82 protein-coding genes and 6 pseudogenes are annotated in these 90,330 nt (G+C 71.9%); 45 read left to right on the forward strand and 43 right to left on the reverse strand.

Going from position 1 to position 90,330, the window contains the following annotated elements:
• Complete coding sequence (locus BM419_RS22945) at window positions 1-1,080, reverse strand: IS630 family transposase (RefSeq protein WP_107684798.1); 1,080 nt, start codon at window positions 1,078-1,080, stop codon at window positions 1-3.
• Window positions 1,081-1,600: 520 nt separating this feature from the next.
• Window positions 1,601-2,179 (reverse strand): annotated as a pseudogene (locus tag BM419_RS22950) (transposase); the annotation flags it as partial.
• 2 nt (window positions 2,180-2,181) lie between these two features.
• Between BM419_RS22950 and BM419_RS32955 the strand changes: the two are divergent.
• The 3 pseudogenes from BM419_RS32955 to BM419_RS33290 all read left to right on the forward strand — a co-directional run.
• Window positions 2,182-2,622: pseudogene (locus BM419_RS32955) on the forward strand (IS3 family transposase); the annotation flags it as partial.
• A 384-nt stretch (window positions 2,623-3,006) separates the two neighbouring features.
• Window positions 3,007-3,132 (forward strand): annotated as a pseudogene (locus BM419_RS33285) (DUF87 domain-containing protein); the annotation flags it as partial.
• A gap of 78 nt (window positions 3,133-3,210) precedes the next feature.
• Window positions 3,211-3,432: pseudogene (locus tag BM419_RS33290) on the forward strand (transposase); the annotation flags it as partial.
• Between the two features lie 280 nt (window positions 3,433-3,712).
• Here BM419_RS33290 and BM419_RS22960 read toward each other — a convergent pair.
• Window positions 3,713-4,126, reverse strand: coding sequence for a hypothetical protein (locus BM419_RS22960; protein ID WP_082557983.1), 414 nt, complete (start codon window positions 4,124-4,126; stop codon window positions 3,713-3,715).
• An 884-nt stretch (window positions 4,127-5,010) separates the two neighbouring features.
• Between BM419_RS22960 and BM419_RS22965 the strand changes: the two genes are divergently transcribed.
• Together BM419_RS22965 and BM419_RS22970 are read left to right on the forward strand one after the other, a co-directional pair.
• Window positions 5,011-6,933, forward strand: coding sequence for a hypothetical protein (locus BM419_RS22965; RefSeq protein ID WP_244540834.1), 1,923 nt, complete (start codon window positions 5,011-5,013; stop codon window positions 6,931-6,933).
• A gap of 104 nt (window positions 6,934-7,037) precedes the next feature.
• A complete protein-coding gene (locus BM419_RS22970; protein WP_042674370.1) occupies window positions 7,038-7,277 on the forward strand; it encodes a hypothetical protein in 240 nt (79 codons plus the stop codon).
• 126 nt (window positions 7,278-7,403) lie between these two features.
• On the opposite strand, the gene BM419_RS22975 is transcribed toward BM419_RS22970, so the two are convergent.
• Window positions 7,404-7,706 carry a hypothetical protein gene (locus BM419_RS22975; protein ID WP_244540835.1) on the reverse strand — a complete coding sequence of 101 codons (303 nt, stop codon included), beginning with the start codon at window positions 7,704-7,706 and terminating at the stop codon, window positions 7,404-7,406.
• Window positions 7,707-7,836: 130 nt separating this feature from the next.
• On the reverse strand, window positions 7,837-9,534 hold the full coding sequence (locus BM419_RS22980; RefSeq protein ID WP_056530271.1) for a methyl-accepting chemotaxis protein: 1,698 nt from the start codon (window positions 9,532-9,534) through the stop codon (window positions 7,837-7,839).
• Window positions 9,535-10,221: 687 nt separating this feature from the next.
• Here BM419_RS22980 and BM419_RS22985 point away from each other — a divergent pair.
• From BM419_RS22985 to BM419_RS22995, 3 genes are all read left to right on the forward strand, one after another.
• Window positions 10,222-11,157 carry a site-specific integrase gene (locus BM419_RS22985; RefSeq protein ID WP_091927787.1) on the forward strand — a complete coding sequence of 312 codons (936 nt, stop codon included), beginning with the start codon at window positions 10,222-10,224 and terminating at the stop codon, window positions 11,155-11,157.
• Between the two features lie 289 nt (window positions 11,158-11,446).
• Window positions 11,447-12,412: an alpha/beta fold hydrolase gene (locus BM419_RS22990; protein ID WP_175556354.1), complete on the forward strand. Its 966-nt coding sequence runs from the start codon at window positions 11,447-11,449 to the stop codon at window positions 12,410-12,412.
• A 166-nt stretch (window positions 12,413-12,578) separates the two neighbouring features.
• On the forward strand, window positions 12,579-12,998 hold the full coding sequence (locus BM419_RS22995; protein ID WP_026605155.1) for a RidA family protein: 420 nt from the start codon (window positions 12,579-12,581) through the stop codon (window positions 12,996-12,998).
• 41 nt (window positions 12,999-13,039) lie between these two features.
• On the opposite strand, the gene BM419_RS23000 is transcribed toward BM419_RS22995, so the two are convergent.
• Both BM419_RS23000 and BM419_RS23005 read right to left on the reverse strand, forming a co-directional pair.
• A complete protein-coding gene (locus BM419_RS23000) occupies window positions 13,040-13,834 on the reverse strand; it encodes an ABC transporter permease (protein WP_091927788.1) in 795 nt (264 codons plus the stop codon).
• A gap of 108 nt (window positions 13,835-13,942) precedes the next feature.
• A complete protein-coding gene (locus tag BM419_RS23005) occupies window positions 13,943-14,524 on the reverse strand; it encodes a DUF308 domain-containing protein (protein WP_091927789.1) in 582 nt (193 codons plus the stop codon).
• A 165-nt stretch (window positions 14,525-14,689) separates the two neighbouring features.
• Here BM419_RS23005 and BM419_RS23010 point away from each other — a divergent pair, with 165 nt between their 5' ends.
• The gene (locus BM419_RS23010; RefSeq protein ID WP_056530262.1) at window positions 14,690-15,589 is read left to right on the forward strand and encodes a helix-turn-helix transcriptional regulator; all 900 of its coding nucleotides are present in this window, start codon (window positions 14,690-14,692) and stop codon (window positions 15,587-15,589) included.
• A gap of 51 nt (window positions 15,590-15,640) precedes the next feature.
• Here BM419_RS23010 and uraH read toward each other — a convergent pair whose 3' ends face one another.
• On the reverse strand, window positions 15,641-16,006 hold the full coding sequence (gene uraH / locus BM419_RS23015; RefSeq protein WP_020094530.1) for a hydroxyisourate hydrolase: 366 nt from the start codon (window positions 16,004-16,006) through the stop codon (window positions 15,641-15,643).
• Window positions 16,007-16,282: 276 nt separating this feature from the next.
• Here uraH and BM419_RS23020 point away from each other — a divergent pair, with 276 nt between their 5' ends.
• The 3 genes from BM419_RS23020 to uraD are packed head-to-tail and all read left to right on the forward strand — an operon-like array spanning window position 16,283 to window position 19,053.
• On the forward strand, window positions 16,283-17,548 hold the full coding sequence (locus tag BM419_RS23020) for a urate hydroxylase PuuD (protein WP_056530259.1): 1,266 nt from the start codon (window positions 16,283-16,285) through the stop codon (window positions 17,546-17,548).
• Between the two features lie 42 nt (window positions 17,549-17,590).
• Window positions 17,591-18,547, forward strand: coding sequence for an allantoinase PuuE (gene puuE / locus BM419_RS23025; protein WP_091927790.1), 957 nt, complete (start codon window positions 17,591-17,593; stop codon window positions 18,545-18,547).
• Window positions 18,544-19,053 carry a 2-oxo-4-hydroxy-4-carboxy-5-ureidoimidazoline decarboxylase gene (uraD, locus tag BM419_RS23030; protein ID WP_056530252.1) on the forward strand — a complete coding sequence of 170 codons (510 nt, stop codon included), beginning with the start codon at window positions 18,544-18,546 and terminating at the stop codon, window positions 19,051-19,053. The genes puuE and uraD overlap by 4 nt, the downstream gene beginning before the upstream one ends.
• Window positions 19,054-19,063: 10 nt before the next feature.
• On the opposite strand, the gene BM419_RS23035 is transcribed toward uraD, so the two are convergent.
• The 6 genes from BM419_RS23035 to BM419_RS23060 all read right to left on the reverse strand — a co-directional run bounded on the left by BM419_RS23035 (window position 19,064) and on the right by BM419_RS23060 (window position 27,393).
• A complete protein-coding gene (locus BM419_RS23035) occupies window positions 19,064-19,993 on the reverse strand; it encodes a LysR family transcriptional regulator (protein WP_091927791.1) in 930 nt (309 codons plus the stop codon).
• A gap of 238 nt (window positions 19,994-20,231) precedes the next feature.
• Complete coding sequence (locus tag BM419_RS23040; RefSeq protein ID WP_091927792.1) at window positions 20,232-21,248, reverse strand: hypothetical protein; 1,017 nt, start codon at window positions 21,246-21,248, stop codon at window positions 20,232-20,234.
• A 25-nt stretch (window positions 21,249-21,273) separates the two neighbouring features.
• Complete coding sequence (locus tag BM419_RS23045; RefSeq protein ID WP_056530246.1) at window positions 21,274-22,602, reverse strand: c-type cytochrome; 1,329 nt, start codon at window positions 22,600-22,602, stop codon at window positions 21,274-21,276.
• Window positions 22,603-22,610: 8 nt separating this feature from the next.
• Window positions 22,611-23,156, reverse strand: coding sequence for a (2Fe-2S)-binding protein (locus BM419_RS23050; RefSeq protein WP_020094523.1), 546 nt, complete (start codon window positions 23,154-23,156; stop codon window positions 22,611-22,613).
• Window positions 23,153-25,990 carry a xanthine dehydrogenase family protein molybdopterin-binding subunit gene (locus tag BM419_RS23055; protein WP_091927793.1) on the reverse strand — a complete coding sequence of 946 codons (2,838 nt, stop codon included), beginning with the start codon at window positions 25,988-25,990 and terminating at the stop codon, window positions 23,153-23,155. The genes BM419_RS23050 and BM419_RS23055 overlap by 4 nt, the downstream gene beginning before the upstream one ends.
• An 11-nt stretch (window positions 25,991-26,001) precedes the next feature.
• On the reverse strand, window positions 26,002-27,393 hold the full coding sequence (locus BM419_RS23060; RefSeq protein ID WP_056530240.1) for a nucleobase:cation symporter-2 family protein: 1,392 nt from the start codon (window positions 27,391-27,393) through the stop codon (window positions 26,002-26,004).
• Window positions 27,394-27,833: 440 nt separating this feature from the next.
• On the opposite strand from BM419_RS23060, the gene BM419_RS23065 reads away from it, so the two are divergent.
• Window positions 27,834-29,192: an 8-oxoguanine deaminase gene (locus BM419_RS23065; RefSeq protein WP_056530235.1), complete on the forward strand. Its 1,359-nt coding sequence runs from the start codon at window positions 27,834-27,836 to the stop codon at window positions 29,190-29,192.
• A gap of 344 nt (window positions 29,193-29,536) precedes the next feature.
• On the opposite strand, the gene bhcD is transcribed toward BM419_RS23065, so the two are convergent.
• From bhcD to bhcA, 4 genes are all read right to left on the reverse strand, one after another.
• On the reverse strand, window positions 29,537-30,502 hold the full coding sequence (bhcD, locus tag BM419_RS23070) for an iminosuccinate reductase BhcD (RefSeq protein ID WP_056530232.1): 966 nt from the start codon (window positions 30,500-30,502) through the stop codon (window positions 29,537-29,539).
• Between the two features lie 145 nt (window positions 30,503-30,647).
• Window positions 30,648-31,811: a 3-hydroxy-D-aspartate aldolase BhcC gene (bhcC, locus tag BM419_RS23075; protein ID WP_026605150.1), complete on the reverse strand. Its 1,164-nt coding sequence runs from the start codon at window positions 31,809-31,811 to the stop codon at window positions 30,648-30,650.
• Between the two features lie 13 nt (window positions 31,812-31,824).
• Complete coding sequence (bhcB, locus tag BM419_RS23080; protein WP_056530229.1) at window positions 31,825-32,784, reverse strand: beta-hydroxyaspartate dehydratase BhcB; 960 nt, start codon at window positions 32,782-32,784, stop codon at window positions 31,825-31,827.
• A gap of 11 nt (window positions 32,785-32,795) precedes the next feature.
• Complete coding sequence (bhcA, locus tag BM419_RS23085; protein ID WP_056530226.1) at window positions 32,796-33,986, reverse strand: L-aspartate--glyoxylate aminotransferase BhcA; 1,191 nt, start codon at window positions 33,984-33,986, stop codon at window positions 32,796-32,798.
• A 188-nt stretch (window positions 33,987-34,174) separates the two neighbouring features.
• On the opposite strand from bhcA, the gene bhcR reads away from it, so the two are divergent.
• A complete protein-coding gene (gene bhcR, locus BM419_RS23090; protein WP_020094515.1) occupies window positions 34,175-35,035 on the forward strand; it encodes an HTH-type transcriptional regulator BhcR in 861 nt (286 codons plus the stop codon).
• A gap of 23 nt (window positions 35,036-35,058) precedes the next feature.
• Here the strand turns inward: bhcR and BM419_RS23095 are convergent, their stop codons facing one another.
• Entirely contained in the window at window positions 35,059-35,304 is a 246-nt protein-coding gene (locus BM419_RS23095) for a hypothetical protein (RefSeq protein ID WP_056530886.1), read from the reverse strand.
• A gap of 257 nt (window positions 35,305-35,561) precedes the next feature.
• On the opposite strand from BM419_RS23095, the gene BM419_RS23100 reads away from it, so the two are divergent.
• From BM419_RS23100 to BM419_RS23115, 5 genes are all read left to right on the forward strand, one after another.
• Window positions 35,562-36,191 carry a phospholipase A2 family protein gene (locus BM419_RS23100; RefSeq protein ID WP_026605148.1) on the forward strand — a complete coding sequence of 210 codons (630 nt, stop codon included), beginning with the start codon at window positions 35,562-35,564 and terminating at the stop codon, window positions 36,189-36,191.
• A 105-nt stretch (window positions 36,192-36,296) separates the two neighbouring features.
• Window positions 36,297-38,609: a CHASE domain-containing protein gene (locus BM419_RS23105; RefSeq protein WP_056530223.1), complete on the forward strand. Its 2,313-nt coding sequence runs from the start codon at window positions 36,297-36,299 to the stop codon at window positions 38,607-38,609.
• Between the two features lie 143 nt (window positions 38,610-38,752).
• The gene (locus tag BM419_RS23110) at window positions 38,753-40,792 is read left to right on the forward strand and encodes a YgiQ family radical SAM protein (protein ID WP_091927794.1); all 2,040 of its coding nucleotides are present in this window, start codon (window positions 38,753-38,755) and stop codon (window positions 40,790-40,792) included.
• 104 nt (window positions 40,793-40,896) lie between these two features.
• The gene (locus BM419_RS32540) at window positions 40,897-41,241 is read left to right on the forward strand and encodes a hypothetical protein (RefSeq protein WP_175556355.1); all 345 of its coding nucleotides are present in this window, start codon (window positions 40,897-40,899) and stop codon (window positions 41,239-41,241) included.
• Entirely contained in the window at window positions 41,238-42,533 is a 1,296-nt protein-coding gene (locus tag BM419_RS23115; protein WP_056530217.1) for a hydantoinase/carbamoylase family amidase, read from the forward strand. The genes BM419_RS32540 and BM419_RS23115 overlap by 4 nt, the downstream gene beginning before the upstream one ends.
• Here the strand turns inward: BM419_RS23115 and BM419_RS23120 are convergent.
• Entirely contained in the window at window positions 42,508-43,200 is a 693-nt protein-coding gene (locus tag BM419_RS23120) for a winged helix-turn-helix transcriptional regulator (RefSeq protein ID WP_056530214.1), read from the reverse strand. The two genes, BM419_RS23115 and BM419_RS23120, sit on opposite strands and share 26 nt — an antisense overlap.
• 99 nt (window positions 43,201-43,299) lie before the next feature.
• Here BM419_RS23120 and BM419_RS23125 point away from each other — a divergent pair, with 99 nt between their 5' ends.
• The 5 genes from BM419_RS23125 to BM419_RS23145 all read left to right on the forward strand — a co-directional run bounded on the left by BM419_RS23125 (window position 43,300) and on the right by BM419_RS23145 (window position 47,508).
• A complete protein-coding gene (locus BM419_RS23125) occupies window positions 43,300-44,091 on the forward strand; it encodes a VOC family protein (protein ID WP_056530210.1) in 792 nt (263 codons plus the stop codon).
• 13 nt (window positions 44,092-44,104) lie between these two features.
• Complete coding sequence (locus BM419_RS23130; RefSeq protein ID WP_020094506.1) at window positions 44,105-44,605, forward strand: VOC family protein; 501 nt, start codon at window positions 44,105-44,107, stop codon at window positions 44,603-44,605.
• Window positions 44,598-45,263, forward strand: a complete 666-nt coding sequence (locus BM419_RS23135; RefSeq protein ID WP_056530206.1) for a dihydrofolate reductase family protein — start codon at window positions 44,598-44,600, stop codon at window positions 45,261-45,263. The genes BM419_RS23130 and BM419_RS23135 overlap by 8 nt, the downstream gene beginning before the upstream one ends.
• A gap of 274 nt (window positions 45,264-45,537) precedes the next feature.
• The gene (locus BM419_RS23140; RefSeq protein ID WP_042670241.1) at window positions 45,538-46,074 is read left to right on the forward strand and encodes a glyoxalase superfamily protein; all 537 of its coding nucleotides are present in this window, start codon (window positions 45,538-45,540) and stop codon (window positions 46,072-46,074) included.
• A gap of 459 nt (window positions 46,075-46,533) precedes the next feature.
• Entirely contained in the window at window positions 46,534-47,508 is a 975-nt protein-coding gene (locus BM419_RS23145) for a sterol desaturase family protein (RefSeq protein ID WP_082557980.1), read from the forward strand.
• Window positions 47,509-47,795: 287 nt separating this feature from the next.
• Here the strand turns inward: BM419_RS23145 and BM419_RS32970 are convergent.
• Window positions 47,796-47,999: pseudogene (locus BM419_RS32970) on the reverse strand (transposase); the annotation flags it as partial.
• A gap of 97 nt (window positions 48,000-48,096) precedes the next feature.
• Here BM419_RS32970 and BM419_RS23155 point away from each other — a divergent pair.
• A complete protein-coding gene (locus BM419_RS23155) occupies window positions 48,097-48,438 on the forward strand; it encodes an MmcQ/YjbR family DNA-binding protein (protein WP_056526985.1) in 342 nt (113 codons plus the stop codon).
• Window positions 48,439-48,522: 84 nt separating this feature from the next.
• On the opposite strand, the gene BM419_RS23160 is transcribed toward BM419_RS23155, so the two are convergent.
• The 3 genes from BM419_RS23160 to BM419_RS23170 all read right to left on the reverse strand — a co-directional run bounded on the left by BM419_RS23160 (window position 48,523) and on the right by BM419_RS23170 (window position 50,695).
• Window positions 48,523-49,002, reverse strand: coding sequence for a YidB family protein (locus BM419_RS23160; RefSeq protein ID WP_056526988.1), 480 nt, complete (start codon window positions 49,000-49,002; stop codon window positions 48,523-48,525).
• A gap of 126 nt (window positions 49,003-49,128) precedes the next feature.
• Complete coding sequence (locus BM419_RS23165; protein WP_056527156.1) at window positions 49,129-49,518, reverse strand: nuclear transport factor 2 family protein; 390 nt, start codon at window positions 49,516-49,518, stop codon at window positions 49,129-49,131.
• A gap of 160 nt (window positions 49,519-49,678) precedes the next feature.
• Window positions 49,679-50,695: an LLM class flavin-dependent oxidoreductase gene (locus BM419_RS23170; RefSeq protein ID WP_056526992.1), complete on the reverse strand. Its 1,017-nt coding sequence runs from the start codon at window positions 50,693-50,695 to the stop codon at window positions 49,679-49,681.
• Between the two features lie 235 nt (window positions 50,696-50,930).
• Here BM419_RS23170 and BM419_RS23175 point away from each other — a divergent pair, with 235 nt between their 5' ends.
• A complete protein-coding gene (locus BM419_RS23175) occupies window positions 50,931-52,217 on the forward strand; it encodes a hydantoinase/carbamoylase family amidase (protein ID WP_056527000.1) in 1,287 nt (428 codons plus the stop codon).
• 11 nt (window positions 52,218-52,228) lie between these two features.
• Here BM419_RS23175 and BM419_RS23180 read toward each other — a convergent pair whose 3' ends face one another.
• Window positions 52,229-53,548 (reverse strand): dihydroorotase, encoded by a 1,320-nt coding sequence (locus tag BM419_RS23180; RefSeq protein WP_091682413.1) that lies wholly within the window; start codon window positions 53,546-53,548, stop codon window positions 52,229-52,231.
• 13 nt (window positions 53,549-53,561) lie between these two features.
• A complete protein-coding gene (locus BM419_RS23185; RefSeq protein ID WP_020094496.1) occupies window positions 53,562-54,242 on the reverse strand; it encodes an aspartate/glutamate racemase family protein in 681 nt (226 codons plus the stop codon).
• A gap of 169 nt (window positions 54,243-54,411) precedes the next feature.
• Here BM419_RS23185 and BM419_RS23190 point away from each other — a divergent pair, with 169 nt between their 5' ends.
• Window positions 54,412-55,878 carry an amidohydrolase family protein gene (locus BM419_RS23190; RefSeq protein ID WP_056527005.1) on the forward strand — a complete coding sequence of 489 codons (1,467 nt, stop codon included), beginning with the start codon at window positions 54,412-54,414 and terminating at the stop codon, window positions 55,876-55,878.
• A gap of 19 nt (window positions 55,879-55,897) precedes the next feature.
• On the opposite strand, the gene BM419_RS23195 is transcribed toward BM419_RS23190, so the two are convergent.
• The 6 genes from BM419_RS23195 to BM419_RS23220 form a co-directional block, all read right to left on the reverse strand.
• Window positions 55,898-57,490 carry an ABC transporter substrate-binding protein gene (locus BM419_RS23195; protein ID WP_091927796.1) on the reverse strand — a complete coding sequence of 531 codons (1,593 nt, stop codon included), beginning with the start codon at window positions 57,488-57,490 and terminating at the stop codon, window positions 55,898-55,900.
• Between the two features lie 180 nt (window positions 57,491-57,670).
• Window positions 57,671-58,837, reverse strand: a complete 1,167-nt coding sequence (locus tag BM419_RS23200; RefSeq protein WP_056527011.1) for a M24 family metallopeptidase — start codon at window positions 58,835-58,837, stop codon at window positions 57,671-57,673.
• Between the two features lie 48 nt (window positions 58,838-58,885).
• Window positions 58,886-59,566, reverse strand: coding sequence for a GntR family transcriptional regulator (locus tag BM419_RS23205; protein ID WP_020094492.1), 681 nt, complete (start codon window positions 59,564-59,566; stop codon window positions 58,886-58,888).
• A gap of 67 nt (window positions 59,567-59,633) precedes the next feature.
• Complete coding sequence (locus BM419_RS23210; protein ID WP_020094491.1) at window positions 59,634-60,443, reverse strand: transporter substrate-binding domain-containing protein; 810 nt, start codon at window positions 60,441-60,443, stop codon at window positions 59,634-59,636.
• Window positions 60,444-60,508: 65 nt separating this feature from the next.
• Complete coding sequence (locus BM419_RS23215; RefSeq protein ID WP_020094490.1) at window positions 60,509-61,192, reverse strand: amino acid ABC transporter permease; 684 nt, start codon at window positions 61,190-61,192, stop codon at window positions 60,509-60,511.
• A 34-nt stretch (window positions 61,193-61,226) separates the two neighbouring features.
• Window positions 61,227-62,033 (reverse strand): amino acid ABC transporter ATP-binding protein, encoded by an 807-nt coding sequence (locus BM419_RS23220; RefSeq protein WP_056527014.1) that lies wholly within the window; start codon window positions 62,031-62,033, stop codon window positions 61,227-61,229.
• 323 nt (window positions 62,034-62,356) lie between these two features.
• Here BM419_RS23220 and BM419_RS23225 point away from each other — a divergent pair, with 323 nt between their 5' ends.
• Genes BM419_RS23225 through BM419_RS23245 form a run of 5 tightly spaced genes read left to right on the forward strand, consistent with a single transcriptional unit; the run spans window position 62,357 to window position 66,618 of the window.
• The gene (locus BM419_RS23225) at window positions 62,357-63,613 is read left to right on the forward strand and encodes a Zn-dependent hydrolase (protein WP_091682417.1); all 1,257 of its coding nucleotides are present in this window, start codon (window positions 62,357-62,359) and stop codon (window positions 63,611-63,613) included.
• 26 nt (window positions 63,614-63,639) lie between these two features.
• Entirely contained in the window at window positions 63,640-64,413 is a 774-nt protein-coding gene (locus BM419_RS23230) for a LamB/YcsF family protein (protein ID WP_056527019.1), read from the forward strand.
• Complete coding sequence (gene pxpB / locus BM419_RS23235) at window positions 64,406-65,140, forward strand: 5-oxoprolinase subunit PxpB (protein WP_056527022.1); 735 nt, start codon at window positions 64,406-64,408, stop codon at window positions 65,138-65,140. Before BM419_RS23230 ends, pxpB begins: the two co-directional genes overlap by 8 nt.
• Entirely contained in the window at window positions 65,133-66,167 is a 1,035-nt protein-coding gene (locus tag BM419_RS23240) for a 5-oxoprolinase subunit C family protein (protein ID WP_056527025.1), read from the forward strand. Before pxpB ends, BM419_RS23240 begins: the two co-directional genes overlap by 8 nt.
• Before the next feature lie 37 nt (window positions 66,168-66,204).
• Entirely contained in the window at window positions 66,205-66,618 is a 414-nt protein-coding gene (locus tag BM419_RS23245; RefSeq protein WP_012329553.1) for a VOC family protein, read from the forward strand.
• 63 nt (window positions 66,619-66,681) lie between these two features.
• On the opposite strand, the gene BM419_RS23250 is transcribed toward BM419_RS23245, so the two are convergent.
• The 10 genes from BM419_RS23250 to BM419_RS23295 all read right to left on the reverse strand — a co-directional run bounded on the left by BM419_RS23250 (window position 66,682) and on the right by BM419_RS23295 (window position 76,508).
• Complete coding sequence (locus BM419_RS23250) at window positions 66,682-68,277, reverse strand: ABC transporter substrate-binding protein (protein WP_056527028.1); 1,596 nt, start codon at window positions 68,275-68,277, stop codon at window positions 66,682-66,684.
• 132 nt (window positions 68,278-68,409) lie between these two features.
• On the reverse strand, window positions 68,410-69,933 hold the full coding sequence (locus tag BM419_RS23255; protein WP_056527159.1) for a class I adenylate-forming enzyme family protein: 1,524 nt from the start codon (window positions 69,931-69,933) through the stop codon (window positions 68,410-68,412).
• Window positions 69,930-70,742, reverse strand: coding sequence for a VOC family protein (locus tag BM419_RS23260; RefSeq protein WP_020094481.1), 813 nt, complete (start codon window positions 70,740-70,742; stop codon window positions 69,930-69,932). The genes BM419_RS23255 and BM419_RS23260 overlap by 4 nt, the downstream gene beginning before the upstream one ends.
• A complete protein-coding gene (locus BM419_RS23265; RefSeq protein ID WP_020094480.1) occupies window positions 70,739-71,158 on the reverse strand; it encodes a PaaI family thioesterase in 420 nt (139 codons plus the stop codon). The genes BM419_RS23260 and BM419_RS23265 overlap by 4 nt, the downstream gene beginning before the upstream one ends.
• Window positions 71,159-71,184: 26 nt before the next feature.
• Window positions 71,185-72,201, reverse strand: coding sequence for a zinc-binding dehydrogenase (locus BM419_RS23270; protein WP_091682419.1), 1,017 nt, complete (start codon window positions 72,199-72,201; stop codon window positions 71,185-71,187).
• A 31-nt stretch (window positions 72,202-72,232) separates the two neighbouring features.
• Complete coding sequence (locus BM419_RS23275) at window positions 72,233-73,213, reverse strand: ABC transporter substrate-binding protein (RefSeq protein ID WP_091682420.1); 981 nt, start codon at window positions 73,211-73,213, stop codon at window positions 72,233-72,235.
• Between the two features lie 64 nt (window positions 73,214-73,277).
• The gene (locus tag BM419_RS23280; protein ID WP_020094477.1) at window positions 73,278-74,093 is read right to left on the reverse strand and encodes an ABC transporter permease; all 816 of its coding nucleotides are present in this window, start codon (window positions 74,091-74,093) and stop codon (window positions 73,278-73,280) included.
• Entirely contained in the window at window positions 74,084-74,854 is a 771-nt protein-coding gene (locus tag BM419_RS23285; protein WP_056527034.1) for an ABC transporter ATP-binding protein, read from the reverse strand. The genes BM419_RS23280 and BM419_RS23285 overlap by 10 nt, the downstream gene beginning before the upstream one ends.
• Entirely contained in the window at window positions 74,851-75,615 is a 765-nt protein-coding gene (locus BM419_RS23290) for a GntR family transcriptional regulator (RefSeq protein WP_056527037.1), read from the reverse strand. Before BM419_RS23290 ends, BM419_RS23285 begins: the two co-directional genes overlap by 4 nt.
• Window positions 75,616-75,980: 365 nt before the next feature.
• Entirely contained in the window at window positions 75,981-76,508 is a 528-nt protein-coding gene (locus BM419_RS23295) for a MarR family winged helix-turn-helix transcriptional regulator (RefSeq protein WP_056527040.1), read from the reverse strand.
• A gap of 121 nt (window positions 76,509-76,629) precedes the next feature.
• Here BM419_RS23295 and BM419_RS23300 point away from each other — a divergent pair, with 121 nt between their 5' ends.
• The 13 genes from BM419_RS23300 to BM419_RS23365 all read left to right on the forward strand — a co-directional run bounded on the left by BM419_RS23300 (window position 76,630) and on the right by BM419_RS23365 (window position 90,017).
• Window positions 76,630-77,913, forward strand: coding sequence for an amidohydrolase/deacetylase family metallohydrolase (locus BM419_RS23300; protein ID WP_056527044.1), 1,284 nt, complete (start codon window positions 76,630-76,632; stop codon window positions 77,911-77,913).
• A gap of 10 nt (window positions 77,914-77,923) precedes the next feature.
• A complete protein-coding gene (locus BM419_RS23305; RefSeq protein ID WP_056527166.1) occupies window positions 77,924-78,793 on the forward strand; it encodes an alpha/beta hydrolase in 870 nt (289 codons plus the stop codon).
• Entirely contained in the window at window positions 78,790-81,144 is a 2,355-nt protein-coding gene (locus BM419_RS23310; protein ID WP_091927797.1) for a xanthine dehydrogenase family protein molybdopterin-binding subunit, read from the forward strand. The genes BM419_RS23305 and BM419_RS23310 overlap by 4 nt, the downstream gene beginning before the upstream one ends.
• On the forward strand, window positions 81,141-82,013 hold the full coding sequence (locus BM419_RS23315) for an FAD binding domain-containing protein (protein WP_056527050.1): 873 nt from the start codon (window positions 81,141-81,143) through the stop codon (window positions 82,011-82,013). Before BM419_RS23310 ends, BM419_RS23315 begins: the two co-directional genes overlap by 4 nt.
• A complete protein-coding gene (locus BM419_RS23320; RefSeq protein ID WP_056527053.1) occupies window positions 82,010-83,209 on the forward strand; it encodes a xanthine dehydrogenase family Fe-S subunit in 1,200 nt (399 codons plus the stop codon). The genes BM419_RS23315 and BM419_RS23320 overlap by 4 nt, the downstream gene beginning before the upstream one ends.
• 34 nt (window positions 83,210-83,243) lie before the next feature.
• Window positions 83,244-84,392 (forward strand): ABC transporter substrate-binding protein, encoded by a 1,149-nt coding sequence (locus tag BM419_RS23325; RefSeq protein ID WP_020094468.1) that lies wholly within the window; start codon window positions 83,244-83,246, stop codon window positions 84,390-84,392.
• Window positions 84,393-84,475: 83 nt separating this feature from the next.
• Window positions 84,476-85,348, forward strand: coding sequence for a branched-chain amino acid ABC transporter permease (locus tag BM419_RS23330; RefSeq protein WP_056527058.1), 873 nt, complete (start codon window positions 84,476-84,478; stop codon window positions 85,346-85,348).
• Window positions 85,345-86,379 (forward strand): branched-chain amino acid ABC transporter permease, encoded by a 1,035-nt coding sequence (locus BM419_RS23335; RefSeq protein WP_056527061.1) that lies wholly within the window; start codon window positions 85,345-85,347, stop codon window positions 86,377-86,379. The genes BM419_RS23330 and BM419_RS23335 overlap by 4 nt, the downstream gene beginning before the upstream one ends.
• Window positions 86,376-87,194: an ABC transporter ATP-binding protein gene (locus BM419_RS23340; protein ID WP_056527063.1), complete on the forward strand. Its 819-nt coding sequence runs from the start codon at window positions 86,376-86,378 to the stop codon at window positions 87,192-87,194. Before BM419_RS23335 ends, BM419_RS23340 begins: the two co-directional genes overlap by 4 nt.
• Window positions 87,187-87,891 (forward strand): ABC transporter ATP-binding protein, encoded by a 705-nt coding sequence (locus BM419_RS23345; RefSeq protein ID WP_056527068.1) that lies wholly within the window; start codon window positions 87,187-87,189, stop codon window positions 87,889-87,891. Before BM419_RS23340 ends, BM419_RS23345 begins: the two co-directional genes overlap by 8 nt.
• On the forward strand, window positions 87,884-88,282 hold the full coding sequence (locus BM419_RS23350) for a Rieske (2Fe-2S) protein (protein WP_056527071.1): 399 nt from the start codon (window positions 87,884-87,886) through the stop codon (window positions 88,280-88,282). Before BM419_RS23345 ends, BM419_RS23350 begins: the two co-directional genes overlap by 8 nt.
• Window positions 88,283-88,947: 665 nt before the next feature.
• The gene (locus tag BM419_RS23360) at window positions 88,948-89,544 is read left to right on the forward strand and encodes a response regulator (RefSeq protein WP_056527077.1); all 597 of its coding nucleotides are present in this window, start codon (window positions 88,948-88,950) and stop codon (window positions 89,542-89,544) included.
• Window positions 89,541-90,017 (forward strand): hypothetical protein, encoded by a 477-nt coding sequence (locus tag BM419_RS23365; RefSeq protein WP_244540836.1) that lies wholly within the window; start codon window positions 89,541-89,543, stop codon window positions 90,015-90,017. Before BM419_RS23360 ends, BM419_RS23365 begins: the two co-directional genes overlap by 4 nt.
• A gap of 158 nt (window positions 90,018-90,175) precedes the next feature.
• Here the strand turns inward: BM419_RS23365 and BM419_RS31720 are convergent.
• Window positions 90,176-90,330: pseudogene (locus BM419_RS31720) on the reverse strand (IS5/IS1182 family transposase); the annotation flags it as partial.

The following is a 90,330-nucleotide window of genomic DNA, read 5'->3' on the forward strand; positions in this document are numbered from 1 at the left end:
CTAGTGGTGCGAGTCTAACACTTGGTGCCCGCGCTTCGCGGCCTGGATGATGCGATCCGGGTCGGCGGTCCAGACGAAGGGCTTCGGGTCGCCGTTGCTCTCGGCGATGAAGCGTTTGATGGCGGCCTGCACCTCGATCAGCGATCCGAACACGCCGCGTCGGAGCCGGCGTTTTGCGAGCTTGGCGAAGAAGCCCTCGACGGCATTGAGCCACGAGGCTGAGGTCGGGGTGAAGTGGAAGGTCCAGCGCGGGTGGCGGCCGAGCCAAGCACGGACCTTCGGGTGCTTGTGGACGGCATAGTTGTCCAGGATCGCGTGGACGATCTTGCCCTCCGGAACCGCCGCTTCGACCGCGTTGAGGAAGCGGATGAACTCCTGATGTCGGTGGCGCTGCATGCAGCGGCCGATCACCTTGCCCTCCAGCACGTCCAGAGCGGCAAACAGGGTCGTCGTCCCGTGGCGCTTGTAGTCGTGGGTGCGCGTCGTCGGGTAGCCCGGCTTCATCGGCAACGGGGCCTGCGTGCGGGCGAGCGCCTGGATCTGGCTCTTCTCGTCGACCGAGAGGACGACGGCATGAGCGGGCGGATCGACGTAGAGCCCGACGACGTCGCGCAATTTGGCGGCGAAGGCTGGGTCGGTGGAGAGCTTGAACTGCCGGACCCGATGCGGCTGTAGGCCGTGCCCCCGCCAGATCCGCTGCACCGACGAGACGCTGATGGCCGCGGCCTTGCTCATGGCGGCGGCCGTCCAATGCGTGGTCTCGCCGGGCGGATCTCCTTGCGTCAGAGCCACTACGCGCGCCGCCACCTCCGGCCCCAGCGGCGGGATGCGCGCCGGCCGCGTCTTGTCCCGAAGGAGTCCGTCGACGCCCTCCTGCGCGAAGCGGTCCTGCCAGCGCCAGACCACCGTCTTGGACACGCCTGCCTCACGCATGATCGCGTGCGTCCCGAGTCCATTGGCACTCAGCAGCGCGATGCGGGCGCGCCAGACGTGCTTCTGCGACGTGTTTCGATCCGCAACGAGTGCTTCGAGCCGAAGGCGATCCGAGGTTGAGAGCGTGAAAGATATACCACTGCGCATCCCGCTAGACTCGCAGGATGGGCCTCAAACCGAAACCCCACACGGACTCAACCGTTAGGGCTCAACCACTAGGCCGCGGAAGCGACTTGTACGCTGGCTCACAGGACTGTCTATCAAAAAATCTAGGTAACCCAATAGGGCCGATGAGCAAAAATCCGCTCCGCCGACAGCCTTGCTCGGTATCGGACCGACGGCCTCTTCCATGCCTCGCTATAGCGTAGCAGGTGGCGGAGTGTCTCAGACGGGTGGGATGCAGATGGTCCTGTGTGGATGGCTCCCGCATTGCAAGTGGCGAATTGAGCTTCTGACGCGTTGGTCGGGTGCAGTCTTGTGTCCGGCCTGTCGATGCAGTCGTTCATGTTGACCGCTGGCCCTGATGGTATCCGCGAGCTGGGTCCCACTCTGCTTCGCGGGCTATGACGCCCTGGACAGGCCGCGGCGTGTCCCGGCTCCCGGTCTGACCGGTTCGCCATCAACTCTCATCGTCCTCGCAACCTGGAAACGTCTCCTTCGCGTGCTGTCAGGCGGCCGTGGCCGCCGGTGCGCGGTAGGTGCCGCCGCGGGTCATGATCGCCCAGGCGACCCGCGCCGTGCGATTGGCCGCCGCCACGGTCACCACGCGCACCGGCTTGCGCTGCAGCAGCGCCGGCAGCCGCGGGTCGACCGAGGTCGGTGTCGTCTTCGCACGCCGGACCAGAGAGGTCATGCCGACCACGAGCAACCCGGTCACCACGCGCTGGGCTAACGGCGGCACCTCGGCTGCGTCTCCGGCCGAGAGTCGGGTCGCCAGTTCGAGCGCGTGCCGCAGGCCCCGCGCCATCTCGATCCCGAACTCGGCGAGCAGGCCGCGGATCATGTTCACCAACTGCGTGCGTTGCTTGACCAGCAGGTCGCGCGTCCGGTGCAGCGCCAGCGCCGCCTGCTGCTCGGTCGACTTCACCGGCACGAAGCGCATGCTCGGGCGCGTCACCGCCTCACAGATGGCTGCGGCATCGTTCGCATCGGTCTTACCGCGCTTCACGTACGGCTTCACGTAAGCCGGCGGCATCAGCCGCACGTCGTGGCCGAGGCTCATGAGCTCCCGGGCCCAGTGGTGCGCTCTATCACGCTTGGCGGCAGCGCACGCCCTCCGTCCGTGCCGTGGCGGATGCCGCGTTGTTGAAGCAGATCCGCACCGCTAACGCTGGGTCGGGCGAAATCTACGCTGCGCCGCGCGTGCACGCTACGCTGGCAGCGCAGGGCGCACGACACGGACGCAAGCGCATTGCGCGGCTGATGCGCGAGGCGGGCCTTGTCGGCGTCAGCCGCCAGCGCGGAGGCGTCGTGACCACTCGACGCGACCGGGAGGCTCGCCCCGCGCCCGATCTCGTGGACCGCACCTTCTCGGCCGAGGCCCCCAACCAGCTCTGGGTAGGTGACATCACCTTCGTGCCGACCGCCGCGGGCTTCCTCTACCTCGCCGTGGTGGTCGACGCCTGGAGCCGGCGCGTCGTGGGCTGGTCGATGCCCGGCGGGCCCAAGACGAAGCAGCTCGTCGACGCCTTCACGACGGCTGGGGGCCTATTGATCGACCCCTCGGACGCGGATCTCCGTGTCTTCGTCGCTCTGCGCGACCTGCACACGCGGGCGCAAGAGGAGGGCGCGTCCGATCGGTTCGAGCGTTGGATCCGTGCCGAGCAGCCGCTCGTGAGCACGGCGTTCTTCCGGAATGCGGGTCTCGCCCATGCGGCGACAGTCGGCCAAGTTCAGGTGAAGGATCAAGCGGTGGGGGAGGGGGCTGCGGTTCCGGTCCACTCGCCGGTCCTCGACGTTCAAGCCGCCCCCGAGAACTCGCTCGTCGCGAAAGGATCCGCTTCGCCCGTAGCAGCTCGCACCGAAGCGGATGCGATACCGGTCGGGCGTCGGCTCACCCCTGGCGCGCCCGGCGTGAGCCTGCCGCTGCGGCTTCTGCCTCGCCACACCGCAATCATCGCGGGCTCCGGTTCCGGCAAGACCGTGCTCTTGCGCCGCCTCGTGGAGGAGGCCGCTCTCGCCGGGCTTCCGGCCATCGTGATTGACCCCAACATACGCGAGGCCGGGAGGAAGGGGAACGGATCGTCCGCCCATGGCAACCGACGTCTGGCGGCGTTCGAGGCTTGGATCGTCGAGGCGAAGGCGAGCGGCATCCGAGCCGCGCAGACGTTCGCCAGCGGGCTCGTCGTTGATGCGGCCGCGGTAAGGGCGGCGTTGACGATGCCGTGGAGCAACGCTCAGTCCGAAGGCCAGATTACGAAACTGAAGCTGATCAAGCGACTGATGTACGGCCGGGCCGGCTTCGACCTCCTACGCCGTCGCGTGCTTCTGGCTCCTTGACCCACACGAAATGACGAAGAGCCACTTATGCGGAGCAAGTCCAAACTCTAGCTCAGTCGGCGCCGGTAAAGGTGCCGGATCGCGAGTAGGGGAGGGGGCGGAGGACAACTAGTATATCGGAGATCGACCAAACTCCTTGTTGCAGTGATGATCCCGGCGGGTTATCCGACTGAATTGGTTTGCGATACTGTAATTCGCATAACAAACATTATGGAATGCGGCGATGAACTCCGCATAACAGGCACTTATACTACGATCTGACCCCCGGCGTCATCGCGAATCATCGCGAAGGACGGCTGCAGCCCGCGACCAGGGCGGCGAGACCGCTCCGGGCGCCGGCCAGAGGGATCCGCTGCGTGTCGCCAGAGAGCGTCACGCGAAGGGTCTTGCCGGACAGGATGCGCACCCAGTCTTGCGTCAACGTTGTCGTGGTCTGGAGCACGATCTGGTCGTCGAGTTCCAGCTGTTTCGCCCGCATCGGCAGCGAGAGCGTGCCGCCCTCCGAGGCGAACTCGACCTCGGCCCGGGTGCCGTCCCGAGCGCGGTCTCTGTCGTCGTAGTAGTCGACACTCAGCTGTCCGCCCCGCGTGTCGCAGGTGAGCGCGAGGCTCTGCGCGCCGCTGTCCGGAATCTCGTAGGCAAGATGGACGCGACCGTCCCCTTCCCGCTTCTGCCAGCGCATCTCCTGCGCCATTGCAGGGACTCCAAGACAAGACCCTAGAATTGCCACGGTAAGAAAAGTGATCTCACGGCGCATGGCCTTCGATGTCCTCACGCTTCGTCCATGGAGATGCTGCATGATGGGTGGATTCTGTTCCGAGCGTGTATCCGGCCGGTGGCGCGTGCTCGATGATGCTGCGTGCCAGGACGGAAGGCCGTGGAAGCCCCCGGCGCTGTCGGGCGGCCTGTCGTCGCCCGACATGTGACCGTCTTCGTCGACGCCGGGTCGAGCGCCAGCCCTTGTCCGCATGGTCGAAGGCGTGTGCCTCGGGCGATCCGGGGGCCGCCGTCGATCGCGCGGAGCGCCAGAGCCGTCACGATCGCGTCCGGGAATGCGCCGAACCCGTCTTCATTCCTCTCACACGCGCCCTGCGGCCGTACGGCTGCGCGCCGGCGTTGCCTCACGGTGGCGCTCCCTCTGTCATGCGAACCGCAGCCAGCAGAACAGAGCCACGGTGCCCAAACCTGTCCGATGGCATCGTCGGAGCCGGTGGCCCTGTCCAGAGGACTAGCTCATCGCCGCGCCGTGACGTTCGCTGCAGCGCGGGGTACCATACGAGGGCGCTAGACATGGACAAGCCCCGTGCTCTTCCGGCGCAACACCGGCCGGACCCGGAGCCGACGGCACGGATGCTGCCGGCGCGCTGTGCGAGATGGATGAAGTCTTTGGGAAGCGTCCGGGACGCGTCGGCGGGATCTCGACAACGGTGCAGGACCGGCTCGACCGCCCGCCCCTCGATCCGTGCGAGGCACGGGGAGATGCGGGTCACAGCGCCCTCCCCTCTCCGCGGCCATCGGGCGTCTCCGGAGGGCGGCGTGCCCGCCGACCGAACGTTCCGGCGCTGACGAGGATCGAGCATGCCCCGTTTGGCGATCACCGGCACTGAGCAGCGATACAACACGGTCGCGGCCATCGAAGACGGCGGGCGGTGGCGCATGATCCTGCCCTTTCCGCAGGACTCGATCCGGGCCGCCGCCCTGGTCGGCGCCGCGGGGCTGGTCTGCCTGTCCGATGACGGGGAACTCTGCCTGATCGACTGGCGGGCGGGCCGGGATCGCGTGCGGCGCCGCCTGCCGGGCGAGGGACCCTTCAATCACAAGCTGTTCGTCACCCGCGATGCCGACCGGATCGCGGTCTATCGGAGCCATGGACCGAAGAACGACGAGCAGTACCTCGACGACATCGTCGTCCTGCGGGCGTCGGATCTCGAGATCCTGCAGCACGGGCGCGGACTCGTCTGGCATGCCGATGGCCCTGTCGGGTCCCTGTCGCCCGAGGAGGCCTATCCACCGCGCCCGGACGGGCCGGCCATCCTGACCATTCACGGCGACCTGTTCGAGGATCCCGGAGGGCGACTGGCCTTCATCGGCTTCCGGTGCGGGCCGGGCGGGTCGGCCTACGGGTTGTGTCGGCTCGAACGGGCCGGCGCGACGCTGCGCTACGACCCGCTGCCGGACGCGGTGAAGCCCTACTGGTTCAGCCCCAGCGGCCGCTACGCCGTCACGCCGCACTCCGATCCCGCGCGCGGGGGCCCACCGGAGGCAGCGGCCGATACGGGGGACGCCGGCCCTCCCCGCCTCGGACAGGCCGTCGAACTCTGGACAACCGGGCCCGTCGCCCGCGCGGCGACGCTCGTCGCGCGGCCCGGCTCCGAGCCTCCGCGCGCGATCACGGAGGTGGCCTGGGAGCCCGACGAGCGGGCGTTCTGGATCAAGTCGGGGTATTTCTGGGATCGGACCACGGACTTCCAGCGCATCGGCCTGGACGGCACGCGCTCGCCCGTCTTCTCCTTCGCGCGCTACGACGGCGCGAAGGCCGTCTCCGCCTTCGCCGACGTGGCGGATGCGGAGCGGGTCGAGATCCGCTTCTTCAGCGACTCCGTCTACATCCCGCGCGCTCGGTGCGCCGACGCGGCGCCCGCCCGGACGATCACCCCGGAGGAGGACGGCTATCGATCCCGGCCGTCGGCAGGCCCGAGCGCGTCGGCGGTCCGGCGCTTCCTGGCGCGCTCGCAGCCGGTGGTCACCGTCGCGGCGTTCTCGGCCGCCGCCATCGCCGAAACCCTGGACGCGCTCACCGGCCGGATCCGAGCGGATCTGGGGGGACTCCTGCGGGGCGACGTGCTCGCGTTGACCTTCGAGGTCGGCGGGCGGGCGATGACGGAATCGGCCTTCTTCGCGCGCATCGCCCGCGAGCGCGTTGCCGTGGTCCCGGCGCTGCGCGCACTCCTCACGACTTATCTCGCGGTCCAGCCGGGGGTGGTGGAGGCCAGGAAGCTGTATCGCCAGCTCTGGGGGCCCGAGGACGATCAGGGTGCGCTGGCACCGGCCATGCAGGCGCTGCTCCACCTCGATCCGACGGCCCACGACGTCTTCCGCGACTACCTCGCCCAGCGCGACGGGGAGCACGAGGTCTACTCCACCGACGTGATGATGAGGACCTACATCGCCGAGGCGGGCTGGCGCGACCGGGCCATGATCCGGTTCGGTGTCTATTTCGCGCTGATCCGGTACAGGGATGGCCTGATCACCCTGAGTGGCGGATTCCTGGAGGAGTACGGCGTCCTCGATGCCGCCGAGGGCCTGCTGGAGCCCGCCGACTTCGCCGCGCTCATCCTCGAGGAACTCGACGGGTTCGCGGCGCACCCCGATCTCGACTGTCGCCTCGGGAGGGACGACCTCTACCGCGAGCTCCGCGCGAGCCTCGCGACCACCGCTTACGGGCGGACGGTCCTGACGGCGCTCGCGGCCCGATCCGCCGCGCCGTCCCGCCTCGCGTGAACGACCCGCGCGCATCGCGCGGCGGTCCAGCACCCGCGGGGCTGCCGGCCGAACCGACCTGTCCCCACTGACGTCCGGGCCGACAATCGATACGGTGGCGGGCGATGTACAAGCTCCCGCCCGGCAGCCTCTACCGGCTCCGCACCCTCGCGCAGACCGGCGCCCGCTTCTATCAGGTCAGCGGCTACATGCGGCGCATGGAGGTCCTGGGACTGGTTCTCGCGACGGGTCGGACGGATCCGGACACGAAGACCGTCGAGTACCGCATCACCGAAGCCGGCCGAGCCGAACTCGAGGAGCGTCACGGTCCGGCCTGGCCCGGCTCGGCCGAGGACGAGGCCTGACGCGCGGCGACGGCGCGACCCGAGCGCGATGGCCGGTGTCGCAGCCGCCGCGCGGCGCGAGCGGTTCAGGGAGAGGCCGCCGGCAACGGGGCCGTGACCGGGGCCGTGCCGGCGGATCGTCGACGGCTATCGGCTGCTGCCACCGCTGCCGCCCTGCGGCGACGGGCGCTCCGGCTGGTTGGCGTTGCCCGCGGCTGAGGAGCTGTTGGAACGCGTGTCGGCGGCTTGCCCGGTCGGCGACCCCGTCACCGCGCCCGGCGCGCCGGTCGCGCCCGATTGAGGCGTGACGACGCCCGAGGAGGTCGGCGGCGCGCCCGGCGCGGTGGCCGGCGCCTGCGCGTAGGCCGTCCCGGCGAGGACGGCCGCCAGCGGCGCAGCGGCAGAGACAGTACGCAAGAGAGTACGGTGTTTCATCGGGACCTCAATCATGGATTGAAGTCTTCAACGCCGGATGCGGGAAGAAGGTTCAGGGCGGACGAGAGCCGCCTTCGCGGATCTCGGTCCTGAAACGGCCCCGTCCGGCGATGAGCCGGACGGGGGCTCGCGGGTCGCCCCCGGATCAGGCGGCTCGGACGGTGGCCATGAAGCGCCCCACCTCGGCAGCGAGATGCTCGGATTGGCGCGACAGCTCGGAAGCCGCTCCCAGAACCTGGCTCGCCGCCGCGCCCGTCTCCTCGGCCGCGCCGGCCACGCCGGCGATGTTGCTGGTCACTTCGCCGGTGCCCATCGCGGCCTGGCTGACGTTGCGGACGATCTCCTGCGTCGCCGCGCCCTGCTGCTCCACGGCCGCGGCGATCGAGGTGGCCACGTGGCTGATCTCCTGGATCCGCACGGTGATCGACCCGATGGCCGATACGGCCTGACCGGTGGAGGCCTGAACCCGGGCGATCTGCCCGGTGATCTCCTCGGTGGCCTTGGCGGTCTGCTCGGCCAGAGCCTTCACCTCCGTCGCCACGACCGCGAAGCCGCGGCCGGCGGCACCCGCGCGGGCCGCCTCGATGGTGGCATTCAGGGCGAGCAGGTTGGTCTGTCCCGCGATGGTCGAGATCATGCCGACGACGTCGCCGATGCGCGCGACCGACGCGCTCAGTTCCTGCACCAGCGCGCCGGTCTGGTCGGCCTCGCTGACCGCCACCCGCGCCATGTCGGCGGAGCCGTCGACCTGCCGGCCGATCTCCTGAACCGAGGAGCCGAGTTCCTCGGCGGCGGCGGCGACCGTGTTGACGTTGCTGGCGGCCTCCTCGGCCGCGGCCGCCACGGTGGTCGACCGGCCAGCCGTCTCGGTGGCCGTCGCCGTCATCGTCTGCGCCGTGGCCTGGAGCTCGGTGGCCGAGGACGAGACCATGCCGATGATCCCGCCGACCGCGCGCTCGAAACCGTCGGCGAGCTCGACCATCGTCCGCTTGCGTTCGACGGCCGCCGCCGCGTCGGCAATGCGCCGGATCTCGGCCTGCTCGGCGGCCTTCTGGGCCACCATGGCCTTGATGCCCTCGACCGCCTTGCCGACGGCACCGATCTCGTCGCCGCGAGCGGCCTCCTCGATCTCGGCGTCGACCTCGCCCCTGGCCATCCGCTGCAGCACGCCGACGAGGCTGGCCAGCGGCCGGTTGATCCCGAACAGCACGATCCCGCCGAGGATCCCGAATGCGACGAGAAGGCCCGACGCGGCGACGACCGTGAGCGTCAGCTTGATCTGCTCGGCGACGGCGACGGCGTGGTCCCTGGAGGCTCTGAGCTCCCTGGCGTTCGTCTCGGTCCGCATCTGGACGCCTTCCAGCACTTTGGCCCGCGCGGGGCGGCCCTCGTCGACCGAGATCGTCCGGGCCCCTTCGGCATCGTTCTTCATGCCCAGGGCGATGGCGCGGTCGGCCGCCGCGAAATACGCGCCCATATCGACCTTGATGGCTGCGTTCGCCGAATGCCGAGCCGGGGTGTCCGCGAGGGCGATGAGGCGGTCGATCGCCTCGTAGGCGAGCGTCCGCTCGCGCTGGAAGTGCTGACGCTCGGCAGCCATCGTGGCCGCATCGGTCTGTATGATGATGTTCTTCTCGGAGATCGTCGCGTTGCTCATGGCCAGCGCCATCTGCAGCGCTGTGACGGCGCGAACGGCGGCCACGTCGACGATCTGCTGGGTGTTCTTCTCGAGCTCGTCGATCGCCGACCGCGCGAAGAAGACGATGCCGACGGCGGTCGCGAGCAGTAGGGCGGCCGGTATCGCGATCTTGGTGCCCAATCGCAAATTGCGAAACCGACCCATGACATCCCCTCCAGTGTTCAGGATCGCAGAGAGCTCCGCAGCTTGCTCAATGCGGAAGGCGTTGAGCCAAGATGCGGGTGCGAAACTAAATGCAGGTTAATGATCGCGGTCTTCTTTCCCGGGATATCCAATAGTGATTTGAGGTTGCGCGCTCGGCGTCAGAGCATGATCAATAAAAACCGCGATCGTCCGGGATTAAAGTTCCGCGGCGTGCTTCACAACCACTGGATGAACTTCCGTCGAGCGCGTGACCGCACGCACGGACACCTCCCGCGGCGGTGTTCCAACGTCGCGACCCTTGCGCAGCGACGCTGTCGGAGGGTGACCATCCGGACGAACCGGAGAAGCACTGCCGGCGGGCCGGGCGGCTGGCTCGGACCGTTGGCGGACCGTCTGCCCGGATGCGGAGGCGATGGGGCGCCACCCCGATCCGATCACACGGTTCCGATGGACGCTCCGACTCGCCGCGGCGGGTGATGCCGGGCCGCAGGTCCGCGCGATCGCGCGCCGTTCCCGACCTGCCGCGGAGCGGGAACGTCCCGTCCGCGCGTGGACCGTTCGCGAGGCACGCAGCCCACCCTCCTCCACGTAGCGGGGAGGCCCGGGCCGCGCCGCATCGGTCAGCGTCTGATAACCCTTTCTTATCAGACGTAGCGTCACGCTCAGGCGCGACCGAGGGAGAGAGCCATGACGCTGCCCGCCACGCTTGCCGCCCGCGCCCGCGCCTTCGCCGACGAGGCGCTCTCGGAGAATTCCCGTCGGGCCTACCGCGCCGACTGGCAGCACTACGCGCGCTGGTGCGGCGGCCACGATCTCGCGCCCCTCCCCGCGGGTCCCGAGCAGGTGGCGAGCTACCTCACCTCCATGGCCGAGACCCACAAGCGCGCGACGATCGAGCGTCGGCTCGTCACGATCGGTCAGGCGCACAAGCTCCAGGGGTTGCCGTGGATCCCGGCCCATCCGGCCGTCCGGGCGGCGCTGCGCGGGATGTTCCGGCGCTACGGCAGGCCGAAGAAGCAGGCCGCCGCGCTCGGCGTGCCCGAAACGCTCCGGATCGTCGCCGCCTGCGAAGGGACGGTGGCCGCGCTCCGGGACCGCGCCCTGTTCCTGTTGAGCTTCGCCGGCGCGTTCCGGCGCTCCGAGGTCGCGCGGATCCGCCGCGAAGATCTCGCGTTCCGGGACGGCGCCGTCGATGTCTTCCTGCCGCATTCGAAAGGTGATCAGGACGGCGAGGGCACGGTCGTGACCGTCCTGGCGGGCGGGAGCCCCGCGACCTGTCCGATCGCCGCGCTCCGGCGCTGGCTGCAGGCGGCGCCGGCCGACGGCTACGTCTTCCGGGCAGTCCGGGCGGACGGCACCGTGATGGACGACGGGCTGCATCCGGACTCGGTGGGCCGCATCGTTCAGAAGCGCGCGGCGGAAGCCGGCCTCGTCGCCGGACCGCGCGAGCGCATCTCCGCCCACGGGTTCCGCGCGGGCTTCATCACCGAGGCGTACAGGCGCGGATCGCGCGACGAGGAGATCATGGCGCATTCCCGCCACCGGGATCTCAAGACGATGCGGGGCTACGTCCGCCGGGCCAAGCTCGCCGACGCGCATCCGGGCCGCAACCTCGGCCTCTAGCGCCGGGGCGGCGCTTCGGGCCTTCGGGAAGCCCGCGGTCGCCGCCGCGGCGGCCGTCGACCGTTTCACGGCAGGGAATGGTGAATTGCGACGACTCGCTGTTCCGGAGCGCGCCGCGTCCCTGCATCATGGTCGCGCCGTCGGGTTCGCCCGTCCGGGCCGCGGCCCGGCCAGGCCGATCGCCGTCCCGCACGACGGTCGCGCCGTCCGACCCGGCGGTGACGATCCCGACGCATGCCGTCCCGCCAGGATGAGGCGCGCCATGACGCGACACACGCACGGAGACGAGATGACGGCGCGCGGACCGGCCCGCGCGACGCGGCGGCGTGTGCTCGCCGGCGGCGTGCTGGCGACGGGCGCGGCGGCGTCGGGCACCGTGCGGGCGGAGGTCCACCCCGCGCGGGCCGGAGAGGTCCGCCACGGTACGGTCCGGGCCGACGGCGTGGACGTCTTCTACCGGGAGGCCGGTCGCCCCGACGCCCCGGTCATCCTGCTGCTGCACGGCTTCGCCAACTCGTCCTTCTACTTCCGGCACCTCATGCCCAAGCTGGCCGATCGCTTCCGCCTGATCGCGCCGGACCTGCCCGCCTTCGGGTTCACGCACGTCCCGGAGGATCGCGCCTACGTCTACGACTTCGCGTCGCTGTCTCGCACGACGGAGGCGTTCGTCGGCGCGCTCGGCCTCGACCGCTACATCCTCTACACGTTCGATTACGGGGCACCGGTCGGATGGGATCTGGCGCTCGCCCATCCCGACCGCGTCGCCGGCATCGTGTCCCAGAACGGCAACGCCTATCTCGACGGGCTCGGCGACGCGGCCTGGGCGCCGCTGCGGGCCTACTGGGCCGCGCCGAACGCGGCCGCCGTCGCGGCGATCCGCGCCCGCATGACCCTCGACGGCGTCAGGGCCGCCTACGTCCAGGGTGTGCCCGACCCGTCCCGCATCGAGCCCGAGGCCTACACGCTCGACGCGGCCATCCTGGCGCGGCCGGGCAACGCCGACCGGCAAGTCACGCTCAAGCTCGACTACAAGCGCAATCTCGAGCGTTACCCGCTGATCCAGGCCTTCTTCCGCGCGCGCCGCCCGAAGCTCCTCGCCGTCTGGGGGCGCAACGACGCGTTCTTCATCCCGCCCGGCGCCGAGGCGTTCCGGCGCGACATCCCGGAGGCGCGCGTCACCTTCCTCGACACCGGGCACTTCGCCCTGGAGACGGACGGCGACGCGATCGCGGAGGAGATCCGGCGCTTCTTCTGACCCTCTCCACCGGGCATGGCGCGGACCGGATCCGACCGCCGCATCCGACACTATCCCCGGCCTGATCGTGACCCTACGGTCGCGGACCTGGATCACGGAGATCGGGCGGGTCGCGCCCGTCGCAAGGGAGATCGCGGTGCCGCAACCCCAGTCCGCCTCGTCGGCCATGCTGTTCCACATGGTCTCCGGAGGGCCGCAGCCGGTCGCCCCCTTCAGCCACGCGGTCGAGGTCGACGGCTTCGTCTTCGTCACGGGTCAGATGCCCGACACGCCGGACAGGCCCGGCGTCCTGCCCGACGGGATCGAGGCGCAGACCCGCAACGTGATGGCCAATCTCGCGACGGTCCTGGCCGGCCTCGGCCTGGGCCTCGAGAACGTCGTCGTCGCGCGCGCGTTCCTGACCGAGTTCAAGCGCGACTACGCCGCCTTCAACGCCACCTACAGATCCTTCTTCCCGCCCGACCGGCTGCCGGCCCGCACCTGCGTGGGCACGACCGGGCTCGCCTACGACGCCCTGGTCGAGATCGACCTGATCGCCCACCGCGGCGGCGCGACGTCGCCGTCGTCGGACGCGCGATCGGGCTGAGCCGCGTCCTCCGCGCCCGGGCCGATCGGACGCGTCCGCGCTCAGCCTCGCAGCTGGCCGCCGCCGCGCACGACCAGGCCCAGGCCGACACACGCCGCGGTCAGGCCGAACACGACGACGTAGAGATGGTCGACCTGCAGTCCGGCAGCCGGGTAGTAGGCCGACCTCATCCATTCCGCCAGCTGCAGGGCCGGATTGAACTTGGCCCAGTAGTACAGCCGTTCCGGCAAGTAGCTCGGCAGGAAGAGGACGCCGCTGGACACGTACAGGATGATGCTGAACAGGGCGTAGCCGATCAGCCATCCGGGGAAGAAGCCGATGATCGCGACGTTGATCGTGCCGATCCCGATCCCGAGCGCGATCGCGGCGAGATAGCCGCCCACCGCCGTCAGCGGGTCCGCCGGGACCGGGTCCGTGCCGAGCGCGACCAGGACACCGCTCACGACCAGCAGGGCCAGGAAGCCGGTGACGATCTCGACGAGCACGCGGGAGAACACCAGGTCGAACAGCCTGACCTGCGGGTAGTAGGTCAGCGGCCGGTTGACGATCACGGACTTCATGACTTCACGCGAGATGTACTGGAAGACGAGCACGGGCACGGCGCCCGTCGCGAAGAACAGGGCCCTGTCGTCGCCGAGCGGCGCGGGCAGCTTCTGAACCGTGTAGATCGTGATCAGCACGAAGACGTGCACGCACGGCCAGAGAACGACGACTCCGTAGCCCCACATCGACGCGCCGAAGCGGGTGCGCATGTCGCGCAGCATCAGCGCGTGCAGGACGTGGAGGTAGGCCTCGACCGCGTTCCTCCGCGGCTTCACGCTCGTTCGCGCGCCCATGGAGCATGGCCTCTGCTGTCCGACGGCGGTCGGGAGGGGACGACGGTGCGGATGTCCGGAGGGGCCGGGGCGATGATCGAGGTCGGATCCGCCCGGCCGCGCTGCCGCCTAGGCGGCGCGCGCCCGCGACGCGTCCCGCATGCGCGTCGCCGTCAGCCAGGCCGCGGAGACGAGGAAGTAGAAGGCGCCGAACGCCGCGTAGGGCGCGACATCCACGATCCCGGGGACCGCGGCGCCGGCCGCCTGCCGGATGAAGAAGCCGCCGGCGAGCGCCGATTGCGCGCCGCTCAGGACCATGGCCCACTGGGCGCCGGCCCGCCAGCGGCGCGCGCCGGTGAGAAGCTGGAGCAGTCCCGAGAGGATGGCCCAGGCGCCGAACACCGCGAGCACCGCGTTCGGGCCCCGTCCGAGGGCGACCGCGACCGCGATCGCGGTCGCGGCGCTGATCGCCGCGTTGAGGGCCTGGCTGGGACTGCCCGCGAGGCCGCCGTTGCGCCGGGCGTCGGCCAGGTTGGCGAGCGCGTCCCAGGCGGGATAGGCGACCAGGAGCGTCGCGGCGACCGCCGGCATGCCTCGCCCGAGGCCGAGCGCGGCGGCCACCCAGGCGGCGGCGACGCCGGCACGCACGAAGTAGTAGGCGGTGAGCCAGGGCAAGGCAGGACCGCGATCGCGCTGCGGGTCGGTTCTCATCGTCGGCTCCTTCGTGTACTGAGCGCGGCTCGACGGACCGGATCTATTCGTGAACAAGGCAGATGGACACGATAGATGCCGATTTATAGCTTCGTAGATCCGGACGCGCCGAGCGAATACGCGCTTCGATGGGCCCACGTTTAGGATCGGGAGCCGGGGCCAGCCATGTCGGAAACGCTGGAAAACTTGACCGATCTTCCGGAGGGCGGGCCGCGCAGCGCCGCGTCCGGCGACCTGCTGTCCCACGTGCTCGCGCAGATCCGCCTCACCGGGGACCGCGTCGAGTCCCGGCCGGTCGCGCCGGGCGAGCGCCTGGATCTGGATGCCGGCGCAGGCCACGTCCTCGTGGTGATCGCGGGCGCCCTCATCCTCGAAGGCGACGGCGAGTCCCTCGCGGTCGGCGCCGGCGACCTGCTGTTCCTGCCTCGCGGCCTCGGAACCGGGCGGTTGGTCGCCGCCGAGGGCGCGGACGTCGTCGCCTGCCGGTTCTGGTTCGATCCCTACACGCTCCGCAGCATGATCGCGCTCCTGCCGAAGCAGATCTGCATCCGGCGCGAGGAGGGCGCCGGATGGCTCGACGGCCTCGTGCATTTCCTGCTGGTCGAGACGACCGACGCCGAACCCGGCGCGGCCCTGATGATCTCGCGCATCATCGACCTCGCGGTCATCCGCACGCTGCGGACCTGGGTTCATCTCGGCCGGACGTCGGGGTGGCTGGCCGGCCTGGCCGATCCCCGCATCGCCCGCGCGCTCAAGGTCATGCACGAGAGGCCGCTGCAGCGCTGGAGCGTGGAGGCCCTGTCGGACGTCGCCGGCATGTCGCGGTCGAGCTTCTGCGAGCGGTTCAACGCGCTCGTCGGTCGCTCACCCCTGCGCTACCAGAACGAGTGGCGCCTGAACCTCGCGCGGGACATGCTCGCCGCGGGCGACGCCCGCGTCGGCGAGATCGGGCTGCGCGTCGGATACGAGTCGGAGGCGGCGTTCAGCCGGGCCTACAAGGCGCTGTTCGGCCACTCGCCCCGGGAGGCGACCGGTCGCGCCGCCGGGGCGCGGCCGGAAAGCTGAGTTCCGGCGCTCCGGCAGGCTCCGCCCGGGCCGATGCCGGCCGATCCCGTGTCAGCTCCCGCGATAGGTGGAGTAGCTCCACGGCGTGATGAGCAGCGGGACGTGATACTTGGCGTCCGGGTCCGAGACGCAGAAGCGCACCGGCACGCGGTCGAGGAACGGCCGCTCGGCGCCGGCACCCGTCCCGGCGAAATAGGCGCCGACGGCGAAGACGAGCTCGTAGGTCCCGGGCGTCAGGGCGTCGCCCGCGAGCAGGGGGGCGTCGGTCCGTCCGTCGCCGTTGGTCGTGGCCGACGCGACGGTCTCCCCGGTGCCGTCCCCGCTGCCGTCCCCGGCGAGGCGCCGGAGCTCGACGGTGACCCCGGCCGCCGGCTTGCCGGCGGCCGTGTCGAGGACGTGTGTCGAAAGATGGCCCATCGGCGTCCTCCCGGACGGAAAGGCCCGCGCCCGCGGCCCGAGGCGGGCGAAGGTCTGTCGGGCCGAAGGAGACGGTGGAGACGAGCACGGGGCGGGGGGCTCGGACAACCCGAAAAGCGTCCGGCATTTCCCGAATGATTTTGAAGGTCCTTGGCGCCGCGGCGGGTCGCTGCCGGCCGCGGTTCGGGGCACACCCGGGGTCGCGGCTCGGGCCGAACCACGAGCCGACATCGAGGCCGAACCCGGCCCCACGACAGATCGCGGAGGATCCGTCCCATGTATCCGATCCTGCACGAATGGGGCGGGTTCCTCATTCGATGGACCCACGTCGTCGCCGCGATCGCCTGGATCGGCGCGTCGTTCTACTTCATGCATCTCGACGCCAGCTTGCGCGCCATTCCGGCAATCCCGACCGGCAAGGGCGGCGAGGCCTGGGAGGTGCACGGCGGCGGCTTCTACCAGGTGCGCAAGTATCTCGTCGCGCCCGACCGGATGCCGGAGCACCTGATCTGGCACAAATGGCAATCCTACGCGACCTGGCTGTCGGGCTTCTCGCTGCTGTGCTGGGTCTATTACGGTCAGGCCGACCTCTACCTGATCGATCCGGCGGTCCGCGTGATCACGCCGATGACCGGGGCGGCCATCGGCCTCGGCGCCCTCGCCCTCGGCTGGCTGATCTATGACGGGCTCAACCGCTCGCCCCTGGCCAACCGGCCGCCGCTGCTCGCGGCCGCCGTGTTCCTCACGGTCGTCGCCTTCGCGTACGGCTTCCAGCAGGTCTTCTCGGGCCGGGCCGCGATGCTGCACACGGGCGCGGTGATCGCGACCTGGATGACCGGCAACGTGTTCTTCGTCATCATGCCCAACCAGCGCAAGGCGATCGCCGAGCTGGTCGCGGGCCGGGTCCCGAACCCCGCCTGGGGCAAGCAGGCGAAGAACCGCTCGTCCCACAACAACTACCTGACGCTGCCGGTGCTGTTCTTCATGCTGTCCGGCCACTACCCGATGGCGTGGTCCTCGCCCTACAGCTGGACCATCGTCGGCCTCGTGGTGATCGCGGGCGGCGTCGTCCGCCACTACTTCAACGTGCGCAATGCCGGCGGGGGCGACCGCTGGTGGACCTGGGGCGTCGCGACGGCCTGCGTGGCGGTGGCGGTCGCGATCAGCGTCGCCTCGTCGCCGGGCGCCCGCGAGCGGATCGGCCTGTCGGCCGCCGCCGAGGCAGCCCCGGCCCCGGCTCTGGCCCCGGCGATCAGCCTCGCGGCGGCCGGGACGGGCGCGCTCGAGGGCCCCGCGGTCGACGACGCCGTGATGGCCGTGGTCGGGACGCGCTGCGCCATGTGCCACGCCGCCGAGCCCCTGTGGCCGGGCCTGACGAGCCCGCCCAAGGGCGTGCTCCTCGACAGCCCCGAGCACGTCGCGCGCTTCGCGCCGGCCATCCGCCTGCAGGCCGTCCTGACCCACGCGATGCCGCCGAACAACATCACCGACATGCAGCCCGAGGAGCGCGCGGCGCTCGCCCGCTGGCTCGCCGCGCGATAACCGTCGGACCCCGTCTATTCGCGCCAACGCAGGATCCCGCCCGTGACCGCACCGGATACAGACGGCCCCCCGCGCGACTTCGTCGGCTACGGCGAGGCGCCGCCCGACGCCCGCTGGCCCGGCGGCGCCCGCGTCGCCGTCCAGTTCGTGCTGAACTACGAGGAGGGCGGCGAGCGCTCCGTCCTCGACGGCGACCCCCACGCCGAGATCTTCCTCTCCGAGATCGCCGGGGCCACGCCCTTCCCCGCGCGGCACATGAGCATGGAGAGCCTCTACGAGTACGGCGCGCGCGCGGGCGTCTGGCGGATCCTGCGCCTGTTCCGCGAGCGCGGCGTTCCCCTCACGGTCTTCGGCGTCGCGCAGGCGCTCGCCCGCAATCCGGCCGCCGTGGAGGCCTTTCTCCGCGACGGCCACGAGATCGCCGGCCACGGCTGGCGCTGGCTGCCCTACCAGGACGTCCCGGAGGCGATCGAGCGGGAGCACCTCGCCCGCGCGGTCGAGACGATCCGGAGCCTGACCGGCGAGACGCCGCTCGGCTGGTACACCGGCCGCGACAGCCCGAACACCCGGCGGCTCGTGGTCGAGCAGGGCGGCTTCCTCTACGATTCGGACAGCTACGCCGACGACCTGCCCTACTGGGTCCGCGTCGCCGGCCAGGACCACCTCGTGGTGCCCTACACCCTCGACACCAACGACATGCGCTTCTCGATCCCCGGCGGCTTCCCGTCGGGCGAGCAGTTCTTCGCGCACCTGCGCGACGCCTTCGACTGCCTCTACGAGGAGGGGGCGAGCGCCCCGAAGATGCTGTCGATCGGGCTGCATTGCCGCCTCGTCGGACGTCCCGCCCGCCTGCCGGCCCTCGCCCGGTTCCTCGACCACGTCCTGGCCCGTCCCGACGTCTGGGTGACCCGGCGGATCGACATCGCCCGGCACTGGGCGGCCCACCATCCTCCCGGCGCCCCGGCGGCGGGACCGACCCCGGAGAGGACAGGTTCGTGATCACCATCGCCGCGCTCAACGCGCTCGCGCGCGACGCCTTCGTGGACCTCCTCGCCGAGGTCTACGAGCACTCCCCCTGGGTCCCCGAGGCGGCCTTCGACCGCGGGCCCTTCGCGGCGTGCGCGGACCTGCACGCGGCGATGGAGGCGACGGTGGCGGGCGCCGACCGGGTCCGCCAGCTCGCCCTGCTGCGGGCGCATCCCGAACTTGCCGGGCGGGCCGCCCAGCGCGGCGAGCTCACCGCGCATTCCAGCCGCGAGCAGGCGGGAAGCGGATTGCTGGGCGGCCCCTCCCCCGCGGTGACGCGGCTGCAGGACCTCAACCGGGCCTACGCCGAGCGCTTCGGCTTCCCGTTCATCATCGCCGTCCGGGGCCTCGACCGCGACGCGATCCTCGCCCGGCTGGAGCAGCGGCTCGGCAACCCGCCGGAGACCGAGCGGGCCGAGGCCCTGCGGCAGGTCGGACGGATCGCCGCCCTGCGCCTGGAGGCCCTCGTCGCGGCCTGAGGCGGCCGCCTCAGACCGCCCGGCCGCCGACCAGGGCGAGCTGCTCGCTCACGTGCTGGCGCAGGGCCTCGTGCGTCATGTCGACGAAGGTCTTGGTCCGGGCCGACAGCATCTTGCGGGACGGGTAGAGCAGGCCGAGCGTCACGCTGGTCGGCGGGGTGTGCTCCAGGACCGGGACGAGCCGACCCTCGGCGAGGTGCGCCGCGACCTCGAACAGCGGCTTCAGGACGATGCCCTCGCCGGCCAGCGCCCAGGCGGTGAGCGTGTCGCCGTCGTCGGCGTCGATGTGCCCCGAGACCGGCAGGGTCACGGTCTCCTGCCCGTCGACCAGGGTCCAGCGGAACTGCTCGGCGCCGGGATAGCGCAGCAGCAGGCAATCGTGCTGCAGCAGGTCCGCCGGCTCGGCGGGCGCGGGGTGCTCGGCCAGGTAGGCCGGCGCCGCGCACAGGACCCGCTCGATCTCCGCGACCTTCCGCAGGGTGAAGGTGGAATCGCGCATCTGCGACAGGCGGACCGCGACGTCGACCGCCTCCTGCACGAGGTCGAGGAGGTGCTCCGACAGGCGCAGCCGGACATCGGTCTCGCCGTGGCGGTCGCGGAAGCGCGGCACGAGCGGCGCGACGACCCGGCGGCCGAGACCGAGCGGCGCCGTCACCTTCAGCACCCCGCGGGGCACCGCGCCCGCGGTCTCGACGCTCTTCTCCGCCTGCTCGACCGCCGCGGTGATGTCGAGGCAGCGGTCGTAGAAGATCCGGCCGGCCTCCGTGAGGCTCATGCGCCGCGTCGTCCGGGTGAGCAGGAGGCAGCCGAGATGCTCCTCCAGGGTGTGGATCCGGTAGCTCACCACCGACGGTGACAGCCGCAGCGAGCGGCCGGCGGCCGAGAAGCTCCCCGTCTCCGCCGAGCGCAGGAAGATGCGGATGCTTTCCAGGGAAATCATGAGCGGGGATCGTCAGGAGCAGTTCGGACCTGTCAACGGACTGTCCCGACAATGTGAACTCGGCGTCCGACCCGATCATCCTCCGCGGCGTGACGCTTCGGTCGGTGCAGCCCGCTCCGTCATTGCGAGCGCAGCGAAGCAACCCAGGGCTGCGGGACATCGGGGAACGTGGTGCCGGCTGGATTGCTTCGCTCCGCTCGCAACGACGGCGGAACCGATCTGATCGACCGAAACGGCATCAGAAGACGTGGAACGCGACGCCGGCGAGGAAGCTCTTCTCCTCGGTGCCCTTGAAGGTCGCGGTCTCGACGTTCCCGAACTTGTTGTGCCAGTACTGGAACCCGACGAAGACATCGACCCGGTTGGGCTGATCGTAGACGAGCTTGCCGAGATCGAGCACGAGGTTGGTGCGCGACAGGAATTCGAGCCCGCGGGGCGGGTTGAAGGCGAAGGCGGCCGGGTTGCTCACGCCCCGCCCCTTCGGCAGCACGATGTTGTTGAAGCCGACGAGGCTGAGCGGCAGCCCCGTGAAGGTCAGGGGAAAGTTGTAGACCAGCTCGAATTCCGGGACCGTGTCGAAGCTCTGGTCGCGGTCCGGCTGGAGATTGAACCCGTTCCGGTTCCACTCCTTGTAGGCTTGCACGGAGAGGTTGAGAAAGCCCGCCGGCACGTCGAAGGCGAAGTTCAGGCCGCCGACGATGTCGCGCTTCTTCGAGCCGAAGGCGTCGTTCTGGGCGTTGGCGTCGAAGCCGAAGGCGAGCGACACCTCCTTGACGAGGCCGGGAACGGTGAAGGCCTTCGTGCCCGTGAGCGCGTTGAGGCTCAGCGTGCCGCGATACAGCCCGTAGGCTTCGGTGTTGCCGTAATCGGCGAAGAACGGGGCGGCGACGGAGCCCGGCGCGTTGGTGGTGCCGGCCGGGAACTGGGAGCCGGACTTGAGGATGTCGAGGGAGAAGAAGTTCGTCCCGTAGGCCCAGGCATCGGCGTGGGAGATGTTCAGGATGTGCTTGGGCGCCGCGCGGGAGACGAAGCTGCCGTCGGGGCGCTGGATCTGGATTCCGGGCGAGACGGTGGGGAACTGGTAGCGGTAGCTGATCTGGGTGTCGGCGAAGAGGAAGAACGGGCCGTCCTCCACCACCGTCGTGGTCTCGGGCGCCACCGGCGCCGAGGAGGCCGTCCCGAGGTCTTGCGCCCCCGCCGCGCACGTCATCCCGAGCGGCAGCAGCGCGGCCGCGATCCGACAAGCCATGGTCATGTCCGCCCCCTCCTCCCGGCCGCCTTCAGTGCGAAGCGTCGGCCCGCAAACCCGCGCGCTGGCGCGCGACCTCGTCCGGCGTGACCGCCTGACCCTGCCCGCCCCACTCGGCCCGCATCCAGGTCGCGAGGTCGGCGAGCGCCGCGTCGTCGATCAGGGCGGCGAAGGGCGGCATGGCCTCCATCCGCTCGTTGCCCGGGAAGCGCTGCGCCGGGAGCCCGACGAGGATCGCCCGCAGGAGACCGCCCGCGCCCGCGACCCGCATCGCGGTGTTCGTCCGCAGCGGCACGGAGACGTGGGGGATCCCCTCCCCCGCCCCGCCGTGGCAGCCGGCGCAGAGGCCGGCGTAGCTGGCCCGACCCTGGGCCGCGACCGCCGCCGGGATCGCCGCGGGGGTGGCGGCGACCGGCGTCTCGGGCTCGGCCGGCAGGGCGTCACGGTCGAACAGGTAGGCGGAGAGCGCCGTGAGGTCGGCCTCGTCCATGTGCTGCGTCGAGAAATGCACGACGTCGAACATCTGGTGCGTCGCGCCGCCCTGGGCCGAGAGCCCCGTGCGCATGAAGTCGCGCAGGCCGTGCGGGGTGAAGCCCATCCGCGCGAGGCCCGCGGGCGTGATGTCGGGCGCCTCGACGCCCTCGATCGTGGCGCCGCGATAGACGGCGTCCGGGCGCATGGCCTGGATCACGGTGCGCGGCGTGTGGCACTCGCCGCAATGGCCGAGGGCGTCGGCGACGTAGCGGCCCCGGTTCCACAGGGGGGAGCGGCCCGGGTCGGGCGCGGCGACCGTGGCCGGCAGGCTCAGGAGGTTCCAGGCCGCCAGGGTCCAGCGCTGGTCGAACGGGAAGGCGAGGGTGTTGGCCCTGTTCTCCACCGCGACCGGCGCGCGGGTCATCAGGTAGGCGTAGAGGGCGTCGACATCCTCCGGCGTCAGGCCGCGATACGACGTGTAGGGCATCGCCGGGTAGAGGTGGCGGCCGCCCGGCGCGATCCCGTCGCGCAGGGCCCGGTGGAAGTCGGCGCGGCTCCAGCCGCCGATGCCCTGCGGGCTCGGCGAGATGTTGGTGGCGTGGATCGTGCCGAAGGGCGTCTCCAGGGGCAGTCCCCCCGCCCAGGAGGCGCCGCCCCGGGCGGTGTGGCAGGCGAAGCAGTCGGCCGCGGCGGCGACCTTGGCGCCGCGGGGGGCGAGGCCGCGCACGGCCTCCGCGCTCAGCGGGGTCTCGACGTCGCGCGCGACGACGCTGCGCTCCAGGGCGCCGGAGGCGACGAGGCCGGCCGCCGAGACGGCCACCGCGAGGGCGGCGGCGAGCCCGGCGCCGACGCGCCGCGCGGGGGTGGTGAGGGACGGGATCCGCACGGCGCGCCTCAGGCGGTCACGAGACCGGGGGTCGCCAGCACGAGGTCGCGCACCGCCTGATGGTAGCGGACGTAGCCCGTGCAGCGGCAGATGTGGCGGTCGAGCGCCTCGGTGACGACCCGCTCGACCTCGTCGCGGCGGATCGGCTCGCGGCGCAGGCGCTCGATCAGCACGCTCGCCCCGGTGACGAAGCCCGGCGTGCAGTAGCCGCACTGGAAGGCGAAATTCTCGATGAAGGCCTGCTGGACCGGCGAGAGCACGACGGTGCCGTCCGGCGCGGTGCGGGCATGGCCCTCGACGGTGCGGATGCTCCGCCCCTCGAACCAGTGCGCGCCGGTGATGCAGGCGCGGATCTCCCGCGGGCCGGCCGCCTCCTCCAGCATCACCGTGCAGGCGTGGCAGATGCCCTGCCCGCAGCCCATGCGGCTGCCGGTGAGGCCCAGCCACTCGTGCAGGACGTCGAGCAGGCTCGTGCCGACGGGGACGGGGATCGGACCGACCGCCGCGCCGTTCACGCGGAGCGAGAGGTCCTTGATCTCGATGGCGGCGCTCATGCCAGTGCCTCGCGGATGCGCTCGGGCCGGATGGGGAGTTCGTGGAAGCGGTGGCCGATCGCGTGCGCGACGGCGTTGGCCAGCGCCGGGACGACGGCGATCATCACGACCTCGGCGATGCCCTTGGGCGGGTCGGTCTCGGAGAGCGGCGGCAGGATCTCCACCGTCTGGTTCCACGGGGCCACGTCGCGGGCGCGCGGGAGCTCGTAGCGGTTCCAGTTCCACGTGCCGTCGCCGGGGCCGTCCTCGTAGAGGGGCAGCACCTCCTTGAGGGCGTGGCCGATCCCCATGGCGAGGCCGCCCTGCACCTGGCCGGAGACCAGCTCGGGCACGATCTGGCGGCCGCACTCGAGGATCGAGTGGTGGGACAGGATCGTCACGTCGCCGCTGGCGGTGTCGACCGCGACCTCCGCCAGGGTGGCCATCGGCGCGTAGTAGGTCGTGCCGACATTGTTGCGCTGGGTCGGCGGGTAGAAGACCGCCGCCCGGGGCACGAAGTGCCAGCCCGCATCCGCCATCAGGGCGCGGCGCTCGGGCGGGGCCCCGGCGCCGTAGCGCACCGCCAGGGCGTCGATCGGCAGGCGCGTCCGGCCCGTTGCGGGCAGGTCGAACTCGGCCTCGGCCCATTGCCAGCGGTTGAAGGTGTGGAGGGTCACGCCCACCGGCAGCCCGAGCCGGTGCGCCTCGGCGGCCACCGCCTCCAGGGACAGCGGCGGCAGGCCGCCGCCCAGCACTTGCCCGTCCACCAGCCGCAGCTCGTCGCGGGCGACCACGTGGTAGGAAGCCAGCGCCCCGCCGCCGCCGCCCCGCGCCCAGAGCGCGCGGGCGGCGGGCCAGACGGCGTGGTCGACGAGGAACCGCGCGGCCGTCCGGGTGGCGTGGCCGAGGTAGTAGGCGGAGTTGGTCGCGCTCATCGGCGAGGTGAAGCGCGGGGTCCAGCGGGGGTTCTGCGCCCGGCGGTCCTCCTCTTCCTGGGGCGTCGTGTAGGGCTGGTCGGAGGTCTCCAGCGGCATCTCGGGCCAGCGCACCACGCCGAACGCGGTCTCCGAAGGCACTCGGCCGAGGATCTCGGCCACCATGACCGCCTGCGAGGTGGTGACGCCCGGGCCCATCTCGTGGGCGACGTGGCGCAGGCTCAGGCGGCCCCGCGGGTCGAGCTCCAGCGACGCGACCGCCGCCTCGGCGCCCGTGCCGTAATCCTTGTGCACCTGCGCGAAGCCGACGCCGTAGCGGCGGCCGGGATGGGCGGCCTCGTAGGCGGCCTTGCGCGTCGCCCGGTCCCGCCAGAGCGGGTGCGCGGCGGCCTTCGTCAGGATCTCCGCGTTGCGCAGCGCCCCGGCCGGGACCGCGCCCTGGCTGTTGCGCTGGCCCGAGCGGAGCACGTTGCGCAGGCGCAGCTCGATCGCGTCGATGTCGAGGAGCGCTGCCGCCTCGTCGACCATCATCTCGGTGGCCGACATCGTCTGGAGCGTGCCGAAGCCCCGGGTCGATCCGGCCTCCACGGCCCGCGAGGCCAGGGCGATCGCCTGGAAGTCGCTCTTCGGCAGGTAGTAGATCGACTGCGCCGCGGTGGCGCCGACGAAGGAGACCGCGACGGAGTAGTTGGGGCGCCCGCCGCCGTCGCAGGCGAAGCGCCCGGTCATGGCCCGGAACCGGCCGCTGGCCCGGTCCACCAGCAGGACGTTGTCCATGCGGAAGGCGTGGCGCTTCAGCCCGTTCTGGAACTGCTCGAACCGGTCGTTGGCGAGGCGCACCGGCCGGCCGCCCGCGTAGAGCGCGGCCACGACGCAGAGGAACGGGAAGATGTGGTGGTCCTTCGTCCCGTACCCGACCGTGTAGCCGACCTTGAGATCGACCTCCCTGAGCGGGAACCGGGATTTCGAGACCAGCGCGGCGGCGGCCTCGGCCACGTCGTAGGGCGACTGCGTCGCCATCATCAGGCGCAGCGTGCCGGCGGCCGGATCGTACCAGACGTTGCCGTTGTCGGCCTCCATGGCCGAGGCGTCCGTCGACTGCGACCGGTAGGTCCGCCGCATCACCAGGGCGTCCGCGCCGGCGCCGTCGATCTCGGCCGCGATGGCGGCGGCCGCCGCCATGCCCCGGGCGAAGGGGCCGTCGTCGCCGGCCTTCGGCCAGGCGGGCTCGTCCCCGGAGAAGCCGGCGAAGATCGGGGACTGCGCGAACGGCGAGAACCGGTCGGGCGCGTCCGGCGCGTCGCCCTCGATCCGCACCCAGCGCGAGGCGCCGTAGTGGGCCGGCGGCCTGGGACCGGTCTCGGCGCCGTACTGCACGACGTCGTCGGCGAAGCGCAGGGCGCGCTTGGCCGCGGCGAAGCGCGGGAAGTCGGCGTAGATCAGGATCGCCACCGGCTGCCCGAGCAGGCGCGGCGTCTCGCCCTGCGGCACGAGGAACCAGTCGCCGAAGAAGTCGGCGTGCGGGACCGAGACCCCGTCCGCCACCAGGTCCTCGTGCCGGACGATCCGGTCCGGCCGCAGGGCGGCCGGGAGCCGCGACAGGTCGAGGCCGGTGAAGCGGCGGTCGGCGCGGGTCGCCGCGACGAGGAAGGCGTGGGCTTGGCCGTCGGGCCAGCCGGCGAGGTCGCGGGCCCGGTAGTCGCGGGAGAAGGTCTTGGTGCCCGTGACCTTGGCGACGGCGTCGAGGCGGTAGCGGGGCCGGCCCGGCGCGGCCCACGGGGAGCCGGCGGACAGGCCGGTCTCGGCGAGCTGCGCCCGGGCCGGGGGCGCCAGGAAGGAGACCTTCACGGCGACGCCCGCCGCCGCGCCGGCCTTCAGGAAGTGGCGCCGCGAGAGCGCCTTGATGGTCTCGGCCGACATGGCTTCTCCCCTCAGGCCCGGTCCAGGACGGCCGCGTGCGGGAAGGCGGGCTCCGCGTCGGCGACGCGGTGCTCGGCCCCGGCACCGAGACGGTCCGAGTTCAGCAGCAGGTTGAGGACGATCGCCCCGATGGCGCCGAGGGTGATCCCGCTGTGCAGGATCGGCCCGGCCCAGTCCGGCGCCGTGGCGGCGAAGAGCTTGGGCGCCGCCATCGGGATCAGGCTCAGGCCGATGCTGACCGCGACGACGATCTGGTTCCGGCGATCCCCGAGATCGGCGCCGCCCACGATCTTGAGGCCCGCCGCCGCGACCATGCCGAAGATCACGATGCCGGCGCCGCCGAGCACGGCCGGCGGGATCGACGCCACCGCGAAGGCGACCTTGGGCAGGAGGCTGACGCCCAGGATGATGAAGCCCGCCGCGACCGTGACGTAGCGGCTGCGCACCCGCGTCATGTTCACGAGGCCGACGTTCTGGGAGAACGAGGTGTGCGGGAAGGTGTTGAGGCAGCCCGCGATCAGCGTCGAGAGCGAGTCCGCCATCAGGCCGCGGGTCAGGGTCCGCTTGTCCACCGGGCGCCCGACGATGTCGCCCACCGCCAGGAACATGCCGGTCGACTCGACCAGCGTGACCATCATGACGATGCACATCGCCGCCACGGCCGTCAGGTGGAAGGTCGGCCAGCCGAAGTGGAACGGCGTGACGAGGGCGATGAGCGGGCGCTCGGCCAGCCCGTCGAGGCGGAACAGGCCGAGCGGCCAGGCGAGGCACAGGCCCGCGACGAGGCCTATCAGCACGGCGACGTTGGCGACGAAGCCGGTGGCGAAGCGGCTGACCACCAGGATCACCGCCAGGACGAAGGCCGCGACGCCGAGATGGACCGGGGCGCCGAAATCGGCGGCCCCGAAGCCGCCGCCCGCCCAGTTGATCCCGACCGGCAGCAGCGTGACGCCGATGATCAGGATGACCGTGCCGGTGACCAGCGGCGGGAAGAAGCTCGCGAGCCTGGAGAAGAACGGCCGGAGCAGCAGGCCGAACACGCCCGCCCCGATGGTCGCGCCGAAGATGCCCGGCAGGCCGATCGTCGGATCCTGCGCCATCGCCACCATCGGGCCGACCGCCGCGAAGCTGACGCCCATGATGACCGGCAGGCGGATGCCGAAGATCCCCAGGCCGAGGGACTGGATCAGGATCGCGATGCCCGTCACCAGCAGGTCGCAGTTGATCAGGTAGGCGACCGTCTCGGTCGGCAGGTTCATCGCCGCGCCGAGGATGAGCGGCGGCGCGACCGCCCCCGCGCTCATCACGAGCACGTGCTGCATGCCGTAGGCGAGGAGCCTGGGAAGGGGCGGGATCGCGTCGACCGCGTCCACCTCGCGCGTTGTCCTGTCGTGAGACGTCATGGGCGTGTCCTCCGCCAGCCGGGACCTGTCGAGGCGTCGTCCCGTGATGGTGTCGTCGGGGACCCGGCAGCGGTGGCCGGACCTCTTCCGGGTCCGGGCCGCCAGGAGCGGGTGTGGGGCCAGTCGCAGGGCGGGCCGTGGCGGCACGCCCGGGGGCGGGGGAGCGGGCTCTCGGCGGCCGCTCCGGGGTCATGCGCTGCCGACTTGGCTGGCTCTCAAACCTTGCATGGCTGGCCGCGAATGCCATGCCGGGATTTCGGAAGCAGTTTGCGAAAAATCGCCAAGGTGACCGGTGGCGGCTGCCGTATGCTGCGGCCCGCTGACGGCCCCGAGACGGTGCGCCCGGCACGGCGTTCCTGCTGCCAGAGGGCGGCATCTGGCCGTGGGGAGGCGTCGCGGCCCGTCCGGCGCGACCTCCAGGGCGCACCCGGAGAGACGCAATGACCTCCCTGCTGCTGACGAACGCCGACATCCTGGTGACGATGGACGCGCAGCGCCGGGAGATTCCCGGCGGCGCGGTCTACGTGGAGGACAACCGCATCGTCGCCGTCGGCCCCGCCGCCGAGGTGCCGCAGCGGGCCGACACCGTCCTCGACATGCGCGGCCACGCGGTGATGCCGGGCCTCGTGAACACCCACCACCACATGTACCAGACGCTCACCCGCGCGGTGCCGGCCGCGCAGGACGCCGAGCTGTTCGGCTGGCTGAAGGCGCTCTACCCAATCTGGGCCCGGCTCACGCCCGAGATGGTCCGCGTCTCGACGCAGACCGCGATGGCGGAGCTGATCCTCTCGGGCTGCACCACGTCGAGCGACCACCTCTACATCTACCCGAACGGCTGCCGGCTCGACGATTCCATCGAGGGTGCCGAGGAGATCGGCATGCGCTTCCACGCCGCCCGCGGCGCGATGAGCGTCGGGGAGAGCGCGGGCGGACTCCCGCCGGACTCGGTCGTCGAGGACGAGGCGGCGATCCTCGAAGACACGCGCCGTCTGATCGAGCGCTGGCACGATCCGGAGCGCTTCGCCATGCGCCGGATCGTGGTGGCGCCCTGCTCACCGTTCTCGGTCAGTCGCGGCCTGATGCGCGATGCCGCCGAGCTGGCCCGGCACTACGGCGTCTCGCTCCACACCCACCTCGCGGAGAACGACGACGACGTCCGCTACAGCCTGGAAAAATTCGGGATGACGCCGGCGGAGTACGCCGCCGACCTGGGCTGGACGGGCCCCGACGTGTGGCACGCCCACTGCGTCAAGCTCGACCGCGCCGGCATCGCGCTGTTCGGCCGGACCGGGACCGGGGTGGCGCACTGCCCCTGCTCCAACATGCGCCTCGCCTCGGGCATCGCGCCCATCCGGCAGATGCGGTGCGAGGGCGTGCCGGTCGGGCTCGGCGTCGACGGCTCGGCCTCCAACGACGGGTCGCACATGCTGGGCGAGGCGCGGCAGGCCATGCTGCTCGCCCGCGTCGGCTTCGGGCCGGCGGCCATGACCGCGCGGGAGGCGCTGGAGATCGCGACGCTGGGCGGCGCGAAGGTGCTGAACCGGGACGATATCGGTGCGCTGGCCCCCGGCATGGCGGCCGACATCGTCGCCTTCGACCTGCGCGGCCTCGGTATGGCGGGGGCGCTGCACGACCCCGTCGCCGCCCTCACCTTCTGCGCGCCGCAGACGGTGGCCTGGAGCGTCATCAACGGGAAGATCGTGGTCCGCGAGGGCCGCCTGACGACCCTCGACACCGGGGCGCTGGCCGCCCGCCACAACGCCCTCGCGGCGGCCCTGGTGCGCGGCGAGGCTTAGGCCGGCCCATCCTCCCCGGCCGAGGGGCTCGTGGATTCGAACATCGGGGTCGGCGGCGCAGCTTCAGGATCGGGCGCGCGTCCCGATCAGCGTCAATGTCCGCTGGAGATTTGAGAAGATCCTGGCACGCAGAGATGGAGGCTGGATTAATGCCCTCTTATAATCTCTTCGATTGATAATTCATGCGCGGCCGTCTTTGCGAGCGGAGCGAAGCAACACAGAGCCGCGCAATGTCTGTAAAGGTCGCGCGACCCTGGGTCACTTCGCTTTGCTCGTGATGACGGCGAGGAATGCGTCGATCGCAGCATCCGGCCGGAAAATGTATTACCTTCGGGTCGAGCCTGTCAGACATCCACCTCCGTCGCCAGCCCCTTGGCCACCGCGCGGTCGACCGCCACCGCGGCGACCGCGAGGTCCTGCAGCCCGACCCCGGTGCCGTCGAACAGGGTGATCTCGGACTCCGAGACGCGGCCGGGGTGATCGCCGTTGATCACCGCCCCGATCTCCACGATGGAATCCGCGGCGAGGAGCCCCCGCGTGACGGCGTGCTGCGCCTCGCCGATGCTGACCGACTGCGCGACCTCGTCGGTGAAGACCGTCGCGCCCGCGAGCAGTTCGGCCTCCACCTCCTGCTTGCCGCGCGTGTCCGTCCCCATGCAGGCGAGGTGCGTGCCCGGCCGGACCTGCGCGGCCTTCAGGATCGGCGCGAACGAGGACGTGATCGTCACGACGACGTCGGCCTCGGCCCCGAGCCGGTCGAGGTCGACCGCCTCGAACGGCACGCCGTGCTCCCGCGCCACCGCCTCCATCCGGCCGAACATGCCGGGATGCAGGTTCCACGCGAGGACCCGCTCGAACGGCCGCTGCGCCAGCGCGGCGCGCAGCTGGAACGCCGACTGGTGGCCCGCGCCGATCATGCCCAGCACCCGCGCATCTTTGCGGGCGAGGTGCCGGACGGAGATGGCGCAGGCCGCGGCCGTGCGCAGCGCGGTGAGGAGGTTCCCTCCGACGACGGCCCGGCAGCGGCCGGTATCGGCGTCGAACAGGAACACCGTCGACTGGTGGTTGGTCAGGCCCTTCGCGGCGTTGCCGGGCCAGAAGCCGCCGGCCTTGAGGCCGAGCGCGAGGCTGTCCCGGTCGAAGCCCGACTTGAAGCCGTAGAGCGCGTCGGCGTGGCCGATGGCTTCCCGGACGACCGGGAAGTTTCCGGCTCGCCGCCGCGCCATGGAGGCGAAGACCTGTTCGACGGCGGTAAAGCACTCCGCCTCGGTCAACAGCCCGTCGATCGCGTGCTCGGGAACGATGATCATCGCGGATGTGTCCTCAATTCGTGAGCCGGCATGTCGCCCCCGTCATCGCGGGCGTCGCGAAGCGACCCAGGGCAGCGGGCCCCGTCGAGGCGCGTCCCCGGATCGCTGCGCCGCGCTCGCGATGACGGACGGTGTGCAGGGTGCGTCAGTAGGCCTTGCCGCGGGCCGAGACCGGCCAGAGCGTCTCGACCCGGCCGTTGCGGACGCCGACATACCAGTCGTGGACGTTGCAGGTCGGATCGCAGTGGCCGGGGACGAGGCGCAGACGGTCGTTGACCTTCAGCCGGCCCTCGGGATCCTCGATCACCCCGTGCTCGTCCGAGCACTTGATGTATTTCACGTCGTCGCGGCCGAAGACGAAGGGCAGGCCGGAATCGACCGACTGCACCTTCAGGCCCGCGTCGCAGATCGCCTTGTCGGCCTTGGCGTGGCTCATCACGCTGGTGAGGATGAACAGGGCGTTCTGCCACTCGCCCGCGTCGATGCGCTTTCCGTCCCGGTCGCGGATACGCCCGTAATCGGCGTCCATGAACGCGTAGCTGCCGCATTGCAGCTCGTTGTAGACGCCGGATCCCGCCTCGAAATAGTAGCTGCCGGTGCCGCCGCCGCTGACGAGTTCCGGCTCGAGGCCCTCCCGGTTCAGCGCCGCGACGGCGTCGCGCACCTGGGCGATGGCCGCGTCGAGCTTGGCCCGCCGCTCCTCGTAGCCGTCGATGTGCTGCATGGCGCCCTGGTAGGCCTGGAGGCCCGCGAAGCGCAGGTTCGGCGCGGCCGCGACGGCCTGGGCGATCGCCACCACCTCGGGGGTCGTCCGCACGCCGCAGCGGCCGGCGCCGCAATCGATCTCGACGAAGCAGTCGAGCTGCGTGCCGTGCCGCTGCGCCGCCGCCGAGAGGTCGGCGACGTTCGCCACGTCGTCGAGGCAGACGATGATGCGGGCGCCGTGCAGCGGCAGCCGCGCCAGCCGGTCGATCTTGCCGGGGTCGCGCACTTGGTTCGAGACCAGGATATCCTTGATGCCCGCTCGGGCGAAGACTTCCGCCTCCGAGACCTTCTGGCAGCAGACGCCGCAGGCGCCGCCGAGGCTCTGCTGAAGCTTCAGGATATCGACGGACTTGTGCATCTTGCCGTGGGCGCGGTGGCGCATCCCGTGCGCCTTGGCGTAGTCGCCCATCTTGCGGATGTTGCCTTCCAGCGCGTCGAGATCGACGATCAGGCAGGGCGTCTGGATCTCGTCCTCGCGCATACCGGGCAGCGCGGGGACGTCGAAGCCGACTTCGAGATCGGCGGATCGGGCGTTCATGTGCATCGTGGGCCTCCCGTTATTGCCAGGGCAGCGCGTCGAGATCGACGTTCCCGCCCGTGATGATCACGCCCACCCGCTTGTTCGCGAAGACGGGGCGATTCTTCAGCACTGCCGCCAGGGCGACGGCGCTGGACGGCTCCATGACGATCTTCAGCCGCTTCCAGATCAGCTGCATCGCCGCGACGATCTCGGCCTCGGAGACCGTGAGGATATCCGCGACGTGGTGGCGGACGAAGTGCCAGGTGAGGTCCTTCAGCGGCACCTTGAGCCCGTCCGCGACCGTCACCGGCGCGTCGTCGGCGATGATCCGCCCGGCCTTCAGGCTGCGATGGGCGTCGTCGGCCTGCTCGGGCTCCGCCGCGTAGACGGCGATGTGCGGGGCGAGCCCGGCCAGCGTCAGGCAGGTGCCCGACACCATGCCGCCGCCGCCGATCGGGGCGATCACCGCGTCGAGATCCGGGACCTGCGCGATCAGCTCGCGGGCGCAGGTCGCCTGCCCGGCGATGACGCGGGGATCGTTGTAGGGATGCACGAACTCCGCGCCGGTCTCGGCGACGACCTCGGCGAACACGGCCTCGCGCGATGAGGTGGACGGCTCGCACTCCACCACCCGGCCGCCGTAGCCGCGCACGGCGTCCTTCTTCGCCTGGGGCGCGGTGCGCGGCATCACCACCGTGCAGGGGATGCCGCGCCGGCCCGCCGCGTAGGACAGGCAGGTGCCGTGGTTGCCCGACGAGTGGGTCGCCACGCCCCGGGCAGCCTGCGCGTCGGTGAGGCTGAAGACGGCGTTCGAGGCGCCCCGCGCCTTGAAGGCGCCGGCCTTCTGCAGGTTCTCGCACTTGAAGAACAGCTGCGCGCCGGCCGCTTCGTCGATGATCCGCGAGGTCAGGACCGGCGTCTCGTGGATGTAGGGCCGGATGCGCTCGTGGGCGGCCAGGACGTCGTCGAGGGTGGGCGTGATCAGGGCGCTTTCCATGGCGCGCCCCCTCAGGCGGCGGCGCGCAGGGCGGCGGCCGGGGCGCGGCGGTACACCGCCTGCGCGGCCGCGACCCCCGATCCCAGCGCGATGCGCAGGCCGAGATCGGCCATCGCCATCTCGGCGGCGGCGATCCCCGACAGCGCCATCACATCCGTGAGGCTGCCGAGGTGGCCGATGCGGAAGACCTTCCCGGCGACCTCGCCGAGGCCCACCCCGAAGGCGACGTCGTAGTGGCGCGCCGCGTGGGTGACGATCCGCGTGGCGTCGAAGCCCTCCGGGGTGCGGATCGCGCTCACCGTGTCCGAGTAGAGGTCCGGGCGCGCGGCGCAGAGTTCCAGGCCCCAGGCGGCGACGGCGGCGCGGATCCCGTCCGCGATGCGGCGGTGCCGGGCGAAGACGGTCTCGAGCCCCTCGGCCAGGAGCAGCTCCGTCGACAGCTTCAGGCCGTTCAGGAGCCCGACCGCCGGCGTGTAGGGATAGGCGCCATTGGGGTAGCCCTTCGCCATGTCGCGGATGTCGAAATAGGTCCGCGGCAGCGTCGCCGTCGCCGTGGCGGCCATGGCCTTGGGCGAGAACGCCACGATGGCGAGGCCCGCGGGCAGCATGAAGCCCTTCTGCGAGCCCGTCACGGCGACATCGACGCCCCACTCGTCCATGCGGAAATCCATGGACGCGATCGAGCTGACGCCGTCGACCAGCAGCAGAGCCGGGTGGTTGCTGGCATCCAGCGCGCGGCGCACGGCGGCGACGTCCGAGCGGACGCCGGTCGCCGTCTCGTTGTGCGTGACGAGCACGGCCCGGATGCGGTGCGCCTTGTCGGCCGCGAGGGCCTCGGCGAAGCGATCTGCCGGAAGCCCCTCGCCCCACGGGGCTTCGATCATCCGGACATCAAGGCCGTGGCGGCGCGTCATGTCGATCCAGCGGTGGCTGAACATGCCGTGGCGCGCCGCCAGCACCGTGTCGCCGGCGCTGAGCGTGTTGGAGAGCGCGGTCTCCCAGCCGCCCGTCGCCGTCGACGGGAAGATGAACACCTCGGCGTCCTCGCTCTTCAGGACCTTCTTCACGCCGGCGAGCGCCGGATGAAGGATCTGCGCGAACAGCGGCGACCGGTGATCCAGCGTCGGCATGTCGGCCGCGCGGCGAAGCACTTCCGGCATATTGGTCGGGCCGGGAATGAAGACGGGATTCTGTGCGAACATCGGCGGCGCTCTCCTCCAATACGGGAACGATAGCACCGCCGACACCGTATTGATATTTTCTTGAAAAACTTTTTCATCGACGAGTGAAGCGCAAAAAGACACGCTGTGGCAACGTCTTACCTTTTTCCGTTGTGAGAAAAATTTTTCCATCCTAGGAATCGCGCGGGATCGGCGAAGGCGAGGACGCCATGGATTCGGGAAACCGGCGGCGCGGGCGGCCGAAGGGGTTCGGAGGCGCCAAGCCGGCGGCGACCATCCAGGCGCTTGACCGCGCCCTCGATGTCCTCGACGTCCTGGCGGGCGGCGACGGGCTGACGCTCTCGGAACTAGCCGGCAGGCTCGAGCAATCCGTGGCGACCATGCACCGGGTCCTCGCGACGCTCGAGCGCCGCGGCCTCGTCGAGATCAGCGCCGACAAGCAGGAGTGGCACGTCGGTGCGGAGGCCTACCGGCTCGGATCGGCGTTCCTGCGCCGCCACAACGTCGTCGAGCGGAGCCGGTCGATGATGTGGACGCTGATGCAGGAGACGGGCGAGACCTCCAATCTCGGCGTCGAGAAGGACGGCAACGTCCTGTTCGTCAGCCAGGTGGAGACCCACGAGACGATCCGCGCCTTCTTCCCGCCGGGCTCCCTGTCGCCGCTGCACGCGTCGGGCATCGGGAAGGCTCTGCTGAGCACCTACGCGCCGGCCCGGACCGAGCGCCTGTTCCGGGGAAAGACCTTCGCGCGGTTCACCGACAAGACCATCGGCTCACTGGACCAGCTGCGCGACGACGTCGAGGCGACCCGCCGCCGGGGCTACGCGATCGACGACGAGGAGCGGAGCATCGGGATGCGCTGCGTCGCCGCCCCGATCCTCAACGTCCACGGCGAGGCTATCGCGGGGATCTCGGTGTCGGGGCCGACGCACCGGCTGTCCGACGAGAAGCTGCGCGCGATCGGCGAGCGGGTGCGGAGAGGCGCCGCCGCGGTCTCGCGCGCCCTCGGCGCGCCCGCCGCGACGATGACCGCGACGCCCGACGCGCCGGGCGAGCCTGACCAGGACTGACCAGCGGTGCGGCGAGGCGCGCCCTAGCGCCCGGGATGCGGGCGGCGCGGATCGACGGTGCCGACCGCCGACGGGGGCCTGCCGTCGCCGTCGAGGATACCGGCGCGCCCGTCCGGCGCCGTCCGCGGATCCGCGAGCGTCGCGCGGCCCTGGAGGCCGCCGGGGGCGGTGACGGCCGGGATGCCGGCGGGGGCGGTGAAGCTCTGCGCCAGGGCGGGCCCGGACAGGCCGATCCCGATCACGGCGCCGATCAGAAGACGAGAGGTCATGGCGGAGGTCCAGCTCAGGTCTGTCGCCGGGATCATCCCGGCCGCGTTACGCCTCGATGTGGGATCCGCGACCCCGGGGTCCAACACGCGGGATGAGCCCCCGTGCGCCCGCGCACTGCGCCGCGTGCCGCGCCGCCCGGGCGGTGCCGCCCCGCGGCCCGCGTCCGCCCCGCAGGGCTCCGTGACCGTGGCGGGCGAAAGTCCGGAACGGAGAAGCCGAGCTTCGAGTTGAGGGGCCGCTGAATCAGGGGCCATCCGTGAGACCGTCTCTCCTCGCCACGCTCGGGCTTCTGCTCGTCGCCTACCCGCACGCGTCCGGGGCGCAGGGCGTTCCAGACTCGCGAGGCGTCCAGAGCGTCCAAGACGTGCAGGATGTCCGAGACCTGCCGGCCGCGACCGTCGAGCCGGGCGAGCCTCGCCCGGGACCGCCCCCGCCGCTCCCGGACATCTCGGACCCGAACGGCCGGGCCGGCGAGGCCCTGAACGAGCCCGGCGAGCGCTCCGGCATCCCGAAGGCCCTGCGCTCCTCCGGATCGAAGGCGGGCGGGCCGGCCAACGATCTCAACCCGAGCGGGCAGGCAGAGGCGCCGGCACCGCCGAAGGGCGACCTGGGCCGGGTCATCGCCGGCAAGGAGCTGTTCCACGGCAATTACTGCGGCACGGGTCAGCGCGGCGAGGGGCTGCCGCCGACCGACGCCCTCGATGCCGCGTGCATGCGCCACGACGCCTGCTACGACGCGGCGGGCTACCGTTCGTGCGCCTGCGACGCGACGCTGAGGCGCGAGGCTTCCACCGTGTCGGACAGCCCGGACGCGGCGCTGGAGGTGCGGCGCCGGGCGCTGAGCGTGATCGAGGCTACCGCCGCGATGGCGTGCCGCGCGCCCTGAGCGCCCGCCGCGATGCGGGGATCTCGCCCCGGTGACGCCACCATGGACTTGCATCCCGGCGCATGCCTGCTTTCACGGGCCGCAGTCGAAGTCCGGTCTCGCCCCTTGTCCCACCGCACCGCATCGCAGGGTCCTGTCGCGCCCGCCGCCCGCCGCGGGGCGGGCGCGGCGCGCTGGATCCCGCCCGCGATCCTGGCCGCCGGCCTCCTCGCGACCGGGCTGAGCACGGCCCTCACCTGGCAGGCGGCGGCGCTGCGCGACCGCATGACCTTCGAGCACGCCACCGAGATCGAGCTGCGCACGGTCGAGGACCAGTTCCGCACCTACACCGCCCTCCTGCGCGGCGCCGCCGGCCTGTTCGCCGCCGAAGGCGCCACCGTCACGCTGGCCCAGTTCCGGGCCTACGTGCAGCGGATCGAGCTGCAGCGCCTCTATCCCGGGTTCCTCGGCATCGGCTTCACGCCGACCCTGCCCGCCTCCGCGCGGGAGACGTTCGCCGCGCGCGCCGCGGCCCTGGGCGTCGAGAATGCCCGGGTCCGGCCGCCGACCGACAACCCGATGATCAGCCCGGTCCTGTTCGCCGAGCCGCCGAACCCGCGCAACCTCGCCGCCATCGGCTACGACGTGATGTCGGACCCGGTGCGGCGCGACATGGTCGAGCGGGCCCGCGACACCGGCCAGCCGGCCGCCTCGGCGCGGATCCAGCTCGTGCAGGAGATCGACGCGAACAAGCAGGCGGGCTTCCTCGTCGCCATGCCGGTCTATGCCGGCGGCGCCGTGCCGCCGGACCTCGAGGACCGGCGGCGGCGCTTCCTGGGCTTCGTGTTCGGCGCCTTCCGGGCCGACGACCTGTTCAACAGCATCGTGGCGGCGGAGGCCGAGGAGGACGCGGCCTTCGCCATCTACGACGGCGCGCCGAGCGAGGCGAACCTGCTGCACCGGTCCGCGCGGGCCTCCGCCGCCGGGGCGGGGCGCCTCACCCGCGAGGCGCATCTCGAGCTCGGCGGCCGCACCTGGACCGTGGCGTTCGCGCAGCGCGTCTCGCCCCGGCGCGGCTCGGCGCTGCCGGAGATCTGGCTCGTCTGCGGCGGCGGCCTGTTCGCCACCGCCCTGCTGGCCTTCGCGGCCTACCGGCAGCGCCGCACGCAGGACGAGATCCGCCAGCTCAACGCGTCGCTGGAGGCCCGCGTCGAGGAGCGGACGCGCGATCTCCGGGCGGCGGCCGACCGTCTGCGGCAGGCCGGGGAGGAGCGGGCGCGCATGGAGGAGGCGCTGCGCCAGTCGCAGAAGATGGAGGCGGTGGGCCAGCTCACCGGCGGGCTGGCGCACGACTTCAACAACCTTCTGGCGGGCATCTCGGGCTCGCTGGAGCTCATCGAGGCCCGCATCGCCCAGGGGCGGTCGAAGGATGTCGGCAAGTACATCGCCGCCGCCCAGGGCGCCGCCCGGCGGGCCGCGGCCCTCACCCACCGCCTGCTCGCGTTCTCGCGCCGCCAGACGCTGGCGCCCAGGGCGATCGACGCCGATCGGCTGGTCCGCGGGATGCTCGACCTGATCCAGCGCACGGTCGGGCCGAGCGTCGAGGTGCGGCACGTCGGGGCGGACGGGCTCTGGGCCGCGCTCGCGGACCCGTCCCAGCTGGAGAACGCGCTCCTGAACCTCTGCATCAACGCGCGGGACGCGATGCCCGGGGGCGGCCGGATCACCATCGAGACCGACAACCGCTGGATCGACCGGCAGCAGGCCGACGCCCAGGACATGCCGGAGGGGCCGTACCTGTCGCTGTGCGTGTCCGATACCGGCACCGGCATGCCCCCGGAGGTCGTCGCCCGGGCCTTCGACCCGTTCTTCACCACCAAGCCGATGGGCGAGGGCACCGGCCTCGGCCTGTCGATGATCTACGGCTTCGCCAAGCAATCCGGCGGGCAGGTCCGGATCACCTCGACGGTCGGCCGGGGCACGAACGTGTGCATCTACCTGCCGCGGCACTTCGGCGAGGCGGACGCGGACGGGCCCGACCCGGGCAGGGGCCTGATGGCGCAGGCCGAGGCGGGCGAGACCGTGCTGATCGTGGACGACGAGCCGACGGTGCGCATGCTGGTGACGGACGTGCTGAGCGACCTCGGCTACACGGCGATCGAGGCCGCGGACGGCGCGGGCGGGCTCAGCGTGCTGCAATCGGGCGCGCGGATCGACCTGCTCGTCACGGATGTCGGCCTGCCCGGCGGCATGAACGGGCGCCAGATGGCCGACGCCGCCCGGGTCGGCCGACCGGAGCTGAAGGTGCTGTTCATCACCGGCTTCTCCGAGACCGCGCTGCCGGGCGACGGGCGTCTCGAGCCCGGCATGGCGGTGCTGACGAAGCCCTTCGCCGTGGAGGCCCTGGCCGCCCGCATCCGCGAGCTGATCGCGCGCTGAGCCGGGCCGGCCGCGACGGCGGCGCATCGCCTGTCTCGAGGTGCGCCGGATCGGCGCAGGGCGCCCTCGGGCGGCACGGCCGCGGCCACCGCCGCCCTGCCATTCGTTGAGATCGCGGCCCCGGAGGCCTATGCAGGGACACCATGGAACTCCAAGCGTCCACCGTCCGTCCCCTGGCGCCCCCCGTCCGCACGCCGTCGCCGCGCGGGCCCGCTGCGCCGTTCCTGCCCATGAGCCGCGCCGAGATGGCGGCCCTGGGATGGGAGTCCTGCGACATCGTGCTGGTGACCGGTGACGCCTACGTGGACCACCCGAGCTTCGGCATGGCCATCATCGGCCGGCTGCTCGAATCGCAGGGCTTCCGGGTCGGCATCATCGCCCAGCCCGACTGGCACTCGGCGGAGCCGTTCAAGGCGCTCGGCAAGCCGAACCTGTTCTTCGGCGTCACCGGCGGCAACCTCGATTCGATGGTGAACCGCTACACGGCGGACCGGCGGTTGCGCCACGACGACGCCTACACGGCCGGCGGCGAGGGCGGCCGGCGCCCGGACCGCTGCACCATCGTCTACACGCAGCGCTGCCGCGAGGCCTTCAAGGACGTCCCGGTCGTGCTCGGCGGCATCGAGGCGTCGCTGCGCCGGATCGCGCACTACGATTACTGGTCCGACAAGGTGCGCCGCTCGATCCTGGCCGACGCCAAGGCGGACCTGCTGATCTACGGCAACGCCGAGCGCGCCGTGGTCGAGGTGGCGAACCGCCTCGCGGCCGGCGAGGCGCCGCACCAGCTCGACGCGATCCGGGGCGTCGCCCTGTTCCGCCGCGTGCCCGCCCACTACAACGAGCTGCCCGCCGACGACCTCGACTCGACGGACGAGGCCGCCACCCGCCGGCCCGGCGAGACCGTGATCCGGCTGCCCGCCTACGACGAGGTCAAGGACGACAAGGAGGCCTACGCCCGCGCCTCGCGCGTGCTGCACCGGGAGGCCAATCCCGGCAACGCGCGCCCCCTCGTCCAGCGCCACGGCGACCGCGACCTGTGGCTCAACCCGCCGCCGATCCCGCTGACCAGCGACGAGATGGACGCGGTCTACGACCTCCCCTACGCCCGCGCCCCGCACCCGTCCTACGGCGACGCGAAGATCCCCGCCTGGGACATGATCAAGTTCTCGGTGACGATCATGCGCGGCTGCTTCGGTGGCTGCACCTTCTGCTCGATCACCGAGCACGAGGGCCGCGTCATCCAGAACCGCTCGGAGGGCTCGATCCTGCGCGAGATCGAGCGGATCCGCGACAAGACCCCGGGCTTCACGGGCGTGATCTCGGATGTCGGCGGGCCGACGGCGAACATGTACCGGATGGCCTGCAAGGACCCGAAGATCGAGGCGGCGTGCCGGCTGCCCTCCTGCGTCTTCCCGGACGTCTGCCCGAACCTGAACACCTCGCATGACGACCTGATCCGGCTCTACCGGAAGGTCCGCGAGGTGAAGGGCGTCAAGAAGGTGATGGTCGCCTCGGGCGTGCGCTACGACCTCGCGGTGAAGAGCCCCGAATACATCAAGGAGCTCGTCACCCACCATGTCGGCGGGCGCCTGAAGATCGCGCCCGAGCACACCGAGCGCGGCCCCCTCGACAAGATGATGAAGCCAGGGATCGGCACCTACGACCGGTTCAAGGAGATGTTCGACGCCGCCGCCAAGGAGGCGGGTAAGAAGTACTACCTGATCCCGTACTTCATCGCGGCGCATCCGGGCACGACCGACGAGGACATGATGCACCTCGCGCTCTGGCTCAAGAAGAACAACTACCGCGCCGACCAAGTCCAGACGTTCCTGCCCTCGCCGATGGCGACCGCAACCGCGATGTACCACACCGAGATCAACACGCTGCGGGGCGTGAAACGCGGCGGCAGCGAGTCGGTCGAGGCGATCAAGGGCCTGCGCCAGCGCCGGCTGCACAAGGCGTTCCTGCGCTACCACGACCCCGAGAACTGGCCCCTGCTGCGCGAGGCGCTGCGGGAGATGGGCCGCGCCGATCTCATCGGGCCGCGGCCGGACCAGCTGGTGCCGTTCTCGCAGCCGCCGGGGACCGGCGCCGGGGCGGGCCGGACGGGCGGCCAGCCGCGACCCCGCTACACGGGCGGCGGCCAGCGCTTCACCACGAAGGGCGTGCCGCTGCGCAAGTGACGGTTCGTGACGGGTCCGGCGCGCCGTAACGAATTGATACGCGCCGGCCATATTGCCGCGCGGCCGGCCGGTCAGCCTCACCGGCGATCGACACGGAGGTCGCGATGGCTGTCGCCTGCCCTGTTCTGACGCCCGAAGAGCGCAAGGCGTCCGAGATCCTGGACGCCGCGCAGCGCGCGATGATGGAGACGGTGCAGGCGGCAGTGGCGGAGGCCGCCGCGCGGGTGCGCCAGCAGAACCTCGATGCCGGCCTCGACCTCGCCCCGCCGCCCCGGGCCTATTTCGAGTCCGTGGTGCACCAGCGGATGTACCTGACGCTCTGCGGGGCGGCGGTCGGCACGTTCGCGGGCGGCGACGCCAGGACGGCGATCGGCCTCATCCGGAATCAGCAGCTGATCGCCAACCGCTACTGGAGGGCCGGGATCGCGGTGACGCCGAGGGCGCCGTGACGGCGGCGCCCGAGAGCGCCGCCGGGATCGTCCTGGCGCGCGTCGACCGGCTCGCCGGGATCAGCGCCTACCCGTGGACCCTGACGCGGCGCGTCTTCAGCCCGCAGCAGGCCGAGGCCGAGGCGCTCGTCCTCGGCTGGATGGCGGAGGCCGGCCTGTCGGCCCGGCGCGATCCCGCCGGCAACCTCGTCGGCCGGATTGAGGGCGCGGTTCCGGGCGGCCCGGCCGTCGTCGTCGGGGGCCACGTCGACACGCGCGAGGATGCCGGCCGCTACGACGGGACGCTCGGCGTGCTGATCGGCATCGCCGCCGTCGAGCGCCTGATCCGGCACGGACCGCCGCCGCGCCACGCGGTCGAGGTCGTCGCCTTCGTCGCGGACGCGGCCGGCCGGTTCGGTCCCCGGCAGCTCGGCAGCCGGGCCGTGGTCGGGCGGCTCGCCCCGGACGCGCTGGACTGGGACGACGCCTACGGCGTCACCCTGCGTCGCGCCCTGGAGGCGCACGGGCTCGACCCGGCGCGCCTCGCGAGCGCGCGCCGGGCCTCGGACGCGATCCTGGCCTATCTCGAGGTCGCCGCCGAGGCCGGCCCCGTGCTGGAGCGATCGGGAGCGCCGGTCGGGATCGTGCCGGCCCTGTCGGAATCGACGATGCTCCGGGTCACGCTGACGGGCGCCGCCGTCGACGCGGCGGCGAACCCGATGCCGGGCCGGTGGGACGCCCTCGCCGGGGCGGCCGAATGCGTCCTCGCCGCCGAGCGCGTCGGCCTGGCGCGGGAGGGGGTCACCGTCACGGTCATGCGCCTCGACGTCGCGCCGGTGCCGACCTTCGTGGTCGCGGGGGCGGCGACACTGGGCGTCCGCGTCGATTCCGCCGACGACGGCGCGCGGCGCGCGGCCCTGGCGGAACTCGCCGCGGCGCTCGAGGCGGTCGCGGCGCGGCGCTGGCTGGGGATCACCGTCGAGCGCAGCGTCGATCCCGACGCCACCCGGTGCGATCCCGGTCTGGTCCGCCTGTTCGAGGAGGCCGTCGAGGCCGCGGGACACCGCGCCGTGCGGCTGGCGCAGGGTGTGACCACCGACGCGTCCCACATGGCCCTGCTCGGACCGATCGGCCTCGCGCTGATCCGCTGTCGGGGCGGCGTCGGCTGGGGGGCGGCGGGGACCGTCGACCCGGCGGACGTCGCGGTCGGCCTCGACGTGCTCGCCGGCGTTGTCGGCGCGCTCGCGGGCGGCGCGCCCTCCCCGCGCGAGCCGCGGGACGGGCACCTCAGCCCGCCTTGGCCGGCAGGGTGAAGAGGTCGATGAAGGACCGCGCCAGGTCGGCGGGGCCCGCGACGGCGAGCGTCCCGCCGGCGCCGTCCCGGTCCAGCGGCGCCTTGCCGTAGACCGTGCGGCGCATCGCCATCGTGTCGCCGGTGAAGGCGAGGTCGGGCGCCTCGGCGACGCCCCGCCGCACGCGGATCTCGCCGCCGGCCACCGTCGCGACGAAGTCCTCGCCTGGGAAGTGGAAAGCGACCGTCGCCGACAGCGCCGACGCCCGCCCGCGGTCGACCAGGGCCTCGAGCGACATCATGGCCGACGCCCCCGACATGAACAGGCTCGGATCGTGCCGCGGCGAGCGGGCGGCCCAGCGGCCCAGATCGCGCATCAGCGGCGCGGCCTCGCGGCCCCAGTCGGTGAGATCGTAGACCTGCACGTTGGCCGGCGACGGCAGCCGGTAGCGCAGGGCGATGCCCGCCGCTGCCAAGCTCTCCAGCCGCTGCGTCAGCACGTTCGCGCTGATCCCCGGGAGGTTTGCCCGGATCTCGCTGAACCGCCGGGGACCGTAGACCAGCTCGCGCATGATCAGCAGCGACCAGCGCTCGCCGATGAACTCCAGCGCGAGGGCCGTGCCGCAGGCGTCGTCGTACAGGCGCTCGCGAGGCCGGGATGCTAGATCGGTTATTTTTTCTGACTTCATGGTTGCTTTGTGTAACCGAGAATGCGAGCCTGGGCAAAGCGGGGCCGGAGGGGGCGCCGCGCAGCGGCCGCAGCGCCGATTGTCACGGAGGAGCGCCCGATGCCACCCGCCGAGGGGACACCCATCTGGTTCGAGCTGAACGCGTCCGACCCGGACGCCGCGCAGGCCTTCTACGAGGCGGTCGCCGGCTGGCGCGTCGCGCCGTCGCCGATGCCCGAGCACGGCGGCTACCGGATCGCGGAGGCCGACGGGGCGCCCGTGGCCGGAATCCGGCGGCCGATGCCCGAGGCCCCCGGCCTCCCCGGCTGGGCGGTCTACCTCGCGACCTCGGACGTCGACGCCCTGGCTTCCCGCGCGGTCGATCTCGGCGGCGCGGTCCGGTTCGGGCCCGTCGACATCCCCCATGTCGGCCGCTTCGCCATGGTGAGCGACCCGCAGGGCGTGGTCTTCGCCGCGATGAATCCGGCCCGTCCCGGCGCGAGCCGGGCCTTCGGGCCGGTGCCGCTCGAGACGGAGCGGACGCGCGGCCACGGCGTCTGGATCGAGCTCGCCACCCCCGATCCCGCGGCGGCCCTCGCCTTCTACGGGGCGCTGTTCGGCTGGGAGAAGCTCGGTGCCATGCCGATGGGCGACTTGGGCGAGTACGCCTTCATCGGGCGGGGCGACCTGCGCCCCGGCGCGGTGATGTCGAGCGCGGCCACCGGCGCGCCGGCCCGCTGGAACTGGTACATCCACGTCGCCGACATCGACGCCGCGCTCGCGACCGTCCGGGCGGCGGGCGGCACGGTCCTCCAGGGACCCGACCCGATCCCCGGCGGCAGCTACGCGGCCAACATCGCCGATCCGGCGGGCCACCAGCTCGGCCTCGCCGGCCCGCGGCAAGCCACGTGAGGAGCGTCCGGCCATGACGAGCGACAAGCTGACGACCTGCCTGTGGTTCGATCGCGGCGAGGCCCGCAAGGCCGCGGACTTCTACGCCGCGACCTTCCCCGACAGCCATGTCGGCGCGCCCATGAACGCCCCCTCGGATTTCCCCGGCGGGTCCGCGGGCGACGAACTCACGGTCGCGTTCACCGTCCTCGGCCGTCCGTTCGTCGGCCTGAACGGCGGCCCGGCCTTCCGGGCCAACCAGGCGGTCAGCTTCATGGTGCTGACCGACGATCAAGCGGAGACCGACCGCTACTGGGACGCCGTCGTGGGCCACGGCGGCGCGGAGAGCGCGTGCGGCTGGTGCACGGACCGCTGGGGCTTCTCCTGGCAGATCACGCCGCGCGCGCTCCTGCACGCCAACAGCCACCCCGACCGGGCTGCGGCCCGGCGCGCGTTCGAGGCCATGATGACCATGCGCAAGATCGACATCGCCCGGATCGAGGCTGCCCTCCGCGGGGACTCCGCCCATGCGTAAGATCACCGGCTCCCTCTTCCAGTCCCTCGACGGCGTGATCCAGGCACCGGGCGGTCCGGAGGAGGATCAGACCGGCTTCGCGCACGGCGGCTGGACCTTCCCGTACTTCGACGCGTCGCTCGCCGGGCCGATGGGCAAGCTGCTCGGCGGCGATTACGAGCTGCTGCTCGGCCGGCGCACCTACGAGATCTTCGCCGCCTACTGGCCGCACAACGCCGAGCAGCCGATCGGCGCGACCTTCAACGCGATCCGCAAGCATGTCGTGACCGGAAGCGACGCCGCCCTCGGCTGGAACAACAGCCGGCACCTCACCGGCGACCCCGTCGCGGCGGTCACCCGCCTCAAGGAGAGCGCGGGCCCCGACCTCCTCATCCAGGGCAGCAGCAGGCTCTATCCGGCGCTGCTTCCGGCGGGCCTCATCGACCGGCTCGTCCTGATCACATTCCCGGTCATGCTCGGCCGCGGCAAGCGCTGGTACGCGGACGACCCGGCGGCGGCCCGCACCTGGACGCTGGTCGAGCAGAGCCACTCGCCGAAGGGCGTCCACGTCGCGGTGTTCGCGCGGGACGGGGCGGTCCAGACCGGCAGTTTCGCCAGCAAACCACCCAGCGCGGACGAGATCGCGCTCCGCGAGCGCCAGGCGGCGGGTCGCTGGTAGACCGCCGCCTGCGGCAGCGACCGGCCGGCCGCGCGCACGGCACGGGGTCGTGACCCGTCGGAAGCCGGCAGGTCCCGTGTCAGCCTTCCCTCAAACCTCTTGGCGGCCGCGCCGCGGCCGGGGTAGCCTGCCGCCAGGCCGATGCGGCCTGCCGCTCGCCCCGGAACCGGGATGGTGAACGCATCGCGGACGACCCACCCCCACCGTGTCCCTGACCGGCGCCGGGTCGGCAATGCGGGCACCGACGGACCGACGCCGGCTCGGGGAGAGGACCATGACGACCGTCGATCAGGCCAAGACCATGGCCAAGCGGCTGCGCGCCGCGCTGGCAGCCCGCGACCTCGCCGTCCCGCACGCGGCCGCCCTCGAACTCGTCGCCGCCGGGCTGGGCTACGACGACTGGAACACCGCCTGCGCCGTCCTGGACCGGGACGCGGATGACGGCCCCCGTTTCCTGGAAGCGGTGCCGGTTCTGCGCATCTTCGACGAGGCCAAGGCGCGCGCGTTCTACTGCGGCTTTCTCGGCTTCACGCCCGGGTTCGAGCACCGGTTCGAGCCGGGTCTGCCGCTCTACATGGAGGTCGCCCGCGCGGGATTGCGATTGCACCTGACCGAGCACCACGGCGACGCCACCCCCGGCTCGACCGTGTTCGTGCCGATGCGCGGCATCCGGGCCTATCACCGGGCGCTCACCGACCAGCGCTACGGCTATGCCCGGCCCGGCATCGAGCAGGCGCCCTGGGGCGAGGTGCTGGAGGTGGCGGATCCGTTCGGGAACCGGTTGCGATTCTGCGAGCGCCGAACCGGGTGACCGGTCGGGCGGGCGGTCCGATCCGCCGCCGACCCAGCATCTGGACTCGATCGGCACCTGACGGCGACGACGGCGTTCAGAGCGACGCCCGAGGCGTGGTGTTGCCCTCGATCGCGAAGGCGGCCTGTGGGGAAAGGCCGATCCCGGGCGCATCCCCATCGCCGGCCGGGTCCCGATGCCGCCGGCGTGCTGGGCCCGCCTCCAGTCCGAAAGCGGATCGTAGGTGCCGGCCCGGAGCCCGTGCTGCAGCGCTCTCACCGCGACGGAGCCGCACGCTCGTATGGGTGCTCCCATAACGACCTTGATGTGGGTTAATAGGGGCGATCTCAAAAAACTTATTGAACATAGACACTAGGTCTAATATCTGACAATTTTTAGATCAATATTGAGAGAGCCGGCCACATCGCTTTGGTGCGCGCCTGCCTTTCTGGAATCGATTGAATTGCGTTGGAGGGAGCGATGACTGATTTTTTCAAGCAAATCATTCATGCGCCACAGTTGCTTATTACCTGGACAATGTTTTTCGGGTTCGGACTGGCATTTTATGTAGCTTATATTGCAAAGAACCGCGCGAAATTCTCATTCCGTGGACTTGCGAAGCACTGCGTGCCGTTCAATGTCCTCACGGAAAAAAGCTTCCACACAGATGTAAAAATATACATCATTGGAAAATTGACAGGCAGTTTCATCGTGATACCTGCCATATTTCTCACTGCTGTTTGCTGCAATGCATATAGTTCTCTCGCGCATCTACTTTTCCCGGATTTCAAGAACCTCGAGTTTAGTATTTTTTATGCCAGCATTTGCACGATCGTCGTGTTCGTTGTCGTGGAATTCTCGGATTTTATCTGCCATTATGTTGAGCATAAAGTGCCGTTCCTGTGGGAGCTTCATAAAGTCCATCATTCGGCGCAAACTCTGAACCCTCTGACATCGAAGCGAGGCCATCCCGTGGGGATGGCGCTCGAAGCCATCGTTCGAGGGCTTCTGACTGCCGTGCCCGGTGGCTTGTTCATGTTCCTGTTCGGTCTCAGCGTCGTTGAAGCAACGTCACTATCTTGGGTCGCATCGAAAGTTTTCATTCTTCTCACTCTCGATCCGCTGAAGCATTCGCATCTTCCGATAAGCTTGGGTTTCTTCGATAAATTCCTGATCAGCCCGCATATGCACCAGATACATCACAGCAAGGTGCAGGCGCATTGGGACAAAAATTTCGGTACAAATTTGTCTATATTCGATTGGATGTTCGGGACTGCCTACAGACCGAGTCGGAACGAGATGCCGGTATTCGGCATCTCTGGCCTCAAAGACGAAACGTTGATGAAATACAACTCTCTGTACGGGTCCTATGTCGCGCCTCTGACCAGGAGCTACAGAAAGATCCGGAAAATGTTCAATCATGAAACAGGCTCAACCGAGCGATCGGCATCCTAGCTGGGGGCTCATTCAGGCCCATGCGATGACACGGGAGACGAGCGCGACGGCGGCGAGATGATCATGGGTCAAGCGATCGTGGTGGGTCGTGACGGGCCGCCAGTTTCTGAGGTGTCCGCAAAGGCACGCGACTCGATTGCGTCGCCGGTCGGCGATCCGGCTGTGCTTGTAGGGCACCGTCCGCGTGGCCGTGGACGGGATGGTGGCGATCAGTTCGGTGGCTCTTGAGCCAATCCCCCAGGCTCTGCGCGTCGCAGGCTCTGTCGGCCGTCAGAGCCCGTGATGAGCCACCTGTTGTAGCGGTTGTGGATCGTCGTGTGGGTGCCGTGGGCGGAGGGCGTGTCCTGCCAGCGGCAGCCGACCTTCGGGACGTGCCGGATGCCGCTGATCACCCGCCTGTCGTCGATCCGAGGTTTGCCCGGTTGGCCATGCGGCAGAAGCGGCTCGATCCGCGCCCAGGCGTCGTCTGAGAGCCAGAACAACCGCGCCATCGCGATCCTCTCGCGCGGAGAACTCCACAATCAGGAAGCGGACGCGAGCGGACGCAGATCGTTGTATGAGTGCCCGAACTAGGGGAGGAGGGCCGCGATGGGCGTCGATATCGCGCGCGTGAAGGCGCTCATCGCGACGTTGGAGGCTGTGACCTCCGCCCCCCACTTCCACAGGACGGCCTTCCGGACGCCGCGCAAGACCTTCGCGACGCTGGACGAGGTGGGCCACGACATCAACCTGATGTTCGACCCGGACCTGCGCGACTTCTTCTGCGAGCAGGTGCCGGCGGCTTTCAGCCCCGTTCCGGGCGGCTGGGGGCGGATGGGCGCGACGCGGTGCGACCTCGCGATCGTCGACGAGGCGACCCTGATGTCGGCCCTGACGGCGGCCCACCGGCTCGCCGCGCCGAAGCCGCGCGCGCGGCGCGGCGGCGCCTGAGACCGGCGCCCGTCGCCCACGCCCCGCCGACCGTGACGGTCCCGACCCCCAAGGTCGGGCCGGGATCCGTCCGCCGGCCTGACCTCAGGCCGGGATCCGTCCGTCGGGCGTGTAGCGGTCGACGGCCCGGGGGAGCTCGCGGGACAGCCGGGAGAGCAGCTCATCGCGGGACAGTCCCGTCCGCTGGGTGAGAGCCGAGAGGACGTCGGGTCCGATCGCCTGTTCCAGGTGGTGCGGCGCGATCTCCTGGTTCGGTCCCGTCTTGACCCAGGACTGGGCGGCCGTCCCGTGACCGGCCTGCTGGAAGCGGTCCAGCATCTCGCCGAGTCCGCTGTGCAGGAACCCGCCGGGAGCCTCGCCGCGCCGGTCGCCCAGGAGGCCGCCGAGGAGACCGCCCAGGCCGGCACCGGAGCCGCCGTTGGAGCCGCCGGCCGGACCGCCGGGGCCCGCGGGCGCGGTCTGACCGGCGCCGCCCAGCAGCTCCGCGAGCTTGTCGCGGTTCTGGTAGCCTGCCAGGGCGAGGAGGCCCAGGAGCGCCGTCATCGAAGGGTAGCCATCACTCATGGTTCGTCTCCCGCTGCGGGCAGCGGGCCCGCGCCCGTTCGCCACGCGACGCCAACCAACGCGCGCGGACCCGGTTGCGATGCGGGCGGCCCCGCCGAGGCCGGCGCGGCCGCATCGCGAACGGCTCTAGCCCGCCGCGGCACCGACGGGGTTGTCGACGCCGATCGGGTAGGTGCCGTGCCCCGCCCGCACGCGGCCATCCTCGAAGACGAGCACCTCGCTGACGCTCACACCCTTCTGGTTGCGATACTGGATCACCAGCGTGTCGATGCCCGCGAAGACCTGCTCTACCGCGAAGTGGAGGTCCGGGATCCGCCGCAGGGCCTCCGTCCAGTAGGCGCGCAGCGCATCCTTGCCCCGCACCGTTCCGCCCGAAGCGGGAGCGATCCGCGCGGCGCCCGGCGAGGTGAACACGGCGTCGTCGTGGAAATGGGCCAGCACCCGCTCGACATCGTGGGCGTTCCAGGCGGCGCACCACGCGTCGGCGAACGCGTTCCAGTCCACGGGGTGCGACATCCCGGTGATCTCCATGCAAGTGCCGGACTCGGGCACCGCGTGACGGGCCGACGGGAGGCTACCGCACGCTCGCGGCGATGGGTAGGCCGACGGGCCCCGGGACAGGGCCGGCCGAGGGGCTGCATGCCCTCGGCGCCGGCGAACCCGGCCGGAGGTCGGCTCAGCGCCACCCGAGCGCGGGGGCCACGTGCGTGAGCAGGCTCTCGATGAGGTGGGCGTTGTAGGCGACGCCCAGCTGGTTCGGGACCGTCAGCAGCAGGGTGTCGGCCTCCGCGATCGCCGCGTCGGCGCGCAGCTCGTCGACCAGCCGGTCCGGCTCCGCGGCGTAGGAGCGGCCGAATACCGCCCGCATGTTGTCGATGATGCCGACCTGGTCGCTGCTCGTTCCGCGCCCGAAATAGGCGCGGTCGAGGTCGTTCACGAGCGCGAAGATCGAGCGCGAGACCGAGACCCGCGGCGTGCGGGCGTGCCCCGCATCCTGCCACGCCTGCCGGTAGCGGCGGATCTGCCTGGCCTGCTGGACGTGGAACGGCTCGCCGGTCTCGTCCGCCTTCAGGGTCGAGCTCTGCAGGTTCATGCCTTGCTGCGCCGCCCAGATCGCGGTCGCGTCGGAGGCCGATCCCCACCAGATGCGGTCCCGCAACCCCTCGGAATGCGGCTCCAGGCGCAGGAGTCCCGGCGGGTTGGCGAACATCGGCCGCGGGTTGGGCTCGGCGAACCCCGTTCCCTTCAGGAGGTCGAGGAAGACCTCGGTGTGCCGGCGCCCCATATCGGCGTCCGTCTCGCCCTCGGCCGGGGCGAAGCCGAAGTGCCGCCAGCCGTCGATGACCTGCTCGGGCGAGCCGCGGCTGAGCCCGAGCTGCAGGCGTCCGCCCGCGATGAGGTCCGCCGCGCCGGCATTCTCGACCATGGAGAACGGGTTCTCGTAGCGCATGTCGATGACGCCGGTGCCGATCTCGATGCGCTTCGTCCGGGCGCCGACTGCCGCCAGCAGCGGGAAGGGCGAGGCGAGCTGGCGCGCGAAATGGTGGACCCGGAAATAGGCGCCGTCCGCCCCGAGCTCCTCCGCGGCGACCGCGAGGTCGATCGACTGGAGGAGTGTGTCGGCCGCACTGCGCGTCGCCGACCCGCCGGTCGGCGACCAGTGCCCGAAGGACAGGAACCCGATCGTCTTCATTTGCAGAACCTCCGCCCGCCTGCCGGGACCGGCGATAGCCGCCGGAATCCGGCCGGGCAACGATCCCGCGCCGCGGTGCTGACCCGCGCGGCTGGCCGCGCGCCCGGCGATCCGGCAGACTCGGTCCCGGTGACCGGGCTCGGTGACCGGTCCCGGTGATCCGGCGGGCCGGCACGAAAGTGGCAGGGGCACCGGCGGGCCCGTCCTGGGGACCGGCGCTCGGGGAGGCGTAGCGATGGATCGCGTGTCCGCCATCACGGCCGCCGTGCGCGCGCAGCGCGCCCGGGTCGAGGCCCTGTTCGCGGAGCTGGCCCGGTGCGGCCGGACGGAGCCCGGGTTTACCCGGCCCTCCTACAGCCCGGAGGAGACCGCGGCGCACGCGGCGGTGGCGCGCTGCGCCTCCGATCTCGGCCTCGCGATCGCCCGGGACGCCGCCGCCAACACCGCCATGACGCTGCCGGGGCGGGACCGAACCCTGCCTCCGATCCTGATCGGCTCCCACCTCGACACCGTGGCCCAGGGCGGCAACTTCGACGGTGCCGCCGGCGTGGTGGCCGGGCTCGCCGCCGTCGCGGCCATCCGCCAACTCGGCCTGGAGCCGGAGCGGGACATCTCCGTCCTGGGCATCCGCGCCGAGGAGAGCGTCTGGTTCCAGGTCTCGTATATCGGGAGCCGCGCGGCGCTCGGAGCCCTGCCGGACGGGGCGCTCGACGCGGCCCGGATCGACACGGGCCTCAGCCTCGCCGACCACATCGCCCGGGAGGGTGGCGACCCGGACGCGCTCGCCCGCGGCCCGGCGGCCTTCGACGCAGCCGCGATCCACGCTTTCCTGGAGGTGCATATCGAGCAGGCGCCGAGCCTCGAGGAGGCCGGGATCCCGGTCGGGCTTTGCACCGGGATCCCCGGCAACGTCCGCTATCCCGACGTCCGCATTGCCGGCCGCTACGACCATGTCGGGACGCCGCGCCGCTTCCGGCGCGACGCGGCCATGGCCGGGGCCGAGATCGCCCTGGCGCTGGACCGGGTCTGGGCGGAGCGCGAGGCGGCCGGGTGCGCGATGGCCGTCACCTTCGGCCGGTTCCACACCGACGCCGCGGCGCACGGCCTGACCACGGTCCCGGGCGAGTTCCGGTTCAGCCTCGACATGCGGGCCTACGCGGCCGCGGTGCTGGCGGAACTGGAGGCGGCGTTCCTGGCAGCGGTGGCGGAGGTGTCCGACCGCCGCGGCGTGACGGTGACGCTGGGTCCGCGCGCCGAGGCGGGCGTCGGCGCCGTCGCGCCGCGGATCCGTGACGGGTTCGCGGCGGCCGCGGACGCCCTCGGCATCGCGACGCGGCCCCTCGGCAGCCCGGCCTCCCACGACGCCGCCGCCTTCGCGAAGGCCGGCGTGCCGATGGCGATGCTGCTCGTGCGCAACGCCAACGGCAGCCACAATCCCCGCGAGGCCATGGTGATCGACGACCTGCTCGACGCCGTGGCGATCCTCACCGCGTGGCTCGTGGCGGAGACCTGCGGCGGCTGACGGGCGCCCGGTCAGGCGGCGAAGCGCGCGAGGCGGCCGACGGGTTCGCCCAGCACCGCGTCGTCGCGCATGACGGGGATCCCGCGCACGATCGTGGCGACCGGCCAGCCGGTGACCGTCAGTCCCGCGAACGGCGTCCAGCCGCAGGGCGAGACGATCCAGGAATCCTCGATCCTGCGGCGGGCCTTCAGGTCCACCAGGGTGAAGTCCGCGTCGTAGCCGGCCGCGATGCGGCCCTTGCCGAGGAGCCCGTAGACGCGGGCCGGCCCGGCCGCCATCAGGTCGACGAGGCGGGCGAGGGACAATCGCCCCGCAACGACGTGGTCGAGCATCACCGGCACCAGGGTCTGGACCCCGGTGAGGCCGGCCGGGCAGTCCGGCCAGGGCTGCGCCTTGGCCGCCCGCGCGTGGGGCGCGTGGTCGCTGCCGACCGTGTCGACGGTGCCGTCGTGCAGGGCCGCCCAGGCGGCCGTCCGGTGGCGCGCATCGCGGATCGGCGGGTTCATCACGCCGAGGCCGCCGAGCGTGTCGTAGCACTCGGGTGCCACCTGGGTGAGATGGTTGACCAGCACTTCGACGGTGGCGAGGTCGCGGAAGTCGCGCAGGTAGGCGAGTTCCTCGGCGGTCGAGACGTGCAGGATGTGGGTCGCCCGGCCGGTCCTGCGGGCGAGGGCCATGAGGCGCCGCGTGCCCAGGAAGGCGCATTCCGCGTCGCGCCACTCCATGTGAGTCCGGTAGGGCTGGCCCCGGCTGAACAGCGGCCTGCGCGCCTGGAGCCGGTACTCGTCCTCGCTGTGGAAGGCCATGCGCCGGTGGCCGGCGCGCATCGCCCGCTCGAGATGCGCGTCGTCCTCGATCATCAGCGCCGCCGTGGAGCTGCCGGCGAAGACTTTGACGGCGCAGACCCCCGCCTCGCGCTCCAGGGCGGCGAGCGCGTCGATGTTGGTCTTGGTGCCGGCCACGTAGAGGCCGATGTCGCACCAGCTGCGGCCCGCGACGTAGTCGCGCTTCCAGGCGAGGCGCCCGGCGTCGGCGATCGGCGGGACGGTGTTGGGCATGTCAAAAAGGGTTGCGATGCCGCCGAGGATCGCGGCCCGCGTGCCGGTCTCGATCGTTTCCACCGCCGGGTCGCCGGGATCGCGCAGGTGAACGTGACTGTCGATCAGGCCGGGCAGGACGTGCAGGCCCGCGGCGTCGATCACCGCCTCCGCCGTCGCTCCGGCCGGGACCCCGAGGGCCGCGATGCGCCCGTCGCGGATCCCGACATCCGCCGTCTCGGTGCCCCACGGCGTCACGCAGGTACCGCCGCGGATCAGGAGGTCGTACTGCATCGCCGGTTCCTTCTCACGGGGCGGCCCGGAGCAGCACGGCCCCGAGGGCCGCGGCGGCCGCCTGCTGGCAGGGCTCGATGACGGGGCAACCGATCGCGGCCTCCGCGGCGGCCCGGTGGCGCGCCATGCCGGCGCAGCCGAGCACGACCACGTCGGCGCCGTCGCGCTCGACCAGGGTCCGACCGGCCGCGATCAGGCGCGGGCCCATCGCGGCGTCCGCCGTCTCGGAGGCCCGCGCCTCCACCGGCCGGCTCCCGGCATAGCGATCCCCGAGGCCCATCTGGCGCACCGTGCGGCGCTGGCGCCGGACGCTGCCCTCGGACAGGGCCACGATGCCGAAGCGCTCCCCGAGCGTCAGGGCCCGCAGGATCCCCCACTCGGCGATGCCCATCACCGGGCGACCGCTCGCCGCCTCCCGGACCGCGTGCAGGCCCGGATCGCTGAAGCAGGCGATCACGAAGGCGTCGGACGGATCGTCCGCCACGCACCGGACGAGCGGCATCACCACCGAATCCGCGTCCCGCTGGGTCGCGATGCTCTCCGGGCCCTCCGGCAGGTCGGTCACCGCGAGGATGGGGCCGCCCGGCAGCCGCAGCGGCGCCAGGGCGGCGTCGATGGCGGCCGTCACCGCCCGGGACGCGTTCGGGTTGATGATCAGGATGCGCGCGGGCTCGGTGGTGTCGCGAGGCCGCATGGCGCCTTCCCTCTGAATACCGGTCGATCGGGATCGACCGCGATGCCGCGACGTCGACCGACCCATCGTGACCGCGGAAGACCTCAAGCGAAACCCGGGCCGCATGGCCGCCGATCCGATCGGGAGGCACCGTTCTTGCCCGCCCGCTTACGCAAGGGAGAGGTTATCGATGCAGGACGAAGCTCCGGACGCCACCGCCGAAATCACGCTGGTGAAGGGGGCCCGGTGGGTCGTCGCCTGGGATCCGGACAGCGGCGGTCACGTCTACCGCACCGGCGCGGACGTCGCCTTCGCGGACGGCGCCCTCATCCATGTCGGGCCGGGCTACGCGGGTCCCGAGCCGGCCCGGACCGTCGACGCCTCCGGCTGCATGATCATGCCCGGGCTCGTCGACATCCACACGCACCTGTTCTCGGAGCCGATGAACAAGGGGATGTGGGACGAGGTCGGCAGCCAGCGGCTCTACAACACCTCGCTCTACGAGTACCTGCCGATCCTGCGGCCCGACGCTGAGGGGACGCGGGCCGCCTACGGGGTCGCGCTCGCGGAGCTCGCCCTGTCGGGCGTCACCACCGTCTGCGACCTCGCCCTGCCGAGCGCGGGCTGGCTGGATCTCCTCGGCGCCTCGGGCCTGCGGGTCTGCATCGCCCCGATGTTCCGATCCGGGCGCTGGCTCACCCGCAACGGCCACAGCGTGGACTACGAGTGGGACGCGGCGGCGGGCCAGCGCGGCCTGGAGCAGGCCCTCGCCGAGATCGCGGCGGCGGAGGGGCACCCTAGCGGGCGCCTCTCCGGCATGCTCTGCCCGGCGCAGGTCGACACCTGCACGGCGGAGCTGCTGCGGGACGCCCATTCCGAGGCGGTCGCGCGCGACCTGCGCTTCCACACCCACGCGGCGCAGTCCCTGTCGGAATTCCACGAGATCACCCGCCGCACCGGGATGACGCCGATCGAGTGGCTCGACGATCTCGGCGTGCTCACCGAGCGGACCATCGTGGGCCACGGGATCTTCCTCGATGACCATCCCTGGACCCACTGGCACAGCCGGGGCTCGGACCTGCGCCGCCTGGCCGAGCGCGGCGCCACGGTCGCCCACTGCCCGACGGTCTTCGCCCGGCGCGGCATCGCGCTCCACCATTTCGGGCGCTACCTCCAGGCCGGAGTCAACATGGGGATCGGCACCGACGTCTACCCGCACAACATGCTCGACGAGATGCGCCTCGTCTCGTACCTCGCCCGGGTCGTCGCCGAGAATCCCCGCGACACCCGCGCGGCGGACGTGTTCCACGCCGCCACGGTGGGCGGCGCCAGGGCGCTCGGGCGCGAGGACATCGGCCGGCTCGAACCGGGCTGCAAGGCCGACTTCGTGCTCGTGGACTGCGGGCATCCGGCCATGCGCCCGTGCCGCGATCCCGTGCAGTCGCTGATCTACTCGGCCGGCGACCGCGCGGTTCGGCAGGTCTTCGTCGGCGGCCGCGAGATCGTCCGCGACGGGCGCGCCCTGACGATCGACTACGCCGCCGCCGCGGCCGCGCTGGAGGAGGCGCAGGGCCGCGCGCTCGCGCAGGTCCGGCAGCTCGACTGGGCCGGGCGCGGCCCCGACGCCATCGCGCCGCCGACCTTCCCGAGGCTGTGAGGCCCCGGAACTCGCCCCCTCAGGCGGGCCGGACGTTCCAGAACGTCGGGAACCCGTCGAGGATCCCGGTGAGGCGGGAGCGGTAGGCGGTCGGCTGCAGGTACTGGCCCAGCGGGTAGTAGGGCACGTCCTGCATCGACTGGAGCTGGATGTCCCGGCACAGGGCGGCACGCGCCGCCTCGTCCGGGGCGGTGAGCCACGCGTCGCGCAGGGACTCGATCCGCGGGGTCGTGGCCCAGCCGGCGTAGCCGCTCTCGCCGGTGCCGCGCAGGGCGATGTAGCCCGCGGGGTTCAGCCAATCCATGCCGGACCAGTTGGTGACGAAGGCGCTCCAGCCGCCCTCCGAGACCGGCCCCTTTCGGTTGCGCCGCTGCAGCATCGCGTTGAACTCGACCGCGTAGACCTCCACCGTCATGCCGACCCGCTGCAGCAGGTCGGCCGCGACCTGGCCGAGCGCCAGCAGCGGCGCCGAGTTCGACGGCACCATCAGCAGCACGGTCTCGCCGCCGTAGCCGGCCGCCTTGAGATCGGCGCGCACCCGCGCCGGATCGCGCGGATCCGTGAGCGGCTGCAACCCGTCCGTCGAGGCCATCGGCGTGCCCGGGCAGAAGAAGCCGAGGGGCACGTGGAACAGGCCGGGATCCTCGACGCCGACGACCCCCTGCATGCACGCGGTCTGGTCGATCCCGCCCCAGAGAGCCCGCCGGATCGCCGGGTTGTTGAAGGGCGGCTGCAGGTGGTTGACCCGCAGCATGGTCACGAAGCCGGTCGGGTCGAGGACGCGGGTGCTCACGCCCTTGGCCGCCTGCAGGAGCGCGATCTGGTCGTGCGAGGCGTATTCCTGCCAGTCCGCCTCGCCGGCGATCAGCGCGGAGGTCGCCGTGGAGGTGTCGCCGATGACGCGCCACTCGACCCGGTCGAAATGGACGACCTTCGGACCCGAGGTCCAGGTCAGCGGGCCGTCCGGGCGCGGCACGTAGTCCTCGAAGCGGGTGTAGACGACGCGGTCGCCGGGCACCCGCTCGTCGGGCTTGAAGCGGAACGGTCCCGAGCCGATGAGCTCCGGCACCTGCTGGAACGGGTCGATGGCGGCGAGGCGCTCCGGCATCATGGCGCAGACCGGGACGGACGCCTTGCCCAGCGCGATTGGCAGCAGCGGGAACGGGTGTTTCAGGCGGAACCGGATCGTCCGGTCGTCGGGCGCGGAGAGTTCGTCGGTCGCCTCCATGAGGGAGCCGCCGAACGGGTCGCGCTTCGCCCAGCGCCGCAGCGACGCGACGCAGTCGCGGGCCAGCACCGGCGTCCCGTCGTGGAAGCGCAGGCCCGCCCGCAGGATCAAGTCCCAGCGGCGCCCGTCCGCCTCGACCCGATGGCCCTCGACCATCTGCGGCGTGGCGCGATAGGCCGCGTCCATGCCGTAGAGCGTGTCGAAGACCATGTAGCCGTGGTTGCGGGTGATGTACGCGAAGGTCGTCACGGGATCGAGGGTGACGAGATCCTGCTGCGGGATGAAGCGCAGGGTCCGGGCCGCCTCCGCGCGGACGAGGGCCGGCGCCGCGACGGCGCCGGCGACGAGGGCGCCGGCTCCCTGCAACAGCGTGCGTCGCTTCATCCGAGACCTCCCGCTCCGCTCCGGCACCACGCACCGGTGGGCCGGGTCCCCGCGGGAAGCCCGGCCCGGCATCGCTTGCAGGAATGGGGCCGGCTCCCGCTCGGCGTCGCCGACCAGTCCGCGACCGCGGGAGCGGTACGGCGGCCCGTCAGTTCAAGCTCCGCTTGTGAAAGCAACGCCTCACCGCACCGACAGGGTGCGCGGCAGGTCGGACAGGGGCTCGACCCCGTCTGCGGTGACGATGACGGTCTCCGAGGCGCCGACCGTCCAGGCGCCGTAGCGGCGCAGGGTGGCCGGCAGGTGGAAGACCATGCCGGGTTCGATCGGCCGGTCCTGTCCGGTGAACAGCGAGAGCAGGGCACCCTCTCCCCAGTCCGGCGCGAAGGCGACGCCCATCGAGTAGCCGATCCGCTTGCGGAAGGCCGGGCCGTAGCCCGCCGCGTCGATCACGGCCTGCGCCGCCGCGTGCGGGGCGGCGCAGGGATGGCCGGGGCGGATCGCGCCGAGCGCCGCGTCGAGGGCGCGCAGGGCGCAGTCCATCATCCGCTGCGCCTCGGCCGGCGGCGGGCCGATCCAGACGCTGCGCATCAGCGCCGCGTGGTAGCGGGCGTGGCTGCCGGCGAGCTCAAGGAAGACCGCGTCGCTCGGCTCCAGCCGGCGGCGCCGCCACGTCATGTGCGGCAGACCGCTGCGCGGTCCCGACGCGACCAGCGGCTCCATCGCCATGGCCTCGGATCCGGCGGCCGTTGCGGCCGCCAGCATGGCGGCGGCGACGGCGTTCTCGTCGGTGCCGGCCGCGCAGGCGTCGAGCCCCGCGGCGAGACCGGCCTGCGCGTACCGGGCGGCGGCCCGGATCGCCGCCAGTTCGGCCGACGACTTCACCGCCCGCAGGGGGGCGAGGAGGCCGGATCCGTCGGGCAGCGGGCCGCTTCCGAGGGCGGCGTCGATCCGCGCCGCGAGCGCCGGCGCGACGAACCAGCCGTCCCGCTCCAGGGCCGGCCGGGCGACCCCGCGCCCGCGCACGAGGGCCGCCAGGGCCGCGGCCGGGTCGGCGCCGTCCGGGTAGGCCCGGATGTCGTCGAGCCACGTGTTGGCGGCCGCGCCCGGCAGTTCGAGCTGCCGGACCAGGAGGGCCGGGTCGCCGTCCACGGGCACGAGGAGTGCCTGGAAGGCGAAGTAGCCCGCCGTCTGGCGGCCGGTCAGCCAGTAGATCGTCTCCGGGCCGGTCACCACGAGGGCGTCGTGGCCGGCACCCGCGATGGCGGCCCGGGCCGCCGCCTGCCGGGCGGCGAACTCCGCCTCCGGGAAGGCCGCCTCGCGGCCGCGCAGCTCCGTGAACTCGTGCATCGCGCCGCCCTCGTCCCAGACTTCGCTCAGACTTCGCTCAGACTTCGCTCAGACTTCGCTCAGGCGCTGGATGATGCCCTGCTTGAAATTCTCGAGATGGGCCGCGATCGCGTCCGCCGCCGCCGCCGCGTCCTTGGCCCGCAGGGCGGCGACCACCGCGAGGTGCTCGCGATGGACCGCCTCGAACCGCTCGGGCATCCGGCTTAGGTTGAACATCTGCGTCTTGAGCCGCAGGTCCTTGATCGTCTTGGCGAGGGTCGCGTTCTGGCTGTGCTCCGCGATCAGGTCGTGGAAGCGCCGGTCGACCTCCCAGTTGCCCGGCGCGTCCGGGTCGCCCGCCGCCAAGAGTGCCTCCATCTGACGCTGCAGGTCCGCCAGCACCGCGTCGGCGATGCGGCCGGTGGCCAGCGCGACGCTCTCCCGCTCCAGCAGGCGGCGGACATGCAGGATCTCGATCAGCTCGCGCAGGGAGAATTCCTTGACCACGAGCATCCCGCCGGGTTGCCGCTCGATCAACCCCTCGGTCTCCAGCCGCGACATCGCCTCGCGGGTCGGGGTCCTGGAGATGTCGAGCATCTCGGCGAGGCGGCGCTCGTGCAGCACGGTGCCGGCCGGAAGGTCGCGGCGGACGAGCATGTCGAGCAGGCGGTCGTAGGCCATCTGGCCGAGGCTCTGCTCGCGCCGTGCACTGAGCGCCGTCGTGTACGACGCGGCGTCGAGGGTCTTCATGGTGTCCTCCCGGAGCGGCCGGCTCAGCCGCTCCCCATTCTTGTTCTCGCGCGTCCGCCGTGCCCGCTCACATGGCGGGCGTGCGGATCGGCTCCTTCGGGGCCGGATCATAGCCGATCAGCGGGGTAACGAGCTTGGCGTAGGTACCGTCCGCGACCATCTCGCCGAGCGCCTTGTTGACGGCGGCGTGCAGGTTCGGCTTGCCCTTCTTGATGGCGAAGCCCTTCTGGACCGTGCTCAGCGGGGTCTCGATCATCACCAGGGGCAGCTTGCGCGCCTTGATGGCGTAGTTGCCGGCCACCGCGTCGTTGATCACCGCGTCGATGTTGCCGCCGACGAGGTCCTGCATGGCGTCCGCGGCCGTCTTGTAGCTCTTCAGGGTGGCGCCGTTCTCCTCGGCGAGCTTGCCGAAGGTCGAGGCCGAGAGGGCGCCGACGTTGCGGCCCTTGAGATCCGCCGGCCCCTTGATGCCGGTATCCTTGCGGGTGACGATCCGCGCGCCGGATTCGAGCCACCCGTCCGCGAAGGCGACCTGCTTCTGCCGGGCGGGGGTGATGTCCATCGACTCGCTGGTGATGTCGTACTGGTCGGCCATCAGGCCCACCAGCAGGGCGTCGAACTTGATGTTGACCGGGCTGTACTCGAGCCCGAGCCGGCGGCAGACCTCGCGCATGACCCGGACCTCCAGCCCGTCGAGCTCGCCGCTCGGCGTGCGCATGCTGAAGGGCGCGAAGGTGCTGTCCGTCGCCACGATCAGCTTGCCGGGCTCGATCAGCTCCAGCTTGCCCTCGGCCGCGCGGGTCGCGGGGGCGGCGAGGATCCCTGCGCCGAGGCTGGCGCAGAGGGCGGCGAGGGCGAGGACGTGGCGGCGGTTCATGGTGATCTCCGGTCTCGGGACGGGGCGGGAAGGATCGGCCGCGGCCCGTCCCGCGGCGGGGGGGCTCAGGACAGGCGGGCGTAGCGCCGCTCGAAATAGGCCGAGAGCTGCGACAGGATCGACGTGAGGCCGAGGTAGATCAGCGCCGCCGCGATGTAGAAATCGAACGGCCGGAAGGTCGTGGCGATCATGAGCTGCGCGTAGAGCGTCAGCTCCACCACCGTGATCGTCGACAGCAGCGAGGTATTCTTCACCGCCGAGATCGCCTCGTTGGTCAGCGACGGCAGGATCATGCGGAAGACCTGCGGCAGGACGATGCGCACCATCATGATCCGCGGGTTCATGCCGAGCGCCAGCGCCGACTCGACCTGACCCCGGGGGATCGCCGCGAGGCCGGCCCGGATCGTCTCGGCCACGTAGGCGCCGCTGCTGACACCCAGCGCGATGATGCCGGCGGTCACGGGCGAGAGCTTCACCCCGACCTGCGGCATGCCGAAATACACGATGAAGACCTGCACGAGGGTCGGCGTGCCGCGGATGAACCAGACGTAGAAGCTCGCCAGCGCCCGGAAGGGCGCGAAGGACGAGCGCTTGCCCAGCGCCCCGAGCAGGCCGCAGGCCCAGCTCACCAGGATGCTCGCCACCGTGACGCCGAGCACCACTAGGGTCGCCGAGAGGAAGCCGGGGCCGTAGGTGACGACCTCGTCCGAGAGGGTGAGCCACCACTCCTGCAACGCCGCGACGCTCATCGCTGTCCCTTCTCCCCGGTGATGGGCCGGCGCCTCACGCCGTCTGTCCCGGCGCGGCGGGCTGGTGCAGGACGCGCCGGAGGAACTGGCGCAGCCGCTCGCTCCGGGGCGCGCCGATGATGGCGTCGGGCGGCCCGTCCTCGGCGATCACGCCGCCGTCGAAGAACAGGGTGCGGGTGCCGACATCCCGGGCGAAGGCCATCTCGTGGGTGACGAGCAGCATCGTCATCCCGTCCGCCGCGAGGGAGCCCATCAGCGCCAGCACCTCGCCGACCAGCTCCGGATCGAGGGCCGAGGTCACCTCGTCGAACAGCATCACCTTGGGCGCCATCGCCAGGGCGCGCACGATCGCCACGCGCTGCTGCTGCCCGCCCGAGAGCTTCGACGGGTAGGCGTGCCGCTTCTCGTAGAGGCCGATGCGCTGGAGCAGCGCCTCCGCCTCCGCGACGGCCTGCCGGCGCGGCATCCGACGTACCCGGATCGGCGCCTCGATGACGTTCTCCAGCACGGTCATGTGCGGCCAGAGATTGTAGCTCTGGAAGACCATGCCGATCCGCGCCCGCAACTCGCAGAGCTGCTGCGGCGTCGGCTGGCGGCGGGCGCCCTGCTCGTAGTCGAAGGCGAAGCGCTCGAAATCCATGAAGCCGGAGGTCGGCGTCTCCATGAGGTTCAGGCAGCGCAGGAACGTGCTCTTGCCCGAGCCGCTCGCACCGATGATCGACACGACCTCGCCCTCTCGGATGTCGAGGGAGATGCCCTTCAGGACCTCGTTGGTGCCGTAGCTCTTGTGCAGCTTCCTGATCTTCAGGAGCGGGGGCGCGGCCGTCTCGGTCTGAGCCATCGTTAAACCTGATGTTTTGCAGTCGCTTCGCGGATCGATGCTTAGATCCGCACGCAGATCGCAATATGTTGCTGTTTTATCGTTCATAAAATCTCTCAATATAGAGATTTAATTTTCCATCCGCCGACGTTTTACATTGCCAAATCGGATGGGATGCCTTAGCAGAACCGGTATACCGCCGGCATTCAAGCGGTATTTTTGAGCATGGCTGCCTCCGACATGGTCATCGAACTTCCGGATCCCGGTATTCCCTTCGCGACTGCGCCGGGCGCGTGCCTCATTGTTCAGCCGATGGACCGGGTCGGACCCGCGCGGCAGCCGGCATGACCCGGCTCGCGATCGATCCGGATCTCTGCGCGGGCCTGTTCGCCGAGCTCCTGAGCTTCAGCGAGGACGCGCCGGGCGTGACGCGGGCGGCCTACGGCGTCGGCGAGGAGCGCGCCCACGCCCTGATGCGAGCCACCGGGCTGGCACTCGGGCTCGCCGCCGAGACCGACGCGGCCGGCAACCTGTTCCTGACGATGGCGGGCCGCGACCCGGCACTGGCGCCCTGGATGGTCGGCTCTCACGTCGACACGGTGCCCCACGGGGGCAATTTCGACGGGGCGGCGGGCGTGATCGGCGGCCTCGCGGCCGTGGAGGCCCTGCGCCGGGCTGGGATCGTGCCGGCGCGTCCCGTGACGGTGGCGGTGTTCCGGGCCGAGGAGAGCGTGTGGTTCCCGGCCTCCTACGTCGGCAGCCGGGCCGCGCTCGGCCTGCTGCCGCCGGAGGTGCTCGACCTGCCCCGCGCCGATACCGGCCGGAGCCTGCGCGACCACATGGCCGAACTCGGCCTGCGGCCGGGGGCGGTGGCGCGGGGCGAGCGGCTCCTCGATCCGGCGCGGATCCACGGCTTCGTCGAGATGCACATCGAGCAGGGCCCGGCGCTGGAGGCGGCCGGGCTCCCCGTGGGCTTCGTCACGGCGATCAGCGGCAGCTTCCGCTACCGCAAGGCGGCCTGCTTCGGCCGCTACGGCCATTCCGGCGCCGTGGCGCGGGGCGACCGCAGCGACGCCGTCTTCGCCCTCGCCGACCTGATCACCGGCCTGGACGCGCTCTGGGGCAGGCTGGAGGCGGAGGGCTGCCCGGCCACGATCACGCTGGGCGAGGTCGCCACCGACCCGGTTCAGCACGCCTTCGCCAAGATCCCCGGCGAAGTCCGCTTCTGCCTCGACGTGCGCAGCACCGAGCCGGCCGTTCTCGACCGGGTCGAGGCGGCGCTCGCCGAGCATATCGCCGCCATCGAGGCCGCCCGCTCGGTACGCTTCGTGCTGGGCGAGCGGACCGGCAGCACGCCGGCGCGGATGAGCGCCGCGCTGGTCGAGGCCCTGTCCGGCCACGCGCGCCGGCTCGGGACGCCGTTCCGCACGATGGCGAGCGGGGCGGGGCACGACACCGCGACGCTGGCCGGCCAGGGCGTGCCGAGCACGATGATCTTCATCCGCAACCAGAACGGCAGCCACAACCCGGACGAGGCGATGCGGATCGCGGATCTGTGCGCCGCCGCCACCCTGGTGGCCCACCTGGTCGCCGAAGCCTGACCCCGCGCGAGAGAAGGGATGCACCGATGATCGTCGATCTGAACTGCGACATGGGCGAGGGCTTCGGCGTCTACCGTCTGGGCGACGACGCCGAGATGCTGACCGTGGCGACCTCGGCCAACATCGCCTGCGGCTTCCACGCCGGCGACCCGCTGGTGATGCACGAGACCCTGAGCCGCGCCGCCGCGAACGGCGTGCAAGCGGGCGCCCACCCGAGCTTCCTCGACCTCTGGGGCTTCGGCCGGCGGCCGATCCACGGCGAGCGCCCCGCCGACATCGAGAAGGCGGTGCTCTACCAGGTCGGCGCGCTGCTGGCGCTGGCGCAGGATGCCGGCTGCCCGGTGCGCCACGTGAAGACCCACGGGGCCATGGGCAACATGGCCAACGAGGATGCCGACCTCGCTCTGGCGGTGGCCCGGGCGATCCGCACCCTCGACCGCGACCTGATCTTCGTGGTGATGCCCGGCCTGGAGACCGAGCGGGCCGGCGAGAAGCTCGGGCTGCCGATCGCGCGCGAGATCTACGCCGACCGCGCCTACGCGGATGACGGCACCCTGGTCTCGCGCAAGCTCCCCGGCGCCGTGCTGCACGATCCCGATTCCGTCTCGGAGCGCGTGGCGCGGATGCTGGAGGACGGGGCGATCACCTGCCTGTCCGGGCGGCGCATCCCGACGCGGATCGACACGGTCTGCGTCCACGGCGACACGCCCGGCGCGGTCGCCATGGCGCGCCGCCTGCGCGACGACTGCGCCGCCAAGGGGATCGCCCTGCGCCCGATGGCCGAGGTGCTCGGTGTCTGAGCCCGGCTACCGCCTCCTCGATAGCGGCGACCGGGCGCTCACGGTGGAGCTCGGCCGCGCGGTCGATCCCGCGATCAACGCGCGGGTCATCGCCCTCGACGCGGCGCTCCGTGGCGCCGGGCGCCCGGGCCTCTTGGAGACCGTGCCGACCTACCGCTCGCTCCTCGTCCTCTACGATCCGGACCTGCTGCCCCGGGCCGACCTCGCCGCGCTGATCGCCGCGCACTGGCCGCCGCCGGACGGGGCGGCGGGCTCGCTGCGCCGCTGGCGGGTGCCGGTCCATTACGGCGGCGCGCACGGCGCCGACCTCGACGACCTCGCCGCCGGGGCCGGGCTCAGCCCGGAGGCGGTGATCGCCCTTCATTCCGGCCGCGACTACCGCGTCTACATGATCGGCTTCGCCCCCGGCTTCGCCTATCTGGGCGGCCTCGATCCCCGGCTCTACGCGAGCCGGCGCACCGATCCCCGACCCAGGACCCCGGCGGGCAGCGTCTCGATCGGCGGGAACCAGACCGGCGTCTCGCCGCCCCTGGAGCTGCCGAGCGGCTGGCAGCTCATCGGCCGCACGCCCGCGCGCTCCTACGATCCGGGCCGGGCCGAGCCGTTCCTGTTCGCGGCCGGCGACCTGATCCGGTTCGAGCCGATCGACCGCGCCGCGTTCGACGGCCTCAGCGAGGCCGCCCGCGCCGGCGAGACCGTCGCGACCCTGGAGCGGATCGATGCCTGAGGGCCTGCGCGTCATCGCCCCCGGCGTGGCCTCGACCCTGCAGGATGCCGGGCGGCCGGGCTACCTGCGCTACGGCATCTCGGGGTCCGGCGCGATGGATCCCGACCTGCTGGCCCTGGCCAACGGCCTCGTCGGCAACCCGCTCGACGCCGCGGTGATCGAGATGGCGATGGTCGGTCCGACCCTCGCCTGCGAGACGGATATCTGCCGCGTCGCCCTCGCCGGCGCGCCCTTCGCGATGAGCCTGAACGGCCGCGCCCTCGACCCGTTCACGGCCCACGACCTGCGGCGGGGCGACCGGCTCGTCCTGGGCGGACCGCGGCAGGGCCTGCGCGCCTGCCTCGCGGTCGCCGGGGGCTTCGCCGTCGCGCCGATGCTCGGCAGCGTGGCGACGCACACCCGCACCCGCCTCGGCGGCCTCGACGGTCATCCCCTGGCCGCGGGCGACCTGCTGCCCCTCGCGGCGCCCGCGCCCCGCGACCGTCCGCTGACCCTGCCGCCGGCCCACCGGCCGACCTTCGGTGGCCCGATCCGGGTGGTGCTCGGGCCGCAGGCCGACGGCTTCACCGAGGACGGCCTGCGGACGTTCCTCTCCGAGCCCTACACCCTCACGGCGCGGGCGGACCGGATGGGCTGCCACCTCGACGGGCCGCCGATCGCCCACGCGGACGGTTTCAACATCGTCTCGGACGGGATCGTGAACGGCTCGATCCAGGTGCCCGGACACGGGCGCCCGCTGATCCTGCTGGCCGACCGCCACACCACCGGCGGCTACCCGAAGATCGCCACCGTGATCTCGGCGGATCTCGGCCGCCTCGCGCAGGTGCGGCCGGGGGAGACGATCCGGTTCGCGGCCGTCGCCGTCGCGGAGGCCCAGGTCATCGCCCGCGCCGCGCGAAGCGCTCTGGCCGCGCGGCTGACGGCGCTGGTGCCGGCCGGCGGCGGCGATCTCGACAGCGCGTTCCTGCTGTCCTGCAACCTCGTCGGCGGCGTCGTCTCGGCGCGTGCCCCCGATCCGGCGCCCTGACGGCGCCGCACCTCCTCCATCCAGCAAGAGACCGTCGATGCTCACGCCGTTCCACCTCGCCTACCACGTCACCGACCTCGACGCGGCGCGCCGCTTCTACGGGGGCGTCCTCGGCTGCCAGGAGGGCCGCAGCACCGAGACCTGGGTCGATTTCGACTTCTTCGGCCATCAGCTGTCGCTGCACCTGGGCGAGCCCTTCGCCACCACCCGGAGCGGGAAGGTCGGCGACCACACGGTGATGATGCCGCATCTGGGCGTGGTGCTGCCGCTCGACGCCTGGGAGGCGCTCGCCGGCCGTGTCGAGGCGGCCGGCATCGCCTTCGACATCCCGCCCGTCGTCCGCTTCGCCGGCGAGCCCGGCGAGCAGCGCACGATGTTCTTCTTCGACCCGAGCGGCAATCCGATCGAGATCAAGGGTTTCCGGGATCTGGCCGGCGTCTTCGCGCACTGAGGCGCGTATCCGCGAAGCCGCCCGTCGCCGGAGCGGCGACGGGCGGCCAGGACGCGACGTCCGTCAGGCGCGGCGGGCGTTCCAGAAGACGAACTGGCCGTCGACCACGTCCCGAAGGTCGCGCCGGAAGGCCGTCCGGTAGAAGTACTGGCCGGTCGGCAGGTACGGCACGTCGCGCATCGCGAGAGTTTGCATCCGGGCCGCGATCGCCTTGCGGGCCGCCTGGTCCGGCGCCTCGATCCAGGCCTCCCGCAGGCTCTCCAGCTCCGGCAGGTCCGGCCAGCCGAAGAAACCCTTCTCGCCGCCGCAGCGCAGGACCTGCTCCACGACCGGGTTGGCCATGTCGAGGCCGGTCCAGGTCGTGGTGAAGATGTTCCAGCCGCCCTGGTCGGGGGGCGCCTTGCTGGCGCGGCGGGTGACCAGCGTGCCCCAGTCGGAGACGACGTACTGCACATTCATCCCGAGGCGCTGGAGCAGGTCGTGCATGATCTCGCCGAGGGCGCCGAGCACGGGGTTCTCGCTCGTCGACATGAGCACGACGCGCTCGCCCTTGTAGCCGGCCGCCACGAGGTCGCGCTTGGCCTTGGCGAGATCGCGCGGCCGGGTGAGCACGTCGAGCCCGGCATCGGTGGCCATCGCGGTCCCCGGCGTGAACAGGCCGACATCCTTGCGCCACAGCTTGGGATCGTCGCCGGCGGCCGCCGCCATGAAGTCTGCCTGGGACAGGGCCTCGAGGACCACGCGCCGGACCGCCGGCTTGTCGAAGGGCGGGTGGAGATGATTCATCACGCCGGTGCCGAGATTGCCGAGCGGCGAGGCGAGCTGCGTCGCGATCTGCGGGTGCGCCTGAAGCGTCGGCACGAGATCGCTGATCGGGTTCTCCCACCAGTCGACCTCGCCGTTCTGAAGGGCGGCGGCCGCGGTGCCGGGATCCGGCATGACCTGCCACTCGACCCGCTCGAAATGGACACGCTTCGGCCCCGCCACCCAGGAGACCGGGCCGTTCTCCCGGGGCCGGTAGTCCGGGTTGCGGTCGTAGACCACGCGGGCGCCGACGAGCCGCTCCTTGGTGTTGAACCGGAACGGCCCGGAGCCGATCAGCTCGGGGATCTGCTGGGCCGGGTCGGTGGCGGCTAGGCGCTCGGGCATGATGACGAGGACCGGCGGACCGAGCTTCGCCAGCGTCTCGAGCATCAGCCCGTAGGGCCGCTTCAACCGGATGACGAAGGTGCGGTCGTCCGGCGCCTCCAGGGCGTCCGTGCGCGCCATCAGGGCCTGCCCGAGGCTGTCGCGTTGCGCCCACCGCCGGATCGACGCGACGCAGTCGCGGCCCCGCACCGGCTCGCCGTCGTGGAATCTCAGGCCCTCGCGCAGCCGGAAGGTCCAGCGCCGCCCGTCCTCCTCGACCGTGTGGCCCTCGACCATCTGCGGCTGCGGCGTGAACTGCGCGTCGAGGCCGTAGAGCTGGTCGAACACCATGAGCGCGTGGTTGCGCGTGACGTAGGCCGTGGTCGTCACCGGATCGACGATGGTGAGGTCGGATTGCGGCACGAAGCGCAGGACGCTCGCCCGGCCGCCCTGGGCCAGGGCCGGGCGGGCCGGAAGGAAGGGCGCGGCGGCCGCGACGGCGGCACCGCCGAGGAAGGTTCGTCGCAGCATGGGGTCACTCCTGGCGTTCCGGGGCAGGCGGGCGGGGACGGGTGCGCCGGGCGGGATCCCTAGCGAGGATGCCTTCTGCGGGCGCGCATTCCGCAGGAACACAACCTGCAAGCGCCATTCCGCCCGGCACGGTCACGGGACGCGGACGGCCTCTTCGGCCCGCCGGCGCAGGGCCGCGCGGTCGATCTTGCCGGTCGAGGCGAGCGGCAGCGCCTCGACGAACCAGACCCGACGCGGGTGCTGGTAGGCCGGCGCGTGTTCGAGCGCGTAATCCTTGAGAGCGGCCTCGTCGACGGTGGCGCCAGGCCGGCGGACCACGAAGGCGACCGGCTTGGTGCCCTTGATGGCGTCGTCCACCGGCACCACGCAGGCTTGGAGCACCGCGGGGTGGCGCTCCAGCACCAGCTCGACCTCGCCCGGAAAGATGTTCTCGCCGCCGGAGACGAACATGTCGTCGGTCCGCCCGAGGAAGTAGAAGAACCCGTCCGCGTCGCGGCGGAAGACGTCGCCGGTGTCGTAGAACCCGTCCGCGGTGATCGGGACGGGCACGTCCGGCCGGTTGTGGTAGCCGAGCATGATCGCGGGGCTGCGCATCTGCAGGATCCCGGTCTCCGGGGCGTCCGGTCCGACGAGGCGCACCGCCACCTGGGGATGCGGCACGCCGACCGACGCGACCGGCGTCGGCAGGCCGTCCGGATGGTCGCCGAACACGACCGGGCCGCCCTCGGTGGTCCCGTAGGCGTTGAGGATGCGGGCGTTCGGCAGGAGGGCGCGGATCTGCCGGGCGAGGGTGTCGTTGACCGGCGCCGAGCCCATCCGGACCGTCCGCACGCCGGTGAGGTCGGCTTCCGCGAGGAGATCCGGCTCCCGCAGCATCATGGCGATCATCGGCGGCACGGCGGTGAGCCACGTGCAGCGGTACCGGTCGATCGCCGCGATGTAGGCCCGCGCCTCGAATTGCGGCAGCAGCACCATCGTGGCGCCGGCCGCGCAGACGAGGAGCGCCAGGGCGAGCGCGTTCATGTGGTAGAGCGGCGCCGCCACGAGCAGCCGGTCGTCGCGCAGGTCCGTCTCCGCGGCGCGGGTCCGCGCCACCCAGAGGTGGCTGGCATGGCTCAGCCGCACGCCCTTCGGCCGGCCCGTCGAGCCGGACGTGTAGAGGAACAGGGCCGCCTCGTCGGGCTCGGGCACGACCGGCACGAACGGACCGGGGTCGAGCCAGGCCGCGAAGCCCTCCGGCCCGTCATCGTCGAACCCGGCGATCCGGATATCGGGGCCGAGATGGGCCAGCAGCGCCCGGCGCGGGCCGTCGCAGAGCACGAGCCGCGCCCCGCAATCGGCGAGCACGGCGGCGATCGTGGCCGGCGGGAACTTGTGATTGACCGGGACCGGGACCACGCCGGCGCGCATCGCCCCGAGCAGCGCCGCGATCGTGTCGGGCCGGTTGGCCGCGAGGATCGCGACCCGCGCGCCGCGGGCGATCCCGCCGCGCAGCAGGCCGCGCGCGAAGGCGTCGGCCCGGGCGTCGAGGCCGGCGCGGGTCATCACGGCGGGCTCGCCATCGGGGGCGACGCCGATGATCAGCGGCCTGTCCGGCGGCCCGGACCGGTCGACGAGATCGCCGAGATTGGTCGGAGCCGTGGCCGCGCGCGTCATGGGGCCGCCCTGCACGGGAGGTTAAGGTCGAAGGTCGGCAGCGTCAGCGTGGCCGCGCCCGGCCCGTGCCGAACCCAGCCCGCCTCCGGGAGCGCGCCCGCGCGGGCTTCGAGGGCGTCGAGGCTGCGGAAGCGCAGGGTCAGGGTGGCGAAGCGGCCGGCCGGCCCCGGCGCGATCGCGACCCGCGTCTCCCCGAGCCGGAGGGTCCAGCCGTCACCCACGGCCTCGGCCGGCGCACCGCTCGCGGCGGCGTAGAGACGGGCGTCGGCATCCGGTGCCGGGCTCTCGATCTTCAGCGCGTCGATCCCCGTGAAGCCGTTCGGATGGTCGAGCCATTCGGGGCGCCAGACGAGATCCGGGGTCAGGTGCTCACAATGGTAGAGGCGCCCCGCCGGGAACCGGTCGACCGGCACCCGCACCGTGCGGAACCGGGCCGTGTCCTCGCGGCCGTCGACGGTCACGGGGCGCGTGAAGGCGACGGTCGGCCCGGCCGCGAGCCCCGCCGCGGCGAGGCGGGCATGCGTCGCGTCGGCGTCCCGGCTCGCCACGACGAGCCCGTTCAGGCCGAACGGGCTGTCCAGAACGTCCTGCCGCTGCGGACCCGTCTCGGGCAGGCCGACGAGTTCGAGGTAGGGTCCGGCCGTCATCATCAGGTGGTTGATGGAGCCCAGCGAGTGGTGGCCGCGCGGTGTCAGGCGGAAGCCGAGGGCGGCGAACAGCTCCGCCGCCTCGTCCATCCGCCGCAGCACGTTGATCACCACGTGGTCGAGGGCCCCATCCGCCGGGGCGCCGGGGGCCGGTCCGGTCATTTCGGCGGCGCCGTCATGTAGACGCCGCGGCCGCTCGCGAGCAGGCGCCCCTCCGGGTCGAGGATCTGCGCCTCGGCCACCGAGAGCTGGTTGCCGAACTTCACCACCGTGCCGCGGCAGGTGAGATCGCCCTGCATCGCGGCCCGGTGATAATCGACCCGCAGGTCAACGGTGGGGACGCCGCGGCCGGTCTTGGAGACCAGCGCCCAGTCGGCGGTGAGATCCACGAGCGTCGCCAGGATGCCGCCGTGCACGTAGCCGCGCTCGGCGTTGACGACCCATTCCGGCCGCCACGTCGCCTTCAGCTCGATCGTCCCATCGCCGACGGCGACGACGGAGAGGCCGAGCCACTGGTGGAACGGGCCGCGCAGCAGCAGCGCCTCGACCTGCTCCTTGGTGAGGGGGGTGTCGGACATGGCTTGGGGGATCTCCTCGGGCGGTGTCAGGGGGTGACGACGATCTTGCCCATGACCTCGCGGTCGCGGATCATCCGCAGGCCCTCGGCGGCCTCCTCGAGGGGCAGGAGCTTGTCGATGGTCGGCTTCAGCGTGCCGGCCTGGATCATGTCCATCAGGGCCGACAGGTTGTCGTCGTAGAAGCTGTTGGAGCCGATCACCTTGAGCTCGAAGCTCCAGATGTAGCGGAGATCCTCCTTGGGATCGTGCCCCGCGGTGGCCCCGCAGACCAGCAGCGTGCCGCCGCGCTTCAGGCACTTGAGCGAGGGCACCCAGGTGTCGCCGCCGGTGAAGTTGATCACCACGTCGACCCCGCCCTCGTAGGTCCGGCGCTGCGGCTTGCCGTACTGCTGGATCGCCCACTTGGAGAAGTCGGTCTCGCGGTAGTTGACGACGTGGTCGGCCCCGAGGGCCGTCAGCGCCGCCATCTTCTCCGCGCTGCCCGCGCAGGCGATCACCTCGGCGCCGAGCTGCTTGGCCAGCATCACGCAGCCGGTGCCGACGCCGCCGCTGGCGCCGAGGATCAGGACCTTGTCGCCGGCCTTCACGGTGTTGTGGGTGATCAGCATGCGGTGGGCCGTGCCGTAGGCCACCGGCAGGGACGCCGCGTCCGCGTAGCTCACGTCCGGCGGCATCGCGATGAGCTGGCTCGTCGAGACCCGGCAGTACTCGGCCATGCCGCCGTCGAGCATCTCGCCCATCAGGCCCTTGGCCTTGTTGAGCGGGTTGACCAGCACCCGGTCGCCGACGCGCCACTCCGCGACGCCCGCACCGAGCTCGACGACCTGCCCGGCCATGTCGAGGCCGATCACCACCGGCATCGGCACCTTGATGCCGGGCATGCCCTTCACGGTGAACACGTCGTGGTAGTTGAACGAGGACGCGCCGACCCGGATCAGGACCTCGCCCGGGCCGGGGGACGGCCTCGGATAGTCGTTCACCACCTTCAGCGTGTCGATGTCGCCGTGCGCCTCCAGAACGAGCGCCTTCATCGTCTGAGCCATCGTGGAAACCCTCTTCTGCAGGTCGGAAAGGCTACGGGATCGACTTCGACCGCTCGTAGGGGCCGGGGACCAGGGCCGTGTCCGGCAGGCTGCCCTGGACGGCGCCGACCGCCTTGAACACGTCGAATTCCCGCTTCAGCGAGGCGATGTCGGCGGGCTCCAGGCTGACCGTGTAGATGCCGTCCCAGAGGCCCGCGTAGGCCGCGGCGTCGGCGTCGCTCAGGTTCGCGGCCGCCTTCAGGATCTTGGCCACGCCGGGCTTGTCGGCCTGGCCGAACGCGTAGGCCTTGCGCATCGCGGCCACGACCTTGGCGGGCGCGTCCGGATTCTGCGCCATCCAGGCATTGCGCATCAGGCCGACGCCGAGGACCGGCGGCGCGTCCTGCTGGGTGAGGCGCCTCCACTCCTGCCGGAAGGTGCCGAGCCGGCGCAGCTTCACGTCCGGCAGGAGCGCGAGGGTCACGGTGCGCAGGGCCGCGGCGTCGATGTCCTTCTGGACGAGGAATTGCGCCAGCCGGGAATCGTTGCCGGGGACGGCCTGATAGTCGGCGGGCTTGAGGCCGTGATTGGTCTCCAAGATCGCCGCCGCGATGGCGGCGGTGCCGCTGCCGGCCGGCGAGGTGCCGATCTTCCTGCCCCTGAGGTCGGCCATCGTCTTGATCGGCGAGTCCTCCGGGACGACGAAGTCGAGGTCGGCCACCTGGGTCGCCAGGACGATGCTCATCGGCAGCCCGTCGGCGGTGACGCTCAGCGCCGTCCCGGCGCTCGCCGCGATCGCGAAATCGATCGCCCCGGCGGCCATGGCCTTGGTCGGCGCGTTCACGTCCGGGAACTTGACGTACTCGACCGTCAGGCCCTCCTTCTCCATGAACTTCCCGGCCTCCAGCACGGCGCCGAAGCCGAGGCTGATGCCCGAGCTCCAGTAGCCGATGCGCACCGTCTCGGCGCGCGCGAGGCCGGGCAGGCCGACCGCGCAGAGCGCGGCGACGGCGAAGGCGCGGATCCGTTTCAAGGCGTTCTCCAGGAGCTGCAATGGGAGGACGTGCGGCGGGCGTGTCCCCGGCTGGCGCCGGCCGTCACGGCTGCGCCACCTTCTTCCAGGCGAACAGGCGCTGCTCGGCCGGCTTCAGGACGAGCGTCTCGAGCCCGATCATCAGGGCGACGAGGGTGAGGGTCCAGGCGAAGACCTGGTCGGTCTGGACGAGGTCGGCCGCCTGCCGCAGGCGGTAGCCGATGCCGCTGCTCGCCCCGAGCGATTCCGCCACGAGGACGACCCGCGCCCCGAAGCCGATGGCGAGGCGCGCGCCCGCGAAGAAGGCGGGCAGGATCGTCGGCAGGTAGATCTTGGTCAGCACCTTGCGGCGCGGCATCCGGAAGGTGCGGGCGAGCTCGAGATGCTCGGCGCTGACCGTGCGCGTGCCCTGCCAGACGTTGGTCAGGATCAGCGGCATCGCGGTCATGAACACCACGAAGATCGTGGTCCAGTTCGAGAGGCCGAACCAGATCAGCGCGAAGATCGCCCAAATCGCGGAGGAGACGGTGTTGGTCACCGTCAGCACCGGCTCGAAGAAGCGCCCGAGGCGCGGGCTCGCGCCGAGCAGCAGGCCGAGCGGCAGCCCCACGAGGGCCGCGAAGGCGAGGCCGGCGCCGATCCGGCCCAGCGTGATGCCGAGATCAGCGGCGAAGCTCGGCGTGGCGACGAGGCCGAGCCACGTGTGCCAGACCCGCGCGGGGCTCGGCAGGACGAAGCTCGGCGCGTGCAGCGATCCGAGCTGCCACGCGGCCAGCGCTAGGGCGAGCAGGGCGAGCCGCTGGAGCAGCACGCCCGCCCGGCGTCCGGCGCCGGACGTCCGCGTCCGCCGGATCAGGCGCGGCGGGGTCTTCACGAGCATCGCGCGCTCGCGGCGGAGAGGCTGATGCGCAGGCGCCGGACCTCCTCGGCGACCTCCGTCGAGAGCGGGTCGCGGGGGTACGGCAGATCGATGGCCCGGACAGTGCCGATCCGGCCCGGCCGCGGGTGCAGGACAACCACCTGGCTCGCCAGCACCACCGCCTCCTCGACGTCGTGCGTGACGAAGACCAGGGTCATCGCCCGCAGGCCGGCGATGCGCAGCAGCTCCGCGTGCATCTGCGCGCGGATCTCGGGATCGAGCTTCGAGAACGGCTCGTCGAGGAGCAGGATCTTGGGCTCGGTCACGAGGCTGCGCGCGAGCGCCACCCGGCTGCGCATGCCCCCCGACAATTCGTGCGGGTAGGCGTCGCGGAAGGCCTCCAGCCCGACGAGCCGCAGGGTCTCGTCGACCCGCCGCGCCCGCTCCGCCCGGCCCATGCGTCCGGCCTCGAGGCCGAAGGCGACGTTCTGGGCGGCCGTGCGCCAGGGCAGCAGCCGGTCCTCCTGGAACATGTAGGTCATGGCCCGCCAGTCGCGGAAGGCGTGCGACGGGATGCCGTTCAGGAGGACGGCGCCCTGATCGGGCTCGACCAGCCCCGCGATCATGTTGAGGAGGGTACTCTTTCCGCAGCCCGACGCGCCCAGGATCGCGACGATCGCGCGCTGCGGGATCGCGATGTCGACGGTGTCGAGGACGTGGAGCGGCCCGCCCTCGCGCCGGTCGAACCACTTGCTGACATGGTCGAGCTCGACGGCGTTCACGGCTCGCCCCCGTCGACCCGGGCCGGCCGCACCGGCGCCACCACCGCGGTGTCGCGCAGGCTGGCGATGACCTTCTCCAGCGTCATGTCGCGGAACGTCTCGACGTGGCGGCGGGCCACCAGGGCGGCGCTGTCGGCGTCGCCCGCCACCAGATGCTCGATCAGCGCGGTGTGGTCGTTCTCGATGTTCGGCCGCACCCCCTGCACGCCGAAGCCGAGGGCGACGAGGCGGGTCATCTCGTCGAGGAGGCCCGACAGCGTCCGGTACAGGCGCCCGTTCCCCGCGGCCGCGGCGATCGCGAGGTGGAAGCCCCGGTTGGCCTCAAGGAAGAAGTCGATCTGGTTGCCCATCTCCACCGTGATCTTGCGGCGGCAGGCCTGCTCCAGGCGCTCCAGATGCGCCCGGTTCACGCGGCCGGCGGCGCCCCGCGCCGCGAGGGGCTCGAGCTCCATCCGGAGGGCGAAGACCTCGTCGACATCCTTCACGGTCACCGGGCTGACCCGGTAGCCGTGCCGCGGCATCGAGCTGACGAAGCCTTCCTGGGCGAGGCGCTGGAGCGCGATCCGGCAGCTCGCCTTGCCGATCTCGAACCGCTCCATCACCTCGGCCTCGGTGAAGCGCGTACCGGGCAGGAGGCGGCAGGCGACGATCTCGCGGCGCATCAGGTCATAGGCCTGGTTGCCCTTGCGCGTGGCGTCGGGGACGGCGAGCACCGTCGCGGTCGGGCGAGCGGGCCGGGACCTGTCATCGCGGGTCGTCATCGCACCTCGCTGTTCGGGCATTGAGGCTCCCACAGCATGCTGTGAGCTGCCCACCGCACGCAGGACATGTGCCAACCCCGCGCCGGCCCGCCTGCGCGCGGCGCGCATCGGCGGGCGGAACGATTGTCGGGTGCCGGCATTCGTCGCGCTGTGGGAAGCTCAGCTACGACGCGTGATCAGCTCAGCGCGCGCTGTGGGCATTCCATGGCGTATTTATGCGCAACGTCTCCGCGTTGTGTAAATGGAATGCGCGTCCAATTTTCGCGAAGATATTGGAAGAAAGAGCTTTTCGCGGCGCTCCGACGCGGAACGATCTGTGTTTTCTTTGAGCAGTGAGGCGTGCTGCCGGCCGCGTCTGCGACGCCCTACAGGATGTCGGGCTGGCCGCGCCGGTGCTCGTGCCCCGCGATGACGCGGCTCAGGAGCCGGGTCAGGGTGTCCTGCTCCGCCGGGGTGAGGGCCTCGACGGTCGCGGCGTGCGCGGCCCGCGCCGCCGGCTCCATCGCGCCGTGGAGCGCGGCGCCCTCGTCCGTCAGCCGGCAGACCTGCGCGCGGCGGTCGAGGGGCGAGGTCGTGCGGCTCACCAGACCGCGGGCCGCGAGGCGCTTCAGGGCGCCGGTCGTCGTCGTCCGGTCGAGGGCGACCGCGCTCGCGAGCGTCGTCTGATCGGCCTCCCCCAGATCGCGCAGCAGCGAGAGCAGGCTGTACTGGAGCGGGGTGACGCGAAACGCGGCACAGCGTTCGGCGAAGAGGCTGACGTGGATCTGGTGCATGCGGCGGGCGAGGAAGCCCGGGCGCTCGGCCAGGGGCCAGTGCCGCGCCTCCGCCGCCTCCGCGGCGGCCCCCGCCTCTGCCGACCCCGCCGCGAACCCGGCGTCTGGGACCTCATCCATCGTCCGCCTCCGCAGAACGGTTCCAGCCTTGGCACGCGGTGTGCAACGCCGGAATACGAAGCATGCTTCGCTTTTGGCAAGGGCGAGGCCGGCGCGCGCCGGCCGGGACCACGAGGTCGACATGGACAATCGCCGCTATGATCTGGTTCTGCGGGGTGGGCGGGTCATCTGCCCGGCCTCCGGCATCGACGGCATCCGCGACGTGGCGGTGCGGGACGGGCGCATCGCCGCCGTGGCGGAGACGATTTTGCCCTCGGCCGCCGCCGAGGTGGTCGACGTCTCGGGCAAGCTCGTCCTGCCCGGCATGATCGACACCCACGCCCACGTCTACCAGTACGTCACCGGCCGGTTCGGCCTGAACCCCGACATGGTCGGCGTGCGCTCGGGCGTGACCACGGTGGTGGACCAGGGCGGGCCGTCCTGCATGACCCTGCCGGGCTTCCGCCACTTCATCGCCGAGCGCTCCGAGACGCAGGTCCTCGCCTTCCTGTCGGCCTACCTCGTCGGCGGCCTGGAAGGGCATTTCTACCCGAACCTCTACAGCCCGGACGGCGTCGACATCGACGCCACCGTGAAGTCGGCCACCGAGAACCGCGACCTCGTGCGCGGCATCAAGGGCCACGCCGAGATCGGCGGCTTCGCCCGCTGGGGCATCAAGGTGATGGAGATGGCCGCCGAGATCAGCCGGCGCGCCGACCTGCCGCTCTACGTGCATTTCGGCCAGCTCTGGGGCCTGCCGGAATCGGGCGCCAACGGCGAGGATGCCGACACCATCGTCGAGCGGGTGATCCCGCTGCTGCGGCCCGGCGACGTGCTGGCCCATCCCTTCACCCGCCACCCGGGCGGCTTCATCAACGAGCAGGGCGAGGTCCACCACATCATCCGCCGGGCCATGGAGGCCGGGCTGAAGGTCGATGTCGGCCACGGGAGCCACTTCTCCTACCGCGTGGCCCGCGCGTCCCTGCCGGCCGGCGTGATCCCCTACACGCTCGGCGCCGACATGCACGGCTACAACACCGAGGTGCCCGAGGTGACGAAGCCCGCCGGCACCCCGGACGAGCACCACGACGACGAGAACCACCCGTTCCTCGGGCAGGCCCGGTTCAGCCTCACCCAGGCGATGAGCTCGATGATGGCGCTGGGCATCCCGCTGGAGGACGTGGTGCCGATGGTGACCTCGCACCCGGCCGAGATGCTGCGCATGGGCGACCGGATCGGCGCGCTCAAGGTCGGCTACGCGGCCGACGTCTCGGTGCTGCACGACGATCGCGGCCGCTTCCTGCTGCGCGACAACGAGAACACGCGGGTGATCGCCGACCGCCTGCTGCGCCCGGCCTTCTGCCTGCGCGCGGGGAAGCGCTTCGAGGCCGACTCGCCGATCCTGCCCCAGGCGATCGCGGCCTGAGGTGGCGCCGGTGACCGCCTTCGTCCTCGACGACCCGACCCCGCCGGACCCGCGCCGCCGCTGGGACAGCCTGGACTTCGCGGCCCGGGGCGCCTGCTACGACAACAACGCGGGCGTGCCCGACAGCGCCGCGCAGGTCGCGGCCCGCAACGCGGCCTCCGCGGCCTACCGCGCGGCGCACCCGGCCGGGCTCGACATCCCCTACGCCGCCGGCGCACGCACCGGCTTCGACCTCTACCCGGCGGCGGAGACGGGGGCGCCCTGCCTCGTCTTCGTCCACGGCGGCTACTGGCAGCGCAACGCCCGGGCCGATTTCGCCTGCTTCGCGGAAGGGCTGAACGCCGCCGGCTGGTCGGTGGCGATGCCGGGCTACACCCTGGCACCCGAGGCGAGCCTCACCGGGATCGTCGCCGAGATCGGGGCCGCCCTCGACTGGCTCGCCGCGCACGGGACGGCGCGCGGGATCGGCGGCCCGATCGTCCTCGCCGGCTGGTCCGCGGGGGCGCAGCTCGCCGCGCTCCATCTCGGGCATCCCGCCGTGTCCGCGGGTTTGGCGATCTCCGGCGTCTACGACCTCGCGCCGATCCGCGAGACCTACCTGAACGAGAAGCTCGGCCTGACCGACGGGGAGATCGAGACCCTGTCGCCCCTGCGGCTGGCCGTCGTGCCCAAGCCCATGACGGTCGCCTACGGCAGCCGGGAGCTGCCCGCCCTCGTCCGCGACGCGCGCAACCTCCACGCCCGGCGCGGCGCCGCCCACGCGCCGGGCGCCCTGCTGCCGGTGCCGGGCGCCGACCACTTCTCGATCCTCGACGAATTCCGCCGGCCCGACGGCCTCCTGGTCCGCGCCGCCCAGGATGTTCTCGGAGGCGCCCGATGAGCCGCGAGGGCGTCGGGGCTCCCCTGCCCCGCAAGGAGGACGAGCGCCTGATGCGCGGGCGCGGCCAGTATGTCGGCGACCTCCGGCTGCCGGGGATGCAGGACGTCGCCTTCGTGCGCAGCCCGCTCGCCCATGCCCGGATCCGCGCCGTCCACGTGCCGGAGGCCTACCGCGACCGCGTCTTCACCGCCGCCGACCTCGACGGCGTGCTGCCGATCCGGGCGGTCTCGGGGCTGCCCGGCTTCAAGGTTTCCGAGCAGCCGGTGCTCGCCACCGGCAAGGTCCGGCAGGTCGGCGAATTGGTGGCGATGTGCGTCGCCCCGACCCGCGCGGAGGCCGAGGACATCGCCGCCGCCGTCGTGCTCGACCTGGAGGAGCTGCCCGCAATCCACGACATGCTGGCTGCCCGCGCGCCGGGCTCCGCCCTCGTCCACGAGCACTGGGGCGACAACGTCTTCCTGGAGACCCTGGTCGATGTCGGCATCGAGAGCGCCCTCGACGCGCCGATCAAGGTGAGCCGCACCATCTCGACGGGGCGGCAATGCATGGCGCCGATCGAGGGCCGCGGCACCGTGGTGAGCCTCGATCACCGCCTGGACCAGCTCGTGGTCCACACCGCGAGCCAGATGCCGCACATCGTGCGCAACGGCCTCTCCGAATGCCTCGGGATCGAGCAGGGCCGCATCCGCATCGTCTCGCCGGATGTCGGCGGCGGGTTCGGCTACAAGGCGATCCTGCTCGCCGAGGACGTGGCGCTGGCGTGGCTCGCGCTCCGCTGCGGCCATCCGGTCCGCTGGCTGGAGGACCGGCGCGAGCACCTGACCGCCAACGCCAATTGCCGCGAGCACCATTACCGCATCACCGCCTACGCGGAGCGGGACGGGACGCTGCGCGGCATCGACTGCGAGGCCACCGTCGATTCCGGCGCCTACTCGGCCTACCCGTTCTCGGCCTGCCTGGAGGCCGCGCAGGTCGCCAGCATCCTGCCGGGGCCCTACGACTTCCCGGCCTATCGCTGCCGCACGTGGTCGGTGGCGACCAACAAGTGCCCGATCCTGCCCTACCGGGGGGTGGCGCGCACCGGAGTCTGCTTCGCCCTGGAGCTCGTCCTCGACGCCGTCGCCCGCGCGGCCGGGATCCCGCCCGAGGCGGTGCGCGAGAAGAATCTCGTGCGGCCCGGGCAGATGCCGTTCGAGAACATCACGAAGAAGCACTTCGACAGCGGCGACTACCCGGAGGCGCTCGCCCGCGCGCTGAAGGCCGTCGACGTGGCGGCGGTCCGCGCCCGCCAGCGTGAGGGCGAGCCGGACGGGCGCCGGATCGGCCTCGGCCTCGCGATCTACTGCGAGCAGGCCGCGCACGGCACCTCGGTCTATTCCGGCTGGGGCATCCCGATGGTCCCCGGCCACGAGCAGGCGAGCGCCCGCCTCACCCCGGACGGCGGCCTGGAATTGCGGATCGGCGCCCATTCCCACGGCCAGGGCCTGGAGACGACGCTGGCCCAGGTCGCCCACGAGATCCTGGGCGTCCCGGTGGCGCGCACCCGCCTCGTCCACGGTGACACCGCCATGACCCCCTACTCCACCGGCTCCTGGGGCTCCCGCGTGATGGTGATGGCGGGCGGCGCGGTGGCGGCGGCCTGCGAGGAACTGCGGGCCCGGGCCGTGCGGATCGGCGCCCACCTGCTCCAGGCGCGGCCCGAGGAATGCCGGTTCGAAGGTGGCCACGTCGTCGGCCCCACGGGCGATGTCCCGCTCGAGGCGATCGCCCGCACCTGGTACCGCCGCCCGCAGGACCTCGCGCCCGACACCGATCCCTGCGGGCTCGAAGTCACCGCCGGCTACAAGCCGGTGCGCGATTCCGGCACCTTCTCGTACGCGGCGCACGCGGCCGTGGTGGCGGTCGATCCCGATCTCGGGGCGGTGGAGATTCTCGACTACGTCATCGTCGAGGACGGCGGCACGCTGGTGAATCCCCTCGTGGTCGACGGCCAGATCTACGGCGGCCTCGCGCAGGGGATCGGTACGGCCCTGTTCGAGGAGATGCGCTTCGACGCCCGCGGCCAGCCGCTGGCCTCGACGTTGGCCGACTACCTCCTGCCCGGCGCCGCCGACGTGCCGATGGCGCGCATCGACCACATGGAGACGCCCTCGCCCTACACGCGCTTCGGCCAGAAGGGCATCGGCGAGGGCGGCGCGATCGCGCCGCCGGCGGCGCTCGCCAACGCCGTGAACGACGCCCTCGCGCCGCTGGGCGTCGAGCTGCTGCACTCGCCCCTCACCCCCCGGCGGATCGTGGAGGCGGTGCTCGCCGCCCGTGATCCCGCCGAGACCGCGCGGGAGGCCGCATGAAGCCCGCCGCCTTCGCCTGGGAGCGCCCCGACAGCCTGCCGGCGCTGCTGGCACGCCTCGCCGAAGCCCCCGCGGGCGTGAAGCTGATCGCGGGCGGCCAGTCCCTCGGGCCGATGCTGAACCTGCGCCTCGTCGAGCCCACCCTGATCCTCGACATCACCGGCGTGCCCGAGCTCCGGACCGCGCGGGTCGAGGGCGACACGCTCGTGCTCGGGGCCTGCGTGACCCACGCCGACGTCGAGGACGGGCGCGTCCCGGACCTCACCGGCGGCGCGCTGCGGCGGGTCGCGGCCGCCATCGCCTACCGGCCGGTGCGCAACCGCGGCACGATCGGCGGCAGCCTCGTCCACGCCGACCCGGCCGCCGACTGGGTGAGCGCCCTGACCGCCCTCGGCGCCGAGGTCGAGATCGCGGGGCGCAACGGCCGCCGCACCCTGCCGGTGGAGCATTTCGTGACCGGCGCCCTCGAAGTGGCGCTCGGCGCGGACGAGATCCTGGTCGCGGTGCGCGTCCCGGCGCTGCCGGCGGGCGCGGCCTGGGGCTACGTCAAGCACTGCGCGAAGATCGGCGAGTTCGCCCACGCCATCGGGGCCGTGCGCCTCGAGCCCGGCGCGGGCCGGGGCCGGGCCGTGATCGGCGCGGTCGAGGGGCCGCCCGTGCTCCTGGCCGATGCCCGCCCTCTCTTCGGCGGCCGCATCGGCGCCGACTTCGCCGCGCGCTTCGACCTTCGGGCCGCCGACCTCGCGCTGCGGGAGGCCGGGATGGCCGACGCGGTCGAGCGGCACATCCACGTCACCGTCCTGAGCCGCGCGGTGGCCGCGGCGGCTGCGCCCGATCCCCGATCCGACACCCTTCCGGAGGCCGCATGAGCGCCGCGCTGGTCGAACCCGGGCCGTCGCGCATGGCCCTGGCGCTGACGGTGAACGGCCGGGCCGTGCGGGTCGCGGCCGAGCCGCGCAGCCACCTCGGCGACGTGCTGCGCGACGGGCTCGACCTCACCGGCACGCATCTGGGCTGCGAGCACGGCGTCTGCGGCGCCTGCACGGTCCTGCTCGACGGCGAGCCGGCCCGCGCCTGCCTCACCTACGCGGGGGCCTGCGCGGGCGCCGCGGTCACGACGATCGAGGGCCTCGACGCGGACGCGATCGCGGGCGAGCTGCGGGCCGCCTTCAACCGCGAGCACGCGCTCCAGTGCGGCTACTGCACGCCCGGGATGCTGGTGGCCGCCCGCGACCTGGTCCTGCGGCTGCCCGAGGCCGACGAGCGGCGGATCCGCGTCGGCCTGTCGGGCAACCTGTGCCGCTGCACCGGCTATACCGGCATCGTCCGGGCCGTGATGGCGGTGATCGCGGAAAGGCGTGGGCGCGGCATCCCCCCCGAGACCAGCGCGGCGCGGCCGCTCGGCCCGGTCGGCGCCCGGATCGGCGACGCGGCTTTCGCGCCCCTGGAACCGCCGGCGGATCGGATCGCCCCGGCGGCGCCCGCGGCCGTCGCGGACCTGTCCGACGCGTTCACCCCGGCCCACGGCTTCACGCAGGTGCTCGACCTCCTCCACCCGCCGGAGGCCGTCTTCGCCCTGCTGGGCGACCTCGCGGCGGTCGCCGCCTGCCTGCCGGGCGCGGTGCTGACGGCGCGGCCCACCCCCGACACGGTCGAGGGCGGCCTGCAGGTGCGGATCGGGCCGATCGCCGCGACGTTCCGCGGCCGCGCCCGCCTCGCGCGGGACGAGGCCGCCCGGACCGGCGCGGTCCACGGGGCCGGCACCGACGCGGGCGGCCGCTCGGCGACCGAGGGCCGGATCCGCTACCGGGTCGAGGCCGGGCCGACGCCCGGCACCGCCCGGGTCGAACTCGACGTCGGCTACACCCTGACCGGGCCGCTCGCGCAGTTCGGCCGGCCCGGCCTCGTGCGCGACCTCGCCGGCCGCATCGCCGCGGAGTTCACCCGCAACCTCGATGCCCGGCTCTCGGGCGTCGCGGCGCCGGCGCCCGCCGGCCTCAACCCGCTCCGCCTGCTCCTCGGCCTCGCCCGCGCGCGCCTCGCCGCGTGGTTCGGCCGCGCCTGATCCCATCCCGCCCCAACGCACCGGAGACACGCGAATGCTAGGCAGGTTCACCCTCACGACCGCGATCCTGCTGGCGCTGACGGCCACCGGCGCACGGGCGGAGGCGATCCGCATCGGCGTCAACGAGCCGCTGACCGGGCCGTTCGCGGCCTCGGGCACCTACGTGGTCAACGGCGCCAAGATCGCCGCCGACGAGATCAACGCCAAGGGCGGCGTCCTCGGGAAGAAGCTCGAACTCGTGATCGAGGACAACAAGAGCAACCCGACCGAGGCCGCCGCGGTCGCCGAGAAGCTGATCACCAGCGATAAGACCCCGGTGATGATGGGCGCTTGGGGCTCCAGCCTGACGCTGGCTGTGATGCCCAAGCTCGCGGATTACGAGACGCCGATGCTGGTCGAGACCTCCTCGTCCGGCAAGATCACGACCTCCGGCAACCCCTACGTGTTCCGGATCTCGCCGCCCTCGTCGCTCGAGGCCGAGACCTTCGCGCCCATGGTCGGCCGCCTCGGGCTGAAGAAGGTCGACTTCCTCGTCCTCAACAACGATTTCGGCCGCGGCGCCGCGACCGATTTCGGCAAGATGCTCAAGGACAAGGGCGTGACGGTCGGCCTCGTCGAGACCATGGACCAGGGCGCGCAGGACATGAGCGCCCAGCTCGCCAAGCTGAAGGCGTCGGATTCCGACACGATCATGATCACGAGCTCGGTCGATCAGCTCGTGCTGCTGTTCAAGCAGATGGCGGCGCTCGGCCTGAAGAAGCGGGTCATCACCACCGGCGGATCCCAGAACCCGGACCAGATCATCGCCCAGGCTGGCGCGGCCGCCGACGGCACGATGCACCTGACGACCTTCCTGCCCTGGTCGCCCGACAAGACGCCGGACCCGAAGGCTACCGAGGCCTTCATCGCCGCGTGGAAGACGCGCGGCTTCGACTTCGCCGGCGTCACCGAGAGCTTCCGCGGCTACGACGGCATCCGCGCGATCGCCCACGCCATCGAGAAGGCGGGTTCGGCCGATCCGTCCGCGATCACCAAGGCCTTCTGGTCGGTCGACTTCGTCGGGCTCAACGGGCCGATCCGCTTCGCCAAGGCCGGCCCCGCCGGGAAGGAGAGCGGCCAGAGCAAGCCCGACGTCTACCTCATCGAGATCAAGAACGGGACGGTGATCGTGCCGGCGCTGTGAGCGCCCCTGAGCCGGCGCTCTGATGCCGGCCCCCTCGCCCGTCCGCCGGCCCCCGGGCCGGGGCGCACCCTCGGAGGCCGCCCGTGAACGAACTGATCCAGCACCTCGTCAACGCCCTCATCCTCGGCGGCACCTACGCGCTGCTGGGGATCGGCCTTACGCTGATCTTCGGGATCATGAATGTCGTGAACTTCACCCACGGCGCGCTCTACACGGTCGGCGCCTACGTCATGTACCTCGCGGTCGCCGCGCTGGGACTGAACTTCTTCCTGGCGCTTCCTGTGGCGATCCTCGGCGGGCTCCTGCTCGGGGCCGCGATCGAGTTGCTGCTGCTGCGCCCGTTCCGAGGTTCGGACATCGACACCACCATGCTGGTGATGATCGGCGCCGGCATCGTCCTGCAATCGGGCACGCTCTGGACCTTCGGCGGCGTCGCCAAGGCGATCCCCGCGCCCTTTCCCGAGGCGCCGCTCCAGGTCGGCCCGGTCTCGGTGTCGTGGCTGCGGCTGTTCGTGCTCGGGGCGGCGCTGACGCTGATCGCCCTCACCTACGCGCTGATCAACCGGACCAAGCTCGGTCTCGCCATGCGCGCCGCGTTCCAGGATTCCGACACGGCGGCGCTGCTGGGCGTCGACGTCCGCCGGATCTACACCGCGACCTTCGCGCTCGGCTCGTCGCTCGCCGCGGCCGCCGGCGCGCTCCTCGGTCCGGTCTACGTCGTGTTCCCGCAGATGGGCGGCCTCGCCGAGCTCAAGGCCTTCGCCATCGTCATCCTGGGCGGGCTCGGCAACGTCACCGGCGCGGCGATCGGCGGCTTCATCCTGGCGCTCGCCGAGGAGCTGGGCGCCGGCTACGTCTCCTCCGGCTACCGGGACGCGATGGGCTTCCTGATCATCATCGCGGTCCTGCTCTGCAGGCCGACCGGGTTGTTCGCCAAGGCGGAGCGCATCGGATGAACCGGCTCCTCCCCCTCGCCCTGCTCGCCGGCCTCGTCGCCCTGCCCCTGGGGCTCGGCGCCAACCCCTACCTCCTCAACGCGCTGATCGTGACCGGCATCCTGACGATCGGCGCCATGAGCCTGAACCTGCTCCTCGGCTTCACCGGGCAGCTCAGCCTCGGCCACATCGCGTTCTTCGGGATCGGCGCCTATGTGAGCGCGCTGACCAGCCTCGGCTTCGACGTGGATCTCGGCTTCGGCATCCGTGCGGTCCACGAGCCCTGGCCGGCGGTGGTCGGCCTCCTGCTGGCGACGGCGGCGGCGGGCGGCTGCGGCTACCTGATCGGGCGGCTCTCCTTCCGGGTGCGGGGCGCCTACTTCGTGATCGTGACGATCTCGTTCGCCGAGGTCGTGCGGCTCGTGGCGCTTAACTGGGTGGAGCTGACGCAGGGGCCGCTGGCGCTCACCAACATCCCCGCCATCACCCTCGGCCTGCCGGGCCTCGGGATGTGGACCCTCAAGACCAAGCTCCAGAACTACTACCTCGTGCTGGCCGTGGGGACGCTCTGCTACGCCGTGATCGCCCGCTTGGTCGGCGGGCGCTTCGGCCGGGCGATGCGGGGCCTCAAGGAGAACGAGCCGCTGGCGCTCTCGGTCGGCATCAACGCCACGCGCACGCTGACGGTGGCGGCGGTGATCTCGGCCGCCATGGCCGGCGCGGCCGGCAGCCTCTACGCCCATTACCTGCGGATCATCGATCCCGACGTGTTCCTGTTCGCCACCACGGTCACCATGGTCATCATGGTGGTGGCGGGCGGCAAGGGCACCCTGCTGGGCCCGGTCGTCGGCGGCCTGATCTTCGGCCTGCTGCCGGTGGCGCTCCGCCCGGTCATGGCGCCGGAGGCGCAGTGGATCGTCTACGGCCTCGTGCTGATCGTGATCCTGTTCGTGATGCCGCGGGGCATCGTGCCGGGATTGGCGGCGCTGCTGGGCCGCCGGCCGGCCCCGGCCGCGCCCGTCCTCGAGGCCAACCCGGCGGTGCAGCGATGAGCGCGATCCTCTCCGTCGAGCATGTCGGCGTCCGCTTCGGGGGCCTCGTCGCCATCGCGGACCTGCATTTCGACGTCCGGGCCGGCGAGATCGTCAGCCTGATCGGCCCGAACGGGGCCGGCAAGACGACGGCCTTCAACGTGATGACGGGCTTCCTCAAGCCCAGCCAGGGCGCGGTCCGCTTCCGCGGCACGTCCCTGAAGGGCCTGCCGCCGCACGCGATCACGCGGCTCGGCCTCGCCCGCACCTTCCAGCGCACCAGCGTCTTCCCGGACGACACGGTGTTCGACAACGTGATGATCGGCCTGCACCAGATGGGCGCCGCGGCGGGCCGCGCGCCCGTTCTGGACGCGCTTCTCGGCCGCGCGGGGGCTGGCGAGAGGCAGCTGCGCGCCCGGGCCGCGGCGCTCCTCGACTGGGTCGGGCTCGCCGGGCGGGCGCAGGAGAAGGCCGGCGCCCTCGCCTACGGGGAGCAGCGCCTCGTCGGCGTGGCGCTGGCGCTCGCCACCGAGCCCGCCATGCTGCTTCTCGACGAGCCGGTCTCGGGGATGAACGCTTCCGAGACGCGGGTCTTCGTGCGCCTGATCCGGCAGATCCGGGAGCGCGGCGTCACCATCCTGCTCGTCGAGCACGACATGCCGATGGTGATGGAGGTCTCCGACCGCATCGTCGTCCTCAACTACGGGCGCCTGATCGCCGAGGGGCCGCCGGACCGGATCCGCAGCGACCCGGCGGTGATCGAGGCCTATCTCGGCCAGGGCAGTGCCGCCCGGCAGGCCGCCGCGGCTGCCGCGCAGGAGGCGGTCCATGCTTGAGATCCGCGACCTCGTCTGCGGCTACGGCCACGTCACGGCGCTGAAGGGGCTCACGATCGACGTGCGCGCGGGCCAGCTCGTGGCCCTCGTCGGCGCCAACGGCGCCGGCAAGTCCACGACGCTCCGGGCGATCTCCGGCCTCGTCCCGCCGCGCTCCGGCGCGATCCGGTTCGCCGGCCGGGACATCGCGGGGGCGGAGCCCCGCCGGATTTTGGCGGCGGGCATCGCCCATTGCCCGGAGGGCCGGCGCGTCTTCCCGCAGATGACGGTCGCCGAGAACCTCGCCATGGGCGCCTACCTGCGCCGCGACCGGGCGGCGGTCGCGGCGGACCTAGCGCGCATCTACGGGGAGTTCCCGCGCCTCGCGGAGCGGCGCGACCAGGCCGCCGGCACGCTGTCGGGCGGCGAGCAGCAGATGCTGGCGATCGGCCGCGCGCTGATGGGGCGCCCGAAGCTCGTGCTGTTCGACGAGCCGTCCCTGGGGCTCGCCCCCAACATCGTCGAGCGGATGTTCGCGGTGATCGGCGCGATCCGCGACGCCGGCACGACCGTGCTCCTCGTCGAGCAGAACGCCTTCGCGGCCCTCGAACTCTGCGACTACGCCTACCTCCTCGAAGCCGGCCGCATCGTCCTCGAGGGGCGCGGGCAGGACCTCATCGCCGACCCCCACGTGCGGGACGCCTATCTCGGTGGCTGAGCGGGATCTGCCGGGCCGGATCCGCCTCGGCCCGGTCGACCTTCTCGGCGACCGGGACCTGCTCCCCGTCACCGCGGGCGGCCGCCGCCTGCTCCTCGTCCGGGACGGCGCGCGGATCGTGGCCGCCGAGCGCGCCTGCCCGCACGAGGGGGCCGACCTCGCACTCGGCCGCTGCGTCGCGGGCCGGCTGCACTGCCCCCGGCACCAGGCCTCGTTCGACCTCCGGGACGGTGCCGTCTCGCCGGGCTGGTCGTTCCGGGCCCTGCGCCTGTCCGCGGTCGAGGCGGCGCCGGACGGGCTCTGGCTCAGGACCGGCTCCGGCCTTCTCGCGCCGGACACCGCGCCGCCGGGCGGCCGCGGATTCCCGGCCGGCCCGGAGATCCGACGGTAGAGCGATCGAGATCAGCCGATCCGTCTCGCTCTACGGCAGCGAGGTCGGGATCGCGGCGCTCACCGCCTGTCTCGTGCGGACGAACGGCCCGCACGCGCGCCTGCTCGCGCGGGGACGCATCGCGAGGACGGTCGCGGGTCCCACCGGCCGCTGAGGATCGGCGCTGATCGCCCGTCCGAAGGTGTCGGCCCAGGACAGCCTCGTCACGTTGTCCGGGGTCGGAGCGGGCGGAGCTTCCCGATCGGCCGCCCGGCCGCGCTTGCGGGCCGCGGCACCGATCCACCGCACGATCAGGGGACCCTTCGCGTCGAACGTCGGATCGGACGCGGTCCGGCCGATGCCTCGTCTCTGACGGCGATGAATCATGGACTTCCCTCGAGTCGACTTGGGAGGGCCGCGCGCGCGGTCCGACGGACGTCACCGCCCGCGATCACCGGACCGTCGCCGCGACGGCAGCGGTGTGAAGCGCAGGCCGCGCGGGATGGCGGACGCCCTCGCCCAGCATCCGATCCCGTCCGCGTGGTCTCCAGCTGCATGTCCGGGCGCGCGCGATCGAATTCCTCGACCCGTGGCTTAGCCGATCGGGATGGCTTCGTGGACCAGTCCACATGGACTGGTCCATGACCCGTGACGGCGCCTGTGCGGTTGCTCTAGACAGGATCCGCATGGCGCAGGAAGCAATCCTCATCATCGATGACCACGCGCTGTTCCGGTCCGGCATCGTCTCGATGCTGTCGACGGCGTTCGATGAGATCCCGGTTCTCGACAGCCCATCGCTGCACGAGGCGCTCGCCATCGTGGCCGTCGTCCCGACGATCGTCCTCCTCGACATCCAGTTGCCGGGCATCGGCGGGCTCGAGGGGATGGGCCTGCTCCAGCAACGCTGGCCGGCCGCCCGGATCGTCGTCGTGTCCGGCCTGGATCTGCCCGATACCGTCAGCACGGCGCTGGCGCAGGGCGCCTGCGCGTTCCTGTCCAAGACCGACCGCCCCGAGCGGATGATGACGGTCCTGCGCGAGATGCTCGCCCGGTCGTCCGCGGTCCCGCGGGTCGGGGGCGCCCTCTGCCCGACGCTCACGCCGCGGCAGGCCGAGGTGCTGACCCTCGTCGGGCGCGGATTGTCCAACAAGATGATCGGACGCAATCTCGGTCTGTCGGAACACACGGTCCGCGGCCACGTGCAGGGTCTGCTGTCGGTCCTGGGGGTGACCCGGCGCGCCGAGGCGGTGTTCAAGGCGCAGCAGTTCGGCCTGATCCGATGAGCCCGTCGCAGGAGGAGCGGATCGCGGCCGAGCAGTTGCGCCTCGTCCTGGACGGCGTCACGCAGTCGGTCGCCGTCGGTTTCCTCGTCTCGACGCTCATGCTGGCCGTGCTGTGGAGCCTGGTGCCCCACGCCGTCCTGCTGAGCTGGTACGGCGCGTTCCTCGTCGAGCGGTTCGGGGCGGCCGCCTACGCGCGTCGTGTCCGCGCCGCGATCGGCGAGCCCGACCGCGCCCGCCGGGTCGAACGGGTCATCTTCCTGAGCAAGATCGTCGAGGGCGCGATCCTGGGATCGCTGATCTGGATCGCGCTGCCGCTCCAGGTCCCGGCGGTGAGCATCCTGACCATGTCGCTGCTGGGCGCGACCTGCAGCAACGGCGTCTCGCTCCTGGCGCCGCGGCGGCACCTCTACCTCGCCCTCGTCGTGCCCGTCGCCGTCCTGGCCGCGGGAACCCTCTGGTCCAGGCCGTGTTAAAACGCCGAGAATCGGCTTTGTGCTGGGGTGCCGCCCCAATTTTGCGAGAATAGGCGCTCCACCGTTTGGATCGACCCTTTGTGGTCGCGCATCCGTTTGAGTTGAAGGCGCTGCTGGACGGCTTTTCAGCCCCTCGGTGAACGATCAAAGGCCTTCACTCAGGCGGGGATCGCTGCCAAGAGCTTCCGGCTTCCCATGATGTTGAGAACCCGCGTCAGATTGTAGGCCAGGACCTGGAGTGCCATCTCGGTCGAGACGCGCGGCAAGGTCTTGGTCAAGAAGTGCGTCGCCCCCATCCGTGCCTTCAGCGTGC

Source organism: Methylobacterium sp. yr668 (assembly GCF_900116245.1).
Classification (GTDB): Bacteria; Pseudomonadota; Alphaproteobacteria; order Rhizobiales; family Beijerinckiaceae; genus Methylobacterium.

Bases quoted from the DNA above. Each gene is read 5' to 3' on its own strand.
- BM419_RS22945 (WP_107684798.1), bottom strand. From the start codon at position 1,080: ATGCGCAGTGGTATATCTTTCACGCTCTCAACCTCGGATCGCCTTCGG.
- BM419_RS22960 (WP_082557983.1), bottom strand. From the start codon at position 4,126: ATGGCGCAGGAGATGCGCTGGCAGAAGCGGGAAGGGGACGGTCGCGTC.
- BM419_RS22965 (WP_244540834.1), top strand. From the start codon at position 5,011: ATGCCCCGTTTGGCGATCACCGGCACTGAGCAGCGATACAACACGGTC.
- BM419_RS22970 (WP_042674370.1), top strand. From the start codon at position 7,038: ATGTACAAGCTCCCGCCCGGCAGCCTCTACCGGCTCCGCACCCTCGCG.
- BM419_RS22975 (WP_244540835.1), bottom strand. From the start codon at position 7,706: ATGATTGAGGTCCCGATGAAACACCGTACTCTCTTGCGTACTGTCTCT.
- BM419_RS22980 (WP_056530271.1), bottom strand. From the start codon at position 9,534: ATGGGTCGGTTTCGCAATTTGCGATTGGGCACCAAGATCGCGATACCG.
- BM419_RS22985 (WP_091927787.1), top strand. From the start codon at position 10,222: ATGACGCTGCCCGCCACGCTTGCCGCCCGCGCCCGCGCCTTCGCCGAC.
- BM419_RS22990 (WP_175556354.1), top strand. From the start codon at position 11,447: ATGACGGCGCGCGGACCGGCCCGCGCGACGCGGCGGCGTGTGCTCGCC.
- BM419_RS22995 (WP_026605155.1), top strand. From the start codon at position 12,579: ATGCTGTTCCACATGGTCTCCGGAGGGCCGCAGCCGGTCGCCCCCTTC.
- BM419_RS23000 (WP_091927788.1), bottom strand. From the start codon at position 13,834: ATGGGCGCGCGAACGAGCGTGAAGCCGCGGAGGAACGCGGTCGAGGCC.
- BM419_RS23005 (WP_091927789.1), bottom strand. From the start codon at position 14,524: ATGAGAACCGACCCGCAGCGCGATCGCGGTCCTGCCTTGCCCTGGCTC.
- BM419_RS23010 (WP_056530262.1), top strand. From the start codon at position 14,690: ATGTCGGAAACGCTGGAAAACTTGACCGATCTTCCGGAGGGCGGGCCG.
- uraH (WP_020094530.1), bottom strand. From the start codon at position 16,006: ATGGGCCATCTTTCGACACACGTCCTCGACACGGCCGCCGGCAAGCCG.
- BM419_RS23020 (WP_056530259.1), top strand. From the start codon at position 16,283: ATGTATCCGATCCTGCACGAATGGGGCGGGTTCCTCATTCGATGGACC.
- BM419_RS23035 (WP_091927791.1), bottom strand. From the start codon at position 19,993: ATGATTTCCCTGGAAAGCATCCGCATCTTCCTGCGCTCGGCGGAGACG.
- BM419_RS23040 (WP_091927792.1), bottom strand. From the start codon at position 21,248: ATGACCATGGCTTGTCGGATCGCGGCCGCGCTGCTGCCGCTCGGGATG.
- BM419_RS23050 (WP_020094523.1), bottom strand. From the start codon at position 23,156: ATGAGCGCCGCCATCGAGATCAAGGACCTCTCGCTCCGCGTGAACGGC.
- BM419_RS23055 (WP_091927793.1), bottom strand. From the start codon at position 25,990: ATGTCGGCCGAGACCATCAAGGCGCTCTCGCGGCGCCACTTCCTGAAG.
- BM419_RS23060 (WP_056530240.1), bottom strand. From the start codon at position 27,393: ATGACGTCTCACGACAGGACAACGCGCGAGGTGGACGCGGTCGACGCG.
- BM419_RS23065 (WP_056530235.1), top strand. From the start codon at position 27,834: ATGACCTCCCTGCTGCTGACGAACGCCGACATCCTGGTGACGATGGAC.
- bhcD (WP_056530232.1), bottom strand. From the start codon at position 30,502: ATGATCATCGTTCCCGAGCACGCGATCGACGGGCTGTTGACCGAGGCG.
- bhcC (WP_026605150.1), bottom strand. From the start codon at position 31,811: ATGCACATGAACGCCCGATCCGCCGATCTCGAAGTCGGCTTCGACGTC.
- bhcB (WP_056530229.1), bottom strand. From the start codon at position 32,784: ATGGAAAGCGCCCTGATCACGCCCACCCTCGACGACGTCCTGGCCGCC.
- bhcA (WP_056530226.1), bottom strand. From the start codon at position 33,986: ATGTTCGCACAGAATCCCGTCTTCATTCCCGGCCCGACCAATATGCCG.
- bhcR (WP_020094515.1), top strand. From the start codon at position 34,175: ATGGATTCGGGAAACCGGCGGCGCGGGCGGCCGAAGGGGTTCGGAGGC.
- BM419_RS23095 (WP_056530886.1), bottom strand. From the start codon at position 35,304: ATGACCTCTCGTCTTCTGATCGGCGCCGTGATCGGGATCGGCCTGTCC.
- BM419_RS23110 (WP_091927794.1), top strand. From the start codon at position 38,753: ATGGAACTCCAAGCGTCCACCGTCCGTCCCCTGGCGCCCCCCGTCCGC.
- BM419_RS32540 (WP_175556355.1), top strand. From the start codon at position 40,897: ATGGCTGTCGCCTGCCCTGTTCTGACGCCCGAAGAGCGCAAGGCGTCC.
- BM419_RS23120 (WP_056530214.1), bottom strand. From the start codon at position 43,200: ATGAAGTCAGAAAAAATAACCGATCTAGCATCCCGGCCTCGCGAGCGC.
- BM419_RS23125 (WP_056530210.1), top strand. From the start codon at position 43,300: ATGCCACCCGCCGAGGGGACACCCATCTGGTTCGAGCTGAACGCGTCC.
- BM419_RS23130 (WP_020094506.1), top strand. From the start codon at position 44,105: ATGACGAGCGACAAGCTGACGACCTGCCTGTGGTTCGATCGCGGCGAG.
- BM419_RS23135 (WP_056530206.1), top strand. From the start codon at position 44,598: ATGCGTAAGATCACCGGCTCCCTCTTCCAGTCCCTCGACGGCGTGATC.
- BM419_RS23140 (WP_042670241.1), top strand. From the start codon at position 45,538: ATGACGACCGTCGATCAGGCCAAGACCATGGCCAAGCGGCTGCGCGCC.
- BM419_RS23145 (WP_082557980.1), top strand. From the start codon at position 46,534: ATGACTGATTTTTTCAAGCAAATCATTCATGCGCCACAGTTGCTTATT.
- BM419_RS23155 (WP_056526985.1), top strand. From the start codon at position 48,097: ATGGGCGTCGATATCGCGCGCGTGAAGGCGCTCATCGCGACGTTGGAG.
- BM419_RS23160 (WP_056526988.1), bottom strand. From the start codon at position 49,002: ATGAGTGATGGCTACCCTTCGATGACGGCGCTCCTGGGCCTCCTCGCC.
- BM419_RS23165 (WP_056527156.1), bottom strand. From the start codon at position 49,518: ATGTCGCACCCCGTGGACTGGAACGCGTTCGCCGACGCGTGGTGCGCC.
- BM419_RS23170 (WP_056526992.1), bottom strand. From the start codon at position 50,695: ATGAAGACGATCGGGTTCCTGTCCTTCGGGCACTGGTCGCCGACCGGC.
- BM419_RS23175 (WP_056527000.1), top strand. From the start codon at position 50,931: ATGGATCGCGTGTCCGCCATCACGGCCGCCGTGCGCGCGCAGCGCGCC.
- BM419_RS23180 (WP_091682413.1), bottom strand. From the start codon at position 53,548: ATGCAGTACGACCTCCTGATCCGCGGCGGTACCTGCGTGACGCCGTGG.
- BM419_RS23185 (WP_020094496.1), bottom strand. From the start codon at position 54,242: ATGCGGCCTCGCGACACCACCGAGCCCGCGCGCATCCTGATCATCAAC.
- BM419_RS23190 (WP_056527005.1), top strand. From the start codon at position 54,412: ATGCAGGACGAAGCTCCGGACGCCACCGCCGAAATCACGCTGGTGAAG.
- BM419_RS23195 (WP_091927796.1), bottom strand. From the start codon at position 57,490: ATGAAGCGACGCACGCTGTTGCAGGGAGCCGGCGCCCTCGTCGCCGGC.
- BM419_RS23200 (WP_056527011.1), bottom strand. From the start codon at position 58,837: ATGCACGAGTTCACGGAGCTGCGCGGCCGCGAGGCGGCCTTCCCGGAG.
- BM419_RS23205 (WP_020094492.1), bottom strand. From the start codon at position 59,566: ATGAAGACCCTCGACGCCGCGTCGTACACGACGGCGCTCAGTGCACGG.
- BM419_RS23210 (WP_020094491.1), bottom strand. From the start codon at position 60,443: ATGAACCGCCGCCACGTCCTCGCCCTCGCCGCCCTCTGCGCCAGCCTC.
- BM419_RS23215 (WP_020094490.1), bottom strand. From the start codon at position 61,192: ATGAGCGTCGCGGCGTTGCAGGAGTGGTGGCTCACCCTCTCGGACGAG.
- BM419_RS23220 (WP_056527014.1), bottom strand. From the start codon at position 62,033: ATGGCTCAGACCGAGACGGCCGCGCCCCCGCTCCTGAAGATCAGGAAG.
- BM419_RS23225 (WP_091682417.1), top strand. From the start codon at position 62,357: ATGACCCGGCTCGCGATCGATCCGGATCTCTGCGCGGGCCTGTTCGCC.
- BM419_RS23230 (WP_056527019.1), top strand. From the start codon at position 63,640: ATGATCGTCGATCTGAACTGCGACATGGGCGAGGGCTTCGGCGTCTAC.
- BM419_RS23240 (WP_056527025.1), top strand. From the start codon at position 65,133: ATGCCTGAGGGCCTGCGCGTCATCGCCCCCGGCGTGGCCTCGACCCTG.
- BM419_RS23245 (WP_012329553.1), top strand. From the start codon at position 66,205: ATGCTCACGCCGTTCCACCTCGCCTACCACGTCACCGACCTCGACGCG.
- BM419_RS23250 (WP_056527028.1), bottom strand. From the start codon at position 68,277: ATGCTGCGACGAACCTTCCTCGGCGGTGCCGCCGTCGCGGCCGCCGCG.
- BM419_RS23255 (WP_056527159.1), bottom strand. From the start codon at position 69,933: ATGACGCGCGCGGCCACGGCTCCGACCAATCTCGGCGATCTCGTCGAC.
- BM419_RS23260 (WP_020094481.1), bottom strand. From the start codon at position 70,742: ATGACCGGACCGGCCCCCGGCGCCCCGGCGGATGGGGCCCTCGACCAC.
- BM419_RS23265 (WP_020094480.1), bottom strand. From the start codon at position 71,158: ATGTCCGACACCCCCCTCACCAAGGAGCAGGTCGAGGCGCTGCTGCTG.
- BM419_RS23270 (WP_091682419.1), bottom strand. From the start codon at position 72,201: ATGGCTCAGACGATGAAGGCGCTCGTTCTGGAGGCGCACGGCGACATC.
- BM419_RS23280 (WP_020094477.1), bottom strand. From the start codon at position 74,093: ATGCTCGTGAAGACCCCGCCGCGCCTGATCCGGCGGACGCGGACGTCC.
- BM419_RS23290 (WP_056527037.1), bottom strand. From the start codon at position 75,615: ATGACGACCCGCGATGACAGGTCCCGGCCCGCTCGCCCGACCGCGACG.
- BM419_RS23295 (WP_056527040.1), bottom strand. From the start codon at position 76,508: ATGGATGAGGTCCCAGACGCCGGGTTCGCGGCGGGGTCGGCAGAGGCG.
- BM419_RS23300 (WP_056527044.1), top strand. From the start codon at position 76,630: ATGGACAATCGCCGCTATGATCTGGTTCTGCGGGGTGGGCGGGTCATC.
- BM419_RS23310 (WP_091927797.1), top strand. From the start codon at position 78,790: ATGAGCCGCGAGGGCGTCGGGGCTCCCCTGCCCCGCAAGGAGGACGAG.
- BM419_RS23315 (WP_056527050.1), top strand. From the start codon at position 81,141: ATGAAGCCCGCCGCCTTCGCCTGGGAGCGCCCCGACAGCCTGCCGGCG.
- BM419_RS23320 (WP_056527053.1), top strand. From the start codon at position 82,010: ATGAGCGCCGCGCTGGTCGAACCCGGGCCGTCGCGCATGGCCCTGGCG.
- BM419_RS23325 (WP_020094468.1), top strand. From the start codon at position 83,244: ATGCTAGGCAGGTTCACCCTCACGACCGCGATCCTGCTGGCGCTGACG.
- BM419_RS23335 (WP_056527061.1), top strand. From the start codon at position 85,345: ATGAACCGGCTCCTCCCCCTCGCCCTGCTCGCCGGCCTCGTCGCCCTG.
- BM419_RS23340 (WP_056527063.1), top strand. From the start codon at position 86,376: ATGAGCGCGATCCTCTCCGTCGAGCATGTCGGCGTCCGCTTCGGGGGC.
- BM419_RS23345 (WP_056527068.1), top strand. From the start codon at position 87,187: ATGCTTGAGATCCGCGACCTCGTCTGCGGCTACGGCCACGTCACGGCG.
- BM419_RS23360 (WP_056527077.1), top strand. From the start codon at position 88,948: ATGGCGCAGGAAGCAATCCTCATCATCGATGACCACGCGCTGTTCCGG.
- BM419_RS23365 (WP_244540836.1), top strand. From the start codon at position 89,541: ATGAGCCCGTCGCAGGAGGAGCGGATCGCGGCCGAGCAGTTGCGCCTC.